The sequence below is a fragment of the Paenibacillus pini JCM 16418 genome (assembly GCF_000576305.1).
Taxonomy (GTDB): domain Bacteria; phylum Bacillota; class Bacilli; order Paenibacillales; family Paenibacillaceae; genus Paenibacillus_AQ; species Paenibacillus_AQ pini.
On sequence record NZ_BAVZ01000002.1, the window covers coordinates 115067 to 230409 of the forward strand.

At 42.5% G+C, this 115343-nt stretch carries 95 protein-coding genes, 13 pseudogenes and 2 CRISPR repeat arrays (2 of these 110 running past the window's edge); of the genes and pseudogenes, 89 read left to right on the forward strand and 19 right to left on the reverse strand.

The window, feature by feature from the left end; all coding sequences use genetic code 11:
* From floT to sdaAA, 9 genes and pseudogenes are all read left to right on the forward strand, one after another.
* Window positions 1–826, forward strand: partial view of a flotillin lipid rafts scaffold protein FloT gene (floT, locus tag JCM16418_RS03885; protein WP_036646905.1) — the 3' portion only. 737 nt of this gene lie to the left of the window's left edge; the window shows 826 of its 1563 coding nt (coding positions 738–1563); its start codon lies off the left edge, out of view; it ends in the stop codon at window positions 824–826.
* Window positions 827–997: 171 nt separating this feature from the next.
* Window positions 998–1849: a glucose PTS transporter transcription antiterminator GlcT gene (gene glcT, locus JCM16418_RS03890; RefSeq protein WP_036646419.1), complete on the forward strand. Its 852-nt coding sequence runs from the start codon at window positions 998–1000 to the stop codon at window positions 1847–1849.
* Between the two features lie 269 nt (window positions 1850–2118).
* Window positions 2119–2385 (forward strand): PTS sugar transporter subunit IIB, encoded by a 267-nt coding sequence (locus JCM16418_RS03895; protein ID WP_036646421.1) that lies wholly within the window; start codon window positions 2119–2121, stop codon window positions 2383–2385.
* Between the two features lie 38 nt (window positions 2386–2423).
* Entirely contained in the window at window positions 2424–2699 is a 276-nt protein-coding gene (locus JCM16418_RS03900; RefSeq protein ID WP_036646906.1) for an HPr family phosphocarrier protein, read from the forward strand.
* Window positions 2692–4404, forward strand: coding sequence for a phosphoenolpyruvate--protein phosphotransferase (gene ptsP / locus JCM16418_RS03905; RefSeq protein ID WP_036646423.1), 1713 nt, complete (start codon window positions 2692–2694; stop codon window positions 4402–4404). The genes JCM16418_RS03900 and ptsP overlap by 8 nt, the downstream gene beginning before the upstream one ends.
* Before the next feature lie 158 nt (window positions 4405–4562).
* A complete protein-coding gene (locus JCM16418_RS03910; RefSeq protein WP_036646424.1) occupies window positions 4563–4895 on the forward strand; it encodes a hypothetical protein in 333 nt (110 codons plus the stop codon).
* Window positions 4877–6457, forward strand: coding sequence for a hypothetical protein (locus JCM16418_RS03915; RefSeq protein ID WP_036646425.1), 1581 nt, complete (start codon window positions 4877–4879; stop codon window positions 6455–6457). The genes JCM16418_RS03910 and JCM16418_RS03915 overlap by 19 nt, the downstream gene beginning before the upstream one ends.
* A 409-nt stretch (window positions 6458–6866) precedes the next feature.
* Complete coding sequence (sdaAB, locus tag JCM16418_RS03920; RefSeq protein ID WP_306304745.1) at window positions 6867–7493, forward strand: L-serine ammonia-lyase, iron-sulfur-dependent subunit beta; 627 nt, start codon at window positions 6867–6869, stop codon at window positions 7491–7493.
* A gap of 16 nt (window positions 7494–7509) precedes the next feature.
* Window positions 7510–8423, forward strand: a pseudogene (gene sdaAA / locus JCM16418_RS03925) (L-serine ammonia-lyase, iron-sulfur-dependent, subunit alpha).
* Window positions 8424–8651: 228 nt separating this feature from the next.
* Here sdaAA and JCM16418_RS03930 read toward each other — a convergent pair.
* Window positions 8652–9044 carry a GtrA family protein gene (locus JCM16418_RS03930; protein WP_036646426.1) on the reverse strand — a complete coding sequence of 131 codons (393 nt, stop codon included), beginning with the start codon at window positions 9042–9044 and terminating at the stop codon, window positions 8652–8654.
* Between the two features lie 261 nt (window positions 9045–9305).
* Between JCM16418_RS03930 and JCM16418_RS25595 the strand changes: the two genes are divergently transcribed.
* From JCM16418_RS25595 to JCM16418_RS03945, 4 genes and pseudogenes are all read left to right on the forward strand, one after another.
* Window positions 9306–10445, forward strand: a complete 1140-nt coding sequence (locus JCM16418_RS25595; protein ID WP_242403706.1) for an alpha-amylase family glycosyl hydrolase — start codon at window positions 9306–9308, stop codon at window positions 10443–10445.
* The gene (locus JCM16418_RS25600) at window positions 10406–11647 is read left to right on the forward strand and encodes an alpha-1,6-glucosidase domain-containing protein (RefSeq protein ID WP_242403707.1); all 1242 of its coding nucleotides are present in this window, start codon (window positions 10406–10408) and stop codon (window positions 11645–11647) included. Before JCM16418_RS25595 ends, JCM16418_RS25600 begins: the two co-directional genes overlap by 40 nt.
* Before the next feature lie 103 nt (window positions 11648–11750).
* Window positions 11751–12202: pseudogene (locus JCM16418_RS03940) on the forward strand (cupin domain-containing protein).
* 205 nt (window positions 12203–12407) lie between these two features.
* Entirely contained in the window at window positions 12408–13022 is a 615-nt protein-coding gene (locus JCM16418_RS03945; RefSeq protein ID WP_036646427.1) for a 50S ribosomal protein L25, read from the forward strand.
* Between the two features lie 181 nt (window positions 13023–13203).
* Here JCM16418_RS03945 and abc-f read toward each other — a convergent pair whose 3' ends face one another.
* Window positions 13204–15102, reverse strand: coding sequence for a ribosomal protection-like ABC-F family protein (gene abc-f, locus JCM16418_RS03950; protein WP_081765314.1), 1899 nt, complete (start codon window positions 15100–15102; stop codon window positions 13204–13206).
* 335 nt (window positions 15103–15437) lie between these two features.
* Here abc-f and JCM16418_RS03955 point away from each other — a divergent pair, with 335 nt between their 5' ends.
* From JCM16418_RS03955 to JCM16418_RS03965, 3 genes are all read left to right on the forward strand, one after another.
* Window positions 15438–18821: a DEAD/DEAH box helicase gene (locus tag JCM16418_RS03955; protein ID WP_148298737.1), complete on the forward strand. Its 3384-nt coding sequence runs from the start codon at window positions 15438–15440 to the stop codon at window positions 18819–18821.
* A 119-nt stretch (window positions 18822–18940) separates the two neighbouring features.
* Window positions 18941–19930, forward strand: a complete 990-nt coding sequence (locus JCM16418_RS03960) for a hypothetical protein (protein ID WP_036646430.1) — start codon at window positions 18941–18943, stop codon at window positions 19928–19930.
* A gap of 229 nt (window positions 19931–20159) precedes the next feature.
* On the forward strand, window positions 20160–21137 hold the full coding sequence (locus tag JCM16418_RS03965) for a diaminopimelate dehydrogenase (protein ID WP_036646432.1): 978 nt from the start codon (window positions 20160–20162) through the stop codon (window positions 21135–21137).
* A gap of 273 nt (window positions 21138–21410) precedes the next feature.
* Here the strand turns inward: JCM16418_RS03965 and trhO are convergent, their stop codons facing one another.
* Window positions 21411–22325, reverse strand: coding sequence for an oxygen-dependent tRNA uridine(34) hydroxylase TrhO (gene trhO, locus JCM16418_RS03970; protein WP_036646434.1), 915 nt, complete (start codon window positions 22323–22325; stop codon window positions 21411–21413).
* A gap of 246 nt (window positions 22326–22571) precedes the next feature.
* Between trhO and JCM16418_RS03975 the strand changes: the two genes are divergently transcribed.
* Window positions 22572–24623 (forward strand): methyl-accepting chemotaxis protein, encoded by a 2052-nt coding sequence (locus JCM16418_RS03975; protein ID WP_052020035.1) that lies wholly within the window; start codon window positions 22572–22574, stop codon window positions 24621–24623.
* Window positions 24624–24644: 21 nt separating this feature from the next.
* Here the strand turns inward: JCM16418_RS03975 and JCM16418_RS03980 are convergent, their stop codons facing one another.
* The 8 genes and pseudogenes from JCM16418_RS03980 to JCM16418_RS04015 form a co-directional block, all read right to left on the reverse strand.
* Window positions 24645–25871 (reverse strand): MFS transporter, encoded by a 1227-nt coding sequence (locus JCM16418_RS03980; protein WP_052020036.1) that lies wholly within the window; start codon window positions 25869–25871, stop codon window positions 24645–24647.
* Window positions 25872–26018: 147 nt separating this feature from the next.
* On the reverse strand, window positions 26019–26864 hold the full coding sequence (locus tag JCM16418_RS03985; RefSeq protein WP_036646435.1) for a carbohydrate ABC transporter permease: 846 nt from the start codon (window positions 26862–26864) through the stop codon (window positions 26019–26021).
* Window positions 26865–26892: 28 nt separating this feature from the next.
* Window positions 26893–27794: pseudogene (locus JCM16418_RS03990) on the reverse strand (carbohydrate ABC transporter permease).
* A gap of 99 nt (window positions 27795–27893) precedes the next feature.
* The gene (locus JCM16418_RS03995; RefSeq protein ID WP_081765315.1) at window positions 27894–29249 is read right to left on the reverse strand and encodes an ABC transporter substrate-binding protein; all 1356 of its coding nucleotides are present in this window, start codon (window positions 29247–29249) and stop codon (window positions 27894–27896) included.
* Between the two features lie 211 nt (window positions 29250–29460).
* The gene (locus JCM16418_RS04000) at window positions 29461–30756 is read right to left on the reverse strand and encodes an extracellular solute-binding protein (RefSeq protein WP_036646438.1); all 1296 of its coding nucleotides are present in this window, start codon (window positions 30754–30756) and stop codon (window positions 29461–29463) included.
* 27 nt (window positions 30757–30783) lie between these two features.
* Window positions 30784–31767: a substrate-binding domain-containing protein gene (locus JCM16418_RS04005; RefSeq protein ID WP_052020037.1), complete on the reverse strand. Its 984-nt coding sequence runs from the start codon at window positions 31765–31767 to the stop codon at window positions 30784–30786.
* Between the two features lie 6 nt (window positions 31768–31773).
* Entirely contained in the window at window positions 31774–33570 is a 1797-nt protein-coding gene (locus JCM16418_RS04010; protein ID WP_036646441.1) for a cache domain-containing sensor histidine kinase, read from the reverse strand.
* Entirely contained in the window at window positions 33570–35180 is a 1611-nt protein-coding gene (locus JCM16418_RS04015) for a response regulator (RefSeq protein WP_036646444.1), read from the reverse strand. The genes JCM16418_RS04010 and JCM16418_RS04015 overlap by 1 nt, the downstream gene beginning before the upstream one ends.
* Window positions 35181–35580: 400 nt before the next feature.
* On the opposite strand from JCM16418_RS04015, the pseudogene JCM16418_RS04020 reads away from it, so the two are divergent.
* Window positions 35581–36185, forward strand: a pseudogene (locus JCM16418_RS04020) (pentapeptide repeat-containing protein).
* 73 nt (window positions 36186–36258) lie between these two features.
* Here JCM16418_RS04020 and JCM16418_RS04025 read toward each other — a convergent pair.
* Complete coding sequence (locus tag JCM16418_RS04025; RefSeq protein WP_036646447.1) at window positions 36259–37008, reverse strand: SDR family NAD(P)-dependent oxidoreductase; 750 nt, start codon at window positions 37006–37008, stop codon at window positions 36259–36261.
* Between the two features lie 112 nt (window positions 37009–37120).
* Here JCM16418_RS04025 and tatC point away from each other — a divergent pair, with 112 nt between their 5' ends.
* Window positions 37121–37879 carry a twin-arginine translocase subunit TatC gene (gene tatC / locus JCM16418_RS04030; RefSeq protein ID WP_052020038.1) on the forward strand — a complete coding sequence of 253 codons (759 nt, stop codon included), beginning with the start codon at window positions 37121–37123 and terminating at the stop codon, window positions 37877–37879.
* A complete protein-coding gene (locus JCM16418_RS04035; RefSeq protein WP_036646450.1) occupies window positions 37872–38078 on the forward strand; it encodes a twin-arginine translocase TatA/TatE family subunit in 207 nt (68 codons plus the stop codon). The genes tatC and JCM16418_RS04035 overlap by 8 nt, the downstream gene beginning before the upstream one ends.
* A gap of 66 nt (window positions 38079–38144) precedes the next feature.
* Here the strand turns inward: JCM16418_RS04035 and JCM16418_RS04040 are convergent, their stop codons facing one another.
* Entirely contained in the window at window positions 38145–38855 is a 711-nt protein-coding gene (locus JCM16418_RS04040; RefSeq protein ID WP_036646453.1) for a hypothetical protein, read from the reverse strand.
* A gap of 150 nt (window positions 38856–39005) precedes the next feature.
* Between JCM16418_RS04040 and JCM16418_RS04045 the strand changes: the two are divergent.
* The 3 genes and pseudogenes from JCM16418_RS04045 to JCM16418_RS04055 all read left to right on the forward strand — a co-directional run bounded on the left by JCM16418_RS04045 (window position 39006) and on the right by JCM16418_RS04055 (window position 42600).
* Window positions 39006–39774, forward strand: a pseudogene (locus JCM16418_RS04045) (gluconate 2-dehydrogenase subunit 3 family protein).
* Window positions 39775–39797: 23 nt separating this feature from the next.
* Window positions 39798–41514 (forward strand): annotated as a pseudogene (locus JCM16418_RS04050) (GMC family oxidoreductase).
* A gap of 105 nt (window positions 41515–41619) precedes the next feature.
* On the forward strand, window positions 41620–42600 hold the full coding sequence (locus JCM16418_RS04055) for an aldo/keto reductase (RefSeq protein ID WP_036646455.1): 981 nt from the start codon (window positions 41620–41622) through the stop codon (window positions 42598–42600).
* Window positions 42601–42700: 100 nt separating this feature from the next.
* Here the strand turns inward: JCM16418_RS04055 and JCM16418_RS04060 are convergent.
* Window positions 42701–42892, reverse strand: a pseudogene (locus JCM16418_RS04060) (transposase); the annotation flags it as partial.
* A 153-nt stretch (window positions 42893–43045) separates the two neighbouring features.
* Between JCM16418_RS04060 and JCM16418_RS25250 the strand changes: the two are divergent.
* Entirely contained in the window at window positions 43046–43186 is a 141-nt protein-coding gene (locus JCM16418_RS25250; protein WP_162472259.1) for a hypothetical protein, read from the forward strand.
* Between the two features lie 174 nt (window positions 43187–43360).
* Complete coding sequence (locus JCM16418_RS04065) at window positions 43361–44041, forward strand: 4'-phosphopantetheinyl transferase family protein (RefSeq protein ID WP_036646457.1); 681 nt, start codon at window positions 43361–43363, stop codon at window positions 44039–44041.
* Window positions 44042–44152: 111 nt separating this feature from the next.
* Here the strand turns inward: JCM16418_RS04065 and JCM16418_RS04070 are convergent, their stop codons facing one another.
* Window positions 44153–44821, reverse strand: coding sequence for a 3'-5' exonuclease (locus JCM16418_RS04070; protein ID WP_256203032.1), 669 nt, complete (start codon window positions 44819–44821; stop codon window positions 44153–44155).
* 238 nt (window positions 44822–45059) lie between these two features.
* On the opposite strand from JCM16418_RS04070, the pseudogene JCM16418_RS25605 reads away from it, so the two are divergent.
* The 25 genes and pseudogenes from JCM16418_RS25605 to JCM16418_RS04180 form a co-directional block, all read left to right on the forward strand.
* Window positions 45060–45437 (forward strand): annotated as a pseudogene (locus JCM16418_RS25605) (TerD family protein); the annotation flags it as partial.
* A gap of 108 nt (window positions 45438–45545) precedes the next feature.
* A complete protein-coding gene (locus JCM16418_RS25610; RefSeq protein ID WP_036646914.1) occupies window positions 45546–46229 on the forward strand; it encodes a vWA domain-containing protein in 684 nt (227 codons plus the stop codon).
* 486 nt (window positions 46230–46715) lie between these two features.
* Window positions 46716–48251, forward strand: a complete 1536-nt coding sequence (gene pdxR / locus JCM16418_RS04080; protein ID WP_052020039.1) for a MocR-like pyridoxine biosynthesis transcription factor PdxR — start codon at window positions 46716–46718, stop codon at window positions 48249–48251.
* 48 nt (window positions 48252–48299) lie between these two features.
* Complete coding sequence (gene trpD, locus JCM16418_RS04085; protein ID WP_036646459.1) at window positions 48300–49349, forward strand: anthranilate phosphoribosyltransferase; 1050 nt, start codon at window positions 48300–48302, stop codon at window positions 49347–49349.
* Window positions 49333–50142, forward strand: coding sequence for an indole-3-glycerol phosphate synthase TrpC (trpC, locus tag JCM16418_RS04090; protein ID WP_036646460.1), 810 nt, complete (start codon window positions 49333–49335; stop codon window positions 50140–50142). The genes trpD and trpC overlap by 17 nt, the downstream gene beginning before the upstream one ends.
* Window positions 50143–50160: 18 nt before the next feature.
* Window positions 50161–51360, forward strand: a complete 1200-nt coding sequence (gene trpB / locus JCM16418_RS04095) for a tryptophan synthase subunit beta (RefSeq protein WP_052020040.1) — start codon at window positions 50161–50163, stop codon at window positions 51358–51360.
* Window positions 51357–51806 (forward strand): tryptophan synthase subunit alpha, encoded by a 450-nt coding sequence (gene trpA / locus JCM16418_RS26245; protein ID WP_201769749.1) that lies wholly within the window; start codon window positions 51357–51359, stop codon window positions 51804–51806. Before trpB ends, trpA (JCM16418_RS26245) begins: the two co-directional genes overlap by 4 nt.
* Window positions 51803–52168: a tryptophan synthase subunit alpha gene (gene trpA / locus JCM16418_RS26250; RefSeq protein WP_201769750.1), complete on the forward strand. Its 366-nt coding sequence runs from the start codon at window positions 51803–51805 to the stop codon at window positions 52166–52168. The genes trpA (JCM16418_RS26245) and trpA (JCM16418_RS26250) overlap by 4 nt, the downstream gene beginning before the upstream one ends.
* A gap of 17 nt (window positions 52169–52185) precedes the next feature.
* Window positions 52186–52827, forward strand: coding sequence for a phosphoribosylanthranilate isomerase (locus tag JCM16418_RS04105; RefSeq protein ID WP_036646462.1), 642 nt, complete (start codon window positions 52186–52188; stop codon window positions 52825–52827).
* Between the two features lie 23 nt (window positions 52828–52850).
* On the forward strand, window positions 52851–53537 hold the full coding sequence (locus JCM16418_RS04110; protein WP_036646463.1) for a Gfo/Idh/MocA family oxidoreductase: 687 nt from the start codon (window positions 52851–52853) through the stop codon (window positions 53535–53537).
* A 20-nt stretch (window positions 53538–53557) separates the two neighbouring features.
* Window positions 53558–53905, forward strand: coding sequence for a hypothetical protein (locus JCM16418_RS04115; RefSeq protein ID WP_036646465.1), 348 nt, complete (start codon window positions 53558–53560; stop codon window positions 53903–53905).
* A 4-nt stretch (window positions 53906–53909) separates the two neighbouring features.
* Window positions 53910–55061 carry a DegT/DnrJ/EryC1/StrS family aminotransferase gene (locus JCM16418_RS04120; RefSeq protein ID WP_052020041.1) on the forward strand — a complete coding sequence of 384 codons (1152 nt, stop codon included), beginning with the start codon at window positions 53910–53912 and terminating at the stop codon, window positions 55059–55061.
* Entirely contained in the window at window positions 55042–56169 is a 1128-nt protein-coding gene (locus JCM16418_RS04125) for a DegT/DnrJ/EryC1/StrS family aminotransferase (protein WP_036646468.1), read from the forward strand. Before JCM16418_RS04120 ends, JCM16418_RS04125 begins: the two co-directional genes overlap by 20 nt.
* A complete protein-coding gene (locus JCM16418_RS04130; RefSeq protein WP_036646470.1) occupies window positions 56162–57034 on the forward strand; it encodes a sugar phosphate isomerase/epimerase family protein in 873 nt (290 codons plus the stop codon). Before JCM16418_RS04125 ends, JCM16418_RS04130 begins: the two co-directional genes overlap by 8 nt.
* 35 nt (window positions 57035–57069) lie before the next feature.
* The gene (locus JCM16418_RS04135; RefSeq protein WP_052020042.1) at window positions 57070–58389 is read left to right on the forward strand and encodes a M20/M25/M40 family metallo-hydrolase; all 1320 of its coding nucleotides are present in this window, start codon (window positions 57070–57072) and stop codon (window positions 58387–58389) included.
* A pseudogene (locus JCM16418_RS04140) lies at window positions 58382–59496 on the forward strand (Ldh family oxidoreductase). Before JCM16418_RS04135 ends, JCM16418_RS04140 begins: the two are co-directional and overlap by 8 nt.
* Window positions 59497–59527: 31 nt before the next feature.
* The gene (locus JCM16418_RS04145) at window positions 59528–60448 is read left to right on the forward strand and encodes a Gfo/Idh/MocA family protein (protein WP_036646472.1); all 921 of its coding nucleotides are present in this window, start codon (window positions 59528–59530) and stop codon (window positions 60446–60448) included.
* Window positions 60445–60855 carry a DUF6917 domain-containing protein gene (locus JCM16418_RS04150; protein ID WP_036646474.1) on the forward strand — a complete coding sequence of 137 codons (411 nt, stop codon included), beginning with the start codon at window positions 60445–60447 and terminating at the stop codon, window positions 60853–60855. Before JCM16418_RS04145 ends, JCM16418_RS04150 begins: the two co-directional genes overlap by 4 nt.
* A gap of 34 nt (window positions 60856–60889) precedes the next feature.
* Window positions 60890–62215 carry a nucleotide sugar dehydrogenase gene (locus JCM16418_RS04155; protein ID WP_242403708.1) on the forward strand — a complete coding sequence of 442 codons (1326 nt, stop codon included), beginning with the start codon at window positions 60890–60892 and terminating at the stop codon, window positions 62213–62215.
* Between the two features lie 28 nt (window positions 62216–62243).
* A complete protein-coding gene (locus JCM16418_RS04160; RefSeq protein WP_036646480.1) occupies window positions 62244–62933 on the forward strand; it encodes a B3/B4 domain-containing protein in 690 nt (229 codons plus the stop codon).
* A gap of 15 nt (window positions 62934–62948) precedes the next feature.
* Window positions 62949–64217, forward strand: a complete 1269-nt coding sequence (locus JCM16418_RS04165; protein ID WP_036646483.1) for an MDR family MFS transporter — start codon at window positions 62949–62951, stop codon at window positions 64215–64217.
* 88 nt (window positions 64218–64305) lie between these two features.
* The gene (locus JCM16418_RS04170) at window positions 64306–65235 is read left to right on the forward strand and encodes a DMT family transporter (protein ID WP_036646486.1); all 930 of its coding nucleotides are present in this window, start codon (window positions 64306–64308) and stop codon (window positions 65233–65235) included.
* Window positions 65236–65264: 29 nt separating this feature from the next.
* Window positions 65265–66524: an ATP-grasp domain-containing protein gene (locus JCM16418_RS04175; RefSeq protein WP_036646490.1), complete on the forward strand. Its 1260-nt coding sequence runs from the start codon at window positions 65265–65267 to the stop codon at window positions 66522–66524.
* A gap of 27 nt (window positions 66525–66551) precedes the next feature.
* Window positions 66552–67034 carry a hypothetical protein gene (locus JCM16418_RS24870; protein WP_158442405.1) on the forward strand — a complete coding sequence of 161 codons (483 nt, stop codon included), beginning with the start codon at window positions 66552–66554 and terminating at the stop codon, window positions 67032–67034.
* On the forward strand, window positions 66962–67972 hold the full coding sequence (locus tag JCM16418_RS04180; RefSeq protein WP_158442406.1) for an ATP-grasp domain-containing protein: 1011 nt from the start codon (window positions 66962–66964) through the stop codon (window positions 67970–67972). The genes JCM16418_RS24870 and JCM16418_RS04180 overlap by 73 nt, the downstream gene beginning before the upstream one ends.
* Window positions 67973–68107: 135 nt before the next feature.
* Here JCM16418_RS04180 and thrS read toward each other — a convergent pair whose 3' ends face one another.
* Window positions 68108–70021, reverse strand: a complete 1914-nt coding sequence (gene thrS / locus JCM16418_RS04185; protein WP_036646493.1) for a threonine--tRNA ligase — start codon at window positions 70019–70021, stop codon at window positions 68108–68110.
* Between the two features lie 773 nt (window positions 70022–70794).
* Here thrS and JCM16418_RS04190 point away from each other — a divergent pair.
* The 18 genes and pseudogenes from JCM16418_RS04190 (at window position 70795) to JCM16418_RS04265 (ending at window position 93523) form a co-directional block, all read left to right on the forward strand.
* Window positions 70795–71984 (forward strand): annotated as a pseudogene (locus JCM16418_RS04190) (glycine C-acetyltransferase).
* Window positions 71985–72016: 32 nt separating this feature from the next.
* Window positions 72017–72985 carry an L-threonine 3-dehydrogenase gene (locus JCM16418_RS04195; RefSeq protein WP_036646496.1) on the forward strand — a complete coding sequence of 323 codons (969 nt, stop codon included), beginning with the start codon at window positions 72017–72019 and terminating at the stop codon, window positions 72983–72985.
* Between the two features lie 186 nt (window positions 72986–73171).
* A CRISPR array of direct repeats spans window positions 73172–73931; the repeat unit is 32 nt; unit sequence GTCGCACTCTATATGAGTGCGTGGATTGAAAT.
* Window positions 73932–74371: 440 nt separating this feature from the next.
* Window positions 74372–75130 (forward strand): DUF3800 domain-containing protein, encoded by a 759-nt coding sequence (locus JCM16418_RS04200; protein ID WP_036646499.1) that lies wholly within the window; start codon window positions 74372–74374, stop codon window positions 75128–75130.
* 418 nt (window positions 75131–75548) lie between these two features.
* Window positions 75549–77153, forward strand: coding sequence for a CRISPR-associated endonuclease Cas3'' (locus JCM16418_RS04205; RefSeq protein ID WP_306304746.1), 1605 nt, complete (start codon window positions 75549–75551; stop codon window positions 77151–77153).
* The gene (locus JCM16418_RS26555) at window positions 77117–78004 is read left to right on the forward strand and encodes a hypothetical protein (RefSeq protein ID WP_306304747.1); all 888 of its coding nucleotides are present in this window, start codon (window positions 77117–77119) and stop codon (window positions 78002–78004) included. Before JCM16418_RS04205 ends, JCM16418_RS26555 begins: the two co-directional genes overlap by 37 nt.
* Before the next feature lie 77 nt (window positions 78005–78081).
* Window positions 78082–78802: pseudogene (gene cas5c, locus JCM16418_RS04210) on the forward strand (type I-C CRISPR-associated protein Cas5c).
* Entirely contained in the window at window positions 78799–80727 is a 1929-nt protein-coding gene (cas8c, locus tag JCM16418_RS04215) for a type I-C CRISPR-associated protein Cas8c/Csd1 (protein WP_036646501.1), read from the forward strand. The pseudogene cas5c and the gene cas8c overlap by 4 nt, the downstream one beginning before the upstream one ends.
* Entirely contained in the window at window positions 80728–81597 is an 870-nt protein-coding gene (gene cas7c / locus JCM16418_RS04220; RefSeq protein WP_036646503.1) for a type I-C CRISPR-associated protein Cas7/Csd2, read from the forward strand. It abuts the gene before it with no gap.
* Window positions 81584–82253: pseudogene (cas4, locus tag JCM16418_RS04225) on the forward strand (CRISPR-associated protein Cas4). Before cas7c ends, cas4 begins: the two are co-directional and overlap by 14 nt.
* On the forward strand, window positions 82250–83281 hold the full coding sequence (gene cas1c / locus JCM16418_RS04230) for a type I-C CRISPR-associated endonuclease Cas1c (RefSeq protein ID WP_036646505.1): 1032 nt from the start codon (window positions 82250–82252) through the stop codon (window positions 83279–83281). Before cas4 ends, cas1c begins: the two are co-directional and overlap by 4 nt.
* 9 nt (window positions 83282–83290) lie before the next feature.
* Window positions 83291–83581: a CRISPR-associated endonuclease Cas2 gene (cas2, locus tag JCM16418_RS04235; RefSeq protein ID WP_036646507.1), complete on the forward strand. Its 291-nt coding sequence runs from the start codon at window positions 83291–83293 to the stop codon at window positions 83579–83581.
* Window positions 83582–83773: 192 nt separating this feature from the next.
* Window positions 83774–84877: a CRISPR direct-repeat array (repeat unit 33 nt; unit sequence GTCGCACTCCGTATGGAGTGCGTGGATTGAAAT).
* A 235-nt stretch (window positions 84878–85112) separates the two neighbouring features.
* Complete coding sequence (locus JCM16418_RS24520) at window positions 85113–85256, forward strand: lmo0937 family membrane protein (protein WP_148298738.1); 144 nt, start codon at window positions 85113–85115, stop codon at window positions 85254–85256.
* A gap of 264 nt (window positions 85257–85520) precedes the next feature.
* Window positions 85521–86222, forward strand: coding sequence for an RNA polymerase sporulation sigma factor SigK (gene sigK, locus JCM16418_RS04240; RefSeq protein ID WP_036646510.1), 702 nt, complete (start codon window positions 85521–85523; stop codon window positions 86220–86222).
* Between the two features lie 396 nt (window positions 86223–86618).
* On the forward strand, window positions 86619–87419 hold the full coding sequence (locus tag JCM16418_RS04245) for an ABC transporter permease (protein WP_242403709.1): 801 nt from the start codon (window positions 86619–86621) through the stop codon (window positions 87417–87419).
* A 12-nt stretch (window positions 87420–87431) separates the two neighbouring features.
* Window positions 87432–88328 carry a carbohydrate ABC transporter permease gene (locus JCM16418_RS04250; protein WP_036646512.1) on the forward strand — a complete coding sequence of 299 codons (897 nt, stop codon included), beginning with the start codon at window positions 87432–87434 and terminating at the stop codon, window positions 88326–88328.
* A gap of 57 nt (window positions 88329–88385) precedes the next feature.
* Window positions 88386–90062, forward strand: a complete 1677-nt coding sequence (locus JCM16418_RS04255; RefSeq protein ID WP_036646515.1) for an extracellular solute-binding protein — start codon at window positions 88386–88388, stop codon at window positions 90060–90062.
* Between the two features lie 115 nt (window positions 90063–90177).
* Window positions 90178–91977 (forward strand): sensor histidine kinase, encoded by a 1800-nt coding sequence (locus JCM16418_RS04260; protein ID WP_036646516.1) that lies wholly within the window; start codon window positions 90178–90180, stop codon window positions 91975–91977.
* Window positions 91955–93523, forward strand: coding sequence for a response regulator (locus JCM16418_RS04265; RefSeq protein WP_036646518.1), 1569 nt, complete (start codon window positions 91955–91957; stop codon window positions 93521–93523). The genes JCM16418_RS04260 and JCM16418_RS04265 overlap by 23 nt, the downstream gene beginning before the upstream one ends.
* An 83-nt stretch (window positions 93524–93606) precedes the next feature.
* On the opposite strand, the pseudogene lacZ reads toward JCM16418_RS04265, so the two are convergent.
* A pseudogene (gene lacZ / locus JCM16418_RS04270) lies at window positions 93607–96728 on the reverse strand (beta-galactosidase, LacZ type).
* A gap of 115 nt (window positions 96729–96843) precedes the next feature.
* On the opposite strand from lacZ, the gene JCM16418_RS04275 reads away from it, so the two are divergent.
* The gene (locus tag JCM16418_RS04275) at window positions 96844–97668 is read left to right on the forward strand and encodes an AraC family transcriptional regulator (protein ID WP_036646519.1); all 825 of its coding nucleotides are present in this window, start codon (window positions 96844–96846) and stop codon (window positions 97666–97668) included.
* 105 nt (window positions 97669–97773) lie between these two features.
* The gene (locus JCM16418_RS04280) at window positions 97774–98589 is read left to right on the forward strand and encodes an SDR family NAD(P)-dependent oxidoreductase (protein ID WP_036646521.1); all 816 of its coding nucleotides are present in this window, start codon (window positions 97774–97776) and stop codon (window positions 98587–98589) included.
* A 73-nt stretch (window positions 98590–98662) separates the two neighbouring features.
* Here JCM16418_RS04280 and JCM16418_RS04285 read toward each other — a convergent pair whose 3' ends face one another.
* Both JCM16418_RS04285 and JCM16418_RS04290 read right to left on the reverse strand, forming a co-directional pair.
* Window positions 98663–99013: a LytTR family transcriptional regulator DNA-binding domain-containing protein gene (locus tag JCM16418_RS04285; protein ID WP_036646523.1), complete on the reverse strand. Its 351-nt coding sequence runs from the start codon at window positions 99011–99013 to the stop codon at window positions 98663–98665.
* Between the two features lie 197 nt (window positions 99014–99210).
* Entirely contained in the window at window positions 99211–100284 is a 1074-nt protein-coding gene (locus tag JCM16418_RS04290; RefSeq protein ID WP_036646525.1) for a M42 family metallopeptidase, read from the reverse strand.
* A 430-nt stretch (window positions 100285–100714) separates the two neighbouring features.
* On the opposite strand from JCM16418_RS04290, the gene spoVAC reads away from it, so the two are divergent.
* The 19 genes from spoVAC to JCM16418_RS04375 all read left to right on the forward strand — a co-directional run.
* Window positions 100715–101218 (forward strand): stage V sporulation protein AC, encoded by a 504-nt coding sequence (gene spoVAC / locus JCM16418_RS04295; protein WP_036646528.1) that lies wholly within the window; start codon window positions 100715–100717, stop codon window positions 101216–101218.
* Complete coding sequence (spoVAD, locus tag JCM16418_RS04300; RefSeq protein WP_036646530.1) at window positions 101215–102228, forward strand: stage V sporulation protein AD; 1014 nt, start codon at window positions 101215–101217, stop codon at window positions 102226–102228. The genes spoVAC and spoVAD overlap by 4 nt, the downstream gene beginning before the upstream one ends.
* A 3-nt stretch (window positions 102229–102231) precedes the next feature.
* Window positions 102232–102582: a stage V sporulation protein AE gene (gene spoVAE, locus JCM16418_RS04305; RefSeq protein WP_036646532.1), complete on the forward strand. Its 351-nt coding sequence runs from the start codon at window positions 102232–102234 to the stop codon at window positions 102580–102582.
* A gap of 177 nt (window positions 102583–102759) precedes the next feature.
* Entirely contained in the window at window positions 102760–103716 is a 957-nt protein-coding gene (locus JCM16418_RS04310) for an AAA family ATPase (protein ID WP_036646534.1), read from the forward strand.
* A gap of 3 nt (window positions 103717–103719) precedes the next feature.
* Window positions 103720–104961 carry a DUF58 domain-containing protein gene (locus tag JCM16418_RS04315; protein WP_036646535.1) on the forward strand — a complete coding sequence of 414 codons (1242 nt, stop codon included), beginning with the start codon at window positions 103720–103722 and terminating at the stop codon, window positions 104959–104961.
* The gene (locus JCM16418_RS23525) at window positions 104958–105437 is read left to right on the forward strand and encodes a hypothetical protein (protein WP_052020044.1); all 480 of its coding nucleotides are present in this window, start codon (window positions 104958–104960) and stop codon (window positions 105435–105437) included. Before JCM16418_RS04315 ends, JCM16418_RS23525 begins: the two co-directional genes overlap by 4 nt.
* A gap of 11 nt (window positions 105438–105448) precedes the next feature.
* Window positions 105449–106669 carry a transglutaminase-like domain-containing protein gene (locus tag JCM16418_RS23530; protein WP_052020045.1) on the forward strand — a complete coding sequence of 407 codons (1221 nt, stop codon included), beginning with the start codon at window positions 105449–105451 and terminating at the stop codon, window positions 106667–106669.
* Entirely contained in the window at window positions 106633–107184 is a 552-nt protein-coding gene (locus JCM16418_RS23535; protein ID WP_148298739.1) for a DUF4129 domain-containing protein, read from the forward strand. The genes JCM16418_RS23530 and JCM16418_RS23535 overlap by 37 nt, the downstream gene beginning before the upstream one ends.
* Window positions 107185–107284: 100 nt before the next feature.
* Window positions 107285–107806 (forward strand): YqeG family HAD IIIA-type phosphatase, encoded by a 522-nt coding sequence (locus JCM16418_RS04325; protein WP_036646539.1) that lies wholly within the window; start codon window positions 107285–107287, stop codon window positions 107804–107806.
* Window positions 107806–108933: a ribosome biogenesis GTPase YqeH gene (gene yqeH, locus JCM16418_RS04330; protein WP_036646541.1), complete on the forward strand. Its 1128-nt coding sequence runs from the start codon at window positions 107806–107808 to the stop codon at window positions 108931–108933. The genes JCM16418_RS04325 and yqeH overlap by 1 nt, the downstream gene beginning before the upstream one ends.
* A gap of 52 nt (window positions 108934–108985) precedes the next feature.
* On the forward strand, window positions 108986–109855 hold the full coding sequence (gene aroE / locus JCM16418_RS04335; RefSeq protein ID WP_242403710.1) for a shikimate dehydrogenase: 870 nt from the start codon (window positions 108986–108988) through the stop codon (window positions 109853–109855).
* Window positions 109856–109902: 47 nt separating this feature from the next.
* The gene (yhbY, locus tag JCM16418_RS04340; protein ID WP_036646544.1) at window positions 109903–110193 is read left to right on the forward strand and encodes a ribosome assembly RNA-binding protein YhbY; all 291 of its coding nucleotides are present in this window, start codon (window positions 109903–109905) and stop codon (window positions 110191–110193) included.
* 17 nt (window positions 110194–110210) lie between these two features.
* Window positions 110211–110813 (forward strand): nicotinate-nucleotide adenylyltransferase, encoded by a 603-nt coding sequence (nadD, locus tag JCM16418_RS04345; RefSeq protein WP_036646546.1) that lies wholly within the window; start codon window positions 110211–110213, stop codon window positions 110811–110813.
* On the forward strand, window positions 110785–111363 hold the full coding sequence (yqeK, locus tag JCM16418_RS04350) for a bis(5'-nucleosyl)-tetraphosphatase (symmetrical) YqeK (protein WP_036646550.1): 579 nt from the start codon (window positions 110785–110787) through the stop codon (window positions 111361–111363). The genes nadD and yqeK overlap by 29 nt, the downstream gene beginning before the upstream one ends.
* The gene (rsfS, locus tag JCM16418_RS04355) at window positions 111360–111707 is read left to right on the forward strand and encodes a ribosome silencing factor (RefSeq protein WP_036646552.1); all 348 of its coding nucleotides are present in this window, start codon (window positions 111360–111362) and stop codon (window positions 111705–111707) included. The genes yqeK and rsfS overlap by 4 nt, the downstream gene beginning before the upstream one ends.
* Entirely contained in the window at window positions 111704–112627 is a 924-nt protein-coding gene (locus JCM16418_RS04360; RefSeq protein WP_036646555.1) for a CvfB family protein, read from the forward strand. Before rsfS ends, JCM16418_RS04360 begins: the two co-directional genes overlap by 4 nt.
* 46 nt (window positions 112628–112673) lie before the next feature.
* Complete coding sequence (locus JCM16418_RS04365; protein ID WP_036646558.1) at window positions 112674–113441, forward strand: class I SAM-dependent DNA methyltransferase; 768 nt, start codon at window positions 112674–112676, stop codon at window positions 113439–113441.
* 136 nt (window positions 113442–113577) lie between these two features.
* On the forward strand, window positions 113578–114297 hold the full coding sequence (locus JCM16418_RS04370; RefSeq protein WP_036646920.1) for a 3-ketoacyl-ACP reductase: 720 nt from the start codon (window positions 113578–113580) through the stop codon (window positions 114295–114297).
* Window positions 114298–114418: 121 nt separating this feature from the next.
* Window positions 114419–115343, forward strand: partial view of a carbohydrate-binding family 9-like protein gene (locus tag JCM16418_RS04375; protein ID WP_306304748.1) — the 5' portion only. The gene runs 149 nt beyond the window's last position; only the first 925 of its 1074 coding nucleotides appear in the window; it begins with the start codon at window positions 114419–114421; its stop codon lies off the right edge, out of view.

Genomic DNA, 115343 nt, shown 5'->3' on the forward strand with positions numbered 1-115343 from the left:
TTCCAAGGAGAAGGAGCTTAAAATCGCCTCTTTTAAAAAGGTCCAAGATACTGCTAAGGCCGAGGCGGATCAAGCCTACCATATACAAGAAGCTCGTGCTAAACAAATCATGGTAGAAGAACAAATGAAGGTTGAAATGGTGCGTAAAGATCGAGAGATTGATCTACAAGAGAAGGAAATTTTGGTCAGAGAGAAACAATACGATGCTGAAGTGAAAAAGAAGGCAGATGCAGATCGTTATTCGGTTGAACAAGCGGCTGAAGCAGATAAATCACGTAGAATGCGAGAAGCGGATGCGTTGCAGTATTCTATCGAGACTCAGGCTAAAGCAACATCTGAACAGAAAAGGTTGGAAGGTAAGGCGATGGCTGATGCTGAGCTGGCAAAAGGTACTTCTGAAGCAGAAGTTATCCGCTTACGTGGTCTTGCAGAAGCAGAGGCAAAAGAAAAGCTGGCCGAGGCATTCCAAAAATTTGGCGAGGCAGCTGTGCTGGATATTATTGTGAAAATGCTTCCTGAATTAGCTGGGAAAATTGCCGCTCCACTTGCCTCAATCGATAAATTAACTGTGGTTGATACTGGAAAAGGTGAAGGAGCAGCAAGACTCAGTAATTATGTAACCGAGCTGATGTCTACTGCACCAGAAATGTTGAAAAGCGTATCAGGTATCGATGTGGAGAGCTTGATTAAAGGTTTGACGAAGCAAACAGCCGCGTCAACTTCAACACCTAACGTAGCTTCTGTTACGGTTAACCCACCGGCTCCAGCGAAGCATCCTATACAACCTGAACTGGTAAGTCTTGAGACAGGTGCAACTCTCGAATGATAATGGATTCTCCCCCGACATCTACAGCCGGGGGAGTTTTTGTCTAGAAGATGGTTGATTTCATCCGTATGTATGATAAACTCGTTTGACGTGAGGCGGAAAGTCTGCTATTTTTTCAAATAATAGAGAGTAAAGACTTCAGAAGTGGAGTTTCACATAAAGAGGTGAATCATGAGCGGTCTTCAGGTAAGTAAAGTACTTAATAACAATGTCATTATTGCTCATCATCCGCAGCACGATGAAGTTGTCGTCATTGGTAAAGGAATTGGGTTTAATCGTAAGGCCGGGGATGAAATGCCGTTGTCATCCGTGGAGAAGATGTTCATACTGACTAACGAGCAGGAACAGGAGCAGTATAAGCAGCTCGTTCCTCATGTTGAAGAAGAGTTGATCGAAGTAATAAACGAAGGAATATTGTATGTTAAAGAGCACAGCGAACTTCCAGTCAATGAGCATATTCAAATTGCACTTACGGATCATATTGCCTTTGCCATGAGACGTCAGGAACAGGGACTTGTCATACAGAACCCTTTTTTATATGAGACTCGTGAAATGTACCCAGAGGAATTTCGCATGGGGGAGTACATGCTCGAATTGATTCATAAGAAATTGGGAGTGGAACTTGAGCCTGATGAAGCGGGTTTTATCGCACTTCATATCCACAGCGCTCTCACAAACCAGCATATTACACAGGTAAAAGGCAACTCACATCTAATTGCGGATTTAGTTAGTTTGGTAGAGACAAGCATTGCTTATCATGTTCCACGGAATTCTCTTGACTATTCTCGGCTAGTTACTCATCTACGGTTTGCTATTGAACGGATACGGCGTGGTGAATCTGTACAAGAAAACGCATCACTTGAAAAGTTACTTAAGCAAGAGTATCCACAAATTTATGCGTTGGCTTGCGAACTTATTATACTGATGGAAGAACGATTGAAAGAATCGGTATATGCTGCAGAAGCTTGCTATTTAACGTTACATTTACAGCGGCTTGTTCAAAAGAAGGAACAGGATGATTAAAGGACTTAAGGACGGGTTGCAACGTTATATCATGGGTGATATAATCAAGTCGTAATTTAACAAATAAATAAGTTGCATTTCTACGTGTTACTGACTAGATCAGGCATGAGTATTTGACAGATATGGTTGTGATCACCCTTTAATGGGTATTCTAATTTTAGAATTAGAGACAACTATATGCATCTGTCTGACGCTCATGCCTTTTTGATGTATGTCCCTTTCGTTAATCTCGATCTAGGGATTTGAATTATGGTAGGAAGGTGATGTCTATGGAGGATGAACTACCGTTTCATATTTTGGCGGCACTCGGCGGTAAGGAGAATGTAACCGCTGTTGACGCGTGCATTACACGCCTGCGAGTGGATGTAATAGATCCAAATAAGGCCGATCAAGAACAATTGAAGGCGCTAGGGGCTCAAGAAGTATTTGAGCTAGGGAATCATATTCAGGCCATATTTGGAATGGAGTCCGAGGTAATTATGACGCAGCTTGCTAACATGCTACAAAGAGATATTGATCATGACCTTTTAAATTAATATATTATCACCTACATTCAGAAAGCGAGATGATTCATATGCAAAAAACATTTACAATTATTGATGAAGATGGTATTCACGCACGTCCAGCAACAGCGCTAGTTAATATTGCTACCAAATATAAAACAACAGAGTGCTTTGCGGAAGCCGGAGGCAAGAAAGTAACATTGAAATCTATTCTAGGCGTATTATCTTTAGGACTTGAAAAAGGTGATACATTATCACTGATTACTGAAGGTGATGATGAGAGCGAAGCTCTGAGCGCACTACAGGAAGTTATGATCAAAGAAGGGCTAGGCGAAATGCATGATTAAAATAAACGGAATTGCGGCATCGGCAGGTATTGCCATCGCGCGCGCGTTCATTCTTGAACATTCCGAATACAGCACACAGCAAAGAGCTATTGAAAACCCTGAATCGGAAATTACGAGATTGGATGCTGCACTTGATCAATCTAGAATTGAGCTTGAAGCAATCAAGTCCAGAACGTTCAAGGAATTAGGGGAGAAGAAAGCAGAAATATTCGAATCCCATTTACTTATCCTGAATGATCCTGAGCTAATTAATCCGATCAAAGATAAAATTACGGAAGAATCAGTCAATGCTGAATTCGCTCTACATGAGATCGCATCTCAGTTCATCGAGATGTTTGAGAATATGAAAAGTGCATATTTACAGGAACGTGCGGCAGATATGCGTGATGTTACGAAGAGAATTTTAAAGCATTTGCTTGGAATTACTGAACTTAGTTTAACTGAAATCAGTGAAGAAACGATTGTTATAGCAGAGGATTTGACACCATCTGATACGGCTCAGCTAAATCGGAATTATGTGAAGGGTTTTGCTACGAATACGGGTGGCCGTACTTCTCACTCTGCTATTATGGCGCGTTCGTTGGAAATACCAGCAGTTGTCGGAACACAAAATATCACAACGCAGTTAAAGCAAGGTGATATTGTCATCGTTGATGGTCTTCAAGGTGAGGTTCTCGTGAATCCTACTGAAGAGACAATTGCTGAATACCGAAGCAAGCAAGAACAGCATAATAGACAGGTTGCGGAGTGGAAGAAACTTCGTGATCAGAATACGCTTTCTAAAGACGGTATGCATGTTGAGTTAGCAGCAAACATTGGAACGCCTGGTGATGTCATAGGGGTACTGGATAACGGCGGTGAAGGCGTAGGTCTCTATCGGACAGAATTCCTTTACATGGGGCGTGATAAGCTTCCGTCTGAGGAAGTGCAATATAACGCGTATAAGGCTGTTCTGGAAAAAATGGAAGGTAAACCTGTAGTCGTTCGCACATTGGATATTGGTGGCGATAAAGAGCTGCCCTATATGGATCTTCCGAAAGAGATGAATCCATTTCTCGGTTTCCGGGCGATTCGTCTCTGCTTGGATCAGCAGGATATATTCCGTGTTCAACTGAGAGCACTTCTTCGTGCGAGTGTGTATGGTAACCTTCGGATTATGTTCCCAATGATCGCAACCTTAAATGAATTCAGAGAAGCAAAAGCAGTGTTACTCGATGAAAAGGAAAAGCTACAGGCTGCTAATATCGCCGTATCTGAAGACATACAGCTTGGTATTATGGTTGAGATCCCTTCGACAGCTGTTCTTGCAGATCAGTTTGCGAAGGAAGTCGATTTCTTCAGCATCGGTACCAATGATTTGATTCAGTATACGATGGCGGCTGATCGGATGAACGAAAGAGTATCTTATTTGTATCAACCATACAATCCAGCTATTCTACGACTTGTCAAAATGGTTATTGATGCAGCGCATCACGAAGGCCGTTGGGTCGGCATGTGTGGCGAAATGGCTGGAGACGCAACGGCGATTCCTTTGTTACTCGGTTTAGGACTAGATGAGTTCAGCATGAGTGCATCGTCCATCTTGCCTGCACGTAGCCAAATCAGCAAGTTGAATGCAAGTGAAATGAAGGAACTTGCAGGCAAGGCACTGAATCTTGGAACGGCAGAAGAAGTTGTTGCACTAGTACATGCTATTCAAAGTTAGGCAATAAATGTAATAAACCTAAACAATATGAGGGGCTAGCATCTAAAGATGCTAGTCTTTTTTTTATAATATTTGGAACAAAATAGGAAATTTTTACGTCGAAAAGATAGTTAGTACACCAGCAACATAAGAAAAGGATATTGAAGGGATGATTTTTAATGCATAAGATAGCTATACTACAAAAGTATAGAGGTATGGGATTGAAGGCTGTAGCTGCATCATTAGTCATGGCTGTATGTTTACAAAGTGGTTTGATTCAAGCCGAGAATGCCGATATACAGGGATCCAATGGACAAACTAACAATCAACGGTTAGAAACATCCATAGCAATCTCTTCTAATCCTCAGGATGTGGTCAGCCCTACGTTTGATCCTGCTTTTGCAAAAAATGGGGTATTTCATCCGCTAGCAACTAAACTGTATCGTAACAGTAAGTATACAGCATATCTCCCAACGCATCTTCCGGATATAGGATGGCAGTTATTAAACTGAATAGTCGAATAAATGAGAATGGATACGAAATTATCGGAAGAAGTTCAACAAAGGCTCCGACAGGATCGGGTATGTTAGAAACTACAAGTAACAGCGGATCATCAACTGCGGGTGTAGCTCTATTCAGAATACAAGCCAAACTTCAAAAACAAATCCATGCTGTACCGAGCGGGAGTCAGCTTATCTTGGAAGCTAAAAATTGGAGATTTTACGCAAGTGATGCTATTGCCCCAGCAGAGCTAATGAAGCTAAAAAAAGAAGTTATAGCCTATAATCAGTTCGCTGCTCCGGTTGCGGACAGTACAGGTATTGTTCATATTACGAAGGGTCATGCAACTGGAGACGGCTCTCCTAACTATAAATATCATGCGGAATGGTCATTTGGTGATGAAACCACATATTCATTTGAAGCGACAACTACTGTAGGTTTAACACAATTCAAATCAATGCTGTCAAGCTTCCGACCTGTTATAAACTTGCTTGATCAGGCAGATGTCGTGCTATTGCCAACTACGCAAATCATTCGTGTACAAGAGGGTAAACGTGATTTTTTACTATCTAATGAAAATAAGAAGGTACCCATCGCTGCATCTGTTCGTAAAATAAAGGGCGTTCTGTATATTCCGTTAAAGGACGTAGTCCGTGCGATTCAGGGCAACATGCAATATGTGACTCAAAAAAACGGAAGCTTTATGTATTTGTCGCAGCGAAACAATATGAAACCAACGAAGCTGAACCTGAAGACGGGAACCGTCTATCGTAACGAAAAGAAGCTTGCCACGTATTCCCTTGTAACAGATCACGGTACGCTAATGGTACCGGTAACAGCACTAAGCAAGCTGCTTGATGTTCAGGCAGACAAGATAAATACTGAGAATAAGACAATGAATATGACTTACACGTCATGGTATACAAGTAATACAATGTCTAGTGAATCGGCGGATGCTCAATATCAAGTTAAAGTGTTCTCTTTGGTCGGACCAAGTTTTGAATATAATAATACGGCCCTAGGTTCATCAAACGCATGGGAGTACGCCGGCTCAAAACCACCTAAAGGATATAGTCCTTTGAAGTATGAAGTATCAACAGTACACATACCGCTTGTACCAGGTTCTCAAAATAGGGTAGAGCTCCAAACAAATGACGGCCAAATGAAAATTGTTCAAAGCGTTAACTCGACTATAGATCCTAATCAAGTCCCATTTCAGTTAAATCCATTACCTTATTTAGATGGCTTGAACATGAATGTACAGCTCGTTTCAGATGCAGAGCGAGCATGGAAAGGAGGATACGCGGAGGCAGTCAAAGATGTGATGATTCGCGGAGACTTGAAGGGCTCAAGTATGAACTCACTCCGTCTAAATTATAAATATGTTGATAAGAATGGAAAAGTGTCCACCAGCAACCTTGTTAATATTGCTGCTACCGACCAGCAATTTTCATATACACTGAAACCGGAGAAGGGTAAAGGTACCTATATCGTCTCGCTCGTGAGTCCGCCTAAATCTTATCCATTAGCTGATCAGGTGACAATCGTAACGTTTATGGTCGTGTTTAAATAAGGTTATAGGTGACGGCCTTCAAGTTACGCCACACCACTCATTAGATGAATTCGGAACTCTCCTACGGGATTAGTGTCATCATACCCTTGACTATGTTAATAGCTGTGTTGACACATAAGTTGGGTCTAGATTATGCTACAAGTATTAGTATTTATAAGATTATAGCCTATGGAAATGAAGTATAGAGTGGATGACGGCGCACGGGAGAAGCTGCCTTGATTTGGCGGCGCCGAAAGAGCAAGTTACCCGTATGCGCATAAAGGTAGTTAACCTCTCAAGTACAAAGGACAGGGAGAAGGTGCTAGTTGCCTTTTTGCTGTCTTTTTTTATTTGTTCAACACGTAGAAGTTAACAGAGAGCGAGGAAGTTAAGTGCGATTTAAGAGTGTATTTTCGATCATCGGCCATCCATGGTTGGGCCCTCTAGTTCTCATACCGCTGGAGCAGTACGCATTGGCCGCGTAGCGCGTCAACTGCTTGGTTGTCAGCCTGATCAGGTAAAGGTGTATTTGTATGGGTCATTTGCTGAGACGTATTGGGGACATGGAACGGATCTTGCCATTACGGCTGGGCTGCTGAATTATGATACAGATGATGAGCGGATCCCGCAGGCTGATGTGGATGCGGAGGAAGCAGGAGTAGATGTCGATTGGTTAAAGGGTAAGGGAAACGGACCTCATCCCAATTCGGTTAAAATATCTCTGTGCTCAGGCGAAAAGCAAGCCGAAATTTTGGCAGCATCGATTGGTGGAGGTACCATCGCGGTTTATGAACTAGATGGTTTCGATGTACAAATTACAGGGGAATACCCGACCTTGGCCGTTACGCATACAGATAGCCAAGGAGTACTCGCAGCCATGACTGCTCTACTAAGTCAAGAAGGCTACAATATTGGCTATATGGATGTGGATCGTAAAGGACGTAGCGGCTCGGCCATGACCGTATTTGAACTAGATTCAACGCCTTCGGACAGCTCCATTGAACAGCTGAAGAAGCTGCCCAATATTATCGATGTAACGTTGATTGATTTAACCTAAAGGAGCTAAGACATCTATGAGATTTAATAATTTGCAGCAGCTTGTTCGTATTTGTGAGGAAGAGAATAAATCCATTTCCCAAGTAATGCTGGAAGATCAGGCTTTAGAAACAGGCATATCAACGGATGAGGTCTTCCGCCAGATGGCTGAGTACTACGACGTGATGAAGGAGGCGGTCTCTAAGGGATTAACAGGAGATACGAAGTCACGTAGCGGACTAACAGGTGGGGATGCGAAGAAGGTCGCGGACTATATGCAACGTGGTGAGACCTTACTTGGGGGGCCAGCCGCTCAGGCGATGGCCTATGCGCTAGCAGTATCTGAAGTGAATGCCTCAATGGGCCGAATTATTGCCACACCTACGGCAGGCTCATGTGGAATCATCCCTGGCGTTTTCGTCAGCGCCCAAGAGCGCTTTGGTTGGGATGATGAGCGCCTTGTGCATGGTTTGTTCAGTGCTGGAGCGATTGGGTACGTGATCGCTAACAATGCCTCCATATCAGGCGCAGAGGAGGATGCCAAGCTGAGGTTGGATCAGCTATCGGCATGGCGGCAGGTGCCATGGTCGAGTTGCAGGGAGGAACGCCGCAGCAAGCCGTTCACGCGGTTGGCCTAGCCCTTAAGAATTGTCTTGGTCTGATCTGCGATCCTGTAGCAGGGCTCGTCGAAATTCCGTGTATCGTCCGCAATGGCTTGGGCGCCGTAACTGCGCTGGCTTCGGCCGATATGGCCCTTGCTGGCGTAGGTAGTGTTATCCCTGCTGATGAAGTTATCGGCGTCATGCTAGATGTGGGTAGCTCGATGCCGAGTGAGCATCGCGAGACAGGACTTGGAGGATTGGCCCAGACGCCAACAGGGCGCAAACTGACTGAAGGCTTACAAGAACAGCGCCGTGGAAAGTCTGCTAAACCTTTAGCAGAAGAGGAATAATCTAACTTCGTTACAGCGAACCATATGATGGTGGTTGGATGATCGAAGTAGAAGTGGAAGGCGAAGTGGAGCAGCAGCTTAAAGCATTACTGAATGCGGAGAAATATGAGCAGTTTCAGAACGAATAAAGGATTTGCAATTTTTTTCTATATATAAATTTTGCTATACACATAACGAAGGACTGCGGTTAATTACGACCACAGTCCTTTTTTATATTGAGAATATTACTTACGAATCAGAGGCAGTATGATCTTGTTGACGAAATACCCATTTGCGACTGAGCGTGTAGTTAATGAGCACACCCAAGACGGTAACCGCAAGCTTGGCTAGTATGAGAGAGACCCGTCCTTCAAGTAAGTGCAGAATGAGAGCTGTCACAGCAGCCACAGCGATGTTGGCGGTAGCAAACCGGAACATCTCGCCCATATCTCGTTTGCTTGTACGCTCAAAAGTCCAGCGTCTGTTCCATACGTAGCTGTTCAGCATTCCTGCTGAATAAGAAATAATTTGTCCCCAAAGGCTGCCAAGAAGAGGCTGTACGAGCAGGAAAACAATAAAATCGACAGCGGTATTCATCACACCGACGATGCCAAACCGGAAGAATTGTTTAGACAACCTCATGAAGTGCCTCCTGTATTAGGAATAATATGCAATGATATCTCCATTATCGGATGTTTAGAAATCATGTGCAACTGCTATTGCAATGATGAGAGAGAAAAATGAAGAATTCGCTGATTTTAATGGTGTTTACTATACATCCTTCGTGAATTTGGGCCGATATAACGCATAGATACCCTTGCAAAAGATCATAAAGATACATAGGATGTTGAAAGCGGTCTTTTACTGGCATCTCTATTCAGTCATATCTGGTGGTGAACTTAAATGAATGCGATAACAGAAATTTATGATGGCAATGATTTGGGTTGTCACTATACTCAAAAAGAATGTAATTTTAAAATATGGGCGCCTACTGCAGAACGTGTGCTTCTGGCTTTATACCATGATGCAGGCACCTATGACCAACAGGGTGAAGTTAAGGAACATGGTGGCGGACTGGAAATCGTAATGAAGCGTGGTCATTGCGGCGTGTGGTTTTTAAATTTTAGTGGAGATCTGGCAGGTCAATATTATATGTATCGAATTGAACATGTGGACGGCTCTGTATGTTATGCTGTGGATCCTTATGCACGCGCAGTTAGTGCGAATGGTGCAAGAACGGCGATTGTTGATGTAGAGGCATGCTCACCTTTTGAATGGGACAAAGATACAAAACCTCCATTATTAAGTACGGCTGATGCGGTATTATATGAGCTGCACGTGAGGGATTTTTCCATAAGTGCGGAGTCAGGGATGCATTATAAAGGTAAGTTTAAGGCGTTTACGGAAACAGGTCTTCGAGATGAATATGGAAATGCTTTGGGTATTGATCATCTGGCTGAACTGGGTGTCACGCATGTACATTTACTACCTGTCTTTGATTTCAAGACAGTAAATGAATTGAAATCGATGGGAGATGACTCACTCCGTTCTGAATATAACTGGGGTTATGACCCACAGCATTATAATGTTCCCGAAGGTTCATATGCAACGGATGCAACGAAACCGGGTCTTAGAATTTTGGAGTTCAAAGAAATGATTCTGGCTCTACATCGTAAAGGGATTCGTGTCGTTATGGATGTTGTGTACAATCATACTTTTGCTGTTACAGACGGTCCGTTTGACGCTATCGTTCCAGGTTATTTCTATCGTACGGATTCTACGGGGAGATTGTCCAATGGCTCGGGTGTGGGCAATGAACTAGCAACGGAGCGGCCGATGGTTCGTAAATATATTATGGATTCCGTCCGTTATTGGGCTGAAGAATATCATATTGATGGTTTCCGATTTGATTTGGTAGGGCTAATAGATACAGAGACGATCTCAAAGCTCACGGCTCAGCTTCATCAGGAAATTGATGAGAATCTGATTATATATGGAGAGCCTTGGACGGGTGGAGACACGCGTTATGGGATAAGACGCTGAAGGGTACGCAAAAGGGCAAAGGTTTTGCAGTTTTTAATGATAATTTCCGTGGTGCGATTAAAGGCGATAGTGACGGTTGGGGCCGTGGATTTGTGACGGGTGAGAATGGTAAGGAATCTGCGATTGCTACGGGTGTTCAAGGTTCTGTTTATGATTTTACCGACTCGCCGCTCGAAACGATCAATTATGTCACAGTCCATGACAATTTAAACTTGTGGGATAAAATTCTCACGACACAAGGACTTCGAGAACAGATGGGTTTTCCCGAATTACGTAATGGAAGCGTTATAGGTGGAGGAACGGTAGAAGAGGCTCTTAGGGGAGCCGATCCTTACCGGAGTGTACCGGCAAGAGATGTAATGGCCAGCGAAGTAGTCAAGCGTTCTTTACTTGCGAATGGCATTATACTCACCTCCCAGGGTATTCCAATGATTCAGGCAGGTGACGAATTTCTGCGATCTAAGTTTGGCGATCACAATAGTTACCGTAGTGGAGATGCTATCAATGCGATTCGTTGGAGTAACAAGCACAAGTTCCGGCCTATATTTGACTATTATCAAGGGCTGATTTCTTTACGGAGAAACCATCCAGCATTTCGTATGAAGACTAGGGAGCAAGTTGAACAACACCTACAGTTTTTGCGTTGTCATGATAACTTGATTGTTTTTATACTAAAGGACCATGCGAACGGAGATTCTTGGAAGAATATTATCGTCATTTATAATGCTAATCGTTCTGATGCGGAAGTGGATTTACCTCAGGCTACGAATGGCTGGAAGGTAGCTGTAGATTATTGTCAGGCAGGTACGAAGGCTTTGGACTTAATTGCTGAAGATGCAGTCATGATTCCGGGATTATCTATGATGGTACTGTATGAAGACGAGAGGGGCTACCCACGTCCAGTCAAAACCGTTGAAGTCCACTATGAGCGCCCTAACGGTGACTATGAGGGATGGAATCTGTGGGTTTGGGGGAATGGAGTTCGAGAGCAAAGAGTAAATATAGATCGAATGGAGAACGGACGCGCGGTATTTAGAATTGTGGTTAGAGCTAGCGTTCAGCGGATTGGATATATTGTTCGTCTGAATCAATGGGAAGCCAAGGATATCGATGGAGACCGATTTATTGAACTACCGAAAGAGCAGAAGAAGGCAATTGTTATGATCCGAAGTGGAGTGGCGGATGAGAAGATGATTAGCTAGTCTTTGGATACGGTATCGTATGCAATTTACAAAACGAGATATTTCCTTTAAAGTAAATTGTATATACTTGGACAGGGCACCATACAGAGAAAGAAGGCAAATCATGACTGAAAAATTATTATCCCCACTCGTCAAAATATTTGATTTACAGCCACATCCCGAAGGTGGTTGGTATAAGAGATTATGGGAATCTTCTTTTGAAATCCCTCATTCCGTTTTGGATTCCAAATATTCCGGTTCCCGTCCAGCGGCAACCTCCATTTATTTCTTGCTGCATCCAGATGAAACATCAGCTTGGCACCGTGTATATTCGGATGAGCTGTGGCTGTATCATTCTGGTGGTCCTATGATTCTTAAGCTTGGAGGAGATGGGGATCAGCCGGGTGAGGTTACTGAGATTGTACTGGGTATGGATGCTTCCAAAGGCCAAGTGCCGCAAGCACTTGTTCCAGCAAACGTCTGGCAAGCTTCGCAGCTATAGGTGATGAACCTATTTTTGTTTCTTGTGTGGTATCTCCTGGATTCCATTTTGATGATTTTACAATGATTAAGTAATCAGTTATGAGTTCGAATTACTAGAAATTTAACCCCACCAGATAAGCTTTTGTCGGTGGGGTTTTTCATTTTTTATAACTATAATAACGCGCTTTTTTTCCATATCATGTTTGGAAATGAGCCTAACTGGGTACATACTACTATATAAGCTTGTTCTGCAAAATATAAAATATACAGAGGCATTTAATCTTAGGAGGTTATATTCATGACAGCACATTCCCTTACAGCAGAAATTAGAGACAATGCGAAAGCACGCGCTTTGCGAGAACAAGGTCGTGTTCCAGCAGTAGTCTATGGTACAGATACTGAAAATATGGCACTTAGCGTTGATGCCAAAGATTTGGCGAAAATTGCCAGAACGGGCCGTACGGAAATGTTTAACCTTAAAGTTGAAGGCGCATCCGATCTTTCGGTTATTATTAAAGATTATCAGAAAAAAGCTGGCGTTTTGAGCCATGTCGATTTTCTGCAAATTTCCGCAAATAAACCACTTCGTGTTCATGTTCATATTGATTTCCAAGGTACTGCAGAAGGAACGAAAGTTGGCGGTGTGATTCAGCATCAGCTTACAGAGCTTGAAGTTGAAGCATTGCCAGCCAAATTACCTTCATCTATTGAAGCTGATGTCTCCGCTTTGAATATGGGCGATAAGCTTCATGCTTCTGAGATCAAAATGCCTGAAGGTGTAACGTTAATTACTCCTGAAGATGTTTTGGTTGCATCTGTTATAGCTCCACGTGCAGCGGTTGAAGCTGACGGTGAAGAAGAAACTACTGAGACTGAAACAGCTGCACCATCGGCTGAGGCAGATAAAGAATAGTTTCTGCGTCGCGCATATTGATATTATAAAAAGAGGATTCCCGTTTGTAATGGGAATCCTCTTTTTATATGAAGATCCAAAAAAATCCGTCTTCGCTACCCTTGACTTTGACTATTCATCCACTGTTCATACAAACGATCGAGCTTATCTCGTTCATGATCACATTGCTGCTGAAGTTCATTCAGCCGGATAGCATCCCGCAAACCTCAGGTGAAAGCATTTGTTCTTCAAGCAACTGCAGTGCATCCTCGACTTCTTTAATTTGACGTTCCCAAATGACCGGTTTGCCCGCATTTTTTTGATTTTTATTTTGCCGATGTGAGGACGGCGTTTTCTGATTCTTCACTTGTGAAGATCTTGAATTCAAACCGAGCGCATGCTTATGGACTTGGTCTGCTTGAGATTTCTTTAGCTTTTCTAGATCACTTCGTTCAGCAGACTGCTTTCGAATATGACTATAATCATCAAAGTTACCTTGAATCTTATTCAAGCCTTGGTTCTCAAGACTCCAGATCGTACTAGCAAGTTTATTGATAAAGTATCGATCATGAGAAACGGCGATCACCGTTCCTTGAAATTCCTCAAGTGCCTCTTCTAGTGCCTCTCTAGAATCAATATCTAAATGATTTGTAGGCTCATCTAGAATGAGTAGGTTGGGACGCTGTTCCATCAATATTGCAAAGCGAAGACGAGTCCATTCACCACCGGAGAGACTTCCGATGTTCTTATACACATCAGCTCCGTAGAACAGAAAACGTGCAAGGCGGCCCCGTGCCTCACCCTCCTCGTAAGCAGCGTAACTGCGGAAATATTGAAGGATACTTTGATCAGCCACTTGTGGTACCTGATCTTGCGCTAGATAACCAATGTTTACACGTGAACCAACATGAAGCTTACCCTCTGTGGGCTGCTCTTGCTTCAAAATCATTTTAAGGAGGGTACTTTTGCCGCAGCCGTTACTACCAATCAACATGACCGATTCACCGTAACGAACCAATCCGTTGATTTGCTCAAATAGTACATGATCATCATAGGATTTACTAAGATCTTCAAGCACGAGCACTTGATTACCTGAGCGGTCATCCTGCTGCAATTGTAAATCTATAGATTTACGCTCCAATACAGGACGTTTGACTTTCACCATACGATCGAGCGCTTTCTGCATCGAAGCGGCACGTCTATGGAATGCCCCGTTAGGCGGATTTGCACGGTTTCCCCAATCAATGAGCTGCTTGATGCTTTCCTTCATTTTTTTGATTTTCTTCTGCTGTTCCTGGTAATCCGCAAATTGCTGCATTAGCCTAGTTTCTTTCTCTTCCTGGTACCCACTGTAGTTGGTCTGGTAGGTAATGGACTCGCCATCTTCAATTTCAATAACCTGAGTGACCAGCTTATCAAGAAAATACCGATCATGAGAAATCGTCAATACCGTGCCTTTATAATCCTGTAAAAATTGTTCTAACCACTCGATGGCTGCCATATCCAAATGATTCGTTGGTTCATCAAGTAGCAATATGTCCGGTTGTTCGAGCAGTAATGCGGCTAAACCAACTTTAGTTTTCTCGCCGCCGGAGAGAGTAAGGAAGGCTCGGTTGTAATGTTCCTGCGGAATACCTAAACCATTGGATACACGCTGTATGGAAGAATCCATTTCATATCCTCCCGCGCGTTCAAACCTCTCTTGAAGCTGACCATATTCCTGAAGATAACGATCAAATTCAGCTTTATTATCATCCATATCCATACGTTGTGGATCAGACATGAGCTGCTCTAAATAGATCATACGCTGCTGCCATACAAGCGGTTCAGCATAGCTAAGGCGTAGCACATCATAGACAGTCTGATGCTCAGATGCCTGCGGTATTTGGGCAAGCAATCCGATTGTAGCTTCTTTACGAATGGAAATCTGACCTTGATCGGCATGATCATCGCCTTTGATGAGGTGAAATAGAGTGGTCTTACCACAGCCGTTACGCCCGATTAGGGCAGCTTTGTCGCCTTCGTTTAATTCTAGATTGATATCACTGAGTATCAGTTCAGCACCATAGTATTTTTGAATGTTTCGACATTGAATCATCATTGTTTGTTACCTCCATAGAGCCGCGCCTATAGAAAAAGCCGCAGGGAAATGTCCCTGCGGCTTACGTCAACAGAATTCCGTTGAGGTTAAGGTAGGAGCGGCATTTCGCAATTTTGTAATGTGAACGGATATTTAAGAGCTTTAAAAGACAGACGTATCCCGTTAGTCATTACTTTGTAAAAAATGCCGGACAATGCAAACGGCAACTGATTAATCCGACTATTGTTAAAATTGCGTACCACTACTACCTCACCTCCTTCATCTTAGATATGGGTAATTTTAAATGTCATCTTGTTTAAAGTCAAGAAGCAGCTAGTTCAGCGATTTATGATATTATGGAGATTCAAACGATATTTCGAACGGAAAGGAAAGGACTCATGCAGGTATTGACTTTACAACGGATTAAAACACTTTGTGGTGCAATCACTTTTATGAAAGGTGAGAATTATTACCAACAAGGGTATGTTCAATCGCTGCAATTAAAAAACGAAGACGATGGCCGCAAATATGTGGCTACCGTTGAGGAATCAGAATCATACATGGTTCAAATCAGGATATTTGATGATTCGGAGATAGAAGCAGAATGTGGATGCCCGGCTTCCAGCAGCTTTAATCCTTATTGTAAACATACTGCTGCTGTTCTGCTCGAAATAATGGATGAAGAGAAGAGAGAAGAGGATCATTTACGATCTCGGCGAGCACGTATTCTTCCGTTACCTACTTCAACAGTGACTTCTCAAGATGTGAGATTAACGAGTGGTCTCATCAGTCTGTTTGAGAAGACAGCACAGATGGAGCGGATGAAGGCAAATCAAACGGCTATTTTAGAAAACAAAGAAACGCTGAATGTAGAGTTTATATGTAAAATAACGAATGAATATATGCCAGATCCTAAATTTAAAATAGAAATTAAAATAGGACTTAAACGGTTATATGTTGTTCAAAATATACGGCAGTTTCTGCGACATGTGGAGGAAAGACGGATATTCGCTTTTACCAAGCTATTTACTTATGATCCTTCGCTCCATAAATTTAAGAACGAGGACTCGGCACTCATCAAATTATTGCAGCAAACCTATAACAGTGAATTTGCCTATGATGAAAGCGGTCGGAATTATCCAGGTTTTACGGCAACAGGGAACCAGCGTTTGTTAACGATACCTCCATTAGCATGGAATGCGATACTCCCACTTCTAGCGAAGGCTGGAACTCAGATTGAGCGAGAGAACGGCACATTGGCTATCATGGAGATTTGCGATGAGCGGCTACCTATACGATTTGATCTGAGCAGTGGGAACGAAGATGCCTATCAGCTAGAAATCAAAGGTATTAAAAAAGTTATCGTTATGGCTGCTTATGGTTGCGCTCTGCATGAGGGGCGAATATATAACCTACAAGAGCGTGAACTAGTCCTATTGAGCGAAATGAAGAATCTGTTATACCGATTTAATCTACCACAGATCCAGATTTCTGCTCAGCAAATGGATGATTTTATGGAGAAAGTTGTTCCTGGTTTGAGAAGACTCGGCAAAGTTGAAATTGACTCTAGTATACGTGATCTTATGATACAGCCTACTCTAACGGCCAAGCTATATCTCGACCGAGATGAGGCAGCGTTATTCGCTAAGCTGGAGTTTGTATATGATGGCATCGTTATCGAGGCCTTGAGTGCTGAAGCTGGACGCTATCGTCAACATGATGTTATTCTCATTCGTGATACGGAGAAAGAGCGCCGCATTCTGGATGTAATTCAAAATACTGAATTGATGCATAACGGTCGTGAATTTGAGATGGACCTATCTGAAGAGGATAGTATTTATCAAATCTTGTATCAAATGCTTCCTAAGCTTGAATCATGGGTCGAAGTCTATGCCACGCCTGCTGTTAAACAAATGATGCACAATCCGCAGCAACAGCCTACAGTTAAAGCGGACACAGATCATACGATGAACTGGCTTGAAATCAGTTTTGATATGGAAGGAATTCGAGAGAAGGAAATTCGTGAACTGCTGATTTCTGTCGTTGAAAAGAAGAAATATGCAAGATTATCAAATGGGGAGTACCTTTCGTTAGAGCAGGATTCATTTCAAACCTTTGCTCAGCTCTACGATGAACTGGGGATGCGGAAGACAGATATTCGAGGCAGCCGAATGAATCTCCCGATGGTTCGTGCGCTCCAGCTTACAGATGAGAATGGACTTAGAGCAGGTATTTCTGTTGGTAAAATGCTGCGTCAGATGCTAGATCATATGGCTCATCCGGAGCACATGGAATTTATCATCCCACAAGAGCTGTCTTCTGTATTGAGAAAATACCAAATACAAGGATATCAGTGGCTAAAAACATTAGGTTTCTACGGTTTTGGAGGGATATTGGCAGATGATATGGGACTTGGCAAAACGATTCAGAGCATCGCCTATATCTTATCGGAGACTCGAGATCGTGAAGCCTGCCAGCCTGTACTTATCGTGTCACCTGCATCACTTGTGTATAACTGGGAGAATGAATTTGAGCGTTTCTCCCCAGAGCTTAAGGTTCAGGTTGCATTAGGGACTAGAGCAGAGAGAAATCTGATTCTTTCAAAGTTGACGCAAGCTGGTGGGACGAATGAAATGATAAATAAAGACGATAGTACGTACGTTGATGTCATCATTACATCGTATCCTTCACTACGACAAGATATAGAATTATATCGGGGTCTAACGTTCAGCACCTTGTTTTTGGACGAGGCACAGGCTTTTAAGAATCATGCTTCACAGACTGCACAGGCAGTCAAAGATATATCTGCAGGTCGTCGATTTGCTCTGACAGGTACACCCATTGAAAATTCAATTGAAGAGTTATGGTCGATTTTTGATGCTGTGTTCCCAGGTCTTTTCGGAGGTAAAAAAGCTTTTCGTGATCTACCTCGCGAGCGAATCGCGAGAATTGTTCAGCCGTTTATTATGCGGCGTATGAGAGCAGACGTACTTCCTGAATTGCCGGAACGTATCGAAACCATTCAGCATTCGGAGTTAACGAAAGAACAGAAGAAGCTATATGTTACTTACATGGCCGAGTTTAAGCAAGAAACCATGAAGAATTTAAGACGCGAAGGATTTCAGAAAAGTCGTATGAAGATTCTCGCGGGAATTACACGTTTGCGTCAAATATGCTGTCATCCTACCTTGTTTATCGATGACTATCAGGGATCATCCGGTAAGTTACAGCAATTGCTTGAGATCGTGGAGGAATGTTTGGATAGCGGAAAACGTATGCTTATTTTTTCACAGTTTACTAGCATGCTCCGAATTATTCGAAATGAGCTGGCTGAACGAGGAATTCCTGCTTTTTACTTAGATGGACAAACACCATCCCGTGAACGGGTCGAAATGTGCAGTCGTTACAATAACGGTGAGCATGATATCTTTCTTATTTCATTAAAAGCCGGGGGTACAGGGCTTAATTTAACTGGAGCAGATACCGTTATTTTGTACGATTTATGGTGGAATCCAGCTGTTGAGGAGCAAGCTGCAGGTCGGGCGCATCGAATGGGACAGAAAAATGTTGTACAGGTGATCCGATTGGTCAGCAAAGGGACGATGGAAGAAAAAATGCTGGAGCTCCAACAGAAGAAGAAGGATCTAATCCGTGAAGTCATGGAGCCTAGTGATGATCATGGTACTTCTCTTAGTGAACAGGAGATTAAAGAATTGCTTATGCTTGGAGAAGTGAATTAATTTTTTGGATTATTGTGAAGGTATTTTTAGAATAATGACGAAATTTACCTATAGCACATCGAAATTTGACCTAATATCTATGATCTGTTCATGGATTTTGATATAAGGAGAAGATAGATATGGAATTTAAATGTGATCATCCTTACAGTGGTTCTCCTGAAATACTTCTTATGAGAAGTCCACGAAGCAGCGTTTGTCAAAAGAGAATGGAATTGATTAGTAGACAGAATAGACGTAAGAAGGAAAGAGTACAGCTCATGGAGGACGAATGGGCAGCCGAAGAAGTTGAATGGTATGATAATCAACTTGAATGGATTCGGACGATTCATCAAACTTGCGGTGATACATTGTCATGGGAGCGTATTAGAGAATCAGATCCCCCTGTCCGTAACGGAGTGCTAGGGCGTAAAGAGGCAATTGCCGCTCAGCTGTACGCAGAGTATAGACCTAATACAATTCAAAAATTACTAAAACAAGATATGCAAACAAGGCAAGCCATTGAGGAACATATAAACCTGGCAAGAGAAGAAGATGAACGTGATTATGCAGCATGGGAGCGATTCTCTGCTTTTGCATCAGAAGTAATTGATGGGAATTATTCAGCGTATCTTAAGGTAATTGAATATCTCGCTCCACTAGACGATTTGAATATTCTGGGCAGCGCTTTGGAATATAACGTCATTAATGCATCTGTTCTTGAGGTTGAAATGGATGTGAACTCTAATCAAGTCATTCCAAAAGAAGCAAAGACTCAACATGAGACAGGGATCGTAACAAGTAAGCCGCTGAGCAAGAAAGAGTTTTTTTCGCTCAAAAGGGATTATGTATACGGGGCAGTGCTGCGGATTGCCCGGGAAATGTTTGCGTTACTGCCTTTAGAGGTTGTTCTTATTCATGCTACGGACACCAAAATGAATAAGTTAACCGGCCAGGAGGAATACGTTACGTTGTTATCTGCAAAATTTGATCGTGAATCGTTATCAAAAGTAGATATTGAGTTTCAGTCAACTGAGTTAATTGAATTATTTAAACACACCCCCCATCATGTTAATTTTAATGATGAGTTAGGATTTATTCCGGTTGAGAAATTATCGATTCCTACATTGTAGTAGTATAAAGTATGAACTATCAAACCCCTCTATCGGCTGCATGTGTTATTTTCATGCGCTGTAAATGGGGTTTGTTTCATGCATAAGGTCTTCGGTCGTATCATGAGAACAAGAGAGCAAATATGAAGTAAGCTAATCGTCAGATGACATCTATCCTATGATCCGTTTATAATGAATACCAGAACAATTTGTTTTAAAACCATATTAGGATAGAATTCGGGAGGGTAATATGAAACAATCGATTAATGTTGGTATCGTAGGTTACGGGAATTTGGGTAAAGGTGTAGAAAAGGCAATTCGCCAAAATCCAGACATGACCCTTGAAGCTATCTTTACACGTCGCGAACCACAAGGTGTACAAGCTAGTGTTCCAGTACTTCATATCTCAGAAGCAGAGAAATTTGTGGGTAAGATTGATGTTATGATTCTTTGCGGAGGTTCAGCTACGGACTTGCCAGAGCAGGTTCCTTACTTTGCTAAAATGTTTAATACGGTAGATAGTTTTGATACACATGCTAAAATACCTGAATTCTTCGCTCAAGTTGATGCTGTGGCATCTGAAGCGGGTCATGTTAGTGTCATTTCTACAGGTTGGGATCCAGGTCTATTCTCACTTAACCGTATGTTGGCAGAAGCAATTCTTCCAGAAGGTAAAGAATATACGTTCTGGGGACGCGGCGTAAGCCAAGGACACTCTGATGCCATTCGTCGTGTTGAAGGTGTTAAGAACGGTGTACAATACACGATCCCTGTGGAAGATGCAGTAGCTAAAGTTCGTTCTGGTGAGAATCCACAATTATCTACACGGGACAAGCATTTACGTGAATGTTTTGTTGTAGCTGAAGAGGGTGCAGATCAAGCGAAAATCGAACAAGAAATTAAAAATATGCCTAACTATTTCTCCGATTACGATACAACGGTGAATTTTATTAGTGAAGAGGAATTGAAGGCTAATCACTCGACTATGCCGCATGGCGGAACTGTATTGCGCAGCGGACGTACAGGCGAGAATAGTACACAAATTATTGAATTTGGACTGAAACTAGATAGTAACCCTGAATTTACGGCGAGTGTTCTAGTAGCTTATTCCCGCGCTGCAGCTAAACTAGCTGACCAAGGTGCTAAGGGTGCGAAGACTGTATTCGATATTCCATTTGGTCTGCTGTCTCCTAAATCAGCTGAGCAGCTTCGTAAAGAGCTTCTGTAAACTTAGAATTCATGAGCATAGATCGGCCTGTCTTCCCATATGGGAAGCAGGCTTTTTTATTTGTTGAGATTATCGAAAAATAGTTGTTCACAGGGATTAAATGGGATATTATGTGATATAATGGAGTGATTTAAGGCGGTTAATGGAGGATGGGCAATAAACATCGTTTGAATAATATAATGACCCCAAAATAATATTCAACGAAGCTTCAGGATAACAGAAAAAGGAATGCCCAAGGTTGAGCATTCCTTTTTAAATGCCGATAGAACGAATCTATACAGCATTCACGTGTTTTTCAGGGTTCATAATAATATCTCTGCACTCATCGGAGCAGAACGCTTCATGCTCTTCTTCACAAGCCTCACAACAGACATGCTGTAGGTTACATGAAGGGTTGGCACAATTAATGTAACGGTCATGTGTAGTTCCGCAGTGATGACATTTTGCAACAATGATGTCTTCATCTGTACGATTGATTGGAACCGAAATGCGTTCATCAAATACATAACATTTACCATCAAACAGACGGCCTTGGACTTCTGGATCTTTACTGTAGGTTACAATACCGCCATCTAACTGATTCACGTCTTGGAATCCCTCATTAATTAGGAATCCTGTAAGCTTCTCACAGCGAATACCGCCTGTGCAATACGTAAGAACTTTTTTGTCTTTGTATTGACTTAGGTTATTCTGAATCCATTCAGGGAATTCACGGAACGATTCAACATCAGGACGGATCGCATTGCGGAAATGACCAATTTCGTACTCATAGTCATTACGTCCATCAATGACAATAACATCTTCCTGTTGTAGCTGTTCGTGAAAATCGACTGGGGATAATCTTTTTCCAAAAATGACATTGGGATCAAGCGGCTGATCATAACGGAAAGTTACTAGTTCTTGCTTGTGGCGAACAAATATTTTTTTGAAAGCATGTCCTTCAGATTCATCTATTTTGAAAACCATGTTCTCAAATAGTGGATTTGCAAGCATGTCTTTCATATATTGATCGGTTTGTTCAACTGTTCCTGAAAGGGTGCCGTTAATCCCTTCAGAGGCAATTAAAATACGTCCTTTAACGCCCAAATCCTTACAGTATTGCAGATGTTCTGCAGTTACTTGTTCTGGATCAGGAATGTTAACAAATTTATAGTATAGCAAAATACGGTAATCCATGGTTGTTGTCATTTTTTCTTCACCTGTCTTGTAAATTTATCTTATTAATTGTAGTGAATGTGAATCAGATAGTCAACTTAAAAGTCTGTGACATTTAAAATATATGGAAAATTATTGAGGTGAATAAACGGGTGTACAAATGGATTTAAATAAGAGAATAATTTCGAGAATATTGAGAAAATATTCGATAGTACGCAGCAATAAAGAGGGATATATTGTATAAGGGAAGGTAGACGTTACACTCAGGGGGGATTTTCAATGCGAAGCTTGTTTTCAGTAGTACCGTTTGAACGGAAGAATCCCTTTCAATCGATAGGAACAAGGATAGCCATCATTATCGTGTTGACTATCGTTGTTTTTGTAGGCGCGACAGGAATTATTTCATATCAAATATCTAAGAATTTATTGGTAAAGGAAGTCTCAAGCGCTTATTTAGAAACTGCGTCGCAGACCAGCCAGAAGCTTGACTTTTTATTTAATTCCTTTGATAAAATGCAGCTTCAAATGATGGTCGATAAGGAACTCAAAGATACGATTACGGAAATGCTTTCCCAGCAGAACGATCCGAATGAGTATGCTAGACTTTCTGAGACACTAGATACATTGCTGCAATCGTATATGTTTTCGGATTCATATATTTCTTCTATAGAAGTATTACAAACAGATGGAACCGTAATTCCAACAAAGTCCGGTCTACTCGCCACACAAAATTATGGTAAAGAAGACTGGTTTAAGAGCATTATGGGCAAAAGTGGCCAATCGGTCTGGATTAGCTCTAATTTGAACGGTAACCGCAATACAAATCGGACGATTACGTTAGGAAGATTAATTGCGGGTGAGGGAATGGCAGAGGGATACTGTGTTATCCTGATCGATATCGATTTAGCTGCAATTAAGGAACAAGTGGAGAACGTGCATATGGGAGAAGGCGGCTCTATTCAAGTTCTCGGTCCTCAGAATACGATAATTTATAGTAAGGCTGTCTCTGAAATTGGCAAAACGTCTTCAATTCGTATCCCAACGGATAAAGAATCGAATGGTAGTTCGACTTTTTTATCTGAAGATCGGAACGAACAGGTTGTGACGGCTAAGTCCAAAGAAAATGGCTGGTATACGGTAGGGATTATCCCGGTTAAAGAGATGCTTAAAGATACTCGGAAGATATACGAAGCCACGCTGTGGTTGTTATTAGGAGCTTTCATACTTTCTATCGTTATCGGTTGGATTATAGCGAGAATGATCGGACAACCGCTTAAGAAATTAAGAGAGCTAATGAAAGAAGGAGCAGACGGTAATCTGCAAGTCCGAACTCGTGCCAAACCAACAGATGAAATTGGACAGGTAGGCGTAAGTTTCGATGAGATGATGCAGCATTTAACGGAATTGGTCCATAATACGGATAAGTCTGCGGTAGAAATGATGGGAATGGCAGATGAACTCGCTCATGTTTCCCTGAATACCGAAGAGACGGCGAAGGAAATTGCCTCTGCCACTTCGGATATCGCAAAGGGTGGTGAAGGGCTCGCAAGCGATGCTGAACGAGGAAGAGAACTCTCACTCCAATCTAAGCGCCAAACCGAAACCTTAGTCATTGCAAGTCAGGAGATGGGGAGTCTGGCCGGCGATGTGCATCAATCCAGTCAGACGGGTACGGATTACATGCGAGAACTGATTGGTAAGACAAAGGATATGGAAGAACGAATTGATACAATTACGGCTAAGGTACATCAATTGCAAGAAAGTACACAGTCTATATCTAACGTATTGGTGATTCTAACTCAGCTCACGAAGCACACGAATATTCTTTCACTGAATGCGACAATTGAGGCTGCAAGAGCAGGTTCTGCCGGCAACGGATTCAAGGTTGTTGCGAATGAAATCAGACTGCTAGCTGAACAATCCAAGCGTTCCATTGAAACTGTCGGACAAATTACGGAATCTATTGAATTGGGGATATCGGAAACGGCACAGGTGCTTGATGCAGCACGGCCAATCTTTATGGAACAAATTTCTTCTGTTAAAAAGGCAGATACACTCTTTAATCAGGTGGGAGGACAGATGAGTCAATTGATTCATCACTTGGTTTCAGTGAATGGTTCAATCCTGGAGCTGGAGGAGTCGCAGCAAACATTGTCCGAAGCCATGCTCGGTGTTAGCGCGATATCGGAACAGTCCTTAGCAACATCCGAGGAGGTTGCTTCATTAAGTAACGAGCAGCTCCACATAAGTAATGGACTTGTGGACCTGTCCAAAAAGCTGCAGATATTATCGAGTATACTAAAAGAATCCCTTTCACGGTTTAGTATTTAACCGTGCAGGGATTTTTTTTATTTATATATGAAGCTGATTATTCAGGTTATTTAAATGTTCTTCATATAGGCTATTTTCTCGGCCAGCAAGCTTTTGGAAAATAGGTATAGCAATCAAGCAACCAAGCGTAACAAGAATGATCGCAGCAAAGCCAATGCCCTTCATTTCTGTTAGTGAGAAGGTAAGGCTAAGAAGTATGCACCTTGTAAAGACAAGCGTACATTCTCGCCAAACTAAAAAGGTCGTTTGTCTCGATGGATCTAAATGTTTTATGTATTTGAACTGTTGGGCATTCCAGACAATGGAGAAGTAGAACATACCAATGGAAGTCAGTACATTGGAAATAATGAGTGCAGGAGAATAAGGTATAAGGACGATTAGAAAACCGATAGCGAGTAGTGAGGTACCGATCCAAAGCCAGCGCATCTCATTAAATTTAATTTTGCGGTATAAATAAAGTCCTAGCAGAGAGGATAGCGTATAGCACATATTTAGCAGCGCGATTAGAAGCTTATTCTCTGTGACGGAGAAGGTGAATAGCAGCGTGAACAAGTTCTGAAACTGTAAGAACACACCACCAGCGAGCAGAGAACATAGTACCCATTTCGCACCAGGATAGCCGAATGCAGAACGAAATCCTAGTGTATAGAAGGGTTCACGACGTTCTTTAATAGGTTGTACTTGCTTGGGAGGAAGCGAAATTCTAGGCATACTGACGGCGTAGATAAGCATGATAATAATAAAGGTTAACATGACTACAAAAGAACCTTGGTATCCAAAGCCCTGTATAACTGCTGCTGAGAGGATGGGGACAGCCATATTGAGAACCTGACCCGTAATATTAACAGCTGCAAAATAAGGTGCAAATTCGCTCTCTTTACCTTGCATTGCGATACTTAGATTCTGTGAAGCTTGGGAAAATCCGAACATCATCCCTACTGGAATGCCAAGCAACGTAATCCAGAGTGCACGGTTATCGAAATGTACTGTCATTAAATAAATAAACGCGACAGCTCCACATAAGGCAGAAATAAAGAGCAGTACGCGAATAGAATATTTCGTAATGAGTCTTGCTGCAAAAGCAAAGGTTATTCCCCAGCAAATATACATCGATAAATTGTAGAGAGAAACTTCACCGATTCCCTGATTTGATTCCCAAATATACAGATTGACAAAAATGCCGATATAAATGGAAATAATCGAGAAGATGGCATTCATGATCAGTAGCTTACGTATGTCCTTTGACACGATTTACACCCTTTTCGTCATTCGTCATGGTGAAACCAAAACTGTCGCAGTTAGATAAAACAATAACCTTAGCGTGGAGTTTCCAGACTAAGGTTTGTTTATTTGTCCTAAATTTAACAGTTCGGTTGTATTTTGTATAGAACAAATTTACTTAACCGCACCAGCTGTAATACCGCTTGCGATTTGTTTTTGGAAGAACATGTACATAACAAGAACAGGAACAATCGTAATAAGTAGTCCCGCAAATAATGGTCCCCATTCCGTACGGTATTGCATTTGAGCCTGCATAACGGCCATACCGACAGGTAGAGTATAATGTGCTGGGTCATTAACGATTATGGTTCCAATGATGTATTCATTCCAGATATTCAATACATTAACGATTCCAACCGTAATGAGTCCTGGCTGGGCTAAAGGAAGCATAACTCTAAAGAAAGTGCCGAAGTAGGATGCGCCATCGATTGAAGCAGCCTCTTCCATTTCTTTAGGTAAGGTTTTGAAGAATCCTACGAGTACGAATATGCCAAAGGCAATTAGCGTAGAGGCATACACTAGAATCAGCCCGAAGGATGAGTTCGTTAAATGCATCTTATTCAACAAGAAGAACAGAGGGATCAGTGCTAAGCTGAATGGAATCATCATGGAAGAAATATAAAACAGATATAGTCCATTGCTTCCTTTAAATGGGTATCTGGCTAATACATATGCTGTTGAAGCAGCTAAGAATAACCCAAGTAAAGTAGATCCAAGTGTAACAACTATTGAATTTAAAAAGTAGGTGCCAAAGCTAAATTCTGTCCATACATAAGTAAAGTTACTCCATAAGAGTGGGAAATCAGGTAAGGACCAAGGCATTTTAGTGAAGAATTGTCCATTGTCTTTCAATGAGTCTAAAAATGTAAAAATTAAGGGATAAATGACTGAAACTCCCCAAAGGACTAAAATAGACCAAAAAATAATTCTGATAATCGGATTTGAAATGCCTGATTTCATAGTTCGTTTCCTCCTGGGCATTTGGAAATCAGCTGATTTCGACAGTTTCTTGATGCATCAATTTTTGTAGAATAACAGTTGTGATTAATGAGACGATGAGGATGAGCACACCGATAGCTGCACCATAACCGAAATGGTATTGGGTGAAAGCCATTTGATATAAATAGGAGCCCATAACTTGTGTTGAATTATCAGGTCCACCGTTAGTCATAATGAGCACAATGACAAATGAACCGTTAAGGGTTGTCATCATAATATTCAGAATGGAGACTTTCATTTGCTCCCACATCAGGGGCAGTGTAATATGCCTGAACTGCGTCCATTGCCCTGCGCCTTCTAGGCGGATGCTTCATAATAAGACTCAGGAATACTTTGAATTGCTGCGATAAGTAGAATCATATAGAATCCAATTCCAGCCCAAATGGCTGGAGGAAGTAACATCCAAATCGTATGATTGGTAAAACCAAGCCAAGTAATATCTACTTTATCCTTAGTGAATAAAGACAAGAAGGAATTCAGAAACCCGATTTGTGGATTGTAGATGAAATTCCATAGTACACCGATAACGACAACAGAAATGATATTTGGAATAAAGAAAATGGAGCGGAAGAAGTTAGCTAATTTGAATTTGAACCGCGTTAAAGCGACTGCAAAAAATGTAGCTAAAATCATAATTCCAATAATTTTACCTGCAACAAGAAAATAATCGTTACCTAGTGAGTTCCAAATAACCGGATCATGTAGCATTTCTTTGAAGTTATCCAGACCAATAAAGGTTTTGTTCTCTGATGAACCTGACCAATCATACAGAGAGTAGTACATTCCCTGAAGTACAGGATAAATCGTAAACAGACAGAAGAACAGTAACGTGGGAAGAATGAAGGTTAGAATAAATATTTTGCGCTGCCACATGGCCGTTCCCAATTTCATCGGGTTATACCTGCCTTTCAAAATAAATTTACGAAGGATGACGGAGGAATGTGTCCATTCTCGTCATCCTTCGTGTAATTAAACTACTAAATTTTTATTTTATTTCTTTACTTTTTTAGCTACATCAACAACACGTTGAACCCACTCTTCTGGAGTGATTTTGCTAATTGTAAGAGCATCTGTAGCATCTTGCATCGCTTTATCAACGTCAACGTTGTACGTGATCGCAGGGATAACTACAGTGTTAGGATCAACTAGGTACTTAGCTGCATCCTTAACATGGCTAGGAGCGTTGGAGTTACTGATATCTCCTTTAATGTTAGATGGTGCACCACTAAGCTCTGCCCATTGGGAAGCTTGTGCTTCAGAGAATACAAATGACAAGAACGCTTTAGCAGCATCTTTGTTCTTAGCATTTTTAGCGATTGCAACGTTAGCAGTAGAAGTGTTGGCAACAACTTTGCCACCAGCATCTTGAGTGATTGAAGGAATGAATCCGAATTGGAATCCACCTGGAACATCTTTAGCCATTTCGTTAGGCAACCATAGACCATTCGGAATGAATGCATCTTTGTGTTGTAGGAACAACATTTGGGAATCCGTGTGGTTAATTTGAATGGATGCTTTATCAATGAATCCTTTATCACGAAGTTCAACAATTTTCTTCAATGCTGTCATAACAGCTGGGCTTTGGAAAGCTTCTGGCTTAGAAGCTGCCATGTCTTGAAGAATAGAGATATCGTTGTTGTTCGCAGAAACGATAGCTGGATACAGAATAGCACCATTAATGTAGTATGGATATTTACCTGTGTGGATAAATGGTGTAGTACCTGCTGCTTTGATTTTGTCAGCAACCGCTATGAAAGATGCCCAATCCGTTGGCTCTTCCCATCCTTTTTCTTTGAAGAGAGCTTTATCCCAGAACGTACCCCATGAATTCAATACGAGAGGAATATCGTATACTTTACCGTCAAATTGTTGCGCTGGTTGAGCAAGAATGTCGGAGATGAGCTTGCCATCTACGTTTTTAGCATCCTTCAACCAATCTGTTAAATCTTCAAGCTGGCCATCGTCAACCATTTGGCGGTCATTCAAGTTAGGTCCGTCGATGTATACGAAATCCGGTGGATTTCCTCCAACCCAACGAGGTTTCATTTGATCGTTAACTTTAGAACCTTGATCGACTTTGATTTTCAAATCAGGGTTTGCTGCTTGGAATTCTTCAATAACTTTCTTCCACCATTTATCGCCATAACCACCGACGAAGTATTGAATTTCGAAATCACCCGTCAGTTTTTTAGCACCTGCATCTGTTGTTGTATCCGTAGTTGGTGTTGTTTCTGTCTTTGTTGGTTCAGGAGTCTTTGTCTCTTCTTTAGTACCACAACCTGCAAGTGGAGCCACGACCATCAATGCTGCAAGGCTCGCTGTTGCCAAACTTTTCTTTAACATCATAAAGAATAACCCTCCTTAATAAGTTGAATGCCAAACGCTATATCCAGTCATTTTCTGTGTATTACAGCGCCTATAATCATCATAGAGATAAGGGACGCTTCCCTCCATCGAATATTTTCCATGAATTCTTTGTTATCTTCTTTTCATGAAGTAAATAATTAAGGGTACGACAAAAAAGACCAGATTTCTCTGATCTTTAGATTCGACACTATTAGTGTTTGTTTGTATTCTCTAGCCGTTTCTCTTCTGCAAATTTCTGAAGCTGATCAAGCGCTTGTTTGGGAGAGACATGATCATGTAGTACGGCATCTCCCATTTTACGGGCAGTATCCATAATGGATTGCCATTCAGGTTGCTGAACGGGATAGAACTGCGCGGTGCGCAAATCAGTTAGATTTTGCTTCGTTAATGGATTAGCGGCTGACATTTGAGACCCAACATCTTTGGTTACAGGTAGAAATCCCTCTCTGCTAATGATTTCCGTGTAAATTGGATCTGAGTAAAGATAATCAAGAAATTTAGAGATCGCTTCTTTATCCGTGTGATCTGTTTTAAAGGATACGAGCATATCATGAACACCAAAATTGATAGGTGGTACTCCATCCTTGACCGGTATTGAGCCAGATCCATACTGTAATCCAGGGAATTCCCTCGGCATGACAGAAGTGAAATAGTTACCAGATATCATCATGCTTAGCTTACCATCACCGACAATACGTTGTTTTTCATCACGTGTGGTGACTGTAGGATCTGGATCGCTTAAGCCTTCGGTATACATATCTTTAAGGAATGACAGTCCTTCAATATTCTGAGGGGAGTTAATATTCCATTTACCGTCTTTGATCCATCCTCCACCTGCCCCGAGGAAGAAATACGAGAGATAGGCTTGGATTTCATTATCACTTAGATCTACACCGAATCCATGGGCTTTCCCTGTGTTCTTTACTTTCATCGAATCCTGTTTTAGTTCGGACCAGGTTGCAGGTGGCTTGGATATGCCAGCCTCACGGAACAGTTCCTTGTTATAGTACAATTTGCGATTAGAAGAAACATAAGGGACACCGTACTGTTTGTTATCCCATTGATCGAGCTTCATCAAATCTGGATAGAATTTGCTTCTGAGTTCAGGTGATAGAATATCGTTCATATCATTCAAGAGACCATCATAAGCAAAATGAGAAAACACATTCGTATTTAATAGATCAGGTGGCTGGTTTTTGCTAATCATTGTCGTATAAATACTATCTAGAATATCCCAATTCGCAACTTGTAGGTCAATCACAATATTGGGGTTTTTCAACATGAAATCCTGCACCAAGCCTTCGAGGAGCGGTCTTGTCTCAGAGCTATACTCGGATGCAATAAAGTTAATATGAGCAATGGGGTCTATAGTCGCCTTCGATACGGGTTTGATCTGCTCTGTATCTGAACAAGACAGTAAAAGCGGTGTTATTGCTAATAATATGAAGGATAATGCCGCATAACGTACCGTGAGCCGGGTAGGCATCGTGCTTCGCACACCTTTCTGTTTAAGTTATTTCTCGATAAATGGAAATAACAGCTTCTGGTTTTCTGGAGAATACATATTGTCCTTAGTCACGACAATGGAATTGGTATAGGTGACTGGGTTGACGGTCTTTCCTTTGATGATATTCAGTCCAGTTTGAACACCTAAATATCCGATGTTAAAAGGCTGTTGTACAACAGTCGCATTAAGGGTTCCTTCTTCAAGTAATCGAATTTCATACATCGATGTATCAAAACCAATTAGTTTGACAAGTCCGGTGCGGTTAGCCTCTTTAATGGCTTTGGCCGCTCCAAGCGCTGAGGATTCATTAAGGGCAATAATAGCATTCAGGTCAGGGTGTTCATTCATCGATTCCTTGGCAATGAGAAAGGATCTTTCTTCGGAATCGGAGGAATAAAAAGTTCCATAAATGCTTTGTTTGTAAGGAAGCAGCGATTTACGAATTCCTTTTTCTCGTTCAATGGAAACTCCTGACGTAATAGAGTCACTAATAATGACAGCTTTAGGTAATCCATTCGTCTCCGTGGCTGTCGTACGCCCAGCTTGAATTCCCGCAGCCATGTGGTCGTTTGAAACAAATGGGGGCGGAGAATTCAAACTAAAAGGTGTATCGATAATCACAAGAGGAATATCAGCATCTTGGATTTTTTTGAGTTCTGCTGTTATTCGGTCGTCATTAATGGGCGCGACTACAATAGCCTGTGGACTCTGCTGAAGGATATCCTCTAGTAGAGCAAGCTGCGCCTCAGCGTCCGTTTCCTGAAGAGGACCTGTAATTGTAATGTGAGCTCCTGATTCTTTGGCTGCTGCTTCAGCTCCCGCACTGACCGTCTGCCAGAAGTCTGACCGGATATTATGCTCTTTTAAAATGACGGCAATGTTCTGTTCCTGTTCAGCGGATGGTATAAACAGTTTAAAATACAGGATGATATACAGTACCGAAACAATAAATATGATAGCCATGAGTAGTGTGGAACGGTGTATGCGCATAAAAGGCTACTCCTTTAACTTGGGAATGGTAATCGTCACGCACGTACCCTCTTCCAATTCACTACGGATTTGAATTCCGTACTGATCGCCGAAATAGAGTTTAATTCGTTCATTGACGTTATTAATTCCAATTCCACCGGACGTTTTCTTGCGGATTGACGTAGGGTCGGGATTCCAAATGAGCTTGAGCTGTTCGGGTGTCATACCCTGACCATCATCCTCTACCTCGAAAACAATCGTGCTTTCCTTTTCAAAACCTCGGATCGTAATGTTGCCAGGTTCCGGTTTGTTGCGAATACCGTGATAGATCGCATTCTCAACAAAGGGTTGAAGTAAAATCTTAAGTGTCATATAAGGCATCGCTGAAGGTTCAATATTGATTTCATAATTAAGCTGTTCGTTATATCTCATTTTTTGAATGATCAAATAGTTCGTGATGTGCTCAAACTCAATTCGAATAGGAACCAATTCTTTGTCTTTGGTGATGCTGGCTCTAAACAGTTTAGCAAGCGCTGAAGTCATAAGTACAACCTCCTCATGTTGTTTCTGTTCACCCATCCAGATAATGGAATCAAGCGTGTTATACAGAAAATGAGGGTTGATTTGTGATTGCAAAAGCATGAGCTCTGTTTTTCGTTTGTGCTCTTGGTTCTGGATGATCTCTTGCATTAGATTTTTAATCTGAGCAAGCATGAGGTTAAAGGAGCGTCCGAGCTGCCCGATTTCATTAATCTCCATAATTTCCGTACGAATATCAAAATTGCCGCGCTCCACTTTCTTCATATCGCGTTGTAGCATTCGAATGGGCTTAGACATCCGATAGGATAAGAATAAAGAGAGTAAGAGGGAAAAGAATATACCTACGAGTGCATACAGCAAAATAGAGTTGCGTATCGTACCCTCATTGACAATTAGATCGTCTGCGTAAGTGACACCAACGATTTTCCAACCGAAATTAGTGTCTTGTACAGAATAAATACGTTTTCCCTTATCATCATTTACGTTGAAGGACTCACCATTTTTAGCATGGATAACCTTCGTGATTTGTTCGGTCTGGAGATTACTGTAGAGTAGCTGTTGCTGAGGATGGTAGATGATATTGCCTGCATCATCGACAACAAATACGTATCCCTTTTTACCTAAGTTAATCTTGCTGCAAATGTCATTAATGATGCTTAAATTCAAATCGACCAGAAATATACCTTCACCTTGAATACCATCTGTGCTTTTAAGCTCTCTACTTAGAGAAACCGTCCAGCGGTATTCATTATCAATGATGTTCTGAATATGCGGAGGCGAAATGACGGATTGTCCACCTTTGGATTTAGCATTCTGATACCAAGATTGATTCTCAAGTTTCGTATAGGGATTAAGAACGGTGATGCGCCGGTCCGAGACATAGTGTCCGTTATAACCAAAGACCATGATGGATGAGATATCTTTGCGTGAATATAAAATAGCCTGAAATAAATCCGATATTCTCTTCTCATAAGGCCTGCGGTCGCTAGTGCTAATAAATGCGTTATTTGAAATATAATATTTAACGTCTTTATTGGTCATGGCAAGTAAACTGATATTCTCCATGTTATCGATGTATGACTGAATATTCGAATTGACTTGTTTGATAATCTCTTGAATATAATTCTGTGAATTCGTTTCAATGGCATCGACGGAAAGGCGATAGCTGTTCACGCTTGTCAACAGAACGGTTATGAGAATAAGGCAAGAGAAGGTGAAGAAAATACTGGACTGGATACTTTTAAAAGAAAAAAAGGGAAGAAGAGACCCACGATGCTTCGACATTATTGGGAGCTCTCCTTCGCATGATTGTCACGAAATTCTCGCGGGGTAATGCCCGCGTGTTTCTTGAATAGGATACTAAAATAGTTAGGGTCGCCATAGCCGACCTTCGCTGCAATTTCATAAAATTTAAGTGAGGTGTGCTGGAGCATCTCTTTGGCCTTCTCCATTCTTGTCCTCGTTAAATATTCAACAAATGTCTCGCTGGTATGTTGCTTAAAAACAAGACTGAAATAGCTTGTACTCATAAGCACATGGCGACAGATATCCTGCAGTGACATTTTCTCATCCGCATAATTTGTTTCAATATAATCAACGGCCTTACGTACTTGAGTAAGCGTAAAATGATTTCGGTTATCTGCAATTGCGGTCATGACAGCGGTTAATGTATCGATTAACCAGACTTCAATTTCATCCAGTGTCTTGAATCTGTAAACATCAGTTAAGAGAATCGGACGGTAGTCTTGAAGTCCAAGTTCCTGAATCGTATTCAATAGAGATAATAGAACCTTTTGAATTTGCAATAGGCAGGCATCCATGGGTACTAGGCTCTTTTTCAGATCAATCACTAGTTCCCTAATTAGCTGGTGGATATCCTGCAACGAGCCTGTCTTAACGGCTGAAGCAAGTTTACGGTCCCAATCGGCCCTAGGCTGATCAGGAAAGGAAGGTCTAGCTTCCATATCGAGAATGCTAAGTACACGATTCTTACCTAATAGAAAGCGGTAATCCAGCGCAGAAATTGCGCTTTTATAAGATAAGGTTAACTGTTCTGGCATTTCACAAGTTTGGCCAACACCGATCGTTACCGTGAATTTCAAGTATTTTTCAATAAAATGTCTGGCCTCTTCAGCAATACGGAATGCACGCTCATAAAGCGCACTTTCTTCAGATTCACCTGTCACAATCAAGACCATTCGTTCTTCTCTTGTACGGAACAGCATCAGGTTCTCACGTAATGATATTTCTTCAAGCAAGTTGAAGGCTGCATAACGTAGAATTTCAGTGTCATGTCCATTATCACGGATTTGACGTATTCCAAAGTCGTCGATATCAGCTACCATAATTAAGTAGGGCGGAGTTAAGGGCCGAATTCCAAAATAAGCAAATCGTTCCTCCATTTCTGAATTTCGAATTCCATTCACGACAAGACGCTCTAGAAAACGTTCTTTTAATAAAGGCATGCTTTGCTTCAATTGATTGTACAATCGACTAAGATCTTCATGGCTCTGGGTTTCTTCATCCATTTCTTGTTTAACCTTCAGAAGTAAATCTCTGATTTCATGAGCTGTAATCGGTTTCAGTACAAAATCAGACACTTTCAGGCGAATAGCTTGTTGCGCATATTCGAATTCATCAAAGCCCGTTAAAATAATCATTTTAATATATGGATAAGCGTCTGCGACGGCTCCCGCCAGTTCAAGTCCATCCATAAAGGGCATGGAAATATCAGAAATGACTAGGTCTGGTAATGTTAGCTCAATGGCTTCCCAAGCTTCGCGACCATTTGCGTAATCTCCGATTAGCTCAAAACCGTGGGCGTTCCAGTCAATCGTGCGTTTCAATCCGTCCCGGACAACTGCCTCATCATCAACGATGATTACTTTGTACATGGAGGTACCTCCTTATGCATGGTCGAGTAGTATAGTGTTTAACTGTTTATTGCATTCATTTTCAGAAAATTTTCAATTGTACACAAAGATGTAATAATTCTGGAATAATTATACTGTAAAAGATAGCTTATGAATACAAGCAAACGATCAGTGCTTTGTTTACAGCGAAACAAAAGGATTTAAAAATTAGTTCATATGTCTTAGTACATGTGATAAGTATCCTCAGATGTTCATAAACTCACTGCATATGTATTATAAATCCTTCTATCTCTACGGGATAGGTTTTTAATTTTTGGTATAGTTTTTTTACTTATTGAGTATTCGAAATTGGGTTGATAAAATGATGAGGTAGATGGAAATAGAGAACAGAATAACCGGTTTCGATTCAGGAGATGAACTTATGTATCAATATACGGATCAAGAATATACGAATGTGGATTTTAGCCTGGCGGATATAAAAGATGGAGAAATGAAAGGCTGCACATTTACGAAGTGTAATTTCCGTGGTGCTTCACTGGATGAAGCGTGGACGACGGGCTGTCAATTTATTGAATGTGACTTTGGCGGGGCGACTTTTAACGCTCCATCCATATTCGCTCTGCTTTTACAAATTGCCGATTTACGGGTGCTAACTTGTTTGTATCTAAATTTGAAGAATGCAAAATGGTAGGCAGTGATTTCGCGGGCGCGTCGATGGATGGCATTACAATCGTGGGCGGGGATTGGTCTTATACGAACTTACGTCATGTAAATTTGTCCAAGCAGGAACTGAAGGGAATTCGCCTAATGGAAACGGATCTGAGTGAAAGCAATTTACAGAAGGCGAATTTGCGAGAAGCTGATCTAAGTGGAGTCAGACTGACGAGGGCAACGCTTAAAGGAGCAGATTTACGTGGAGCGAAGATGGATCGCGTTGATTATAAATCATTTGATCTCACAGGCGTTCGGATTGATTTAGAGCAGGCCGTAAATGTAGCTCGTGCCTATGGTGCTAAAGTAGACTAAGTGGTATTTCAGTCAAAAATGTAAAAAGACATCCTCATTTGGATGTCTTTTTCATGTATCCATAGATCATCATTTAACGGAGTTTAACCGAACCACCATCCACCATAATGGTTTGTCCGGTAATAAACTTCGCTTCTTCACTTAAGTAGAAGGCGACGACGCGACCGATATCTTGTTCACAGTCACCTAGCCGTTTCAGAGGTATCTCATTAACCATTTTATCATATGCCTCTGGCATTCTTTCCCTCCAAGCTCGTACACCTTCAGATTCTGCGATGGGGCAGATGATATTAATATTAATGTTGTCTTGGCCCCATTCTGTAGCAGCTACACGCGATATCCCGCGGATGGCTTCTTTGGCAGCGGCATAGGAGGTTTGGGTAGGCATACCTTCAAGTCCAGCACCAGATGCAAAATTGACAATGGTACCTTGGTTTTCTTTCAGATGAGGGTAGCTTAACTTCATTAAATGGAAGGTCGGCCAGAACCCTGTCCCAAAAGATAGCTCAAACTCTGCCTCCGTTGTGTCCATAAATGATACATTCTTTGACGCCTGAGCACAGTTCACGAGTCCGTGAATGGTCGAGTAGTTATCGATGACTTTGTTAAAGCCAGCAATCAGATCATCTTTATCCATCAGATTCACTTTTACAAACATACACTCCGTAATCTCATTAATCTCTTCCTCAGTTGCTTTGCCTTTGTCCTCGTTGATGTCGAAAAAGGCTACACGAGCTCCTTGTTTCGCAAGTGCAGTGACGATACCTTTACCAATACCGCCTGCTCCCCCCGTTACCAGAATCGTTTTGTCTTTGAATTTCATGGTCAGGCCTCCATTCGACATATTTGGATATAATTCTTCAAAAATGGATACGATATACAATAAAGCTGAGCAGTCAACAACACAGCAAGAGCTTTAAGGAAGGAGGCGAATTATGCTCAGTAGTGACGAGTGGGTCTCCCATCTTTCAGAACTACGGAAGCGATTGATTTGGGTCAGTCTCTTTTTCATGATGTCTTTGGCGGTTGGTTTGTATCTGTCGCCAAACATCCTCTTGTATATCAAGGGGCAACGGGTAACTACCCATATCTCATGGAACGTATTCTCACTAACAGATGGTATGTTCATCTATATGAAATGCGGTTTTCTGGTCGCGATATTCCTGACCTTGCCACTTGCGCTTTATCATATCTGGGCGTTTGTCAGACCTGGGCTTACAAATGAGGAAGCGGGGAAAACCATATGGTTCGTGCCTCTGTCTTTTTTTCTGTTTGTCATTGGAGTGGCTTTTAGCTTCTTTGTAGCATTCCCTATGATGGTCTCGTTCCTCTCCAAAATGAACAAGACCATTGGCGCAGTGGAGACCTACGGAATAGATCGGTATTTCTCACTCATGTTCAATGTCGTATTTCCACTCGCTGTGGCTTTTGAAATGCCGGCCATCGTTTTATTTTTAACTAGGCTGGGGATCATTCATCCGGCTCAGTTAAAAAAAATAAGGAAATATGTTTATCTGGGCTTAGCTATTGTAGGCTCAATGATTTCACCACCTGATTTCGTATCACATTTATCCGTAACCATTCCCCTTATACTCTTGTTCGAGATCAGTATCATTGTCTCGGCATGGTATGTGAATAAAAGGGAACTCGATATGAATCGTATGGAACCAGAAGGAGGGACAAACCATGTTTAACAATATTGGGCTTCCAGGGCTCATGATTATCCTTATGATAGCCCTGATCGTATTCGGACCATCTAAGCTGCCACAGTTGGGACGTGCAGTGGGCGATACTTTGCGTGAATTTCGCTCTTCTACAAAGGGAGTTGTTGAAGAAATTACAGCAGAGGTTGTGGGGGAACCAGAAACACTACTTGAGAAAAGCAAAAAATAATAGCTCTTCAATAGAACAGAACACCTCCCACCCAAAACCTGGGGTGGGAGGTGTTTTTATATGATATTATTTGGACGTTTCCTTATCAGCATGCTTCAGAATAAGGGCAATATCTTTGCTCAATGTATTCTTTGAAGCGCCTGATTTCAGGGATGTCTTCACCCGATTCATAGCCGCGATGGCTTGTTTGTTATGCACAGTATAGATTTGAACATGCTCTCCGTATAGTTCTTTAATTTCTTGATGTGTCAGACTGGAATTGCTTTCGTTGATATTTCTTGTACCTATTGCCGGGCCTGAACCTTTAGAGCTCATGTAGCCTTTACCTGACAATCCTTCATTAGGACTTAGGATTTTGCTCTGTTGAGGCTTGGAGTTTTGAATATGGGTTTGCTGGTTTGGATCTCCTACATAGACCGAATCTCCAAGTACCAATATAGTTACACCAGACAAACCGGCCGCATTTAATTTGGATTCAATTGTACTGGCTCCTCCGCTGTTATGAATACTTGAAGTTCCTATATGACTGTATAGTTGAGAGCCCATCCCACTATAAGTCGTACCCTTTCGGTTCGTTGTATAAACTTTATCCCCATCAATTCTTGGGATGACATCAATACTGTTTAATTGATGATGTTCACCATAAGGTTGCACAGTTTGTGATTGCATTCTGACGGATTGTGCCTTCTGACGTTGCTGCTGCATGCCTGTACAGGCAGACAAAGTCATGGCAATACAGAAAGCAGGGACGATTACTTTGACCCATGTTCCTTTCATTTGAATCCCTCCTGAATATGGTATCTTTGATGCCTTATTTTTATCTTTAAGCGCATGTATTATTTGTGGGATTTTGAGGAAATATAGCAAATAAATGATGATTAACCCAATGATTGAGGTTGGACATTCGATGTAGGAGGTAACACCAAGATGCCAAATGATATTACGAATAAAGACCCTGATAAATTACCGCAAGAACCAGACCATTCTAGACGGACGTTTCTAAAAAATTCAGGCTTTGCCGTGGGTGGCCTCATCGTTGGGGGAGTGGGTGGGGAATTTAATTCGGCCCAAGACGAAGGCTATCTCTCCAGCAACGCCTGCGGCGGAATCTGTTAACTATAATCAGGCTCTGATGTATTTAACTCAGGAACAATTTTTTATCGTAGAAGCAGCAACGGAACGGATTTTTCCAGCGGATGATAATGGCCCTGGTGCAAAAGAGCTAGGTGTTCCGTACTTTATCGATCATCAACTAGCAGGCGAGTGGGGATCAAATGGTAGGGAGTACATGCAAGCCCCTTTTTATACAGGTGAAAAAACGCAAGGGTATCAAGGTCGTCTAAAACGTAAAGAAATCTTCGATATCGCACTACAAGAAATGCAAAATTTCAGTATGAAGAAATATCAGAAGAAGTTTAAAGATCTAGAAGTGGAGCAGCAGGATGCTGTGCTAAAAGCATTCGAGACCGATGAGGTCAAGTTAACCACCATTTCTGCAAGTGCATTCTTCAAAACCCTTTTCGGTAGCACGATGGAAGGCGTTTATGCAGATCCTCTATATGGTGGAAATAATAATATGGCGGGCTGGAAAATGAAGAATTTCCCAGGAAATCAGATGGCCTATACCAAAATCATTGAGCAGGACAAGTTTGAAAAAATGCAGCCTGTAAGTTTACGGGAGCATCTTCCACATTAAACTAACGAATATGGGGTGACATCATGGCAACTAAACTGCCAAAAGTAGACGTCGTTGTTGTCGGTGTGGGCTGGGGTGGTGGAATTATCGCGTCGGAGCTTACCAAAGCTGGACTATCTGTCGTTGGACTAGAACGTGGTAAAGAGCGTAAGACAGAAGATTATTACATGGTTCATGATGAATTAAGGTATGCATTACGATATGAAATGTTTCAGGACTTGTCCAAAGAGACTATAACCTTTCGAGGGAATGAAAAAATTCGGGCGCTACCGATGCGTTCCTACGGCTCCTTTTTACTTGGAGATGGCTTAGGAGGTTCGGGTGTCCATTGGAATGGACAAACATTCCGTTTCTTACCTTATGATTTCGAGATTAAATCGAAGACCATTGAGCGATATGGAAAGGGTAAGATTCCGGATGGTATGACCATACAGGATTGGGGAATTACGTATGACCAGTTAGAGCCTTATTTCTTGAAATTTGAGAAAACAGCGGGTATATCTGGCGAAGTGAATCCACTTGGGGGTAAACGCTCAGAGAAATATCCGTTACCACCAATGAAGATTTCTCCTGCGATGAAGATGTTTTCAGAGAGTTGCAAAAGTCTCAATTATCATCCGTATGCGATGCCTTCAGCGAATTTGTCCGAACCGTATACCAATCCGGATGGGATTGAAAGAGCAGCTTGTCAATACTGCGGCTTCTGTGAACGCTTCGGATGTGAATATGGAGCCAAAGCCGACCCCGTTGTAACGGTCATTCCCGTAGCTTCCAAAACAGGTAAATTTGATCTTCGTACCCACTCGAATGTGAGAGAAATACTACATAAAGGTGGAAAAGCGACGGGTGTACGTTATACCGATGTTACGACAGGTGAGGAATATGAACAGCCAGCGGATATTGTTGTGCTAACTAGTTATGTTTTCAATAACACGCGTCTTTTATTAATGTCGAAACTTGGGAAACCGTATGATCCAACTACAGGTACAGGCGTAATCGGCAAAAACTATGCTTATCAGGTATTGCAAGGTGCAGCAGTCGGATTCTACGATGATAAGCAGTTTAATTTGTACTCTGGAGCAGGATCTATGGGTGTGTGTATTGATGATTTTAATGGAGATAATTTCGATCACAAAGATTTAAAGTTTATCCACGGTGCCAACATCTCATATACAAACGGGGCGAAGACCCATACAGAATAATACAGTTCCAAAGGGTACGCCAAGCTGGGGCAAGGATTTCAAGGCAGCTTCAATTAAATATGCCAACAGTAGCATCTCTGTAGGCGCGCAAGGGTCAAGTATGCCGCATAAGCATCACTTCCTAGATCTAGATACAACGTATAAGGATGCCTTTGGCGATCCGCTGTTGCGGATTACGTTTGATTTCGAGGAACAGGATCATGAGCTAGTGAAGTTCATGGGTGCTAAATGCGGCGAAATCATTAAAGAAATGGGCGCAGATACCGTTGTAGCAAATACGAAGCAGGGCGCCTATGAAATTACTCAGTATCAATCCACACATAATACCGGCGGTGTCATTATGGGCTCTAGCCCTGAGACATCGGCGGTTAATAACTACCTACAAATGTGGGATGTTGAGAACCTCTTTGTGGTTGGTGCATCTGCTTTCGCGCATAACAGTGGCTACAATCCTACAGGAACACTTACGGCATTTGCTTACCGGGCAGCCGAAGGTATTCAGAAGTATCGAAAGAACGGCGGCGGGAGTTTGGTTTAAGGATATAGAATGAAGATGAGGGTGTCCCTTCTTTAGTTAGAGTTACTCTTCCGCTATAATGAGTGGGAAACTAGTAATTAATTAACTGGGAGGGCACTTTTTGATATGAAAATAATGCCGTTAGCTGGAAGAGGAATTGAAGCCAGTCGACTAGTTCTTGGATGCATGCCATTTGGAGGCAGCTGGGATCCCAAAGATCCTATTACGCGTGAGGATCGACTACAAGCGGAAAAAGCTGTGGATGCTGCACTTTCTATCGGAATCAATATGTTTGATCACGCTAATATATACACACGGGGTAAAGCAGAAGAGACATTCGGAGCCTTGTTAAAAGACCGTCCGCAGCTTCGTGAACAAATGATTATTCAGTCCAAATGCGGAATTCGTCTACAGGATGGTGAGAATCCTGGACGTTTTGATTTCTCTAAAGAACATATTCTCGAAGCGGTTGATGATAGCTTAGGCAGACTTGGAGTTGAATATCTGGACATTCTTCTTCTGCATCGTCCTGATCCTTTGATGGAGCCAGATGAAGTTGCTGAAGCATTTGGAAAGCTGAAGGCGTCTGGTAAAGTTCGCTATTTTGGAGTCTCTAACATGAGCGTCTCACAGATCAAGTTCCTGCAGCGAAGCCTGCCTGATCAGCTGGCAGTGAATCAACTGGAAATGAGTCTGGGACATACGCATTTTCTGGATCAAACCATCTTTGTGAATCAGCAAGCTGGAGCGCAAGTGAATTTTGCAGAAGGACTCATTGAACATTGTCAGATGGAGAATATACAGCTTCAAGCGTGGGGACCTTTAGCGCAAGGGCGCTATACAGGCCGCTCCACTCAAGGAGAGCCGGAGAAAGTCCAGAAGACCGCCGCTTTAGTGGCTCGTATGGCGAAAGAGAAGGAAACCACGCCGGAGGCGATTGCTCTGGGCTGGTTAATGAAGCATCCAGCGAAGATTCAACCGATTATAGGTAGCGCAAATGCAGGGCGCATCGTTGCCTGCCAAGATGCCGAGCGGCAATCGGAGCTGATGACTCGAGAGGAATGGTACACACTGTACGTAAGTGCAATTGGGCAACCCATGCCATAAAGAAGAGAGGGGCTGTCCCATAAGTAGATATTGCTACAACAGATACAGGAGTTTATCATCTTAAAATTGTAAAAAGACAGCAAAACAGCGATTTCTCCGGTTATTGGAGGATCGCTGTTTTGCGTTTTTGGTCATTTGCAGCTTGCTTCAATAGATTGTGAGCAAGGGAAAGCCAACCGACCTCAAGCGTCATTTTTTCCATGCCGCGAAGCAGAAATTGCCGGAACCCCCGGTTGTTCTTCAGTTGTCCAAACACACTTTCGGGTTCTGTCATTCGGCGTACGGACAAAGCAAAGTTGGTCCACGCTATATTAGATGTACAAAGAAATTGCTTCTTTTGGGATGGTTGGTCATACTTCCATTTTACCCAAAAAATGATTTCTTTTTTTGTGTTTTTGAAGAGTGACGTTCGTCTCCCGCTTAAACAGCGGAGAGGACGGGACGATTGTGGAGAAGCGAATGCGTTCGCCTTGGTCTCCGGATTTTCACCGTTAAGGGGAATGAAAAAAATCTGGAGAACACAGCGATTGGAACAACGGCCCGTTCGCGTAGCGTCTACCCAAGTGCTCACGTTGATCCTACTTAAAAAAAACAGAGGGCTATCCCAAGCATCTATTTCATAGCTTTTGGGACAGTTCCTTTTTATATTTTAAACCATGCTTTACCTTGGCTTATTTTATAGTTTAAGATTGGTAGTGTATACATAATTTGTTTGAATATATGAATTTCAAGCATTAAATAAATTTAGGAGTGTTATATAGTGACAGGTATATATGGGGTATGTATTTCGGATTTTCCGCCTTCTTTAGTTGAGCCCTTACTTCATTTTATTAGCAATAAAGAAAGAATATTAAAATTTCATTTTATAAAGGATAAAATAAGGAGCTTAGTTGGAGAACTACTTCTAAAAAAGATCATAAACACATTATATAACGCACCCTATGAGGAAATGGAAATTACCAGAGATGAGTATGGAAAGCCTTTTTTGTCGAGCCCTTCGATTAAGGTAGAGTTTAACATTTCACATGCAGGGGATTGGGTTGTTGTCGCTATTGATCGTATGAAAATAGGTATTGATATAGAGCAAATTGTTACCATGAATTTAGAAATAGCTGAACGTTTCTTTACACAAGAAGAATATAAGTATATAGCACAACAAAGCTCACAAGAACAGAGAGACGAGCAATTTATCAGGATTTGGACAATGAAAGAAAGTTATATTAAAGGAGTGGGAAGGGGATTAACAATACCCCTTGATAGTTTTTCAACGATAATCAACAATCAAGAAGCAACAAGTATTCGTGTTGAAGAGGATGTTAGGCATCTGAAAACTTTTCGTCATGATACTACTTACTATATTTCAGTTTGTTCTACAACACCATTGGATGGCAAGAATATTGAAATTATTGATATACATTCTTTAGTGAATGCGTTTTTATAAGCACTGTGAATTAGAATCAATGGTTCTCACAAAGTAATCTGACTAGGTGCATCCGTTAAAAATAACCAGCGCAAACTGATTAAGTATCAGTTTGCGCTGGCTTTATTGTATCTAGAAATGTAATGTAGCAGAACTTCTTTTCCGCGCATAAGCCTTGGGTTTCGCTGGTTTCTTATTTGGCACAGAGAATGGGGTGTAACCTCCAGCAAACATCGTTCCTATTTTACAGCCCAGCGCTACGGATAGATGTTCTGGGCTTGGATGCTGCTCTTGTTCAAGCAGATTCATTAATATGAGGGCAGATGCGCGCGCATCATCTAGGGCATCATGGTGATTGAGAGGGATATTGTAAGATTCAGCAATCACATTTAGCTTATAGGATGGCATATCTGGAAGCATTTTTTTGCTTAGTAGATAGGTACAGTAGTATTGAAATGTTGGATAGTCCGTATATGTACCATCTAAACAATAGCGAAGTACACTCATGTCAAACGAGGCGTTATGTGCCACAATGTGATTACCAAGTAACATGGGTTCAATCGTAGGCCATAGTTCGTTAAACGTAGGCATCCCTTGGACCATCGATTCGGTAATGCCATGAATCTGGACATTTCTATAATCAAAATGTTGCATAGGATCGATAAGCCAAGAATGCTCCGAGGTAATGATGCCGCCACGTACTTCAACCAGGCCTAAGGAACAAGCGCTAGAGCGATTCGCGTTGGCTGTTTCAAAATCAATTGCTATAAAATCCATGTTGGAAGACTCCTTAAATTGCATGAAGTGAAGTAATGTCAGAAATGTTGAGAAAAATCGTATTTTTATACTATACCATTCTATGAATATATTATCTAAATCAATGCCAATCGGAGCCGTATAGATTTGATATAATTATATAAAATATTCCAAATGAATAGGAGATGGAGTTCATGCAACTGTTAAAAGGACAAAAGGTAGATGTTACTAAAGGAAGAAGACTCAGCGGCCTTAGCTGCATTTCGGATGGAAAACTAAGAACATGTCTATAAGCATCGATGCTGCCTGTTTCCTATTATCTGACCAGAACCGTTGTGAACAAGATGAAGATTTTATTTTTTACGGAAATCCAATAGCTCGTAATGGCTCTGTTATACACAAAGAACTGAATACGATGGATAAAGAAGCAATTCTTATTTCATTCACTAATGTTCCAGATCATATTATGAAAATAGCTTTTACGGTAACGATTCATGAAGGAGAGAAACTGCATCATTATATGCAGGATGTAAATGGGCTATATTTACGATTAGTGAACACGGATACCGGAGAGGAACTATTTCGATATGAATATGGTTCAGATCTGACTAAAGAGACCGCCATTGTTGTTGGAGAACTATACAGATATAACGGAGAGTGGAAGTTTAATGCAATAGGTAGTGGATTTTATGGTGGACTCGAAGCTTTGTGTAATCATCATGGTCTTGAAATTGAACAATCAATATCTGAGGTGGCTGCGGCGGCAGCGGTGGAAGAGAAAGTATTAACCCCCATCGACCTAAGAAAGAATATCGTACAGATTACTTTGGAAAAGAAGAATCTAATTGGTGTCGTAGCAAGGGTTGGAATCGTATTAGACATATCGGGCTCAATGCAGAGTTTATATAAGAAGGGTGTAGTTCAAGAAGTTGTGGAGCGGATCTTAGCCGTAGCTTGCAAGTTCGATGATAATGGCACACTAGATGTTTGGGTATACGACCACTTATTTTCGCGATTACCTTCGGTTACGGAGGAAGATTTCGATCAATTTGTAAATAAGCATATTATGAATAATGATGCGATACATAAATTTGGACGTAATAATGAACCTCCAGTTATGGAGGATGTTATTCGCAAATATACAATAGAAGAGGATTCAGGAGTACCTGTATTTATTATTTTTATCAATGATGGTGGTGTCGTTAAACCAACGAAGAAGATCATTAAAGAATCTGCCATACAGCCTATATTCTGGCAGTTTGTAGGTATTGGATATTCCGATTTCGAGGTATTAAAAGAGCTTGATACAATGGAAGGTAGAGTAGTAGACAATGCGAATTTCATTCACTTGAGTGATATGGATTCCGTATCCGATGAACAACTATATGACCAGTTGTTGAATGAGTTTCCATCCTGGATTAAATCGGCAACAACGAAACGAATAATTCGATAAAAGATATGATTCTTCAGACAAGATAAACTTCTTGTCTGTTTTTTTATATGTGATAGATAAACTTATGACAAATATGTGAACTATGAAAAAATATTCTTATTTTATACCACCACCTATGCCTGAAAAGAGCCAAAAAAGTCGAATAATTGACAGCGTATTCAATGTTAGTCTACCAAGAAAAAATGATGAAGAGGATTTTTTCATATTACAATATACGCTATTTATATACAAAAAAATGGAAATTGGTACGGTTTACTGAAACAAAATTGGTCGTTTATTTTCAGAAAAAACACAGTTATAATTTTCCATAAAAGGTAACAACGAGGTCTAAACGTCCATTTTAATAGCAGAAAAAATCGTTTTTCATCGTTTTATTTACCTTTTAAATTTAACGAATTAATGTGTTGAAGCATCTTTCGTCTCGAATTTCTATGTTGTGTGGTATGTCCCCAGATATGGCAGGGTATCCGAAATAGGAGGGTAGTCATGGTGCAAGAACTCTTGATACATATGGATAAGACATTGAATATACCTTTAAATCGACAAATATATGATCATATTCGCAAAGTAATACTTTCTGGCTCTTTGCAGATCGGAGAAGCCATTCCACCAACTAGACAGCTCTCTGAACAGCTTGAAGTTTCAAGGTCTGTCGTTATTCAAGCTTATGAGCAATTACAGGCAGAAGGTTACCTTATTATGAAACAAGGCTCAGGGACTTTTGTTGCTGATAATACAGCATTCTATCCCGATGATACTAAGGAAAAGAAATACGGAAATTATTCATATAAAGTGAATCCTATTTTTAATCGGACGGCTAAGTCAGATAAACCTTCACAAAAAGACATAAATGCTTCCCCTCCAATTTTGTATGATTTCAAGCATGGGCTACCTGCATGGGATGTCATTCCGATGGATCAATGGCAAAAATCACTTGTTCGTGTATGCCGTAGGGCAACTCCTGAATTATTAGGATATGGCCCTCCAGAAGGTTCACTTGCTCTGCGTAAGGAGATTGCCCGAATTTTGCGCTCGAGTCGCTCGATTACAGTCGTACCGGAACAAATTGTGATTACGACGGGTGCAACGCAGGCGCTAGACATTTTAGCCAGGTTAATGGTGAAGCCAGGAGATCAGGTCGTGGTGGAGGATCCGGCACATGGTATTTTGCGAGATATTCTTCAATTTGCTGGAGCGGAAATCATCTCAGTTCCTGTTGACCAGCAGGGTATACGTGTTAATCAGATCGATGCGGCAGTGCAGAAGCAAGGGAACCGTCGTTGCCCTATTAAGCTTGCATACGTTACACCCTCTCATCAGTTTCCTATGGGCGTAACCTTATCAATGAAGCGCAGAATTGAACTGTTAAATTGGGCGGACAGAGAAGGTTCTTACATTATTGAAGATGATTATGATAGCGAGTACCGATACGTAGGACAGAAAATATCAGCACTGGCGGGACTTGATATGGATGAACGAATTATATATGTAGGAAGCTTTAGTAAAGTTATATTTCCTGCTTTACGCATCGGTTATGCTGTCTTGCCACGTAAGCTGGTTAAGTCCTTTCTTTCTATTAAAAATATTACGGACCGAATGGGCCCCTCATTAGAACAAGAAGCATTAGCAGATTTCATCCAGCTTGGACATTATGCCAAGCATATTAATCAGATGGGTAAGCTGTATGCAGTCAAGAGAGCGGGTCTAATTCGTTCTTTAGAGCGCGCATTTGGTAAAAGTGTAAATTATTTCGGTGAAGAGGCAGGGCTACATCTATTAATTGAGATTGATACGGAGGCTAATGAGGAGTCTATTACTTCTCGTGCATTGGACTATGGGGTCAGAGTGTATCCGGCCGCTAGTTATTATGTCAGAGAAAAACGGGACAAGCCTATGTTTATACTCGGTTACTCCAACATGTCAGAGGAACAAATGGATGAGGGTATTCAATATTTTGCTCAGGCGATGAATGATTGTGCCAATCGTAAACTGGATACGATTTCATCGAGTTCAGTTCATTAACCATGAAAATTTGTATGGATTCTGTAGAACTACGGAGGTGTTGGTGGAATGATCAAGGACATTCTAGTTAAATTACTTGGAAAAGTGCCTTTAACTGAGCATGAGGCTGAGGGATGTATGAATGACATCCTCTCCGGTGCAGTAGATCCAATCCAAGTGGCTGCTTTTCTAAGCATTACGGAAGCTAAGGGAACGGAAAAGGAGGAGCTTCTAGGTTATCTAAAGGCAATGTGGGCGAAGATGAATTCCATTTGTGGAGCACCGGATTCGGTTGATATTTGCGGCACAGGAGGTGACATGCTGGGATCATTTAATATTTCAACTGCTGCTGCTATTACCGCAAGTGCAGCTGGAGCCAAAGTAGCTAAATGTGGAAATCGCTCATCTAGCAGTTCATGTGGTAGCGCAGACTTGCTGGAAGGCATGGGTATATGTATTGATCTATCCAAAGAAGAAGCTACGAAATGGCTGCAACATCATGGGTTTACGTTCTTGTTCACTCCCAATTATCATCCTTCAGTTAGTGCATGGGCTACGCTGAGGCGAGGGCTGGGTTTCAGAACTATTTTTAATATGTTAGGTCCTTTAGGTAATCCACTTCAGCCAACTAGACGTGTAATGGGTGTTTCGAATCTCTCCCTTGCACCGATGTACGCTGAAATTCTTTCAGCTATAAGTTCGGAACATGCTATTGTCGCCCATGGTTTGGATGGAATGGACGAGATTAGCCTATCAGCGCCTACGCTACTCTATGAAATTAAAGGTCAATCTATTAGCAAGAGTATATGGGAGCCGGAATCCATTGGACTTCAATACGTCGATATTCAGGACCTTAAGGGAGGTTCGGTAAACGACAATGTTACCATTTTACATCAGTTATTTGAGGGAGATCATCGAGTGAATGCGATTCGGCAAGTGACCTGTGTCAATGCCGGAGCGGCCCTCATGGTATCAGGTCTTGCAGCTGATCTACGTGAAGGATACTGGTTAGCTGAACAGACTATTGCTTCAGGAAAAGCTGGAGATAAATTGCAGGAGCTCATTTCTAGCAGTCACAAATTACGTGAGGAGGTTGTCAATTATGTACATGCTCAATGAGATTGTTGCAAACAAACGTATCGAGGTTGAAGAGAAGAAGCGGGTAAGCCCGCTAACGGATTTACAAGGGAAACTAAGAGATGCTAGACCCGTGCGAGATTTCTATGCTGCGCTACAAATGCCTGGAATTTCTTTAATTGCTGAAATCAAGAAAAAGTCTCCTTCTAAAGGGGAGTTCCCGAACCAAATTGCAGCAGCCGAGCTTGCTCGTATCTATTCACAGAATGGAGCCCGAGCTATTTCAGTATTAGCAGATGAGAAGTATTTCGGAGGTGGTGCGCATGTAGTAGAGCGGGTCGCGAACGACCCAGGGGTACATCTACCCGTGATGTATAAAGAATTTATTATTGATCCGTATCAGATTTATGAAGCACGTTCTGTTGGGGCAGATGCTGTTCTGCTTATTGTTCGCAGTATTGATGATACGGGAAGGCTGTCCGAAATGATTAGCACCGTACATGATCTAGGAATGGAAGCATTGGTTGAATGTTATACAGCAGAAGAGGCAGCGAAAGCAGTTAAAGCTAATGCGAGGATCATCGGAGTAAATAATAGAGATTTACAGACATTTGAGGTTGATTTGAAACGATCTGAAGAAATCAGATCTGTCATTCCGAATACTTCACTTACCGTTAGTGAAAGTGGACTTTCTTCGCCAGCAGATGCACTTGAAGCACAACATAGAGGGTTTGATGCCATATTGGTTGGTGAGGCCTTACTTAAAGCAGAAGACATTACTCGGCGAATTAGAGAATTTGCTGGACTTGAAGTTATCGAACATCCAAATCGGTAGAGGGAGGCAGTGAATATTATGGGTGGATTTTTTGGGCAATATGGTGGTGCTTATGTAGCGGAAACGCTGATTCGTAATTTGGAGGAATTAAATAAGGAATATGAAAGAATTAAAGATGAACCGGATTTTAGAGAAGAAATCTCTCTTTTATTGAAAAATTTCGTAGGCCGACCCACTCCAATTACGAAACTTCATCGTTTAACGGCAGATTTAGGCGGAGCCAAAATTTATTTGAAGCGTGAGGATTTAACTCATACCGGAGCTCACAAAATTAATAATGCCTTAGCGCAGGCAGTTCTAGCCAAACGAATGGGTAAAACTCGGATTGTGGCTGAGACAGGCGCAGGTCAGCACGGCGTTGCTGTCGCAACAGCTTGCAGTCTCATGGGACTTACTTGTGTCGTGTACATGGGGGCGGTAGATGCTGAGCGTCAAGCACCGAATGTACAACGGATGAAGCTACTTGGAGCTGAGCTTCATTTGGTTCATAGCGGTCAAAAGACGCTCAAGGATGCCATAAGTGAAGCAATTCGTGATTGGATAACGAATGTAGAAGATACTCATTATTTATTAGGTTCAGCTGTGGGTCCAAGCCCGTTTCCAGATATGGTTCGTGATTTTCAATCTGTTATCGGAGATGAAGCGAGAGCACAGATATTGGAGGCTGAAGGACGCTTGCCGGATTATGTAATTGCCTGCGTAGGAGGAGGAAGCAACTCCATTGGCATGTTTAATGCTTTTCTAGAAGATGCTGAGGTGAAGTTAATCGGTGTTCAAGCCGCAGGAGAAGGACTTGAGACGGGCAAACATGCCTCTCCTTTAATCAAGGGAACCCTTGGCGTAATTCAAGGTAGTCTAACCTATATGCTTCAGGATATAGATGGCCAGATTCTGGAGACGCATAGTATAGCTCCTGGTCTTGATTATCCGGGTGCAGGTCCACAGCATAGTTATCTTAAGGATACGGGCAGAGTTGAATATACCTCTGTAAATGACCGTGAAGCACTGTTAGCTTTTGAAATGTTATGTCGCAAGGAAGGTATCCTTCCTGCCTTAGAGTCTTCTCATGCCGTCGCTCATGCACTGAAATTAATTCCTTTAATTCCTCAGGGGCAGGAAGCTATCATACTCGTTAATCTTTCCGGCCGGGGAGATAAGGATTTAACGCAGGCCATTGCTGCGCTGGACCAACTTAAAGAATTGGAGGTATTACAATGAGCCGAATTGATAGCATGTTTGCTCGTTTACGAGAAAAGAGGGAGTGTGCTCTTATTCCTTATATTCCAGTCGGTTATCCGACAGCTAAAGAATCGGAATCTCTGATCCGTGCGATTGCGGAATCAGGGGCGGACTTGATTGAACTGGGGGTTCCTTATGCTGATCCCTTGGCGGATGGACCGACCATTCAGGAAGCAAGTCTCGCAGCCGTTGAGAATGGAATTAATTTGAAATCCTGCTTGTCCATGGTACGAAAGCTACGTGCTTCTGGTTTAGAAACTCCGATTGTCTTGATGGGATATTGCAACTCTTTCCTAGCTTATGGGTTGGAAAAATTAGCTGAGGAAGCGAAGTTGGCAGGCGTGGACGGATTTATTATTCCTGACTTGCCTTCACTATGGCAAAGCCTTGGGTTCAAATTTTCGAATCTAGATCATTACAAGTGATTTTTTTTCTAGCTCCAACGACTAGTGAGGAACGTGCTTCTGCTGTAGTAGAGCAGGGCAAGGGGTTCTTGTATTGCATATCTGTAGCAGGTGTAACGGGTGAAAGAGAGTCACTACCGGAGGAGCTACCCAAGTTTATTAAACAAGCTAGAACGGTTACGTCACTACCTTTAGCTGTAGGCTTCGGTATTTCAAATGAAAAGCATGTACGGGAAGTAAGTGAATATGCAGACGGTGCTATTGTTGGGAGTGCACTGATTAATGTGATTAAACAAGCTCCCCCTCATGAAATTGAAGCAGAGGTGCGACGTTTCATTCTCAAGATGAAGCAGGCAACACGTAAAGCAGCAACCCCTATCTAAATAAGAAGGAGAATACGATGGTTCGGATCAAAATATGCGGTTTGACTAGTAAAGAATCAGCATGGGCTGCCGTGGAAGCGGGAGCGGACGCGGTGGGATTCGTATTTGCGAGTGGTAGACGTAGGGTGAGTCCTGATCATGTTAGAGAGATTATCAGATCCATTCCTCCTTACGTCACAACGACAGGTGTTTTTGTCGATGCAGATTTGAATGAGTTAAACCATATAGCAGAATATTGTCAGCTTGATGTGCTACAGCTCCATGGCAACGAATCTCCAGAATATTGTAAATTAGCAGTTCGTCCCATAGTTAAGACATTGCACATTCATGGCGAAGAGCATGATCTAATTGGTGAGATGAATAAATATAAACCTGGAGCTCGCGCAATTTTACTAGATACGTACGTCGCCGGTGAGTCAGGTGGAACAGGTAAAGCTTTCCCATGGGAACATGTTAAAGAATTACATTTGAACGCATCGATTATTCTTGCTGGAGGACTTCATTCTGGGAATGTAGCCAGTGCAATTCTCCAAACGAATCCCTTTGCTGTAGATGTCAGTAGTGGAGTGGAAACTAATGGTGTTAAGGACTCCTTCAAAATGGAGGCATTTGTGAGGGCTGTTAGAGAATGCCACGTTGCACAAAGGTTTTTGATTTAAAGCGTATGAAGGAGGTTTATCAAATGCTTCAATCATTGATTATTGGATTTGGACGAGCGGGGAAGGGATTACATCATCATTGTCTCCGCAAGGCGTATCAACTAGGTAGTCATGCAGACCTTTTCAATCCTCATGTAGGTGTGGTTGATCCTAAATTTGCGGAAATAGGCTCATCCCAGCCTAATGTAACGAGTTTTTCACATATGGATGAAGTGCAGGGATTCGAGCCAGCGAATACGGTGGTGCATATCTGTACACCTCCGGAACTTCACACCAACGCGCTGCTTGAGGTCGTTCAGCGGGGTTATCGCATGATTATTATGGAAAAGCCGCTGACTACAACGGAGAAAGAGTTAGAAGTAATACGAGATATTCAGAATATCTATCGCTGTGAAATTTTGGTGGTCGCTAATTGGTTATCTAGTTCACTAACGCGCAGCATCCATGCTCTGATTAAATCGGGTATTTATGGGTCTCTCCGTTTTATAACGGCAGAACAGAATAAATCACGATTATCACGTACTTTGGCGAATCCAAGCCATCATAATGCCTTTGATGTTGAAATTCCTCATCTCGTTGCCCTAGCTTTATTACTTGGCGGTAAAAATGCACAAGTTGTTCAATCAGAGGTCCGGGATATGAGAATAGGTGAGCATGTTATTCCGAATATGGGCATGGCTACCTTGACATTACATCAGGATGACGCTTAGTCTCTAGACTGAGTTCGAACTTGGCCACGCCGATCCGGAAGCGAAGAATTCAATTGAATTTTGATAGCCATGTCGTGTTTGGTTATTATCCTTCTGCACAGGACGACAGTCATTCTTGGCTTGAAATCTGTGATGGTAATGGCCATGTAATTGAAGAAAAGATTCTATATGATGATCCGCTATCTGCCGTATTTATCGAGTATTATCAGTATTTTCTTGGTGTTGGCGAGAAGCCCGTCAGTGATCTCGATTTCAATTCGAGAGTGGTGACGACGATTAGTCAGGCGAAGAGAAAGTGTGGTTTATTGACACCAGAAGCAGCGTTGTCTGATGATAATCTGGCCTATTCTATGGCTAATATGGGGTGAGCATATGAGTGTAGCTTTTTTCTCAGGGGCTAAATCTTTTAAGCAGCAATGGCCTCTTATTTCGGCAAGACTGGATCAAGTCATTGATGATGGCAAATTTACAAATGGTCCTGCGGTTCAGGAACTGGAGCAGAAATTAGAAGTGTTTACAGGTGCAAAGCATTGTATAGCTGTTGGAAATGCTACCGACGCTTTGATTATTATGCTTCGCGCGGCAGGTATTGGTGCTGGAGACGAAGTGATTGTTCCGTGTTATTCCTTCTTTGCTTCCGCATCAAGTATTGCGCATGTCGGAGCTATACCTGTTTTCTGTGATATTGAAGAAGGTACTTACATGATCGATGTGAAACAAATAGAACAATGTATTACCGATCGGACGAAGGCGATTATGCCCGTGCATTTGTTCACTCAGATGGCGGATATGACGGCGATTCGAGAAATTGCAGAACAGCATCAATTACTGGTGCTGGAGGATAGTGCCGAGGCAATTAGTATGTTCCATAACGGAAAACATGCGGGGCTACTCGGTAATGCGGGTGTTATTTCCTTTTTTCCGACAAAAACACTAGGAGCTATCGGAGATGCTGGACTCATTTTAACAGATGATGACACAATAGCAATGGAGGCACGTCGTTTACGTATTCATGGACAGGATGAGGGTATTCCTTATATTCACCAAACCGTTGGTTACAACAGCAAGATGGACGATATTCAGGCAACCATTTTATTAGTTCGACTTGAATTTCTTCAGCGGGAAATTGCCCGTCGTGCTTATCTAGCAGCTTGCTACAACCGGGAACTTGCGGATATTAAAGAAGTGTTTACCCCTATGATTAAAAAGCATGCGGATGACGCAACAAATGCTGTGTACTATGTTTACCTCATAGAAACAGATGAACGGGACAATCTGGTTGCCCATTTAAGTCTCCATGAAATAGGAACTGAAGTGTATTATCCATATCCACTTCATTTGCAGCCATGCTTCAAACATCTTGGTTATCAGACGGGGGATATGCCTCGCGCGGAGCTGGCTGCGCGCAGAGCTGTAGGTCTACCGATGTATCCAGATATGACGGAAGAGCAGGTAACCCTAGTATGTGAGCAGATCCGTAGCTTTTTCGGAAAGGGGAATGAGCATGAACGTTCCATTCTTTAATTATGCGAGCCGGTATGCAGAGGATCGAGAAAAGATCAAGGACATCGTATATCAAGTTGGTATTTCAGATAACTTTATTCTGAAAGAGCGAGTCGTGGAGTTAGAGGATGCGATCCGGCAATATACGGGTGCAAAACATGTAATCGCTGTTGCTAATGGTACAACCGCGCTTACGATTCTTCTTCAAGCGATGGGGGTTGGGCCAGGAGTCGATGTTCTTACACCGGCATTCTCATTTATTTCCACAGCAAGTACGATCGCGCTGCTTGGGGGCACGCCTGTTTTTGTAGATGTAGATCCTCTGACGGGTATGATGGACCCCAACGACTTGGAGAGAAAAGTGACTCCCGCAAGTAAGGTTGTGATTCCTACACATTTGTTTTCAGTTATGGCAGATATGGAATCGATTCATGAAATAGCACAGAAGCACAACCTAGTCGTGCTGGAAGACAGCGCTGTAGCGCTCGGAGCCCGTCAGCAGGGAGCCATCGCCGGAATTATGGGGAATGCCGGTCTCTATTCTTTCTTTCCCGCGAAGCCACTCGGCGGAATTGGAGACGGTGCGGTTATTGTCACTAACGATGATGAGCTGGGGCGGATCAGCCGCATGCTTCGTAATCACGGTCAGGATGGCATTACACGTTTCTATCATCATTTACTTGGATATAACAACCGGATGGACGAGACTGCGGCTAGTTATTTATTACATAAGCTGCGGCGATTTGATGATTTGCTGAATAAGCGGCGTGAGATAGCCGGACTTTATAATGAAGCATTCAAGCATTTGGCGCCTATGATTCAGGTGGTGACCGATGCTCATGAAGAGCGTGTGTATTACACCTATGTGATACAGGCTGAGAGACGAGATGAGCTAAAGGAGTTTCTAGAGTCGCGTGGCATTGAAACGCAAATTTATTATCCTACAGCTTTACCACTTCAGCCTGCATTTGCTTATTTAGGACATCAGGCGGGAGACTTTCCGAATGCGGAAGCTATTACAGGTAGATCGCTTGCTCTGCCGCTGTATGCAGAGATGCCGAGTGAGCATGTGCAGCAAGTGATTATAGCGGTTGTAGATTTCTACGCTAGGGTGAATGTTCATGCTTAACTCTGCACATACCGTATATTCAGGTCTTAGTGATGAAGCAGGGGCAGATTTGGATGTACAAATCGAAGCCCATGTGCAACTGGGATGGAGCGAAATTGAAATTCGTACAGTGGGTGGTCAAGCTTTAAGTGACATAGATGCATCTACTTTTGAAAAGATCGCGCGTAGAATTCGTGATGCCTCTCTCAAAGTTACGACTGTCGCTTCGCGGATTGCGAATTGGGAGAGACCTATAACAAGTGATTTTTCAATGGATATCGAAGAACTAAACATAATCTCGGACCGCATGCATCTTCTTGGCTCCAAGTATGTAAGAATCATGTCCTATCCAAATGACGGTTTGTCAGAAAGTGAATGGCAAAAACGTGTAATGGAGCGTATGCATCACTTAACGGAGATAGCTAAGCAGGCCAATATTGTTCTAGTGCATGAGAATTGCTCGGGCTGGGCGGGTAGCGATCCACAGCGTGCATTGAAGCTAGTTGAGGAAGTAAACAGTCCGCATCTACGCCTGCTATTTGATACAGGGAATGGTATTGCCTACGAATATGATACTTTTGATTATTTAACTCACGTATGGAAATATGTTGAACATGTCCATATCAAGGATGGAATACTGGCCGAAGGTAAGGAAGTTTACACGTTCCCTGGCGAAGGCAATTCGAGAGTGAAGGAATGCTTGATATGGCTGCTAGAGCATCAATATAACGGAATCATATCGATTGAACCGCATTTGCATCTGATTCCACATTTACGTCAGAATCCAACTTCTAATCATTTAAAAGATTCCTATGTTTCTTATGGTAGAAAGCTAGAGCGTGCAGTCGAAGAAATTCAGATTCATAGTACTAGTCAACAAGTCTAGCAATAACCGGTGCAGACGAGAGGATGATTATAGTCATGAACCCTTTATTTACACCGGAGTATGCCAATCTGTTCATGAGGCTTCTCCATATCAATACGATTTCTCCTATGGAAACAAGGCAAGTATCAGAGATTGCAACGGCTCAGGAGGAATACGCGAAATTTGCAGTGGAACGTACTGGGGCTGATATTGTATTTCATGGTTCTCCAAATCCAGAAGAGATGGACACCAGTATCTTTCCACTGAGCATACTAGAGTGCGCTGCCGAAATGGGAACGAGCTTCTGGGAGTCTCAGCCCAATATGGTATTGCGATGGGGACCAGAACGCCCGCCAGAGGATACAATTATGTTTAACTTCCATATGGATACCGTCGATGGTCTTCTACCCATATCCTTTGAGAATGGACGGTTCTTGGGTCGTGGAGCTGTTGATATGAAGGGGCCAGGTGTTGCACTTCTTGCTGGGATTGAAGGGGCTCTTAGAGAGCATCCAGCATGGCCTGACGAGTTCTCACTCCTCGTTCAGTGTGTCTCTGGTGAAGAAGGTGGAGCAATGGGCGTCTACGGAACGAAGCTGTTGTCAGATCAAGGATGGCTGGGTTCCCTCAATTTATTTGCTGAACCTTCAGAGGGTGTTTATTTTGACCACTCTACGACCTCCATGACAGCACGGATTGAAGTTCACGGTAAGGATTCGACGGATGATGCTCCTCAAAGAGGTCATAATGCCACTTTGTTGTTGGGTTATTTGGCGGAACGATTAGTTACTCTTCTAGCTGCTCCAGTTACAGCCTTTGGGGGAAAAATATGTCTAGCTGGGATTCATACTGGCCTAATGCACAATAAGGTATATGGTTCTGGTCGATTGCTACTGAATTTTGCTTACCGTTCAGATGCAGGCGGAAGACACATTCGAAAGCTTGTAGAGGAGGCCTTGAATCTACTGCTGAATCAGTTCAAGCATGAATTTTACGATATGGATTTGACACGTAATACGGCGAAGTCGGCCAAAAAGATTTGTGAGCTGACTTGGGTCAAGCAAGGGTTACCCGTTCTAAGCAACCGACATCCGGAATGGGAAGCATTTCTGAATGGCATCGGATGGACACGTAATTCAACAGAGAAGATGGAGCAGGCGTTTACCTGTGATGCCATGTGGTCTCAGCGTAATGGGAATTATACGGTCGTTTATGGTCCTGGTGGATTAGGTAGCCATGCAGCCCACGCCGAGGGTGAATTTATAACAGTAGATGAACTTGAACAATATGCACAGGATATAAAAAATCTGCTAACAACGTATTTTGTACATCGAAGAAATATGAAGGAACTGGATGTGATCAAGGAATATGGATAAGCAGGTGAAGGTAAAAAAGGATGGTTTGAACCATTTTGTAACTGGCGTGTTTAAAGCTTGTGGAGTAGATGAAGAGAGCAGTCAAATGGCAGCAAACGTGCTTTGTTACGCAGATGAGAATGGCTTTGACACGCATGGTGTTACTAATTTGGAACGAATTTATGTGGCCCGTCTGCTGGATGGAAGAGTAAATCCATCGGCGGAGCAAACGGTTGTTGCTGAATCTGTGGCTACCGCCGTTATCGATGCTAATCATGGCTTAGGTCTTTCGGCTGGAGTGAGAGCTATGGAACTAGCTATTGAGAAAGCAAAAAAGGCAGGCATTGGTTGTGTTGTTGTTCGCAATTCGTCCCACTTTGGCAGTGCTGGCTATTATACGGGACAAGCACTACAGGCAGGATGATTGGAATGGCTATGACGAATTTGGGCACTCAGACCATCGCCAGACCCTTGAACGGTAAAGTGAATATGCTGGGAACGAATCCAATTGCAATGAGCGCACCTGCACAAGACCTTCCACCTTTTGTTCTAGACATGAGTACTACTGTTGTAGCGACGGGAAAGATTCGTTCGGCTGAGCGTCGAGGCGAGTCTATACCTGAAGGATGGCTTGTGGATGATAATAGCTTGCCTGTGACCGATCCAGCAGCTTTTGATGAGGGAACGGGACATCTACAAATGCTGGGCGGCTCACTTGCCACTGGTGGTGCAAAGGGATATGGACTTGCGTTAATGGTCGACATTCTATGTGGGGTATTGTCTGGAGCGAGTGTAGGTCCTGATTCAAGGCTTTTAGAAAAGGATAGTGAGAATACGGGCCAGGAAGACCAGAATATTGGACATTTCTTCTTAGCAATTCAGGTGGATGCATTTAGGCCAAAAGATGAATTCAATTCTCATATGGATCAAATGCTCCAGACGCTGTTAAGTTGCCCACCTGTTACTCCAGAGAAGAAGGTTGTTTATCCGGGATACATGGAGGCTACGGCCCGCAGCAATACAGATGAAGTTACGATGGATAAGACGGTATTCGAACAGCTTAAGAAATTGGCAGCGGAACTACATGTTACCCCGCCAGCTTCCGAGGAATTGGTTAACGTACGATAAAAAAATATGCGAATCGGGAGGAAATTCATCAATGAAAATTCGGGTCGGAATCATTGGAATGGGTGTTATTTCTAAGTTTTATGTCCATGCCTTTCAGAACAAGCTAGACAATCCTGTTTTAACGGCAGTGTGCGATTTAAGTGAAGAGCGGCTAATTCCATTTGCTGAGGAGGGCATTCCTTGTTACCAGGATTATAAGGAGCTTCTGAAAAGGGATGATATTGATGCAGTCATCATTAATGTACCAAACGATAAGCATTATGAAATATGCCGAGAGTCGCTACTTAGCGGTAAACATGTATGCTGTGAGAAACCTATGACCATGAATTTGGCTGAAGCAGATGAATTGGTTCAAGTATCTATTGCAGCAGAACGTACCATGTTTACAGCTTTTCACCGGAGATATAACGTTCACTTCTTGGATGCTCTTAAGGAAATAAAGCAAGGTGATGAAATTGTCAGTGTGCAAGCAAGTTATTTAGAAAAGATTGAAGAGCATGCTGGAGATGACCAGTGGTATCTTCAGCCAGAACGCTGCGGAGGAGGCTGCGTGGCAGATAATGGTCCAAATGTATATGATACGCTAGCGTTTTTCCTTGGACGACTTGAAGTAGTTTCGGCTGCTATTTCTCGCAACGAACATGGTATTGATATGGAAGCAAAAGTAGAGTTAATTACGGACTCGGGAATTCCCGTATCTGTTCACTTGGACTGGGCATATCCTAATGGCGAGCATAAGGATGTCATTATACAGCTAAAGAGCGGTAGAACCATTGTGGCTGATATGCTGGCTGGATTTACAGCATTTAAATCATCGCTGTTCCATGAATACGAGGAAATATTGCGGGATTTTGCAAGTCAAGTGCTCTCTAATCGTTGTCATGGAGAAGATGGAAGAGATGCCGTACGACTTGTCCAAGATACGTACCAAGCGGAGCCTATAACGATATGATTCAGACAGTGAAGCGAACGGTGAAGCGAAAGGTGGATGGAGCATTTGTGGCTCTATTATTTCATAAACAGCAAGAGCGGGGTATGAGACTTATCGAGTTTGAGACGCGCTGTGTTCAGGCCGGGGAAATCCACGAAATCGTCACGACAACGCATCATGAGGCAGAGAAGGGCGACCGGATCGATCGTGTGGGTTTCCTTGGTTTTGCTGAAATGAAGTGTGGAGGAGTGATTGGTCGAGGAGATGCAGTCATGATCCAGAATCAAGTCATTGGGCATGTGCTGGGATTCGATGATTGTCATTTCCCCAATCACTATAACATCTTGATTTCCACACAAGAAACGATGATGGCGGATGATCTGGAACTTGAAGTAGAGATGCTAATTTCATTTGGAGCAGGTAACTGAGATGAGGGAGTGAAGCTAAATGAACCTTTTAAGGATGATCCAGAATAGAGAGGCACGCATCGGAGTTATCGGTATGGGTTACGTCGGGCTGCCACTTGCTTTAGCGTTTGCTCGTGAGGAATTTGCTGTAACAGGTATCGACCTTAGTGTGGATAAAGTTCAATCAATCAATAATGGAAAGAGTTATATTTCAGGTGTGGATGATATCCATGATGTAGTAGAAGCTGAATTATTCCGTGCGACATGTGATTTCTCCGTCATACGGGATCAGGATGTGGTTATTATCTGTGTACCAACCCCACTTAGTAAGAATCAGGACCCCGATTTGTCGTATATCCGGTCCGTCGTAGTGGAATTAAAGAATTATATGAGGCCAGGATCTTTGGTCATTCTGGAAAGTACAACGTACCCAGGAACAACCGAGGAGTTAATTGCTAATGAATTGCTTCTACTTGGATTGAAGCCAGGGGTGGATTATTATCTGTGCTACTCACCAGAAAGAGTGGACCCAGGAAACAAAACCTACACCATATTAAATACGCCAAAAGTAGTTGGCGGGATGACTGCTACATGTCTTGACCTCGGTGATGCACTTTATTCAGCGATCGTCACACGAACAGTGCGAGTATCAACGACCAAAGCAGCGGAGATGTCTAAGCTCTTGGAAAATACCTTCCGCAGCGTGAATATCGCTTTTATCAACGAAATAGCTTTACTTTGCGACCGAATTGGTATCAATGTGTGGGAAGTTATTCAGGCTGCTTCTTCTAAACCATTCGGTTTTATGCCCTTTTATCCCGGCCCGGGTATTGGAGGTCACTGCATCCCACTCGACCCGATGTATCTATCGTGGAAGGTGAAGGGTGAGAACTTCTTTAGCCGTTTTATTGAATTGTCACAGGATTTGAACCGGAATATGCCCCGTTATATCATGCAGAAAATTGGTGATGTCTTAAATGCTAGAGGGAAAAGCATTAAAGGGTCCCGTATTTTACTCTTGGGAATGGCATATAAACCGGATGTAAGCGATTGGCGGGAATCTCCTGGACTTGAAATCTATGAATTACTTGAAGAAAAAGGGGCCATATTGGTTGCCAATGATCCTTTTTGTGAACATGTTCGTACAGAAAAAGGACATGTTGTACAGGTACAGAAGACGATTGATCCGAAGGATTTGACGGAGTATGACTGTGTTGTGTTACTAACTGCTCACTCCGTTTACGATCTATCGATCATTGCTAATTCGGGTGTAACGATTCTGGATACGCGAAATGCATTCTCCGCCTTTGATATACCGACAATCATCAGAATTGGAGATTCAATGTCCATTGTGAATGAACCAAGCCTAGTCAGAATTTAAGAGACTCTCATGACACAGGAGGAACGTAATGTACAGACAAATTAAAATGAGCCCTCAAGTTGAAACCCATTTAGATGGGGTTAAGGTCTATGGTTTACATCTTCATCTCACGCCAGTAGATCCAGATGCCAAGCTAGAGTTCAAGAAGGAATGGGATGAAATCCATTCGAAATGGCGCGGGAAGACTAAAGCAGAAGTGGCTTCTGAACCACTTATGGCAGCCTATCAAGAGTTTTATCAACGTATAGGTCTTAATCCTAAAAAATATCCTCCATCGGTTCAAAACTTAATTCAGCGTTTCTTCATCAAAGAGGACCTGGAGAGACTTCCATTAATCCATCCTATTGTCGATGCGGTAAATGTAGCTGCCTTGCAGCATTTAGTTCCACTAGGTGTGTTTGATGCAGAATGTGTAATCGGAGATATCCATTTGACCTTCACACAAGGTGGCGAGCCATTCCAAGGTCTCGGTGAGAGCGAACTTGAGGCACTATCAGAAGGATTATTAGTACTTGCTGATGATGATAAGGTACTGTCCAGGTTCTGTTATCGAGATGGCGAGTCGCAGAAAATCACTCCTGATACGCATACGATCTGGCTTCTAGGCTGTCAGGTACCGGGTGTAGCAGAAGATGTTGTTAAGGATTCATTGGCGGCTGGACTTGATTACTTGAATCGTGGTTACCGCTGTGAGAAGCAGCTGATCAGCGTAGATTGAAGGGAGTACACCGTAATGAGGAATGGTAATAAACGTGATACTTTTTTACGTCGTTACGATATAGCCATCTGGATCAGAATTTTGGGCAACGCGTTAAATGCCATGACAACATTCATTATAAGGCCATTTCTGGCGATCTATTTATATGATAAGCTTGGCGGCTCTTTAGTCAGCGCTATGCTTGTTATTGGACTACAACCGTTTGCTGCGATGCTTACAGGTATCTTTGGAGGAGGACTCAGTGATCGTTTCGGACGTAAGCCCGTGATGATTACGGCCGTACTTATACAGGTTCTCGGCCTGGGGGCATATACGATGGCAGATAGCGTATGGGCCTTTGCTATCATTACCGCCGTTATGGGGGTAGGATCTGCCCTATTTGCACCCGCAGCTAATGCCATGATTTCAGATGTTGTGGAACCAAAACAACAGACCGAAGTATTCGCTTTACTGCACACAGCTTCGAATGTCGGGGCAGCTTTTGGTCCAGCTATTGGATTACTATTGTTCCAATGGAACAGTACCATCGTTTTCTTAACCAGTGCCGTTATTCTTCTAGTTTATTTGTTATTAGTGTTCCTTAAGGTGCCGGAGTCGCTACACCGAATTGTGAATCAGGGGCAGCATGAGCCTGTAGTGCAGGCTAGTGGCCGTTTCATGGATCATAAGATTCTGTATGGCATGACCTTGTTGGCCATGCCAATTGGGCTTATCTATGCGTTAGTGATCTCGATTCTGCCGTTCCACTTATCCGATCACTTTATGCGCGCAGCAGATATATTGGCTTCACTCATGACCTTTAACGGCATCCTGGTAATTGGATTACAGCTTTGGCTCACGAATAAAACTCAGCATATGCTCGCCTACCGAATCATTGGGATTTCCTATGCTTTGTATGCTGCAGTTGCTTTTGGTTACGGCTTTTCTCGCTATATTGCACTTTTATTTATTGTAGAATTTATTTTCTCCATTGGCGAAATGCTGGTTGGACCTCAGCTTCAGAAAGAAATATCGGAGCTTGCGCCTGAGGGGAAAAGAGGATTTTACTTCTCCATTTTTGGATTGCACATGCAGCTTCCGTTAGCATTTGGCCCCGTTATAGGGGGTCTAATTTACACGAGCTGGAAGGGTACTGTCATGTTTATGCTTCTCGGAGTACTATTCGCCTTATCTGGAGCAGCACAGTTTATCCTAATTCGTTGGCTTAGAAAACGACGTATGAAGGATTCTCATGTGGATTCAAATGTGCGAATTAAACGAAAGGAGGAAAGTTTATCCATATAACCCCATATACAAGTATAGCGCTCCTGCGATAGAATATCGGCAGATATGAAAACAGGTGGCGTAATACGAATAAGGGGTGGAAACAAGCATGAAGGGTTCCATAAAAGCGTATATAGCAATGTCCATAGCAATGACAACAGTAGGAAGTTCAATCGTGGTGGGCAAATGGGTTACCCAGATGTTTCCTGTATTTTTGGCCTCTTTATTAAGGTTTGGATTAGCAGCTTTGCTGCTTATAGGTATACTTCTGATTAAAGAAGGTTGGCCTAAATTAACAAGAAGAGAGTATCTTCTTTTACTGTTGCAAGCTTTAACAGGCGTCTTCTTATTTAATATATGTTTATTAGTTGGACTTAAACGAACGCCGGCAGTCGAGAGCGGAATTATTACTAGTACTACGCCGATGGCGATTTCGCTGCTCTCCTTATTTTTTTTCAAAGAAAAGATGTCTTTAAAATCGTGGATTGGCGTCATTATGGCTGTCATCGGGATCGCTATAATTCAAGTACTTGATGCTGGCTCGGAAGCTAGTAGTTCTTCAGGATTTTCGTGGATTGGATACACACTCCTTTGCGCAGCAGTCATTAGTGAAGCGTTATTTACTCTAATCGGTAAAAGCTTAACTGGCGCATTATCAGCTCTTGCCATCACAACCTACGTAACCTTATGGGGATTTGTATTATTTCTCCCGATGGGCATCTATCAGGCTGTTTCTTTTGATTTCAGTAAGCCCATCTTTACGGACTGGATTTGTTTAGCTTATCTTGCCATCGTCGTTACCGTCATTGGCTTCGCACTTTGGTATTCCGGTATATCGTCAGTATCGACAAGCATTTCGGCCTCTTTTACAGGAATTATTGCTGTCTCTTCTTTAATCCTTTCAAACTTGCTCCTTCACGAACCGATGGGCTGGAATCACGTACTCGGGATGGTGGTTGTTATAGGTGCTATTTTATTTACAGCACAGTCGGAGAAACCATCGAAATCTATCGACCGGGTGTATGAGAATGGAATGTGAATACATGTTACACAATCGGAGGTTTGTATATGAAACAGTGCAAAGTAATCGTTGTCATTCACCGCTTCGGGGATTATATCCTTGGAGGCTTCGTTAATTACGGACAGGTTATTGATCATAGTGGTAACCAAGTGATTTATATGGTCAATGCAAGAGGACATCAGGATATTAAAGACTATGAGGGCCAGGCTGCGCGAGTGCATGAACTGGCAGATATCGAAGATTATGCAGTTCTTGAGACATTAATGAAGAATACGGTCGAAGAATATGGCCCTGTCGATCTACTGATTGCCATGTCAGAATATGATCTGATTAACGCGGCTAAGCTGCGTACGCAATTTGGTATTCAGGGTACCTCACAAGAGAAGGTAGCCTTATACCGAGATAAAATTGTCATGAAGAAGAGGCTGCAAGCAGATGGCCTGCGTATTCCTAAGTTTTTGGATTACACAGATCCAGAAGCTGCTATTGCCTTTGCTGAAGAGGTAGGTTATCCCATTATTTTGAAGCCTAAATTGGGTGCTGCCAGCCAAGGTGTGAAGCAGGCAAATGATCGCACTGAACTAGAGGAGGCACTTGCATCCATCGAGCAGGCAAATGAAACAGACAATTATCAATGCGAGGAATTTATTACAGGCCCCATTTTCCACATTGATGGCCTTGTTCAGCGTGGTGAGCTTCAATTTATAGCTATTTCTCAATATGTAAATGGCTGTCTTGCCTTTTCACAGGGAATTCCGAACGGTTCTTTTATTGTAACGGACAGGCTTCCACTTAAGAATCGCCTGACAAGGTTTACGGAAGCGGTATTACATTCTCTAGAACTTCACGATGGGTGCTTCCATTTGGAGGTCATTGACCGTCATGGAGCGGAGGCAGTATTTCTTGAAATAGGTGCCAGAATGGGTGGCGCGGAGACGCCGTTCCTTACTTTGGAATTATACGGTGTTAATTTATGCGAAGAATGGATCAAAATTGAACTGGGTACATTTGAGAAGCTACACTTTGCCCAGACAGGTATTCATGGTGGATTGCTTCAGTTCCCAGAACCTCCTTGTGTTCCAGCAGAGGTGGTACATGTGACAAGCCTCAAAGGATTGATCCCGGAAATTTTCCATGAGCAAATCCCAGTACCTGGCGAAATTATGGATGGTAAAGGCTCCTATTATCATATCAGTGGAAGGTATATGTTCCGTGGTGAGAGTGAAGCGAAGGTTGAAGCTGCCATCCATAAAGCGATTGATTTGTTCCGTATTGAGGCCAAGCCCTTGGAGCCTTCACATATTTAGATTAGGTAAGGAGGAGAGAATCGTCATATGAAAAATATATTACTTGTTAGTGATTTAGGCGGATTTCCACCGTCATTGGAATCATTAGCTGCTGAGGCGAATGTATTTGTATACATTCCCCGTCCTAGCGCTGTAACCAGTCGATATATCTCTACTATAAATACCTATGCTTCTGTTATCATCAAAGAAAATACAGCCCTTACCTCGGGCGGGTATCATCACCCGGATTGGGTTACTTTTACGGGCGCTGAAGCTTACACCCTCTCAGAAAATGAAGTAGTCGATCAGATTATTGCTATGCGCGTTTATTTGAAGTCGATGGGATTATATTCGGTGGCGCTGAGAACATGGTGCTTTCCGTGGCAAAAGCAGCAGAGGCGCTGGGTTTACGCTCAGCGGGAGCAGAGGCCGCGCGTAATGCACGCAACAAACACACGATGCGGGAGAAGTTCCGTGAAGCGGGTGTGCCTTCGCCTGATTTTCGTGCCATTTACTCCGAACATGATATGATTTCAGCTGTACAAGAATTAGGATATCCATTGGTACTTAAACCTACGTATCTAGCTTGTTCGATTGGCGTAACTCTACTTGATGGGACAAGAAATCCAGTCGAGGTGTTTCGTGAGGTTCAGCAGGATATTAGAGAAAATACGGGAGATTCGCTTCTATTTAATGAAGAATGCTTGTTTCTAGTCGAGGAGTATATGGAAGGATGCAATGCGGATTGGTATGATAACCCGCTGTACTCGGACTATGTCTCTGTCGAAGGGATGATGGTTAATGGAGTATATCGTCCTGTTGCGATTACAGATAAGACGCCGATGCTCTCTTCCTTTACAGAGACATCCCATATTGTACCTAGTGTGCTCGATGCTGAAGCACAAGACATTATTGTTGAAGCATGCCGTCAAGCCAATGAAAGCTTAGGGCTTCAGAATTGTCCGACACATACAGAAGTCAAGCTCATGAAGAATAGACAAGTCGGCATTATTGAAACGGCTGCACGTTTCGGAGGTTGGAATATCATTCCGCAAATTAATGATGTGTTTGGGATCAATCTCACCAAGGCTTGGGCAGAGGTGTTATTATACGGTGATTCGGCACAATTGCCGAGTCATGTATTAAGTCATTCCGATAAAGCACGCTGCAATATGCGTATTTATTTGCAGGATAATCCGCTTGACCCTTCGCGCAAATATCAATTTGAAGGATATGAGAAGATAGATCATTTACTATCTGAAGGTGTCTTTATCCATACGGAAACCGAAATTCCAAGACATACGGTAGTGAGCAGCATACCGCATCAAAATGCAATGAGCTTTGTTTCGACTTTAGATCTAGAAAGCGCAGATTCGCTTGTTCTTGCGGAGTCGGTCAGAAGTATTAGAGAAGGTGTGAAGCTTAAAGTTCGGGAGTTAGAAGATTTAAAGATGGAAGTCCATAGTTAAGGAAGTTAAAATTCATATACTAGTGTATAAAACAAACGAGTATATTTAATGGCGACTTTCTCCTCGATATGTTGTGAGAAGCAGTCGCCATTGGTATTTAGAATTTGCTTTATGATTTTTAACTAGAAATTAGATTTATCGTTTAGCTTGTATTTCCTCTAAAATTTGGCTGATGATCTCATCTAATCTTTTCACGCCAAGATCGCCTTCGCCTCGTTTACGTACAGACACCGTCTCGGACGTTTTCTCAGCCTCGCCTAGTACGAGCATATAGGGATTCTTCTCGAGCTGTGCTTCGCGCATTTTATACCCAAGCTTTTCATTTCGCACATCGACTTCTACCCGAATTCCAGCCTCTTTACATAATTTCTTCACCTTATAGGCGTAGTCAATATAATGCTCGGATACAGGTAGAATCTTAACTTGTACGGGCGCTAGCCAGATAGGGAAAGCCCCGCTGAAATGCTCAGTTAACATCCCCATAAATCGGTCAATCGATCCGTACACTGCGCGATGGATGACGACAGGGCGATGCTTTTGGTTATCCTCACCAATGTAGGAAAGATCAAATTTCTCCGGCATCTGGAAATCCAGTTGGATCGTTCCGCACTGCCAGCTTCGTTTCAGGGCATCTAGAATATGAAAATCAATCTTAGGCCCGTAAAAGGCTCCATCTCCCTCATTGACGCGGTATTGAATGCCAAGATTATCTAGCACATGTTGCAAGGATTGTTCGGCTTGATCCCACAGTTCCTCTGAACCCATCGAATCCTCAGGACGAGTGGAGAGCTCGATTCGGTATTCGAACCCAAATACTTGATACATGTGATCGATAAGGGTAATGATACGGCTAATTTCCTCCTGAATTTGTTCAGGAAGTACGAATAGATGCGCATCATCCTGACAAAATGTCCGTACCCGCATCATTCCATTTAGTGCACCAGAAGATTCATGCCGATGGACCTGACCGAATTCCGATAGACGGATAGGCAAATCTCGATAAGAACGTAAGCTATTTTTGAAAATGAGCATATGTCCCGGACAATTCATCGGCTTAAGAGCAAAAGTCGTCTCGTCAACCTTCGTAAAGTACATATTGTCCTTGTAGTGATCCCAATGCCCCGATTGTTCCCATAGGCGATTATTTAGCATAAGCGGTGTGCGTACCTCATCATAATCGAGTTGCCGCTGTAACTCTCTCGCAAAATGCTCAAGCTCATTTCGAATGACCATGCTTTTGGGTAGATAAAAGGGCATGCCCGGTGCTTCTTCGGAGAACATGAACAGCTCAAGTTCTTTTCCAAGCTTACGGTGGTCGCGTTTCTTAGCTTCCTCAAGAAAATGTAGATGCTCTTCAAGCTGGGCTTTCTTTGGAAAAGAAGTTCCATAAATGCGTTGTAGCATTTTATTGTTAGAGTCACCTCGCCAGTAAGCACCCGCCACACTCAGCAGCTTAAAGGCTTTGATACGGCCAGTCGAGGGAAGATGAGGGCCACGGCAAAGGTCGAAAAATTCACCTTGATCGTAGATGGTCAGAACCGTATCTTCCGGCAGATCACGAATGAGTTCTAGCTTAAGCGGCTCCTCTAAATCTCCAAATATCTGGAGTGCTTTTGTGCGGCTAACGATACGCCGAACGATTGGGAAGTTCTCTTGAACAATGACATTCATTTCTTTCTCAATGGCGGCAAGATCATCGCTAGATAAAGGCTTCTCCATGTCGATGTCATAATAAAAGCCATCTTCAATGACCGGGCCAATTCCGAGCTTCACTGCCTTATCTCCATAGATCCGCTTAATGGCTTGGGCCATGACATGCGCTGTGCTATGTCTAACTATTTCTAAGCCGTCTTCACTATCCAGCGTAACAATTTCGATGAGGCTATCATGTTCAATGGGTTGATTGAGATCAACAGGTTTGCCGTTTATCTTTCCAGCGATAGCTGATTTCTTCAAACTTGTACTAATCGATTCCGCTACTTGTTCGATGGTCGTTCCTTGTACATACCTCCTAATTGTTTTGTCTGGAAAAGTTAAGTTGATCTCCATGATTTAGCCTCCTTCTTCGGATTTTTATGATGATTGAACACAAAAAAACGCATCTCATCCCAGAAAGGGACGAGTGCGGTTTAGCTCGTGGTTCCACCCAAATTCGACCTCAAATAAATAAGGTCCTTATTAGTATCCTATATCGGGGATAAGACGGTGCCGCTTACTACCGTTCATGAAATGGACGGGTTCAACGCCACGGCTACAAAGGGGTAATTTCACAACCGGTAACTGGAGAAGCTTTCAGCCTGAACTTCTCTCTCTGGACAGCTCGTGAAGGAAATCATGTCTTTGGTCAATGCCTGATTATTGTGTTGGCATAATACTACATAACCCAGTTCCTAAAAGTCAAGGTTTTTCTTAGAAATTTGTTAATCGTATCCTCCAATGGACTCAGGTAATGCTTTGTACGCTTGCTTTTCTTTTATCATGTTGAATACATGCTCACGTAAATTTTTTAGCTGTTTAGCATCCTCTGTAAGCACGCAATTTTTGTTTGACCATGTGAATTGTATGATCTCTCCATTAAGTTGGATTGTCGATTGATCCTCAGCAAATGGTCTTTGCTCGCCTGAACATGTAATTTTGTCCTAATTAGATGTTCTGAAGATACTCCTATGTATAATATTTAAAATTTTTGTGTCCTCTGTGGATGTACAAACGAGAAAAAAGATGATACATTAAAAATCATATAAATCCTTTTGTATAAAGGTTTTTAATAAAAAGGAATTGTACTCATACAGAGGACATAAGTATTTTAGGAGGGATCTGGAATGTCGAGCAAGGGACTAAATCAATTTTTATCAACGAACATTGAGGATTTGAAAAATAAGGGTCTATATAACGTCATTAATCCACTTCAAGGACCAAATGGTGCAACAATTCAAATCGCTGGAAGATCACTTCTAAATTTATCTTCTAACAACTATTTAGGGCTAGCTACGGACTCCCGTTTGATCGAAGCATCTGTGAAAGCGGTTCAAACCTTTGGAGCAGGTGCGGGTGCAGTAAGAACAATTAATGGAACAATGGAGCTACACATTGAGCTGGAAGAGAAATTAGCTGCTTTTAAACATACCGAAGCTGTAATCGTGTATCAATCGGGCTTTAACTGTAACATGGCGGCCATCTCTGCTGTGATGGATAAGAAAGATGCAATTTTATCAGACGAGCTGAACCATGCTTCGATTATTGATGGCTGCAGATTGTCTGGAGCAAAGACCATCCGATTCAATCACTCGGATATGGATGATTTGAGAGAGAAGCAAAGGCCGCGAAGGAGTCGGGTCTATATAACAAAATTATGGTGATCACTGATGGAGTCTTCTCGATGGATGGTGATATCGCGAAGCTTCCTGAAATCGTCGAGATTGCGGAAGAATATGATCTCATTACCTATGTAGATGATGCGCATGGTTCAGGAGTCCTTGGTAAAGGTGCTGGAACTGTAAAGCATTTTGGTCTATCGGATCGGATTGATTTCCAGATTGGCACATTGTCTAAAGCGATTGGTGTCGTTGGAGGTTACGTTGCTGGCTCAAATCAGCTGATTGAATGGCTCAAGCTAAGAAGTCGTCCCTTCCTATTCTCCACGGCTTTACCACCAGCATCGATTGCTGCTTGTATCGCCTCGGTAGATATTCTCATGAAGGATGAAGAATTGATTCAACAATTATGGGCAAACGGTGATTTTCTCAAAAGTGAGCTCAGTCGTCTAGGCTTCAATGTAGGTCATAGTGAGACTCCAATTACCCCTTGTATCATCGGCGATGAGGTGACGACGCAGCAGTTCAGTCAACGACTTTATGAAGAAGGTGTCTATGCCAAAGCGATTGTGTTCCCAACGGTTCCTAAAGGAACAGGACGGATACGAAATATGCCTACGGCTGCACATACAAGAGAAATGCTGGAGCAAGTGGTTTCAATCTATGAAAAAGTCGGTAAGGAAATGTCTCTCATTTAATTGATGATATCCGGGAGCGGGAGTGAATAGATATGCAGAAGATTCTAGTAACGGGTGCATTAGGTCAAATTGGTACAGAGTTGGTCATGAAATTGAGAGAGGTCTATGGAGCGGATCAAGTCATTGCCACGGATTTAAAATCATCAGCACATGAGATTACCCGTTCGGGTCCTTTTGAACTGCTAGATGTTACGAACGACAAAGCGATGTTCGATATCGCGAACAAATATCAAGTAGATACGGTCATCCACTTGGCGGCGCTGCTTTCGGCTACAGCAGAGGAAAAACCGCTGCTGGCATGGAATTTGAATATGGGCGGGTTAATGAACGCGCTTGAAGTATCAAGAGAGCTCGGCTGCCAATTTTTCACGCCAAGCTCGATTGGAGCTTTTGGTCCGACAACGCCGAAGGATAATACACCACAGGATACGATTCAACGCCCGAATACCATGTATGGCGTAAATAAAGTATCTGGTGAGCTGCTGTGCGATTATTATTTTCATAAGTATGGATTGGATACCAGAGGACTTCGCTTCCCAGGGTTGATCTCGTATATGACACCTCCGGGTGGAGGAACAACGGATTATGCGGTAGAAATCTATTATGCGGCGGTAACAGCGGGTAAATATACTTCGTATATCGCCAAAGATACCAATATGGACATGATGTATATGCCGGATGCGCTTGAGGCCATCATTGATCTAATGGAAGCGGATTCTTCAAGGCTATCGCACCGAAATTCCTTTAATGTGACTGCGATGAGCGTGGACCCCGAAGCTATTGCGGCTGAGATCCGTAAGCAGATGCCAGACTTCACCTTAGACTATCAGATTGATCCGGTAAGACAAGGAATTGCCGAGAGCTGGCCGCATTCGATTGATGCGACGGCTGCAAAGACGGAGTGGGGCTTTAAGGCTCAGTACGATTTAGAAGCGATGACGAAGGATATGTTGGTTCAGTTAGGGAAAAAGGGAGAATTATTTAAGAGGGGTGTAAGTTGAAGGATCAATAATTTCTAGTGCGAACCCGAAGCACACATGAATTCCCTAGGAGGTTCGCACCTGAATTTGTTGATAAAATGGTGCAATTTGGTTTATATTGGATTCTAAGATGAGTGTGAAAGTATAAATATGTTTATATTGAACGAAAAATCGTTTGAAATTACTATTTTCATATGACTTTTCGCAGTCGCACTCTATATGAGTGCGTGGATTGAAATATAAGAAGAATAAAAAAGATAAGGACGCGGCATATGTCGCACTCTATATGAGTGCGTGGATTGAAATTGTGCTATGCCTGTAGAGTTTGCTGAGGCATTCAGTCGCACTCTATATGAGTGCGTGGATTGAAATCAATTATCAAACTGAAATTGCTAATAAAAGTAGGGTCGCACTCTATATGAGTGCGTGGATTGAAATGCCGCATTCACTACACTCGAAGCTGCGGTACTCTGTCGCACTCTATATGAGTGCGTGGATTGAAATTCCTGGATCAGGTGTTTCCGTGCCATTACCTAAAGTCGCACTCTATATGAGTGCGTGGATTGAAATATCGACTCCACATTAGATAATAGATTTAACGCGAGTCGCACTCTATATGAGTGCGTGGATTGAAATCCCCTAGAATGAATGTTTTTGGATGCAAAAAAGGTCGCACTCTATATGAGTGCGTGGATTGAAATAATTTATCTGGTTAACGTTGATATGCCTGCAAAAGTCGCACTCTATATGAGTGCGTGGATTGAAATATTTAAAACAACAGATCACCGTCTTTTGGAAAATGGTCGCACTCTATATGAGTGCGTGGATTGAAATATAAGGGTCGATATGATAGATATCTTCCAGTACCTGTCGCACTCTATATGAGTGCGTGGATTGAAATCATTGTCCATCAGTAATGGCATCACGGGCTTTAAGTCGCACTCTACATGAATTCGTGAAATGAAATCTTTGCAGTAGCGTTGTTACAGAAACGGGTGTCTGGTCGCAATCCGTATGGAATGCAAATGTAATCCCTAAAAAAGTCTTACCTTTCTCATGCTAAGCATGAGAAAGGTAAGACTTTTATGTTTCAAAGAGCAGGTTCCCCTGCTCCAAGCAAAGAAAGAAATCTTGAAAAATATTTGTATGTGCGAATGGTGAGTTATTTGCGCAGTAGACTTGATTTTATATAAATCTTCTGATAAATTGGTATAATTAGTTGTCACACTTTGTATGAAGTGTGTGGATTGAAAATGATACATTGGCATAAGAGAGTTTTAAAACAAAGCGCATCCTCTTAAGGATGCGCGATCAATCATTGTTAAAAGTGAAATACATAATATTAAGTAAAATCTAAGATGCCATATTCAGTACAAAGTCAAAGGTAGAGATGAAGGAGAGGAATATGTGATAAATGGATTTTATTTAGACGAGTCCGGAAATAATGGATTTGGTGATATGCAACAACAACCTGTAGTTTGTTATGGTGGGATTTTAGTTCCTAACTCCAGTGTTATAGGACTTGAACGGGATTTTGAAGCACTGGCCTTTAAAGCAGCTTTGCAAATAAAAGGTGAAATAAAAGGATTGACAGGTAAACAGGTTAATACGTTACCCTTCTTTCAAAAATATGAAATTCACAGTAAGCCTTTCTTTGATGGGGACGATCTGTATTCCAAAATTCCGATCAATGATCGATTTAAGCTTGCTGAAGAAATGTTAGAACTTATTGATCGATATGGAGGTAAAGTGCTTGCCTCTGTAATTAATAAAAATACATATAAACAAAAAACAGGTGATACAGGTCATACTAACATGAACCAACTTGGAATGAGTAGTTTAATTCAATTAATAGAAAAAGAACTCATTCAAAGGAATGAAACAGGAATTGTTATTCCTGACAACGGACGCGACGAAGAGAGAGAACTCTTAATTCAAGTTATCCGACAGGAGACGACCAGTAATCGTATATATAATAGTTCTTTCCTTCAGAATTCACACCACTGCCAGTTAGTACAGTTAGCTGACATCGTTGTATTTCTTACAACTGTCTTTTTTCGATTCAAATATGGATATGCGCCTCGTAAAGCCAATAATAAAGAATTAATAGAACTATATCAAAAAAGTATAATTCCTTTGTCCCTGGCAGTTTGGGAGTATAGGTGATTACAGTTAAGGGAGCATACCAATGTACGCTCCCTTAATGCGGTCGAACCAATGTGCGGCCACGTGATAGTATACCCAATATTGGACTTCATTATGCACAATACAAAAAGGGGAAATTCATGTTAAGTCGGACCAATGTACGTATTAACATGAATTTTCCTTTATAGGAAGTTAATTAGGTCGAACCAATGTGCGAGTCAATTAACTTTATATAACAATATAATACGCTGTAATTAAATTTGAGTCAATGATATGACAAGTTTAACACGAATTAATAGGAATAGAAACTAAGGACTTTTTGGGGAAATAAAAAGGAGTGTGTCGTCTGAAGTCGAACTGTTAATATAAGTATTTTTCCTAATTAATGAGTGTAAGAACCGGATTTTTGAATCTCTTTTCTGAAAGGAAGTGAGGCTTAATGACCTATATTGCTCATATCCGTCAAAAGGATGGAAAGGTACAAACCGTTCAGGATCACTTAGTAGAGGTTAAGCAAGGTGCGGAGCAAGCCGGAGAGAAGATTGATATCAAATATTTGGCAGGCATTGCTGGTCTTCTGCATGATATGGGCAAGAATACAGATCTTTTTCGAAATTACATTCAGGAGGCTGTTGCGAACCCGGATGCCCCTCCACGCAAAGGTTCAGTTGATCATTCGACTGCTGGTGGCAAGCTGCTGCACAGCCTTTATCATAGAAGTGGCACAACGCTTGAGTCAAAGTACACGGCGGAGTGGATCGCTAATTGCATCATCTCCCATCATCAGGGTCTAAGGGACTACATATCGCCTGATAAAGCTTCACCTTATATGGAACGAGTCATTTCCAAAGAAATAGATCAATACGAGCAAGCGAAAGAAGAATTTTTTAAGCACAATCCCCTGGACCAACTCGACCATATGTTTAAGCAAGCGACCCAAGAGCTTCAACGATACATAAAGATCATCAAAGAGCATAAACTTCCGCCGATTGCAGGAGCACTGCTTATCAAATATATGTTTAGCTGCCTGATCGACGCAGATCGCACGAATACAAGGCGATTTGAAGAAAATGAAACAGTGGCAGAAGGAATAGATTACAAGTCCTTTTTTCAACAAAGCTATGAGCTACTATTTCAACATTTAAGCGAGCTTGAGCACAGCGATGAAGTAGACTCACCCATTAATCAATTGCGACGTGAAATGTCCCTGCAATGCGAACAATTTGCGTATCGTCCATCAGGAGTGTACACCCTTTCCATACCAACAGGCGGGGGGAAAACCCTTGCCAGTATGCGCTATGCGCTCAGACATGCCATCGAACATAATAAACAACGGATTATATATATCGTTCCGTACACCACCATCATTGAACAAAATGCGGCTGAAATCCGCAGTATTTTGAAAAACGATGACATGATTTTGGAGCATCACTCTAACGTGGTGGATGACAAGGATGACGAACGCCATGAGGGCGACGAAGGGGAGACCCTGGATTTACGTAAAAAGAGCCTCAAACTTGCCCGTGATCATTGGGATCGGCCGATTATTTTTACGACGATGGTTCAATTTTTGAACACTTTTTATGCGAAAGGAACCCGAAACGTCCGCAGACTACATCAGCTTTCCAATGCAGTCATTGTATTTGATGAAGTGCAGTCGGTTCCGGTTCATTGTATCTCCCTTTTTAATGCTGCACTGAATTTCCTACATGTGATTGGGCGATCCAGCCTGTTGCTCTGTACAGCGACTCAGCCTGCGCTGGATTTTGTGAAGCATAAGCTACACTTCTCCAAGCAGCCGGAGATTATTCAGAATTTAGATGAGGTCGGACGAAGCTTTAAACGAGTTGATTTACAGGACCTTACGCAAGATTTACCTTCGGGGTGGGGGGCGGAGGAAGTGTCTTCCTTTGTCCAAGAACAGATGAGGGAAGTGGACAGTGTGCTGGTCATTTTGAACACGAAAACAGCGGTCCGTAAACTGTTTGAACAGTTGAATGAGGTGGAATGGCTGAGAGAGAGTGGCGTTCAGGTGTTCATCTGAGCACCAATATGTGTGCTGCGCATCGCAAAGAGGTTTTATCCGGGGAATATGGCGTTATTCCAAGATTGGCAAAGGGCAAACGAATCATTTGTGTGAGTACACAGCTTATTGAGGCGGGCGTGAATATCAGCTTTGATTGTGTGGTTCGTTCCTTGGCTGGTTTGGATTCGATTGCTCAGGCGGCTGGACGATGTAATCGGCACGGGAAAGATAAGGTTCGCAATGTGTACATCATTCGCTCATCGGATGAGGTGTTAACGAATCTGCCTGAGATTCTAATTGGTGCTGAGAAAACGGAACGTGTGCTTCAGGAATTCAAGGATGACCCGGGTTCGCTCGGTAATGACTTGTTATCTTCAAAGGCAATGTCCCGTTATTTCGAATATTATTTTAATGATATTGGAGACAAAATGCATTACCTCATTCCTAAGCTTGAACAGAACTTGTTTGATCTGATGGACCGTAACCGTTATTACGTGGATGCCTATAAGAAGAAGCATTCTTGTAAGCCAGAGGTTGTGAATCACTATGCGATAGCTACGGCAGAGAAGTATTTTGAAGCCATATCCACGAACGCCACGCCTGTAATTGTTCCTTATGGGGAAGAAGGAAGAGAATTGATATTGGACCTGAATGGAGAAATTGAACCTGGTGAAATGAGTGAGTTATTACGCAAGGCTCAGCAGTATACGGTGAATATTTACGACTATGAACTCCGGACATTGGAGAAAAACGGAGATGTGAGGCCCCTTTTGCATGGGCATGTTCTGGCATTGAGAGAACCTGCATATTCCGATGATTTCGGCGTGGAATCTAAGGGTGAAGGTGCTTGGGAACCTATGATGATCTGATCATATGATCCATTACAGGAGGGAGATTCATGACACATGTTTCTCCCTCCTATACCCCATAGAAAGGAGCTGAAATGTTGAGAAATCAAATCGAATTTGAGGTTTCGGGAAAATATGCGTTATTCACCGATCCACTCACCAAGTTGGGTGGAGAAAAATTCTCTTATCAGATTCCTACATACCAAGCCCTCAAAGGATCGTGGAATCTATTTACTGGAAGCCGACGCTGACTTGGATTGTAGATGAAGTCCGTATTATGAATCCAATTCAGACCGAATCAAAGGGTATGCGTCCGATTGAATATAGTGGTGGCAACACACTGGCCTATTACACCTATTTAAGAAATGTCCGCTATCAGGTGAAGGCACATTTTATATTTAATCCGCATCGTGAAGATCTGGTACATGACCAGAACGAACATAAACATCACAATATCGCCAAACGAGCAGTTCAGGTTGGAGGACGAAGAGATATCTTTCTGGGGACCGTGAATGTCAGGGGTATGTTGAACCGTGCCAGTTTGGTGAAGATGACAGTTTCTATGATCGTATAGAGGAGCTTAATTTTGGCACGATGCTACATGGAATTAGTTACCCGGATGAAACAGGAAGCAATGAGCGAGAGGTTCGTCTATGGAAAGCGAAAATGCAGCATGGTGTCATTCAATTTATCCGTCCGGATGAATGCACGTTGGTTCGTAAAGTGGGAGAAGGTACAGCTAAAATATTCGATGCAGGGAATATGCAATCGGTAGATGATCTTTATTCCGAATGGTTTGGAAATGAGGTGAGTGAATGAGTTGGCTTGCCAATTTAAGCAAAACGTATGATGATCACGCTAAGGTTGTCGGACAATTTGAAATGAAGAAAAATGGCAAGGAATACGCTCTGATTCCAATCTCGCACACAACACAGACCGCCCATATTGAAGTTCATCTGAACGGAAAAGGAGATATCGTAAATGCCAAAGTGGTAGAAAAAAATGATGGCAGCACGATTATTCCTTGCACCGAAGCATCCGCAAGCCGAACGAGTGCGCCTGTACCGTATCCGCTTTTTGACAAGTTATCTTATGTTGCAGGAGATTACACTCAGTTCTGCGGAGAAGTCAAGGGAACACCGTATCAGGATTATGTGAATCAACTGAAGGATTGGTGTGAATCTCCATGTAGTCATACTAAAGTACAGAGCGTACTTCACTATGTTAGCAAAGGTACGCTAATCGCTGATCTAGTCGACAGAGGGATACTTCATAAGGATAGTCAAGGAAGGTTACTGGAGAAGTGGATCGCAGGACCAGGTGAGCAGGAAGGCGAGAAACCGAAAATATTTAATGTCATCGCAGCAGATCAGAGTGGGGCATTTGTTCGATTTGCTGTAGATATTCCGGGAGAACCTGAATCCAGATTGTGGCGTGATGCTTCGGTACAAGAAGCCTTTATCCAGTTTTATGAAATGAGTTTACAAGACACGGATATCTGTTTCGTGACAGGAGAACAACTGCCCGTTGCGGACAAACACGCTTCCCGTATACGACATTCGGGAGATAAATCTAAGTTGATCTCAGCTAATGACTCTAGTGGGTTTACGTATCGGGGCCGTTTTCGTACCAGTCGTGACGCAGCGGTAGTAAGCTACGAAGCCTCACAGAAGGGGCATAACGCGCTAAAGTGGCTCATTGATCGACAAGGAACCACAATTGATGGCAAAGTGTTTCTGGTGTGGGGAAGCACGAGTCTGGATATGCCAGAACCACAAGAAGATACATTTAGCTTGTGGGATGAGGATGATGAGGAAGCATTTCCTGGTGGGGACACAACTCATAAGGAGTTTGCTTTGCAAATCAGAAAGGCGATTGGCGGCTATCGATACGATGGGGAGTATAACTCCAAACATGAAGTGACCCTTATGACACTGGATGCGGCTACACCAGGCAGAATGTCGATTATGTATTATCGGAATTTAGATCAGAACGAGTATTTGGATCGAATATTAGCTTGGCATGAGAGCTGTTATTGGTTACATCGTTATCGGAAAAATAAAAATGACAAGCCGGTCTCGTTTATCGGGACGCCTGCTACCAAAGACATTGCATTTGCAGCCTATGGTCCACGAGCCAGTGACAAGGTAGTTAAAGAATTAATGGAGCGAATGCTCCCATGTATCATAGATGAGCGACCCATTCCGCTGGATATCGTTCGCAGTTCCATCCATCGTGCATCCAACCCGGTAGGCATGGAAAATTGGGAATGGGAGAAAACATTGAGCATTACTTGCGCGCTTGTTAACAAAAAGGAGGGATATGGGGTGAGTCTGAATACTGAAGCAACAGATCGTAGTTATTTATTTGGCAGAATGCTTGCTATTGCAGATGTATTAGAGAGAAGTGCTCTGGGTAAGGAAGAAAAACGAGCCACAAACGCTATTCGATATATGAACGCTTTTGCCCAACGTCCAGGGAGAACCTGGAGCATTATCCAATCTAATCTTCAACCTTATCAAGCAAGAATGGGTACTGGTGCCAGATATTATAATACGTTGCTAGATGAAGTTGGGGCTAAACTAGAGTTGGAAGATTTTACAGACAAACCACTCACGGGATTATACCTACTGGGCTTTTACAGCCAGCGTAACGATTTATATACAAGCAAGAAAGATAAAGAAGCCGCAGCTGCACTAGATAAAGACGATGAAAACCAATTGAACGAACAAGGGGATAACTAAATGAGTACACTTGATCACAAAATCGATTTTGCTGTTGTGCTGTCTGTTCGTAATGCCAACCCGAATGGTGATCCACTGAATGGAAACCGTCCTCGTCAGAACTACGACGGCTTTGGAGAAATCTCTGATGTATGTATCAAGCGTAAAATCCGTAACCGCCTTCAGGATATGGGAGAGTCCATTCTGGTGCAATCCGATGAAAAACGTAATGATGCTCATCGCTCCATTAAAGATCGTGTCGATGCCAATGAGAATGTACAAGAGCATGCCAAAGGTAAAAAGGCAAATAAAGATTTGTATGCAGAAGCCGCTTGTCAGTCCTGGATTGACGTACGTAGCTTTGGACAAGTATTTGCTTTTAGTGGCACAGATGTATCTGTGGGGATTCGGGGTCCGGTATCGATTCATACAGCAGTTAGTTTGGATCGGATTGACATCTCAAGCATGCAGATTACCAAGAGTGTAAACTCTGTCACAACGGCTAAAGATCCAGACAAAAAAGGTTCAGACACGATGGGTATGAAACACCGCGTAGATTTTGGCGTTTATGTTTTTTATGGAAGTATCAATACGCAACTGGCAGAGAAGACCGGATTTACATATGAAGACGCGGAGAAAATTCGTGAATCACTGAGAACCTTATTCGAGAATGATACTTCTTCGGCCCGTCCTGATGGCAGCATGGAGGTTCACCAACTGTACTGGTGGGAGCATAGTTCCAAAATGGGGCAGTATTCATCTGCGAAGGTACATCGTTCTTTGCTAATTGAATTGAAGCCAGACGTAGCCGAAGCAAAGTCTTACGATGATTTTGATTATACAGTGGTGCCGCTGGAAGGTTTGGCAGTCCAAGAATATGAAGGACTATAATGAAGAGGATTATCTGCTGCTTTCGGGGATTCAGCATTTTAACTTTTGCAGAAGGCAGTGGGCATTAATTCATATTGAACAGCAGTGGGAAGACAACGTCCGCACCATTGAGGGAGATCATTTGCATCGAAAAGCAGACCAGCCAGCGCTTCGTGAAAAACGAGGCGATAAACTGGTGGTTCGTGCGCTTCCGGTGAAATCGAGGGAACTTGGGATTACAGGTATCTGTAGGTATCTGTGATGTGGTTGAATTCATTCGTGATCCATCAGGGGTTCCACTTGCAAGAGAGGAAGGGTTATACCTTCCTTATCCTGTTGAGTACAAACGTGGAAAGCCCAAACGAAATGATTCGGATCACTCCCAATTGGTAGCACAAGTCATATGTCTCGAAGAAATGCTCGTATGTGATATTCCCAAGGCCTATTTTTATTATGACGAGATCAAGCACCGGGTGGAAGTGGTCATTACTGAGGCAGATCGGGTGCGTGTTAGGGCCAGTATAGATGAGATGAGACATTATTTTGATCGCAACCACACGCCAAAGGCCAAAGCTGGGCCACACTGCCTAAGTTGTTCTTTGAACAACATATGTGTACCTGATATTTTGAATGAACGCTCCGTTTCAAGTTACATCGAAAGCAGGTTGAATGAATGAAAAAACTGCTGAACACCTTATTTGTAACATTACCCGATACATACCTTGGACTGGATGGGGAAAACATTGTGGTGAAGCAGGATGAAGAAATTCTTGCTCGCTATCCGCTACATAATCTGGAGGCCGTATGCACCTTTGGTTATGCTGGAGTAAGTCCAGCACTAATGGGGGCCTGTGCGACACGCAATGTTAGTTTGACGTTTATGACACGAACGGGGCGATTCCTCGCACGGGTAATTGGTGAGGATCGAGGAAATGTGGTATTGCGGAAGGAGCAGTACCGTATTTCGGACGATGAGGTGCGTAGCTCGCGTTTAGCCCGTAATATGATTACAGGCAAGTTATACAACAATAAGTGGATTCTGGAACGAGCCACACGGGATTATGCACTACGTATCGACACGGAACGAATCAAGAAGGTTACGGAGTCGCTTGGCGAAACGATGAAGCTGTTACGCAAGGTGGAGCAATTGGACGTATTGCGCGGATTGGAAGGATCGGCTGCCGTGCAATATAACTCGGTGTTTGATGATTTGATTCTCCAGCAAAAGGAGTCATTTTACTTTTACGGACGCAGTCGGCGACCTCCTTTAGATAAAGTAAATGCGTTATTATCCTTTGCCTATACCTTGCTCGCTAATGACATGAAGTCTGCACTTGAATCTGTCGGACTTGATGCATATGTTGGCTTTTTGCATCGTGACCGTCCTGGCAGAGCCTCTCTCGCACTGGATATGATGGAGGAACTTCGGGGAGTGTACGCAGATCGTTTTGTGCTCTCTCTTATTAACAAAAAGGTGATTAACGATAAGGACTTTTATGTCAAAGAAAATCTTGCAGTTATTCTGGATGATGAAGCACGAAAGAAAGTGTTAAAAGCGTGGCAGGAGCGCAAACAGGACAAGATTATGCATCCGTATTTGAATGAAAAAATATCTTGGGGACTTGTACCATATACTCAAGCGTTACTACTTGCAAGATATATACGCGGTGATCTGGATGAATATCCTCCTTTTCTTTGGAAGTAGGTGTAATGATTGCTTATTTTGATTACGTATGATGTGAGCACGATAGATAGTGAAGGCCGAAGAAGGCTATTTAAAGTGGCGAAGAAGTGTGTGGATCATGGTCAGCGAGTGCAGAACTCGGTGTTTGAATGCATACTGGATGCTGCCCAATTTAGACGATTAAGATTCGAACTGGAAGAATTAATTGATAAGGATACAGATAGTCTTCGATTCTATAACTTAGGCGATAATTACAAAAGTAAAGTTCAACATGTGGGTGCCAAAGATTCCTATGAGATGGGTGATCCATTAATACTGTAGCAGGTGCGAATACCAAGCTCACATGATTTTCCTGGGGGATTCGCACCTCAGAATATGTCGAAAACCTTTATTTTGTGACCTTTTGGCAACGATTTTTCGTTAAGTTGTGATTATACAGCCTACATTAGATGTGAAAGTATCGAAAAAACGTAATTATACTATTGGGTTACTGTATATACGTTCTTTTTCGCTGTCGCACTCTGTATGGAGTGCGTGGATTGAAATATCATTAGATATGGTTAGCACTGTTGTTTGTTGTGGTCGCACTCCGTATGGAGTGCGTGGATTGAAATATTCATAGACCCCCGATCCCACAATATTAAATTAGTCGCACTCCGTATGGAGTGCGTGGATTGAAATATATTAAAGCGGATGTAAAATACATTGGATGAAGTCGCACTCCGTATGGAGTGCGTGGATTGAAATATATTAACAGGTTCGTTGTGGTTTGGAGTCCTCGTCGCACTCCGTATGGAGTGCGTGGATTGAAATAGTCGTGGTAATGATAATTTTCGGAAGGAAGTCGCACTCCGTATGGAGTGCGTGGATTGAAATTGATCTGGATAACTTGCGGTATGCCTTACCGTCTGTCGCACTCCGTATGGAGTGCGTGGATTGAAATACATACAACCACCTAACTCCAGTGGAGGTAAGGTCGTCGCACTCCGTATGGAGTGCGTGGATTGAAATATACGTAATACCGGATTCTGTCCCTACTCTAAACGTCGCACTCCGTATGGAGTGCGTGGATTGAAATCTTTATATACACTGAAAATACTTATAATAAATTTGGTCGCACTCCGTATGGAGTGCGTGGATTGAAATTTGAGTAATCTTTTGCACTCATCAGAGCAGGTAATGTCGCACTCCGTATGGAGTGCGTGGATTGAAATGGTCCGGAGGCGGTCAAATCACGAAGGCTGACGGTCGCACTCCGTATGGAGTGCGTGGATTGAAATAGTGGGCCTCCATGGCTCTATATATTTCACTTCATGTCGCACTCCGTATGGAGTGCGTGGATTGAAATGGGAGCTCCGGTCTTTTTTGTTGCACATGATACGTCGCACTCCGTATGGAGTGCGTGGATTGAAATTTTAGGGATAATGATTTCGTTTTTATTGTCAGTTGGTCGCACTCTGTATGGAGTGCGTGGATTGAAATGTAGATATTCTCATTTACAAATGGTGCTACCGCCCGTCGCACTCTGTATGGAGTGCGTGGATTGAAATAAATAAATATAAAAAATCCTAAGAGGAGATATGAGTCGCACTCCGCATAGAGTGCGTGGAAGAAATTGACTTATATGAGGAGGGCGCGAAATTGCGCTGTCGTCGCGCTCTATATGGTAGTGAATTGAAATAATCAAATCATAGGATTGTTGACTTACGACTGGTCGTACTCTACATGAGTTTGTTCGCCTTCTCATCCGTGCGCTTAAGAGCAGCTTCATGGAAATTAATAAAGCTTGTATAAATAATCGTTAACAGGGAAAACTCTTTCTAGAATAAATAATGGATGGGGACGTGAGTTGATGTTCTGGACGATTTTCGTTGTGCTTTTGATACTATGGATATTAGGATTTTCTTTTCACATTGCGGGTGGTTTAATACATATCCTTTTGGTTATCGCCCTCATTGCATTAATTTACAAGCTTGTGACAGGTAGACGTCCGTAAGGATGAAATGAATTACTGAAGTTACTCACTTAGCAACCTCAGACATTGGGGTTGCTTTTTTTCATTACAGTGTAGAGCTTCTGCTGTTACATTCATTTGGAATTATGCTGGATGAAAGACCTCCATATTCTTAGCCTTGTCCCATCATATTTTACTGCCGTACATGCACAGATAGGCGCCAGCCACATAGAATGAACAGACCGCAACCGTAAGCATTACATAGGTAAAGCGGTGGTCTTGTCATTCAGCAGGAGGTGTCATCTATTGCCTGGACTTTTTAGTTTTATTGCCCTGTTCATCAAAGAACTCACGCTACTGGTCTCCTACGTCAAGAATAATGCTTTTCCGCAGCCCCTCAATGAAAAAGAAGAAAGTCTCTATTTACAACTGATGTCCGAAGGAGACGCCCATGCTCGCAACATGTTGATTGAACATAATCTCCGGCTGGTGGCGCATATCGTGAAGAAATTTGATAACACTGGAGAGGATTTGGAAGACCTGATTTCCATTGGTACCATTGGCCTCATTAAAGCGATTGAAAGCTTTCAGACAGGTAAAGGCACGAAGCTCGCAACATTTGCTGCCCGTTGTATTGAGAATGAAATCCTGATGCATTTGAGATCCTTGAAGAAAACAAAAAAAGACGTATCTCTTCATGATCCGATAGGAACTGACAAGGAAGGCAACGAAATTACGCTGATCGATATCCTCGGCAGTGACGCTGATGACGTTGCGGATGTCGTGCAGCTTAAGATTGAGAAGAGCAAAATTTATCGTAATCTGGATATTTTGGATGAGCGGGAGCAGGAAGTCATTAAAGGACGTTTTGGACTGGAGCAAGGCGGGGAAGAGCGGACTCAGCGGGAAATCGCAAGGGATTTGGGAATTTCACGTTCGTATGTATCACGGATTGAGAAGAGAGCTTTGATGAAGCTGTATCATGAGTTTTATAAGGCGAAGCGTTAGGAAATATTACATCGATTCATGAAACATATAAGATAAGGTATAAATTGAATGTTATTTTAATAGCTAAAACCAAACGGGAGAGAATCCGTTTGGTTTTTATTGTTGTATTCTCATTCCACAACACTTGTCATTCTATTTATTAAACTCCATATGTATGATTTGTCAGGGATTTTCCTATCTTGCATCGGGTTGTTTCTATAATCGTGTGGATGCAAAATAAAGGAAACGAAGGAGGTGAGAGCAATAGAGAGAGTATTTAAGACGTCCACTCGAATACCAAAACCTACAAAAGGATGGTTATCCATTGCAAAATCACAATATCAGTTAATCCTTATGTCAATCCCTGCGATACTGATTCTGATATTGTTCAGTTACGTTCCCTTGTGGGGTTGGATAATGGCCTTTCAGAAGTATTCCCCTGCCAAAGGTGTATTTGGAAGCGATTTCACTGGGTTGGATACGTTTAGAACGTTGTTCAAAGACCCTATTTTCTATGAGGTTCTGAGGAATACATTTGTGATGAGTATTATGAGTCTAGCTGCCGGTTTCATCGGTGCAATTATACTTGCTTTGTTGTTAAATGAAGTAAAATTCTCATTGTTCAAACGCACAGTTCAAACGATCACTTACATTCCGCATTTCGTCTCTTGGATCGTCATAGCCAATATTATCTTGGTGGGGCTTTCTCCGGATGGAGGTATGATAAACGAGCTTCTTATGACTTTAGGAATCATTGATGAGCCGATATATTTCATGGCTGAGGGCAAATGGTTCTGGTGGATCCATACCTTTGCAGGGTTATGGAAGGAGTTGGGCTGGAGTACAATCATCTACCTGGCTGTACTGGGAGGAGTTAATACAGAACTATATGAAGCTGCTTCTGTTGATGGGGCAGGCAGGTTCAGTAAGATGTGGCATATCTCTATTCCCGGATTAATACCGACCGCAATGATGCTTTTAATATTAAATACAGGTTGGATATTATCCAGTGGATTTGAATCTCAGTTTTTGTTAGGAAGTAACCTAGTTATAGAATATTCTCAGGTACTCGACCTGTATGCAATGAATTATGCCTTTAGTATTGGTGATTACTCCCTAGGGGTAGCGATCAGTATTTTCAAATCGATTGTCAGCATTATCCTTGTGTTGTCCGTCAATTTCCTGGCAAGAAAATTAGATCAAGGTAAAATATTCTAAAAAGGAGGAACCATGTTGAGGGGAAGACCTTTGAACAGTGTCGTATTTAATATCTTCAATTATAGCTTCCTGTTGCTGATCGGCATCATTACGTTATATCCGTTTTTGAATCTCATGGCCATATCACTGAATGAGTCGCTAGATACCGTCAAGGGAGGTATTCGAATCTTTCCGAGAGCTTGGACTACAAGCAATTATGAAATCGTTTTCTCGAACCCTCAGCTATTATCTGCAGCTATTCGTTCTTTGTTGCGGACGGTAATTGGAACTCTATTATCCGTGTCGATGACAACAATGCTAGCGTATGCACTGAGTAGACGGGATTACAAGCTTCGCAAAATACTCACGTTGGTCATGGTGATGAGCATGTATGTGAGTGGCGGGCTAATTCCATTCTATATCCTAATCAAGGATTTACATTTGACCGATACCTTTTTAGTATATATCCTTCCAGGTTTGATTAGTGCCTTCAACGTTCTCATCGTTCGTAGCTACTTCGACCAATTACCTGAAGGGTTATCTGAATCCGCTAGAATAGATGGTGCAAGTGATTTTCAAATTCTATTCCGCGTACTTGTGCCGATAAGCATGCCGGTTATCGCAACAATTACTTTATTTATCTCTGTTGGACATTGGAATTCCTGGTTCGATAATTATTTATATAACACATCACAGAATTTATCACTGCTTCAGTTCGAACTTATGAAAATATTAATGCAATCCATTAGTCAAGTTACAGGCAGTGCTTCGTCCACGGGTCATATTGATGCTACGTTAGCTAATACAACGAGCCCAGAATCAATTCGAGCAACGTTGACGATCATTGTTACGCTGCCGATTCTATTAGTCTATCCATTTCTACAGAAATACTTTGTCAAAGGTATTACCTTGGGAGCCATGAAGGAATAGTTATCTCAAGCCAAACTATTGACATTGAAATAAATAATAAGGGGAAGGGTGTCTAGTGTGAAAAAAAAGCTAGGATTATTCATATCGGTATTACTTGTTGTACTCCTCATTGTAGGGTGCAGTAAGAGTGAGAAAGAGGTTGATCAGAAAGGTACAACAGATACCAAGACCCCAGTATCAACGACCGATGGCAAACCATCTACTTCAGAAGCGATTACGTTCAAAATCAACACTACAGATCCCAAGGCGAGCTGGGACACACCCATTTCCAAAAAGCTGACAGAAAAAACAGGCGTTTCATTTGAGTATATCCCTATCATTGGAGGAACTGACTTTGCTCAACAGAAGTATGATTTGTGGCTAGCCTCTGGCGATTACCCGGAAGTTCTGAGCCTACAACCAAGATTCCTTGGTAAATATCGTGATGCTGGTGCGCTTATGCCTCTTGAAGACTTGATTGAGCAATATGGTCCGAATATCAAAAAGAAATTTGGGAAGTTCTACAACTTGTTAAAAGATACCGATGGACATATCTATTCATTGTACAACGTTCAAACGGCCACAGAAACGCCGGCAAATACACAGGCGAATTTTGCAATTCAATACGAGGTGTTGAAGGAAGCAGGATATCCAGAGATTAAAACCTTAGATCAACTTTACGATGTGTTATTTGAGTATTATAAGAAGCATCCGACGATCGATGGTCAACCAACCATCCCGTTCTCTGGTATTGGCTCTAATTTTGTATATAATAACCCATCTCTTAGTGCAGGAGGACAGCCTGACCATGGGAATTTCATCATCGACAGCCAGAATCAAGTACATTTGAACCTCGTCTCAGACAATAGCAAAAAGTACTATCAATTCTTAAATAAGCTTTATGCCGAGCATCTGCTTGATAAAGAAATATTCACGCTTACTTACGATACGGCTCCATCCAAAATTGCACAGGGGCGTATCCTAGCTGGATATTATCCGGAGTGGTTCTTATCGGCACCAGAGAGTTCGATTAAGTCATCAGGAAAACTTAACCGTCAATATGCGAAGCTTCCCATTCTATTCGATGCAAATGTAGAGGATCATTCTAATGCGTTTACACCAACGTGGTCCAATAACAACTGGGCTATATCAAAGAATAACAAACATCCGGAACGTGTCATTCAATTTATTGATTATTTATTTACAGATGAAGGACAGAAGCTGATCAGTTGGGGGATAGAAGGCGTCGATTATGAAATCAAGGCTGGGAAACGCTTTAGAAGCGATGAAATCATCCAAAAGATGACCGCCGATCCCGACTATAATTGGAAGCAAGGGCTTGGGAATAACTATAATCGTTTTTCCTTCGGAAATGGAGCTAAGCTAGATGACGGCGATTATGCAACGCCATTGACCAAAGAATATATGATACGTGGATATGATGATGTGACGAAAGAAGTGCTTGCTGCTTATAAGAAAGATACATGGGCCGATTTCTTGCCACCACTTGAATACGTTCCTTCATTTTTATGGCAAATCCCAGAACCAGAAGGCGCTGCTGCCCTTTCCAAGAGAATTCAGCAAATTTGGGACCGTGAATCACCTAAGCTAGTGATGTCCAAGAATTTCGACAGTGATTGGGAGAATTACAAGAAATTAATCGAATCTTCTGGACAGAGTGAATTGGAGGCAATGTATACCAAATCATGGAAAGTAGTTGTGGATGAGTATAACAAAGCCATTGGTCAAAAGTAGCTTATTAGAGCAATAGAGAATAATTGAAAAAGCGGGGGCCGGTATAATCTATTTTCCGGCTCTTTGCATTATAATGATGAAGAGATGCAAAGGAATGGCAGGATGATCAAAAGTTATGAAAATAAGAACTAGTTTCTTTCTGACCACCATGATTGTTGTAGCTCTCTTTTTAGGTGGTTTAATTTACTATATCTTGAGGTCTTATAATCAGTTCGTATTCGAGAAAATATCGGAAAATGCGGTACATTCCACTTCCCAGTTCACTCAAAATATTGATAGTTTATTGCAATCCTATGAAGAGGTCACGGATTTTTTATTTCTAAATGAAGAATTGCAAGCCAAAATGCTTGCGATATATTCTGATTTTGCTGATACTCAACAATCCTATGATGAATATTTGAGTCCTTTTACCAAATCAATCACGGGCTCTAGAAATATGTTTCGAATGACATTCTTCACTGAGAATGCAACCTATCAATTTCCCAATGTGAAATTGATTAATGATGATATTAAACACACATCCTGGTATCAATTGATGATTAATCGCAAATTAAATAATTATTGGTCTTACGAAGGAGAGGATGAGTATTATCATCTGAATTTTCTGAGATTGACACAAAGATTGAATAAATATAAGACGGATGCCCATTTGTTCGTGTCGTTAGATATCGATATGCAAACGATATCTAATTTAATTGCAAAAGAGAGTAAGAGAACGCGATTTATCATTTTTCTGGCAGATGGGACTGCGATCATGGACAGCTTTCGGCCTAATGTCGTAGGAAAGAAACTACAGGACTATCCATTTCTTCATGATAACCAACTGGCTGAAGCCGAAAGCCGAATTTCTCTGATTGACGATCAATCTTATCTTATTACCTTTCAAACGATTCAGTCGCGATATAGCGTTAAAGGCATGAGTGTAGTTTCACTGACTCCCTTGGACGAGCTTGGGATTAAGGTGGATGAAATGCGTAGATTTACGTTTGTTCTATTTAGTGTCTTTCTCCTTCTGTTCGCGGTGATCATCTTCAGCATATCCTATGGATTTACAAAGCGATTGAGCATACTAACGGACAAGATGAAACAAATGAATCTTGATAATCTCCAGATCCTGACGTCCGTGAAGGGAAAAGATGAAGCTAGCATTCTGACAATAGCGTATAACCGTATGGTAAGGCGTATGGAACGGCTCATTCATGAAGGATACGAGATGGTTATTCAAAAAAAGGAATTGGAGCTGAAGACAAAAGAAAGCGAGCTTTATGCATTGCAAACCCAGATTCATCCACATTACTTATATAATATTCTGAATGCGATACGCGGGAACCTGCTGGAGAACGGGGATCGGGAAAATGCCAGAATGGTGATGCTGCTTGCCAAATCATTTCGCCATCTATTAGGGAAAAGCGGACAAATGATCCCTCTAGCTGATGAAATTGAGATTGTGGATACCTATTTAAACATACAACGCTTCCGTTTTGGTGAAAGAATGGCCAGCGACATTAGAATACCGGAGAATCTCATGGATATGAAGGTACCAAAGCTGATTTTACAAACACTTGTAGAGAATGCCGTCGTACATGGAGTAGAAAAATACGAGCAAAAAACGAATATTTCGATCAACGCACGAATCATGGATGAGTACAACTATCATTTGATCGTTCAGAATGATGGCCCTTGTATTCCTAAGGAACGTCTGGAACAAATTAAGGCGATATTGAATCAAGGAACAGACATGCATGATTCAAAGCATATAGGAGTTCGAAATGTCCAAGACCGCATTCAAAAAATATTTGGGCCGGAGTATGGGCTGCAAATCGACAGTTCGGAAGACAAAGGTACAGTGGTGACCGTATGCTTACCGTACGCTATGAGAGGAGGAGTCTCCGATGCATCAGGTATTGTTGATTGATGACGAACCAGGAGCCATAAAGACGCTGAAGTATTTATTGGATTGGAACGAGTATGGCTTTCAGATAGCGGGAGAGGCAGCAAATGGCAAGCAAGCTTTAGAGCTTTTGAACTCGAAAGATTTCTCTTTAGTGATCAGCGATATTAAAATGCCTGTGATGGATGGGTTGGAACTGGTTAAGGAAATCAGAAAATTCTCCCGAATTCCTATCATTATGATGAGTGGATATGCAGAATTTGAATATGTAAAAAAATGCCTCGAATACGGTGTGAAGGATTATTTGTTAAAGCCTGTAGATGAGAATGAATTTTTGCCGCTTTTTCAAAATATTAAATTGGAAATTGAGCGGCTGCAATGGATTGACAAACAGCTGTATCACGGTATGCAAGCCATGCGAGATCAAATCTTGAAAAAGTGGACACATGGATGGATTCATGCAGAAGACGTCGTTGAACATTTTCCTTTGGTGGGTATGTCGGGCTCTCCTAATAGTGCATTCTGTGTATTAAAAGTACATATGGAATTTATGGATTCCCTCGACATTCGGTTAATGGAATCAGATGTTTTGTTGAAGCGATTTGCGGTACGGAATATTATCGAGGATGTTATTGGTGAACAAGGTTATGCATTTGAGGAAAATCATGATCATGTGGGTGTGTTGCTAATAGGACAACGGGATGGATTATCTGAAGAGTACGTGAGAGCCCAAGCTGAACAAATGCGGGAATCCATAGGTCAATTCGCAAAGGTGCCCGTAACAATCGGTGTCGGCAGTATTGTGCATACTTTACAGAATGTAGTTGAATCGTTTCATAGAGCAGATAAAATGCTGGACATGCGGTTTCTGTTTGGTAAGAATAGTGTTCTATCGGAAGAGGCAGCAAAGCGTCCTGACTTGGAGGATTCGGTCACGAAACGCGACATTTCACATATCATTGACGCGCTAAAATGGAATGACACGATGGAGGCCAGTCAACGATTAGAGGATCGTTGGAGACTACTGATTCGCTGCCATTCCGAAGAATCTATGAAAGCGGTAGCACTTGAAATGTTCGTAGATTTGTACCGTGTTGTGAAAGAAAGTGTTTATAGCCTCAATCATGTATTTGCCACGCCATTACAAGATTTCACAATGATTATGGAAGCCAAGACAATGGAGGATTTGTTTCTGCTGGTAGAGGAGAGATGTCTACTTGTTGCGGACCACCTAAATAACAGAAAGCAGCCGCAAGCATCACAAACGATAGGAACAGTTAAGAAGCTAGCACAAGAGCAATTCGCACAGCAAATCTGCTTGAAACATATTGCTGAGCAAGTGTATATGAATCCGACTTATTTGGGAAGGCTTTTTAAATCGGAAGAGGGTATATCATTTAATGAATATTTAATGAAAGTCAGAATGGAGAAGGCAAAGACATATCTGCGAAATACCAGCCATAAAATTTACAGCATCGCACTTGAGGTGGGGTATACGGATGTAGATTGGTTTTGCAAGAAGTTTAAACAGTATACCGGAGTCAGCGCTGGAGAGTTTCGGTCCTCATAATATCACCGATAGTGGACGATAGATTTAAATGATAAAGAGCACGCAATGATTGCGCGCTCTTTTTTCTATATCCTTAACTGCCCTTATCCCTTTATAGGCTGCATTGTAAACATAAAGCTGTACGGACGATTGCAGGGGAGTATAAATTCATCATGCGTACGTGCGCTCCAGCTGTCATCGCCACCAACTCCCATTTGCTTGTAGTTGATACGAAGTACGGTTTTATCGCTTGGCGGCAGCTTGTATATATGATCGCTGGCTTCAAGCTCGCTTGGAGTCCAAGGGAGAGCACACAGTTCCATTAAGGATGGAGCCTCAAATCGCAAGCCGTGTCCGATCGTTCCTTCGGTTAAACTTGCGAACCTGACGTCGGTTTTGTTACCACATTCTTGCGGTCTTAAGTAAGGGACGAATTGATCCTCAACCTTACCAGAATAACGACCGATTCGGGCTCCTGTCTTGCGATCCCAGTAATTATCATGTGGTCCACGGCCATACCAAGCAATCGTATCAAGGCTTTGATCTAGCACGAACAACATCCCGATTTCGGGAATCTCCGGCAAATCGTCTCCTGGGTTCAATTGTTGATGAATGTGGATGGTACCGTCAGGATGGATTTGATAATCGATCGTCAAGCTCGTTATTGGGTTCGTCGCAATGGTGTAATGGCTTGTGACGGAGCAGAGCAATTCCTCTTTTTTCCAGTCCAATCGAATCAATTGCCGATCTTCATGTGCATTCTTCCACACACCGCAGCGCTCAGAAAGCTTATTACCTAAGTCATTATCGGTCACGGCACGCCAAAAATTTGGTCTAGCGGGCTCTAATAAGCATTCTTTACCTGAAGAATTATAAGATGAGAGATCTCCAGTAATTCGGCTGAATTTTAAGGACATGTCCCCAGCAGAGATGAGGATGTCTTCTTCCAACTCGGTTATATCTAACTGTGCCGAAGTAGTCACATCATTTTCCACACTAGACACTAAATCCGGTAAATATGGTGTAAGGGCAAATTGCTCCCAAGCGATTTCATGACCAGCAGTAGCCCATTTCGAATCTTCCGTAGTCACCATAGAAATAGTCAAAATAGCTTCCTTCTCAAAGCTTTCTATTGGGGCAAATGGTATGAGGACTTCGATGTCTTCCTCAGGAGGAAGCGAGATATGCAGTGTTCCACTTTGGCTTACTTCCCCTTCAAGATGGATCTCCCATTTTAAGAGGTAAGTATGAAGATCCGTAAATAAGAACCGGTTGGTGATGCGAATTTGTCCTTCAGCAATCTGAACCCCTTCGAATTTGACGTTTTGATAGCATTTTTTCACCTCATCGAGCTTCGGAGTGATGCTGCGGTCGGCAAAGATCAATCCGTTTCCGCAAAAATTACCATCATGTGGTGTTTCGCCAAAATCCCCACCGTATGCTAGGTATTCAATACCATCGGGCGTTGTCGTCCGAATGGCTTGATCGATCCAATCCCAAATGAAAGCACCTTGTAAAATGTCATAGCGCTCGAATACTTCCCAGTACAGATGCAGCCCGCCGCAGGAGTTACCCATTGCGTGACTATATTCGCATATAATAAAAGGCTTTTGGGGGTTACTCAAGGCATATTTCTCAACGTCTTGTGGCTTCGTATACATCGTTGACTCGATATCACTTGCCGCTTCGGACTCTCTGCAATGAAATATCCCTTCGTAATGAACGAGCCTTGTCGGGTCAGCTTGCTTCAGGAAATCATGCATGGCAATGAAGTTATCCCCACCAAAGGATTCATTACCAAGTGACCAGATGACGATAGATGGATGGTTCTTATCCCTTTGAAACATCGAATTACATCGATCCAATACGTTATCTAGCCATTCAGGTTTACTGCCTGGAATATTATGATCGCTTAGCGTACCATCCCCATAACCCCATGTGCCATGTGTTTCCAAATTTGTCTCATCAATGACATATAACCCGTACTCGTCGCAAAGCTCATACCAGGCGGATTGATTAGGGTAGTGTGATGTACGGACAGCATTGATGTTATGACTCTTCATGAGTTTAATGTCTGTAATCATGTCGTCTTTACTAATTGCCCGGCCAGTATCGCATGAGAATTCATGTCTGTTCACACCTTTAAAGACGATTCTCTTGCCGTTTATTTTCATCAATCCATCTTTAAGCTCAAATTGACGGAATCCCGTCCGGCAACTGACCGATTCAAGCAATGGCCATCCGTTTCTTGTAATGACAGCACAACGGTGTATAGATAAGGAGCTTCTGCGCTCCACTTGGCAGGTTGAGAAACTGGCATGGAAAGCTGAAAGTCTTGAGTTTCTGTAAGACCTTCCTTAATCACAAGAGACTTCTTCTGGACAAGGTTGTTATCTTGATCAAACAGAGCCATTTCTAGCTGTAACGTACCCACTTGCTGATTGAAATAATTAACTACTTTAGCGTCAATCATCAGTTCGGCATCACGATAATGATCATCGAGATTTGTTCGAACAAAGAAGTCCGCGATATAGATAGGAGGAACGGAATAAAGGTAAACATCGCGGAAGATACCACTCAGTCTCCAGAAGTCTTGATCTTCAAGCCAGCTGGCATCGCACCAACGGTACACTTCAACAGCAAGTTTATTTTCGCCTTCAATTAGATAGGGGGTAAGGTCGAATTCGGCAGGTGTGAACGTATCCTCACTGTAGCCGACCAATTCACCGTTGACCCAAATATAAAAGGCAGATTCAACGCCTTGGAAGCTGATAAAGATAGGTTGCCCACTCCAAGATTCCGGAACAGTGAACGAACGAATATAAGAACCAACAGGATTGTATTTGGTTGGTGCATAAGGCGCCTTTAATTCAGGTTCTGAAACAGACCAAGGGTACTTTACATTGGTATATTGCGGGTAATCATAGCCTTGAAGCTGCCAGTTCGAAGGGACAGGCATGTCTGCCCACCTGCTGGAATCATAGTTTACTTCATAAAAATGTTCAATACGAGCACTTGGTGTTTCTGCAAAAGCAAATTTCCATGTTCCATTCAGTGACTGATAGTAAGGGGAAAGGCTATGAACTTCCTTAAGCGCTTCCGATTCCGACTTGAAAGGCATCATGTATGAGTGAGCTTGCTCTCGGTTTAATTGAAAAATTTCAGGGTTATTATTCCATTCGGGGTAGCCATTTGCGGGTGACTGATATATAAATTTATTTCGCATCCTTACAGCTCCTTCTTATATAATGTTCTTATATTGTCAGTATAGATTCTCAATATGACTAAAGAAATAAAGGATATTATTTATTTCTATTAAAATATGAAACGAGGAATAGGTTTTGAAGAGTAAGATCATTTTCGGGCGAATTGATGAGATCTGCCCGTTACCTGTCTATATGACGACCGTAGGATTCTGGGAACATCAAGAAGAGACGATTCGAGTGTCAGGCTTTCCGGACTATCAAATCCATCAAGTACTCGAAGGCAAGGGCGAGCTGCTGATTAACGACAATCTTTATATTGTCGGGCCAGGTGATGTTTTTTTTCTGTTTCCTGGTGTCCCTCATCGTTATTCTCCTCTAAGTACGCAGTGGAAGGTGGCATGGGTTTCTTTTAATGGAAGGGAGGCAAGTCATCTACTCTCTTTTGCAAGAGTGAACGGATCCGGAATTAGTCGATTAAAGGATGGTTCTATGATGGAATCATTGAAGCAATTGCTTACTCACAGCGGCGAAGACGAAGGTGACACAGAGCTTGAGCTTAAAAGGGCGAAACTCATGTATTCGCTCCTGCTTGACCTTAGAGGAATGCTTGCTATACCTTCGGGTCATAACGCCGACGAAGAACGTTTGAAGCCTGTATTAAGGTATATTCAACACAATCTGCATAGAAATTTACAGTTAAACGAACTTGCAGAAGCGGCTACAATGTCATCGCAGTATGTATGTCGTCTTTTCAGAAAGACGCTCGGAATGAGACCGATGGCTTATGTCAATCAAGAGCGGATTAACTTGAGTAAGAAAATGATGTTCGACGAAAGGGGAAAGAAGTTATATGAAGTTGCGCAGGCTGTAGGATTTGAGAACCCTAGTTATTTCAGCGCAGTATTTAAACGATATACGGGCTTGAGTCCTGAGGAATTCAAGAAGCTTCATGGTCTATAAGATGAATTTGACATTTACACCATATTATAGTTTGATTGATACATATTGTAAGCGTTATCATATAAAGATTTATGCTCATTAAATATGTTATGGAGGTGGGCTTACATGAGTACATACGGCGCGAACCAACATAAGAAGGCACTAGTGACTGGAGGCAGCCGGGGAATAGGGCGAGGTATTGCACTGGCTTTAGCTGAGGCGGGATATGAAATTACGATTACTCATTACAATGATGATGATTTAGCGGAACAGACCTCGAAACAAATCACTGCTTTATCTGGATTAAAATGCACAGTACTCGCGGGTGATTTGCGAGATGCGGCCGCAGCTGATCTCACCGTTGAAGCAGCATTTGAAGCCATGGGTAGTATTGATGTACTGATTAATAATGCTGGAATTGGCCTCTATTCCTCGGTGACGAATCTTCCGCTTGAGCATCTTGATCATACGATGCAGCTTAATTTCAGAGCCCCCATGTTACTCATGCGTGAGGTCTCGAAGTATATGATTGAAGCTGGAAAAGGCGGAAGTATTATCAATATTGCGTCAACCCATGCAGAGCGAGCTTATCCCGGAGATGCCGTGTACGGAGGATTGAAGGCAGCTCTGAAACGTGCAACAGAATCGGTTGCACTCGATTTAGCACCCTATGGGATCAGAGTAAATTGTATTTCCCCTGGGGGAATTTTGGTTCGAGATAGGGAACCCCACCATGACCAGTTTGGAGCTACCGTTCCACTGGGGCGGATTGGGATTCCTGAGGATATAGGGCGAGCTGCACTTTGGCTGGTATCCGAACATGCATCCTATGTTACTGGAATTAATTTGCGCGTCGATGGGGGGCTGATTCTCCCGGGAATGCCTGAAGATGGTAAGAGCTCGTGGGGATCGCCTGATTTTCTAAATGCTCAAGTCAAATAAAAACAATAAATAAGAGGCAGCCTTCGGATATTCCGAACGGTTGCCTCTTATTCATTAGCTATTAATCGTTGTCTTACTGCGCGATCAGATCGGAATTGCCCGAAGGCATGAGCTTCTTAACATGCTCTAGGATGCGTTTAGATACGCTAATCGTCCGAGGATAGGCGAATTCATCACGGAAATGAAGTACATTTCCTTCAATTCCCCGAATACGGCTTACATTAACGTAGAGGTTGGAAGCGGCACGTACAAAATTCGGTTGAGAGAGGAGATTAGTTTGTTCGGCGGTGGACAATCTCTTTTTAATAATATAGTTCCTACCGTGAAAAATAATCTGACCTTGTGTACCCACTTTGAAGAAAAAGGCATCGTTGACAGGATCGAAATTCTGATACTCGTTCATTACTTGATTGGATTGATTCATCTTACAAAAGCCCCCTTTAGAAGATGATTATTGTTAGCGCTTTCATTCTATCATATAAAGCTTCATTTTTTAAGTATTTTTTTGTGAACTTTATTATTATTTTTGGGAACTTGGACAAAAAGAATCCCAAAACTTCCCTTTGCGCAATACAGAAGGTGAGTTCTGGGACTTTTATTCGTCTGAAGTTTGGTATGCAATTAAGAATTTTCAAGAATTGTATTGAGCGTTGTACGATCCAGTCCTTTAACAAGCTTAGTCAATAATTCTTTTGCAGCGTCATAATCGTCTGTATGCATGATTGAGGAAGAAGTGTGAATGTAACGGGAGCAGATTCCAATTACGGTTGAAGGTACGCCGATACCACTTAAATGAACTTGGCCAGCATCGGTTCCACCTTGCGAGACGAAATACTGATATTTGATCTTATGTGTATCTGCCGTATCCTGTACATATTCTACCAAACCACGATGAGTTAGCATCGACGGATCAAAAATTCGCAGCAATGCCCCTTGTCCAATATGACCGAAGGAGCTCTTGTCGCCCGTCATATCATTCGCAGCACTTGCATCGAGGGCGAAGAAAATATCAGGCTGAATCATATTGGCTGATGTACGTGCGCCGCGCAGACCCAATTCTTCTTGAACGGTGCAACCGCAATATACAGTGTTCGGGAGTTTTTCTTGATGAAGAGCTTCCATAAGTTCAATGGCAAGACCAACACCATAGCGATTGTCCCATGCTTTCGCCATGATTTTCTTCGGATTAGCTAGTGGAGTAAAATCACAGATCGGTACAACTTGCAGACCTGGACGGATTCCAAAAGATTCAGCCTCGGCACGGTCATCAGCACCGATGTCGATGTACATGGATTTCATATCAACAGGTTTATTCCGCTGAGATTCATCTAGCAGATGTGTTGGAATGGATCCCACAACTCCAGTAATAGGGCCACTCGCTGTAATAATTTGCAGACGTTGTGCTAATACAGCTTGACTCCACCATCCGCCGAGCGGCTGGAAGCGAATCATTCCTGTATCCGTAATGCCTGTTACGATAAATCCTACTTCGTCAAAATGTCCAGCTACCATAACTTTTGGGCCATTCTCATCACCGCGCAGAACGCCAAATAAACTACCTAGTCGGTCCTGAACGAATTCATTCGTATATGGGGAGATTGCGTCTTTAACGTAAGCACGCAGTTCTCTTTCAAACCCTGATGCAGCAGGGAACTCCGTAAGTTTTTTGAACATATCCATTGTTTTTTGATTCATATTTAAGATCTCCTTTTCCTTTATGCTGTTTCTCATTATGCATTATGTAGAGCTTAAGACTAGTATGAACGCAGTTTTTGCGATTGTCCATGTCTTACTCCATCGTTGGAGGCACATCCGCACATTCTTGATACCCCAGAATAAAATAACAATGGACGAACGCCTCGCAAGTGGCAGGAAGGGAGAACAACGATGAGAATAGTCCATCCTGTTAGAGAAACCATTTTAATTTATGTGCTCTTCATCTTATTAATTATTATTTTAAGTTTGTACTAAGTGCAGGTTTAACAAGTTTAATCCATTACATCGAACGAAACGGCTGCCCTACTCATGTCTAACCTAGGGTGGCTGTTTTGCTGTTTGATATACATAACAAGGGAGCTTTAGACAAATAATGAAGGTGGAATGAATGAAATAGGAGGTGCTTGTATTGCCTGCAAATACGAAAAGCAGGGGAGTTCAGTCTAGGCTAGACTCTCTGACTCATGAGGAATATAAAAGTATAGCCCAAAAGCATGAACCGTCGCGTACCACATTCAAGAATTGCGTGTTAGCCTTTTTGGTCGGTGGCCTTATTTGTGAGATCGGACAACTGATCCAGGCTGCACTCATGAGCTGGTTTGATATGACTGAGAAACAAGCTGCCAGCCCGACAGTGGCGTTGCTTATTATCATTTCGATCATTCTGACGAGCATGGGTTTGTATGACAAAATTGCTCAGTATGCTGGTGCAGGCACTGCGGTACCCGTCACTGGTTTTGCTAACTCGATGTGCTCGGCAGCGCTTGAACATAAGGCAGAGGGATTCGTGCTTGGTGTAGGTGCTAATATGTTTAAGCTTGCGGGTTCAGTCATTGTCTTTGGCGTAGTTGCGGCGTTCTTTGTCGGTCTTATCTACGCTATCTTTGGACTGCAGGGAGTGCTTCATCCATGAAAAGGAAGGGTCAAACTTGGGAATTTACGTCACGTCCTGTTATCCTTGGAAGTGCTGCTGTTGTGGGTCCTGACGAAGGAAAGGGTCCACTTTCACCGGATTTCGATTATATTTACGACAACCTAGAAATCAATGAGAAGACATGGGAGAAGGCTGAGCGAAGGCTATTGGAACAAGCTTCACAGCTTGCAATTATTAAATCTGAACTCACGAAAGAACAACTCCAATTTTTTGTGGGTGGAGATTTAATGAACCAGATTATCAGCAGTACGTTTGCAGCACGTAAGCTTGGCGTTCCCTACCTTGGCGTCTTTGGTGCTTGTTCAACATCCATGGAAAGTCTCGCACTTGCTGCATTGCTGGTGGATACAGGTGCAGCTGATTATGTGATGGCAGGGACCGTCAGTCATAACTGCACAGCAGAGAAGCAGTTCCGCTATCCGACGGAGTACGGATCGCAGAAACCACCTACCGCCCAATATACGGTTACGGGTGCCGGATGTGGCGTTTTGGGCCGGAGTGGTACAGGTCCGCGGGTCACGCGAGCTACCATTGGTAAAATCATGGATCTCGGCATTAAAGACCCATTCAATATGGGCGGAGCGATGGCTCCAGCAGCGGCTGATACGTTACGATCACATTTTCGTGACACAGGACTAACGCCTGGATATTACGATTTGATTGTGACTGGCGATCTGGCTTCTGTAGGGCTACCTATCACCAAAGAGCTATTGCATAACGAGGGTTTGAATATGGAGGAAACGGTCTTTGATGACTGTGGTCTCCTGATCTATGACAGAGAGAAGCAGAAATATGTCAACGCAGGCGGGAGCGGCTGCGGCTGCTCTGCAGCTGTTACCTATAGTCATATAATGAAGCGAATGATCAAAGGCGAGCTGAAGAAAGTACTAGTTGTGGCTACAGGTGCGCTACTTTCACCTCTCTCTTATCAGCAGGGCGAGAGTATCCCATGTATTGCACATGCTGTAGCACTGGAAATGGAGGGATGAAAGATGCAGTTTTTGTGGGCTTTTATTATTGGAGGGTTAATTTGTGTAATCGGTCAATTGATGATGGATTTATTTAAGTTGACTCCAGCACACACGATGAGTTCTCTCGTTGTAGCGGGAGCTGTGGCGGATGGATTGGGCCTATATGATCCTCTTGTGAAATTTGCGGGTGCTGGAGCATCGGTACCTATTACAAGTTTCGGCAGTTCACTTGTTCATGGTGCTTTATCTGAACTGCAGCGAGATGGGTGGATTGGGGTCGTTACAGGGGTATTCGAGGTAACGAGCGCTGGTATTTCCGCGGCAATCATATTCTCGTTTCTGGCAGCACTGGTGGTCCGTCCGCGGGGTTAATCATAAGAAAACCAATATAAGTATCATGTAGATGCCCCAGATGCATTAGCTTCTGGGGCATTTTACTGTACTTGTGTACGACGATTTTAGGCATAGTGCCCAATGTACTTTACATTTATACATCATGTACAATGTAAGATATATACATTCTTATGAAATGTTGGGGAGGTTCTGATCATGCCCGTAAATCAGTCATCTATTCAAATGATTTCAGCGGTTCGAAGTAACCTCGAATCTTGTATTTTTGGTAAATCCTTTGAAATACAACTTCTTCTGACGGCATTGTTGGCCGAGGGTCATGTTCTGATTGAGGATGTTCCTGGAACAGGGAAGACACAGTTAATTAAAGCTTTGGCTAAATCAATGAGTGGTGATTATAGACGTATTCAATGTAATCCGGATATTTTACCAAGTGATATTACAGGGGTTTCTATTTTCCATCCTCGTGAAGAGGAATTTAAATTTCGACCGGGTCCAGTCATGACTAATATTTTACTAGCAGACGAAATAAATCGTGCAACAACGAAGACTCAATCTGCGCTATTAGAAGTGATGGAGGAGCGTAATGTTACAGTCGATGGAGAGACATTTGAACTGCCTCGTCCGTTCATGCTTTGTGCGACTCAGAACCCGATTGATTTTGAAGGAACATATATGCTGCCCGAAGCCCAGCTTGACCGTTTTATGATGAAAATTAAACTCGGATACCCGGATGTGGCGACAGAGAAGAACTTGTTGCATCAGCATAAGCAAGGGCAACCCGTAGACCGCCTTAAACCGGTAACACATATGGACCAAGTTACGATGATTCAAGATGAAATTAAAGATGTACATTTCGATGACACCATCATGGACTATTTGCTAAGCATTGTACGCCGGACACGTGAGCATGTATCTGTTATGCTCGGCGCTAGTCCTCGTGCATCTTTGTCTCTAATGATGGCATGTAAGGCATACGCCTACATAAACCAGCGGGATTATGTTCTGCCAGACGATGTAAAGCTCCTAGCTCCTTATGTGTTGTCCCATCGGATTATTCTTCGTCCTGAATCACGCCTTGATCATGTCAGTTCCGAAGTGGTGATTAAGGATATTTTGCAGCAGGTGAGTGTTCCTGTAGCTATGGAGCGGTGAGTGATGAGACAACTACTCGTAATTGTCAGGACGGGTATGCATACGCCACGGTTTTGGGTTGTTTTGATTGTATGGGGAATCAGTCTCTTGTACGTTTTGTTTCAGGGCGGTAAAACTTCCTTAATGCTATTTGCAATGATTAGCCTTCTAGTCGTATATTTGGTGGCTGGCGGCCTTAGTGGAATCGGACAGGCAAAGGGAAGCAGAGTGCTTTCTACGGAAGAAGAGCATGGGGAACTGCTGTATGCCGGAGATCATGTCAAGGTGAAACTCCAATTTCATGTGCCGGGTTTTCTTCCACTACCTTACGTCATTATTCGAGAAGTATTGAAGCGGCATAATGGGGAAACTTGGTCATTTGAAGATAGTGTCATCCCAAATTTTCGTGGTAGCGGTGACTTGTTGTTCCAGACCCCTCCGCTTGAACGCGGAAGATATCAGTTTATGGAGACGGAATGTGTGAGCGAGGATATCTTTGGATTGATTGAGCATAAGGGTAATTTTAATGTCATCGGACAGTTCCGTGTGTTGCCACGAACCGTATGTATTACCAGTTGGCAAATGTACGATAGACACTCCCGTTTATCGGGTCCGCAAGCGACCCTCGCCGCATCTCGTAGAGAGACAACACAAATTAATGGTGTGCGTGACTATGTGTATGGTGATCGAATTTCGCGTATTCACTGGAATGCGACAGCGAGAACAGGTTCATGGAAATCGAAAGAATTCGAATATGATTCGGTTCCCAAAACTTTACTGGTACTTGACACCACCGCATCAAACTATGCGTCGCCTCAACAATTCGAATTGGCTGTATCTACGGCAGCTTCCATGCTGGAGTATGCCAAACGTGAACGAATGTGCCTTGGACTTGTCGTTGTGGGTCACAACATCAAAGCATTTCAACCCAGTGATCTTGAGGCAGATCGGCAGCGAATGATGCATTACCTCGTTGACGTAGGAACAGATGGAACTGGAAAAGTTCTCACGAGACTTGAAAAGGGAAGTCGTCATATTCCACACTCGACCTTCTTTACATACATTAGCCCGCAGAGTGGGCAGCCGGTGGCTGACGTCTTTAGATGGGCAGAATCAAGAGGTATGAAACCTTCTCATATCGTTTTAGGAGGAACGGGTAACCGCCATGAATCATGGGTGAAATTGTTGAGATCACGTGGATTATTTGGGGGCTGTTTATCGGATCTGAGTGAATTGCCTGCCCTGTTAGGGGGGTTCCGAACATGAAAAAGTGGTTTCATAGTCTATCCAATTCATTGTTTCGTTCTTTGTCATTACTATGGATTTGGATCATATTCCTACAATGGATATCTTATATGGAGCCGATCTGGTATCAAGAAACGAACTCAATGGTTCTCATAAGTATAACGCTTATTGCGATTATGGAAATGATACTACCCTTTAAATATGGCTACCGAATTTTGATTGAAGCGTTAATGGTCCTATACATCATTCATAAGCAATTGGTGAATTATTGGATTTACATGCCTTCGGGTACGACGTTTGAACGTATGGTTCAGTTCGCATCGAATATGACTCCTTATTTATGGTTTGTGATCGCAGCTTGGGCTTTGTTCGCTTTAACAGCTAAATGGATAAATAATCAGCGCCGAATATTACTATTTATTGGCGCAAATTTGATTGCATTTGCTGTTTTAGATTCGTTTACCATGAGCGTTTTGTGGCCTGAGGTTGCTGGGTAGCATTTGCGGCAATGGGATGGCTAGTGAGCGATCATTTCCGGAAGTTTAAGGAACGTTACCCACAAGGGTGGAAGTACTTATGTAACTATCCATTTAAGGTCATCGTAAACATTACACTTATTTTCGTTATTGTGTTTGTGACGGGCGTAAGTATGCCAGAGGTTTCACCCATTATTACAGACCCGTATACGGCTTGGAAAAGCATGGGTAATGGTACAGCAGATGATGGCACCTCTAGTAAATCTGGTTCAACAGGCCTCGCTTCATCGGGTTATAGCCGCAGAGATAACAATCTGGGTGGTAAATTTAATTTTGATTACACAACCGTAATGACGATTAGTTCTTCAGAACGTAGTTATTGGCGGGGAGAAACCAGAAATAACTACTCCGGCACGGGGTGGACAACGCCTTCTTCAAGCGAAGAAGATTATATTAAGGTCAATCTGAAAGAAAAACTACAAATGAACGACAAATCAGAGGCAGCTACCAAGACGCTGAAACAAACGGTTACCATGAATAATACACGAACCTATCCTGTCTTGTTTGGGGCATATACCATGACTAACGTGGAAGAGATTAATGGAAAAGACGATACTTCAAGTTTACTGTGGAATAGCTCACAGGGTGAATTGCATTGGAAGCCAGCTTCTGAGGGAGCGCGTTATCCCAGGAGTTACGTGATTACATCTGAAGTACCTTATATTCCTGACAAAGAGCTAAAGACCAAGACATACAATGAGTTATATGGTAAAGACATAGATGAAGCTTACTTACAAATACCTGACACATTTCCAAGTCGTGTTGTGGATTTAGCGAAGCAGGTTACGGCATCCGTGGATACTCCTTATGAGAAAATTAGTCTGTTACAAAGTTATTTACTCTCTAATTATGCTTACACGAATGAGCCTGATTTATCACAAAAAGTTAGCAAGGACTTTGTGGACAGTTTCTTATTTGAAGTGAAACAAGGGTATTGTGATTACTATTCTACGAGCATGGTTATGATGGCGCGTTCTCTGAATATCCCAGCACGTTGGGTCAAAGGATACGCTCCGGGTCAGGACCGCGATGCCATAAACGACTGGCAGATTCGTCAGGTTCAAGGCAGATCAACGGTTCTGGCAAGTATACCGTGTCCAACGCGGATGCCCATTCTTGGGCAGAAATTTATTATGGACCTTACGGCTGGATACCTGTGGAAGCAACACCAGGATTTGATATGCCTAAATTGACAGAAGCAAGTACGAATAAGAAGCCTGAACTAGATATCGCGTCTTATGACGAAACGGTGACAGCGAATGAAGCCAGTAAGAAGGGGACAAAACAGACATTTTCAACGGGGCTGGTTCGTATTCTCCCCCCTGTTGTAGCTGGACTTATGCTGTTAGGAATTATACTTCTGATCTTATGGCGCGTTCGTCTCTACATTCGTTTCATGATCATACGTCTACGGACTGGCAAGAAAATGTCTAGTGATGAGAAGGTAGTTATACTGACTGAGCAGTGGTTGAAACAGCTGCATCGCAAAGGATTCAACCGGACCACGAATGAAACATTACGTGAATCGATTAGTCGCTGGGAGCAAAATGCACCACAAATGATTCTTCCCTTAAGGCAACTTCTAGAACTATTTGAAAAAGCAAAGTACAGTCCACAGTCTATATCTGAAACAGAGTGGCGGCTTGTGCAGTCTCTAACACGCACTCTTGTTGTGGAACTGAAGAAGAATGAGCAGAATATAGCTTAGTCTGCGCGCCCCTGTGCATGAAGATGCCGGGGGCGGTTTTTTTTGTACTAAACAATGAGATTATGGTATAGTTTGTCGTATGAAACTGAGGTGACAAGACTTGTTTGAAATGCTTATCCCTAAATTACAGGTAAATACCGTATTCGATATTGATCTACAAGATCTTTATGCTAAAGGATATCGTGGGATTATTACGGATTTGGACAATACCCTTGTTGGAGCAAAAGCACCGATAGCTACACCAGAGCTAATCGCGTGGTTTGAACAGGTGAAAGCCGCTGGTTTTCAACTGATCATTGTGTCTAACAACCGTATGGAGAGAGTATCGTCTTTTGCCACCCCGTTGAATCTTCGATTTGTGCACGAAGCACGCAAACCCTCCAACTCACCGTTCCGCAAAGCGATGGATCTGATGGGACTGAAACCTGAACAAACGATTATGGTTGGTGATCAGATGCTGACCGATGTATTCGGTGGTAACCGGCTGAACCTTTTTACGGTGCTGGTGCTCCCCATCTCCATTCAGGATGAAGGCTGGACAACACGTATAAACCGGCGGGTGGAGAAAATCGCACTAACACGATTACGAAAAAAAGGATTATGGCAGGAGGAACATCAATAATGAACGACCCAATTGGCGGGCAAGACGCCATGAGATGCAGCGGCTGCGGCATTGAGCTGCAAACGGAGCAGCAAGAGCTTCCGGGATATATTCCGCAAAAGGCTCTAGAGCGCGAACCGGTTATTTGCCAGCGCTGTTTTCGGATTAAAAACTATAACGAGGCATCTTCTGTAGCTGTGGACCAGGATGAATTTCTGAAACTACTGGGACAAATTGGCGGGAAAAATGCACTCGTTATTCATATTGTCGACTTATTTGATTTTGAAGGAAGCTTAATTTCTGGTCTCCAGCGCTTTGTTGGGAATAACCCGGTTATCTTAGCTGTAAACAAGATTGACCTGCTTCCAAAAGTGACAAACTGGAATAAAGTTCTGAACTGGGTTCAGAAGCAATGTAAAGAGCATGGATTAAAGACGCAAGACATTGTACTTTGCAGTGCCAAAAAAAATCAGGGCTTTGATCGTCTACTAGAGATGGTGTCTACTTATCGTGGTGATCGTGACGTCTATGTAGTGGGTGCGACCAATGTTGGTAAATCGACTCTGATTAATCGTCTGATTCGTGATTATAGTGATTTGGAGCAGGAATTGACCACTTCACGCTACCCAGGCACGACGCTAGATATGGTGAACATTCCACTGGATGACGGCAAATTTATTATAGATACGCCGGGTATTGTATACCCTTGGCGGTATAGTGAAATGGTAACCCGTGAAGATTTGGGTGCCGTAATGCCAGAGAACCCGCTTAAACCGATGGTTTATCAGCTGAATGAAGGACAAACCTTATTTTTCGGTGCCTTGGCAAGATTTGATTTTATTCAAGGGGAAAGACAATCCTTCACTTGTTTCACAAGTGGCCGTATCGAAATTCATCGTACTAAGCTTGAACGTGCGGATTCGCTTTATGCGGAACATGCGGGGGAACTATTGTCACCACCAAATAAAGAGAACGTTGCTAAATTGCCGGAGTTTACGAGACATGAATTCAGTATCAAAAAGGGATCACATACAGATATTTTTATATCGGGACTTGGTTGGATCAAAGTAAACAGTGATCAAGGCGCTATTGTAGCTGTACATGCTCCACGCGGTATAAGAGTGCTGACTAGAACCTCTTTGATTTAACAATATACGTTTCTACTGGATCTAGGATCATCCCTGGGAGGGGAAGTATATCATGAATGAATCGAATTTGGAGATGCTTAAGAATACAGGGGCGATTCTACTGGGTGTGATTGGTGATCCAATTATCCATTCTAAGTCTCCTGTGATGCATCAAGCCGCATTGCAGCATATGGGTATTCAAGGCTCTTATGTACCTTTACATGTGATTCCTCAGGCATTAGGAGACACCATCCAAGCCATTCGTACGCTGGGGTTCCGTGGTTTAAATGTCACGTTACCGCATAAAGTAGAGGTTATGAAATATCTTGACCACCTGGATGAGACAGCCTCGAGAATTGGCGCGGTAAACACGATTGTCAATGATGATGGTGTCCTGACAGGTTATAATACGGATGGAATCGGATATGTACGTTCCCTGAAAGATGAAGCCGTAGCTGATTTAAAAGGGAAGACGATTCTTGTTATCGGTGCTGGTGGTGCTTCAAGAGGTATCGTTTACGCGCTTGCAAAGGAAAAGCCTGAGCGTATATATATTGCCAATCGAACGGTTGCCAAGGCTGCTCAGATCGCAGAGGAATGGCAAGATCTTGCCGATATTCAAGGGATCGGCATGGAGGACATCAACGACTATATCCAGGGCGTTGATGTTTTGATTAATACAACCTCAATAGGTATGCACCCTCGTATCGATGAGATGTCAATTGAGACAGCGTGTATCCCAGCTGGGATTGTAGTTAGTGATTTGATTTATAATCCGCTCAAGACAAGGCTGCTTCTAGAGAGTGAATTAAAGGGCTGTACGATTCACGGTGGTTTGGGCATGTTCATAAATCAAGGAGCAATTGCTCTGGAATACTGGACGGGTGCACAAGCTCCAGTCGATGTGATGCGTCGTGCTGTATTAAAGAGCATGGCCCTTTAGTTTAGATAAAATATAATCATTTATATGTTAAGGAGTTTTGAAATTACATGTTAACCGGAAAGCAAAAACGCCATCTTCGTTCACTTGCACATCACTTGGATCCTATTTTCCAAGTGGGTAAGGGTGGAACGAATGATCATTTGATTCGCCACATTGTTGAGGCTATTGAGAAGAGAGAATTGATGAAAGTCAGTGTTTTGAACAACTGTCTTGAAGACCGCAATGAAATTGGTGCTGAAATTGCAGAAAAAGCTGATGCTGAACTTGTTCAGGTTATTGGCAGCACCATTATCTTGTACAAAGAATCTAAAGATAACAAACAGATTGAACTGCCATAAACAGGAGGGGACACAGCATGAAGGTAGGCATAATGGGCGGGACGTTTGATCCTGTTCACATTGGCCATATGCTGGCGGCGGAAGCGGCTAGGGATACATTTGGGCTTGATCAAGTCTGGTTTATGCCCAGCCACATCCCCCCTCACAAGGAGCAGGCCGGAGCCACAGGGGAACAAAGACTTGGGATGGTGGCTGAGGCAATTGCAGATCATCCAGCTTTTCGTACGTTAGATATTGAAATTAGAAGAGGCGGTGTATCCTACACAATCGATACCGTGAAGGAAATACGTAGCTCTTTTACAGATATTGAATTTCATTTCATCATCGGAGCGGATATGGTTAATTATTTGCCAAAGTGGGAAGGCATTGAGGATTTGGTCGATTTAATGGGCTTTATTGGAGTAGGTCGTCCGGGCTCAGAACTGGATTTAGAAGCATTACCTACCTATTTACAAGGTAAAATCTTGCTAGCCGACATGCCTCAGGTAGATATCTCTTCTACAGAAATCAGAGAAAGGCTGGCCACCGGACATTCGATTCGATATATGGTAACAGACAGCGTCTATGACTATATCAGAAAGAGGGGAATGTATGGAATACAGCCGCGAAGAACTGATTAAAGCTGTTTCTGAACAGATGCCTGCTCAGCGATGGCAGCATACAGTTGGTGTAATGGGGTCATCTATTAAGCTTGCGGAGCGTTATGGGGCTGATGTGCAGCAGGCAGAGCTTGCTGCCATTCTACATGATGTGGCCAAGTATTGGCCAGTCAAACGTATGGAAGCCGTGATCAAGGATAATAATCTGTCCAAAGATCTCCTTTTCTATGACAAGCCCTTATGGCATGCAGAAGTCGGGGCATACGTAGCTGAGCATGATTATGGAGTGACTGACACAGAAGTGCTTGATGCTATTCGGTATCACACTTCAGGAAGAATTGGAATGACCCTGCTCGATAAAGTGGTTTGTCTTGCAGATTATATTGAACCAGGACGAGATTATCCAGGTGTGGATCGGATCCGAAGTTTGGCTGAGATTAGCCTCGAACAAGGACTCATAGCTGGTATTGACTCTACAATTAATCTTCTAATATCGCGCGGGCAGATTATTTACCCGCTGACCGTTTTTGCACGTAATGATTTAATTAAACAGATGGAGGCGAACTTATGACCTTGCAAGCAGAGGAATTGTTAACAATGGTGGTTGAAGCTGCCGAGGATAAAAAAGCAATGAACGTCGTTGCTTTGGATTTAAAAGGAGTATCAATGATTGCCGATTATTTCGTGATTTGTCATGGTAATTCAGACATACAGGTTCAGGCAATCGCGACGGAAGTTCGCAAACGCGTGCATGAATCCGGATCAATCATCCGCGGAATTGAAGGAATGAATTCAGCACGTTGGGTATTGATGGATCTAGGGGATGTTGTAGTTCACATTTTCCACCGTGATGAGCGTGATTTCTACAACATTGAGCGTTTGTGGTCTGATGCTAAGGTCGTTGAGAACGTATGAGGCCAATAGCCGGAACGATTCAAACGTATGAGGTTATGCGTGAAGTATCCCCGTACGGCTTTTTTCTGGATGCTTACGATACGGATGTACTACTCCACTATACGGAACTAACCAAGGAAATAAAGCCAGGCGATATGGTTGAAGTATTTATTTTCTTTGATACCGAAGACAGACTGGCTGCTACGATGAAGAAGCCTTACCTGACTCTTGGTGAAATGGGTAAGCTGGTAGTAGCTGATATTCATCCGCGTCTTGGTTGTTTCCTTGAAATGGGCCTTGGACGTCAGCTTCTGCTTCCTATTCGCGAGTTACCTGAGATGAAAGAACTTCACCCTAAGGTAGGCGATTCTGTTTTTGTTGTAATGCAACATGACAAACAGGGGCGCTTGCTTGCCAAGCTGGCAGGTGAGTATGAATTGTCGGAGTTTACGTTCAATGCACCAACGACTTGGATTAATGAATGGTTTACTGCAACGGTATACAGACCGCTGCAAATGGGCACATTCGTCCTTGTAGACGGAGGGGTGCTTGGGTTTGGAGTCATCGGTATGATCCACTCATCGGAGCGTGGAGCGAATTTACTCAGACTCGGAGAAGAAGTTAAAGTACGCGTCACTCATATCCGCGAAGATGGTAGAGTCAATCTTACGGTGGCTCAGCGTAAAGAAGTGGGCAGAGATGTCGATTCGGAGCGTCTTCTTGCATTTCTAAACGGACGTCCAGGTGGAGGCATGCCTTATTCGGATTCCACGCCTCCAGATATTATCAAACAACGTTTTGGGATCAGTAAGTCAGCGTTTAAACGTGCGCTTGGGAAGTTGATGAAGGAAGGTCTGATCACACAGAAAGAAAATTGGACCTACTTGGCAAACCCCAAGAGTACTGACGCTAGCGGTAACGAAGATGAGATCCAAGCGTAAGTAAATAGCTTCCTTGATTGTAAGCTTCAGAAAGTGCGGTGACATCATGTCCTCATACAGGAAATTTGCATATGTCTATGATGAATTGATGGAAGACATGCCATACCCAGACTGGCTACGTTTTGCACGTCAGGCTTGGGAGAAGCATGGGATGCCGAAGAGCGTGGTGGAGTTGGGCTGTGGTACAGGCAGCATCACAATCCCGCTGGTCAATTCAGGCTTTGAAGTGACGGGTATTGACCTGTCTGCAGATATGCTGTCCGTAGCACGTAACAAAATGGAAGCGACTCCGCAGGGAAACAGACTATTCCGTGAGGGTTCCATTCGCTGGTTGCAGCAGGATATGCGTGAGTGGGTGTTGCATGAACCTGTGGATGCGGTCATTTCATTTTGCGATTGTATGAGTTATTTACTGGAAGAGAAAGATATTATATCGACGCTCGTGCGGACATATGAAGGTCTCAAGCCAGGCGGAATATTCTTGTTTGATGTCCATCATCCGAATACTATTATTCGATACGATGAAGAGCAACCGTTTGTTTGGGATGAGAAATCGGTCTCATACATTTGGACTTGCGATCTGGATGCTGCCCGTTGTGAAATAGAGCATCATTTGAGCATCTTTGTGAAAGAGGAGCAGGGTAACTTGTACCAACGCTTTGAAGAAGTTCATGTACAGCGCGCTTATGATCCTGAGTGGATGAAGGTAGAGCTGATCAAAGCTGGTTTCCGAGATGTAAAATGCTATGCAGATTTTGAATGGGTGGAAGCTGAAGATGATGCTCAGCGACTTTTTTATGTTGCTGTGAAATAAATGTGGACAATCTATAATGAATAGCAAGCCTCGGAGTAAATCTCCGGGGCTTTTCGTTAACATCGGTTTGTGGGTATATGTTATTAGTGTGTATAAGTTATTAGAAATAAAACTGAAAATGAATGGAGAGAACATAATGGATTTAAAAGAAAAATCAGCAATTATTACCGGTGCCGGTAAAGGAATTGGTTTGGCAGTAGCTACATCACTTGCTAAAGAAGGCGTGAATTTAGGACTAATTTCAAGAACCGAATCAGATCTTACAGCGCTTCGTGATTCATTGACGAAGGAATATGGCGTGAATGTGTATACTGCAACTGCTGACGTTTCCATTCGTAGTGAAGTTGAAACCGCAGTAGCTTCTCTTAAAAAAGAGTTGGGAGCAATCGATATCCTGATCAACAACGCTGGGATTGCAGCATTTGGAACGGTAGTAGACATGGATCCTGAGCAATGGGAAAGTATTCTTCGTATCAACTTGATGGGAACATATCACATGTCTCGCGCGGTCTTACCTACCATGATTGAGCAAAATTGTGGTAATATCATTAATATTTCGTCCACTGCTGGTGAAAAAGGTTTTGCTACAGGTTCTGCTTATTGTGCATCCAAATTTGCTGTAATGGGGCTGACCGAGTCTTTACTGCAGGAAGTTCGTAAGAATAATATTCGTGTCGTTGCACTTACACCAAGCACGGTGAACACGGATCTTGCCCGTAATAACGATCTTAAAATTGGTGATGAGGATCGCATGATGCAACCGGAAGATGTAGCTGAATTAGCATTAGCTACTTTGAAATTGCCACAGCGTGTATTTATAAAGACGGCGGGGATCTGGACAACGAATCCTCAGTAATTCCAGTCGAAGATATGCCTAGATAACAAGGGCTGCTCTCCTATAAGGATGTTTATCATTCTTAGGAGGGTGGCTCTTTTTGCGTTGTGGAGGAGGAATCATGCGATCTTAAAGCGAAACTTTGGAAGATGTACTAGAACAAGTCACAGGATGGAGTGGATACACCATGAGTTTGTATGAAATAAGGAAGCCTAATATTGATTTTACACCAAGCATGTATACATGCAGACGAGCCGAGCAGAAGTTGGAACTAGATGGACGGGTGAATAAGCCGTTCTGGTCGGCTGCTGATTGGACAAAGCCCTTTGTGAATATTGAGGGTCCAGAGGCTTCCAAGCCTGCGAAACAAACCCGTGTTAAAATGCTTTGGGATGATGAGCACTTCTACTTCGCAGCTGAACTTGAGGAGGATCAGATCTGGGCAACGATGACAGAACGGGAATCTCCATTATTTCTTGAAAATAATTTTGAGATATTTATTGATCCTGATGGTGATACGCACAATTATTATGAGCTGGAGATCAACGCATTGAATACCATTTGGGATTTGATGTTAACAAAACCGTATAGAGATGGCGGAGTTCGCATTAGCGCCTGGGATATCCAAGGCCTTAAGACAGCTGTATATATTGATGGAGAAGTCAATAAGCCTGATGCTACGAACAGAATGTGGAGCGTTGAGGTAGCGATTCCTTGGATCAGTCTACTGGAATGTGCACCAGGTAGGCGTTTACCCGTTAGTGGTGAATATTGGCGTGTTAACTATTGCCGAATACGGTGGGAAGCAGAGCATAAGAATGGTGTATATGAGAAATCGCTCAATCCTGAAACAGGGGAGTTTTATCCTGAGGATATATCGGTCTGGTCGCCACATGGTCTTATAAATATGCATTATCCGGACATGTGGGGGTACGTTGTGTTTGCTGAGAGTAACGAATCTGAATGGACTCAGTTACCTGTAGTAGAGCAAATGAAATGGGATCTACGTCGTCTTTACTATCTTCAGCATAAACAGTTCAAACGGTTTGGAAGCTTTGCACATGATC

Bases quoted from the DNA above. Each gene is read 5' to 3' on its own strand.
- cas7c (WP_036646503.1), top strand. From the start codon at position 80,728: ATGAGTACACTTGATCACAAAATCGATTTTGCTGTTGTGCTGTCTGTT.
- JCM16418_RS04360 (WP_036646555.1), top strand. From the start codon at position 111,704: ATGAGGCCAATAGCCGGAACGATTCAAACGTATGAGGTTATGCGTGAA.
- JCM16418_RS04110 (WP_036646463.1), top strand. From the start codon at position 52,851: ATGCTTCAATCATTGATTATTGGATTTGGACGAGCGGGGAAGGGATTA.
- JCM16418_RS04150 (WP_036646474.1), top strand. From the start codon at position 60,445: ATGATTCAGACAGTGAAGCGAACGGTGAAGCGAAAGGTGGATGGAGCA.
- JCM16418_RS04035 (WP_036646450.1), top strand. From the start codon at position 37,872: ATGTTTAACAATATTGGGCTTCCAGGGCTCATGATTATCCTTATGATA.
- trpB (WP_052020040.1), top strand. From the start codon at position 50,161: ATGGGTGGATTTTTTGGGCAATATGGTGGTGCTTATGTAGCGGAAACG.
- JCM16418_RS04010 (WP_036646441.1), bottom strand. From the start codon at position 33,570: ATGTCGAAGCATCGTGGGTCTCTTCTTCCCTTTTTTTCTTTTAAAAGT.
- JCM16418_RS04135 (WP_052020042.1), top strand. From the start codon at position 57,070: ATGAACCCTTTATTTACACCGGAGTATGCCAATCTGTTCATGAGGCTT.
- JCM16418_RS23525 (WP_052020044.1), top strand. From the start codon at position 104,958: ATGAAAAAGTGGTTTCATAGTCTATCCAATTCATTGTTTCGTTCTTTG.
- abc-f (WP_081765314.1), bottom strand. From the start codon at position 15,102: ATGATGATTCAATGTCGAAACATTCAAAAATACTATGGTGCTGAACTG.
- JCM16418_RS04310 (WP_036646534.1), top strand. From the start codon at position 102,760: ATGCCCGTAAATCAGTCATCTATTCAAATGATTTCAGCGGTTCGAAGT.
- JCM16418_RS03975 (WP_052020035.1), top strand. From the start codon at position 22,572: ATGCGAAGCTTGTTTTCAGTAGTACCGTTTGAACGGAAGAATCCCTTT.
- ptsP (WP_036646423.1), top strand. From the start codon at position 2,692: ATGATTAAAATAAACGGAATTGCGGCATCGGCAGGTATTGCCATCGCG.
- JCM16418_RS04170 (WP_036646486.1), top strand. From the start codon at position 64,306: ATGAAGGGTTCCATAAAAGCGTATATAGCAATGTCCATAGCAATGACA.
- JCM16418_RS04285 (WP_036646523.1), bottom strand. From the start codon at position 99,013: ATGAATCAATCCAATCAAGTAATGAACGAGTATCAGAATTTCGATCCT.
- JCM16418_RS04155 (WP_242403708.1), top strand. From the start codon at position 60,890: ATGATCCAGAATAGAGAGGCACGCATCGGAGTTATCGGTATGGGTTAC.
- JCM16418_RS03960 (WP_036646430.1), top strand. From the start codon at position 18,941: ATGGAATTTAAATGTGATCATCCTTACAGTGGTTCTCCTGAAATACTT.
- spoVAE (WP_036646532.1), top strand. From the start codon at position 102,232: ATGCAGTTTTTGTGGGCTTTTATTATTGGAGGGTTAATTTGTGTAATC.
- JCM16418_RS04145 (WP_036646472.1), top strand. From the start codon at position 59,528: ATGAAAATTCGGGTCGGAATCATTGGAATGGGTGTTATTTCTAAGTTT.
- JCM16418_RS04280 (WP_036646521.1), top strand. From the start codon at position 97,774: ATGAGTACATACGGCGCGAACCAACATAAGAAGGCACTAGTGACTGGA.
- trpA (WP_201769749.1), top strand. From the start codon at position 51,357: ATGAGCCGAATTGATAGCATGTTTGCTCGTTTACGAGAAAAGAGGGAG.
- JCM16418_RS03985 (WP_036646435.1), bottom strand. From the start codon at position 26,864: ATGAAATCAGGCATTTCAAATCCGATTATCAGAATTATTTTTTGGTCT.
- JCM16418_RS03915 (WP_036646425.1), top strand. From the start codon at position 4,877: ATGGCAGTTATTAAACTGAATAGTCGAATAAATGAGAATGGATACGAA.
- tatC (WP_052020038.1), top strand. From the start codon at position 37,121: ATGCTCAGTAGTGACGAGTGGGTCTCCCATCTTTCAGAACTACGGAAG.
- yhbY (WP_036646544.1), top strand. From the start codon at position 109,903: ATGTTAACCGGAAAGCAAAAACGCCATCTTCGTTCACTTGCACATCAC.
- cas1c (WP_036646505.1), top strand. From the start codon at position 82,250: ATGAAAAAACTGCTGAACACCTTATTTGTAACATTACCCGATACATAC.
- JCM16418_RS04160 (WP_036646480.1), top strand. From the start codon at position 62,244: ATGTACAGACAAATTAAAATGAGCCCTCAAGTTGAAACCCATTTAGAT.
- nadD (WP_036646546.1), top strand. From the start codon at position 110,211: ATGAAGGTAGGCATAATGGGCGGGACGTTTGATCCTGTTCACATTGGC.
- JCM16418_RS04205 (WP_306304746.1), top strand. From the start codon at position 75,549: ATGACCTATATTGCTCATATCCGTCAAAAGGATGGAAAGGTACAAACC.
- JCM16418_RS04070 (WP_256203032.1), bottom strand. From the start codon at position 44,821: ATGCAATTTAAGGAGTCTTCCAACATGGATTTTATAGCAATTGATTTT.
- JCM16418_RS04120 (WP_052020041.1), top strand. From the start codon at position 53,910: ATGAGTGTAGCTTTTTTCTCAGGGGCTAAATCTTTTAAGCAGCAATGG.
- JCM16418_RS04040 (WP_036646453.1), bottom strand. From the start codon at position 38,855: ATGAAAGGAACATGGGTCAAAGTAATCGTCCCTGCTTTCTGTATTGCC.
- thrS (WP_036646493.1), bottom strand. From the start codon at position 70,021: ATGGAGATCAACTTAACTTTTCCAGACAAAACAATTAGGAGGTATGTA.
- JCM16418_RS04315 (WP_036646535.1), top strand. From the start codon at position 103,720: ATGAGACAACTACTCGTAATTGTCAGGACGGGTATGCATACGCCACGG.
- aroE (WP_242403710.1), top strand. From the start codon at position 108,986: ATGAATGAATCGAATTTGGAGATGCTTAAGAATACAGGGGCGATTCTA.
- JCM16418_RS03945 (WP_036646427.1), top strand. From the start codon at position 12,408: ATGACAGCACATTCCCTTACAGCAGAAATTAGAGACAATGCGAAAGCA.
- JCM16418_RS04025 (WP_036646447.1), bottom strand. From the start codon at position 37,008: ATGAAATTCAAAGACAAAACGATTCTGGTAACGGGGGGAGCAGGCGGT.
- glcT (WP_036646419.1), top strand. From the start codon at position 998: ATGAGCGGTCTTCAGGTAAGTAAAGTACTTAATAACAATGTCATTATT.
- JCM16418_RS04125 (WP_036646468.1), top strand. From the start codon at position 55,042: ATGAACGTTCCATTCTTTAATTATGCGAGCCGGTATGCAGAGGATCGA.
- JCM16418_RS04000 (WP_036646438.1), bottom strand. From the start codon at position 30,756: ATGCCTACCCGGCTCACGGTACGTTATGCGGCATTATCCTTCATATTA.
- trhO (WP_036646434.1), bottom strand. From the start codon at position 22,325: ATGACAACAACCATGGATTACCGTATTTTGCTATACTATAAATTTGTT.
- JCM16418_RS23530 (WP_052020045.1), top strand. From the start codon at position 105,449: ATGGGATGGCTAGTGAGCGATCATTTCCGGAAGTTTAAGGAACGTTAC.
- JCM16418_RS03910 (WP_036646424.1), top strand. From the start codon at position 4,563: ATGCATAAGATAGCTATACTACAAAAGTATAGAGGTATGGGATTGAAG.
- trpD (WP_036646459.1), top strand. From the start codon at position 48,300: ATGATCAAGGACATTCTAGTTAAATTACTTGGAAAAGTGCCTTTAACT.
- JCM16418_RS04195 (WP_036646496.1), top strand. From the start codon at position 72,017: ATGCAGAAGATTCTAGTAACGGGTGCATTAGGTCAAATTGGTACAGAG.
- JCM16418_RS04260 (WP_036646516.1), top strand. From the start codon at position 90,178: ATGAAAATAAGAACTAGTTTCTTTCTGACCACCATGATTGTTGTAGCT.
- JCM16418_RS03930 (WP_036646426.1), bottom strand. From the start codon at position 9,044: ATGAGGTTGTCTAAACAATTCTTCCGGTTTGGCATCGTCGGTGTGATG.
- JCM16418_RS03895 (WP_036646421.1), top strand. From the start codon at position 2,119: ATGGAGGATGAACTACCGTTTCATATTTTGGCGGCACTCGGCGGTAAG.
- JCM16418_RS04005 (WP_052020037.1), bottom strand. From the start codon at position 31,767: ATGCGCATACACCGTTCCACACTACTCATGGCTATCATATTTATTGTT.
- JCM16418_RS24520 (WP_148298738.1), top strand. From the start codon at position 85,113: ATGTTCTGGACGATTTTCGTTGTGCTTTTGATACTATGGATATTAGGA.
- JCM16418_RS24870 (WP_158442405.1), top strand. From the start codon at position 66,552: ATGAAAAATATATTACTTGTTAGTGATTTAGGCGGATTTCCACCGTCA.
- JCM16418_RS04365 (WP_036646558.1), top strand. From the start codon at position 112,674: ATGTCCTCATACAGGAAATTTGCATATGTCTATGATGAATTGATGGAA.
- JCM16418_RS04130 (WP_036646470.1), top strand. From the start codon at position 56,162: ATGCTTAACTCTGCACATACCGTATATTCAGGTCTTAGTGATGAAGCA.
- JCM16418_RS04250 (WP_036646512.1), top strand. From the start codon at position 87,432: ATGTTGAGGGGAAGACCTTTGAACAGTGTCGTATTTAATATCTTCAAT.
- JCM16418_RS04180 (WP_158442406.1), top strand. From the start codon at position 66,962: ATGCGGGAGAAGTTCCGTGAAGCGGGTGTGCCTTCGCCTGATTTTCGT.
- yqeH (WP_036646541.1), top strand. From the start codon at position 107,806: ATGAACGACCCAATTGGCGGGCAAGACGCCATGAGATGCAGCGGCTGC.
- JCM16418_RS03955 (WP_148298737.1), top strand. From the start codon at position 15,438: ATGGAGATTCAAACGATATTTCGAACGGAAAGGAAAGGACTCATGCAG.
- JCM16418_RS04015 (WP_036646444.1), bottom strand. From the start codon at position 35,180: ATGTACAAAGTAATCATCGTTGATGATGAGGCAGTTGTCCGGGACGGA.
- rsfS (WP_036646552.1), top strand. From the start codon at position 111,360: ATGACCTTGCAAGCAGAGGAATTGTTAACAATGGTGGTTGAAGCTGCC.
- cas8c (WP_036646501.1), top strand. From the start codon at position 78,799: ATGAGTTGGCTTGCCAATTTAAGCAAAACGTATGATGATCACGCTAAG.
- JCM16418_RS04290 (WP_036646525.1), bottom strand. From the start codon at position 100,284: ATGAATCAAAAAACAATGGATATGTTCAAAAAACTTACGGAGTTCCCT.
- JCM16418_RS03965 (WP_036646432.1), top strand. From the start codon at position 20,160: ATGAAACAATCGATTAATGTTGGTATCGTAGGTTACGGGAATTTGGGT.
- spoVAD (WP_036646530.1), top strand. From the start codon at position 101,215: ATGAAAAGGAAGGGTCAAACTTGGGAATTTACGTCACGTCCTGTTATC.
- JCM16418_RS04165 (WP_036646483.1), top strand. From the start codon at position 62,949: ATGAGGAATGGTAATAAACGTGATACTTTTTTACGTCGTTACGATATA.
- JCM16418_RS04105 (WP_036646462.1), top strand. From the start codon at position 52,186: ATGGTTCGGATCAAAATATGCGGTTTGACTAGTAAAGAATCAGCATGG.
- JCM16418_RS04265 (WP_036646518.1), top strand. From the start codon at position 91,955: ATGCATCAGGTATTGTTGATTGATGACGAACCAGGAGCCATAAAGACG.
- sdaAB (WP_306304745.1), top strand. From the start codon at position 6,867: ATGGTTGGGCCCTCTAGTTCTCATACCGCTGGAGCAGTACGCATTGGC.
- JCM16418_RS04055 (WP_036646455.1), top strand. From the start codon at position 41,620: ATGAAAATAATGCCGTTAGCTGGAAGAGGAATTGAAGCCAGTCGACTA.
- JCM16418_RS04175 (WP_036646490.1), top strand. From the start codon at position 65,265: ATGAAACAGTGCAAAGTAATCGTTGTCATTCACCGCTTCGGGGATTAT.
- yqeK (WP_036646550.1), top strand. From the start codon at position 110,785: ATGGAATACAGCCGCGAAGAACTGATTAAAGCTGTTTCTGAACAGATG.
- JCM16418_RS25595 (WP_242403706.1), top strand. From the start codon at position 9,306: ATGAATGCGATAACAGAAATTTATGATGGCAATGATTTGGGTTGTCAC.
- pdxR (WP_052020039.1), top strand. From the start codon at position 46,716: ATGGTGCAAGAACTCTTGATACATATGGATAAGACATTGAATATACCT.
- JCM16418_RS03900 (WP_036646906.1), top strand. From the start codon at position 2,424: ATGCAAAAAACATTTACAATTATTGATGAAGATGGTATTCACGCACGT.
- JCM16418_RS04370 (WP_036646920.1), top strand. From the start codon at position 113,578: ATGGATTTAAAAGAAAAATCAGCAATTATTACCGGTGCCGGTAAAGGA.
- JCM16418_RS26555 (WP_306304747.1), top strand. From the start codon at position 77,117: ATGGCTGAGAGAGAGTGGCGTTCAGGTGTTCATCTGAGCACCAATATG.
- JCM16418_RS04245 (WP_242403709.1), top strand. From the start codon at position 86,619: ATGGCCTTTCAGAAGTATTCCCCTGCCAAAGGTGTATTTGGAAGCGAT.
- JCM16418_RS03995 (WP_081765315.1), bottom strand. From the start codon at position 29,249: ATGATGTTAAAGAAAAGTTTGGCAACAGCGAGCCTTGCAGCATTGATG.
- trpC (WP_036646460.1), top strand. From the start codon at position 49,333: ATGTACATGCTCAATGAGATTGTTGCAAACAAACGTATCGAGGTTGAA.